The 115,343-nt window shown below is 51.9% G+C and carries 112 protein-coding genes, 7 tRNA genes and 2 pseudogenes (2 of these 121 only partly in view); 37 read left to right on the forward strand and 84 right to left on the reverse strand.

Annotation, left to right across the window (positions count from 1 at the left end; genetic code table 11):
• The 3 genes in view from yfcG to C0K55_RS01275 are tightly spaced (at most 56 nt apart) and all read left to right on the forward strand, a layout consistent with a single transcriptional unit that may run on beyond the window.
• Positions 1-249, forward strand: partial view of a GSH-dependent disulfide bond oxidoreductase gene (gene yfcG, locus C0K55_RS01265; protein ID WP_105266027.1) — the end only. 399 nt of this gene lie to the left of the window's left edge; 249 of the gene's 648 nt are visible here — the last part of the coding sequence; its start codon lies beyond the left edge, outside the window; its stop codon occupies positions 247-249.
• Between the two features lie 56 nt (positions 250-305).
• On the forward strand, positions 306-668 hold the full coding sequence (gene folX, locus C0K55_RS01270) for a dihydroneopterin triphosphate 2'-epimerase (RefSeq protein ID WP_016249014.1): 363 nt from the start codon (positions 306-308) through the stop codon (positions 666-668).
• A 20-nt stretch (positions 669-688) separates the two neighbouring features.
• On the forward strand, positions 689-1,582 hold the full coding sequence (locus C0K55_RS01275; RefSeq protein WP_105266026.1) for a TIGR01777 family oxidoreductase: 894 nt from the start codon (positions 689-691) through the stop codon (positions 1,580-1,582).
• A 47-nt stretch (positions 1,583-1,629) separates the two neighbouring features.
• Here the strand turns inward: C0K55_RS01275 and rpnB are convergent, their stop codons facing one another.
• From rpnB to pdxB, 16 genes are all read right to left on the reverse strand, one after another.
• Positions 1,630-2,520, reverse strand: a complete 891-nt coding sequence (gene rpnB, locus C0K55_RS01280) for a recombination-promoting nuclease RpnB (protein WP_105266025.1) — start codon at positions 2,518-2,520, stop codon at positions 1,630-1,632.
• Between the two features lie 196 nt (positions 2,521-2,716).
• Positions 2,717-3,490 carry a histidine ABC transporter ATP-binding protein HisP gene (gene hisP / locus C0K55_RS01285; RefSeq protein WP_001293593.1) on the reverse strand — a complete coding sequence of 258 codons (774 nt, stop codon included), beginning with the start codon at positions 3,488-3,490 and terminating at the stop codon, positions 2,717-2,719.
• A gap of 7 nt (positions 3,491-3,497) precedes the next feature.
• Entirely contained in the window at positions 3,498-4,214 is a 717-nt protein-coding gene (locus C0K55_RS01290) for an ABC transporter permease (RefSeq protein WP_000569965.1), read from the reverse strand.
• On the reverse strand, positions 4,211-4,897 hold the full coding sequence (hisQ, locus tag C0K55_RS01295; protein WP_000965518.1) for a histidine ABC transporter permease HisQ: 687 nt from the start codon (positions 4,895-4,897) through the stop codon (positions 4,211-4,213). Before hisQ ends, C0K55_RS01290 begins: the two co-directional genes overlap by 4 nt.
• 90 nt (positions 4,898-4,987) lie before the next feature.
• Positions 4,988-5,770, reverse strand: a complete 783-nt coding sequence (gene hisJ, locus C0K55_RS01300; protein ID WP_105266024.1) for a histidine ABC transporter substrate-binding protein HisJ — start codon at positions 5,768-5,770, stop codon at positions 4,988-4,990.
• Between the two features lie 219 nt (positions 5,771-5,989).
• A complete protein-coding gene (gene argT, locus C0K55_RS01305; protein ID WP_000748242.1) occupies positions 5,990-6,772 on the reverse strand; it encodes a lysine/arginine/ornithine ABC transporter substrate-binding protein ArgT in 783 nt (260 codons plus the stop codon).
• Between the two features lie 264 nt (positions 6,773-7,036).
• Entirely contained in the window at positions 7,037-7,606 is a 570-nt protein-coding gene (ubiX, locus tag C0K55_RS01310) for a flavin prenyltransferase UbiX (protein WP_001516792.1), read from the reverse strand.
• A 94-nt stretch (positions 7,607-7,700) separates the two neighbouring features.
• The gene (purF, locus tag C0K55_RS01315) at positions 7,701-9,218 is read right to left on the reverse strand and encodes an amidophosphoribosyltransferase (RefSeq protein WP_000334207.1); all 1,518 of its coding nucleotides are present in this window, start codon (positions 9,216-9,218) and stop codon (positions 7,701-7,703) included.
• Positions 9,219-9,254: 36 nt separating this feature from the next.
• Positions 9,255-9,743, reverse strand: a complete 489-nt coding sequence (gene cvpA, locus C0K55_RS01320; protein WP_000262105.1) for a colicin V production protein — start codon at positions 9,741-9,743, stop codon at positions 9,255-9,257.
• A 256-nt stretch (positions 9,744-9,999) separates the two neighbouring features.
• Complete coding sequence (gene dedD, locus C0K55_RS01325; RefSeq protein WP_038354598.1) at positions 10,000-10,662, reverse strand: cell division protein DedD; 663 nt, start codon at positions 10,660-10,662, stop codon at positions 10,000-10,002.
• On the reverse strand, positions 10,652-11,920 hold the full coding sequence (folC, locus tag C0K55_RS01330) for a bifunctional tetrahydrofolate synthase/dihydrofolate synthase (protein ID WP_105266023.1): 1,269 nt from the start codon (positions 11,918-11,920) through the stop codon (positions 10,652-10,654). The genes dedD and folC overlap by 11 nt, the downstream gene beginning before the upstream one ends.
• Before the next feature lie 69 nt (positions 11,921-11,989).
• Positions 11,990-12,904 carry an acetyl-CoA carboxylase, carboxyltransferase subunit beta gene (gene accD, locus C0K55_RS01335; RefSeq protein ID WP_000118402.1) on the reverse strand — a complete coding sequence of 305 codons (915 nt, stop codon included), beginning with the start codon at positions 12,902-12,904 and terminating at the stop codon, positions 11,990-11,992.
• 155 nt (positions 12,905-13,059) lie between these two features.
• Positions 13,060-13,719 (reverse strand): DedA family protein, encoded by a 660-nt coding sequence (locus C0K55_RS01340; protein ID WP_000364342.1) that lies wholly within the window; start codon positions 13,717-13,719, stop codon positions 13,060-13,062.
• Positions 13,720-13,746: 27 nt separating this feature from the next.
• Positions 13,747-14,559: a tRNA pseudouridine(38-40) synthase TruA gene (truA, locus tag C0K55_RS01345; protein WP_001283594.1), complete on the reverse strand. Its 813-nt coding sequence runs from the start codon at positions 14,557-14,559 to the stop codon at positions 13,747-13,749.
• The gene (locus tag C0K55_RS01350) at positions 14,559-15,572 is read right to left on the reverse strand and encodes an aspartate-semialdehyde dehydrogenase (RefSeq protein WP_001289148.1); all 1,014 of its coding nucleotides are present in this window, start codon (positions 15,570-15,572) and stop codon (positions 14,559-14,561) included. Before C0K55_RS01350 ends, truA begins: the two co-directional genes overlap by 1 nt.
• A 65-nt stretch (positions 15,573-15,637) precedes the next feature.
• The gene (gene pdxB / locus C0K55_RS01355) at positions 15,638-16,774 is read right to left on the reverse strand and encodes a 4-phosphoerythronate dehydrogenase PdxB (protein ID WP_000699165.1); all 1,137 of its coding nucleotides are present in this window, start codon (positions 16,772-16,774) and stop codon (positions 15,638-15,640) included.
• A 99-nt stretch (positions 16,775-16,873) separates the two neighbouring features.
• Between pdxB and flk the strand changes: the two genes are divergently transcribed.
• On the forward strand, positions 16,874-17,869 hold the full coding sequence (flk, locus tag C0K55_RS01360) for a flagella biosynthesis regulator Flk (protein ID WP_000615850.1): 996 nt from the start codon (positions 16,874-16,876) through the stop codon (positions 17,867-17,869).
• On the opposite strand, the gene C0K55_RS01365 is transcribed toward flk, so the two are convergent.
• The gene (locus tag C0K55_RS01365) at positions 17,866-19,044 is read right to left on the reverse strand and encodes an MFS transporter (protein WP_000127795.1); all 1,179 of its coding nucleotides are present in this window, start codon (positions 19,042-19,044) and stop codon (positions 17,866-17,868) included. The two genes, flk and C0K55_RS01365, sit on opposite strands and share 4 nt — an antisense overlap.
• A 286-nt stretch (positions 19,045-19,330) precedes the next feature.
• Positions 19,331-20,551 carry a beta-ketoacyl-ACP synthase I gene (gene fabB, locus C0K55_RS01370; RefSeq protein ID WP_000817180.1) on the reverse strand — a complete coding sequence of 407 codons (1,221 nt, stop codon included), beginning with the start codon at positions 20,549-20,551 and terminating at the stop codon, positions 19,331-19,333.
• A gap of 158 nt (positions 20,552-20,709) precedes the next feature.
• On the opposite strand from fabB, the gene mnmC reads away from it, so the two are divergent.
• A complete protein-coding gene (gene mnmC, locus C0K55_RS01375) occupies positions 20,710-22,716 on the forward strand; it encodes a bifunctional tRNA (5-methylaminomethyl-2-thiouridine)(34)-methyltransferase MnmD/FAD-dependent 5-carboxymethylaminomethyl-2-thiouridine(34) oxidoreductase MnmC (protein WP_105266022.1) in 2,007 nt (668 codons plus the stop codon).
• A 590-nt stretch (positions 22,717-23,306) separates the two neighbouring features.
• On the opposite strand, the gene C0K55_RS01380 is transcribed toward mnmC, so the two are convergent.
• The 6 genes from C0K55_RS01380 to prmB form a co-directional block, all read right to left on the reverse strand.
• Positions 23,307-23,585, reverse strand: coding sequence for a YfcL family protein (locus C0K55_RS01380; protein ID WP_000559761.1), 279 nt, complete (start codon positions 23,583-23,585; stop codon positions 23,307-23,309).
• A gap of 32 nt (positions 23,586-23,617) precedes the next feature.
• Entirely contained in the window at positions 23,618-24,166 is a 549-nt protein-coding gene (gene epmC, locus C0K55_RS01385) for an elongation factor P hydroxylase (RefSeq protein WP_001516797.1), read from the reverse strand.
• Positions 24,166-24,975: a sulfite exporter TauE/SafE family protein gene (locus tag C0K55_RS01390; protein WP_000447350.1), complete on the reverse strand. Its 810-nt coding sequence runs from the start codon at positions 24,973-24,975 to the stop codon at positions 24,166-24,168. The genes epmC and C0K55_RS01390 overlap by 1 nt, the downstream gene beginning before the upstream one ends.
• Positions 24,975-25,799, reverse strand: coding sequence for a penicillin-insensitive murein endopeptidase (gene mepA / locus C0K55_RS01395; protein WP_001043833.1), 825 nt, complete (start codon positions 25,797-25,799; stop codon positions 24,975-24,977). The genes C0K55_RS01390 and mepA overlap by 1 nt, the downstream gene beginning before the upstream one ends.
• A gap of 3 nt (positions 25,800-25,802) precedes the next feature.
• On the reverse strand, positions 25,803-26,888 hold the full coding sequence (aroC, locus tag C0K55_RS01400) for a chorismate synthase (protein ID WP_061090380.1): 1,086 nt from the start codon (positions 26,886-26,888) through the stop codon (positions 25,803-25,805).
• Between the two features lie 236 nt (positions 26,889-27,124).
• On the reverse strand, positions 27,125-28,057 hold the full coding sequence (gene prmB, locus C0K55_RS01405; RefSeq protein ID WP_001516801.1) for a 50S ribosomal protein L3 N(5)-glutamine methyltransferase: 933 nt from the start codon (positions 28,055-28,057) through the stop codon (positions 27,125-27,127).
• A 165-nt stretch (positions 28,058-28,222) separates the two neighbouring features.
• Between prmB and smrB the strand changes: the two genes are divergently transcribed.
• On the forward strand, positions 28,223-28,774 hold the full coding sequence (smrB, locus tag C0K55_RS01410) for an endonuclease SmrB (protein WP_000730816.1): 552 nt from the start codon (positions 28,223-28,225) through the stop codon (positions 28,772-28,774).
• Between the two features lie 68 nt (positions 28,775-28,842).
• Here the strand turns inward: smrB and sixA are convergent, their stop codons facing one another.
• The 4 genes from sixA to C0K55_RS01430 form a co-directional block, all read right to left on the reverse strand.
• The gene (gene sixA, locus C0K55_RS01415) at positions 28,843-29,328 is read right to left on the reverse strand and encodes a phosphohistidine phosphatase SixA (protein WP_001195823.1); all 486 of its coding nucleotides are present in this window, start codon (positions 29,326-29,328) and stop codon (positions 28,843-28,845) included.
• A 202-nt stretch (positions 29,329-29,530) separates the two neighbouring features.
• The gene (fadJ, locus tag C0K55_RS01420; protein ID WP_001516802.1) at positions 29,531-31,675 is read right to left on the reverse strand and encodes a fatty acid oxidation complex subunit alpha FadJ; all 2,145 of its coding nucleotides are present in this window, start codon (positions 31,673-31,675) and stop codon (positions 29,531-29,533) included.
• On the reverse strand, positions 31,675-32,985 hold the full coding sequence (gene fadI / locus C0K55_RS01425) for an acetyl-CoA C-acyltransferase FadI (RefSeq protein WP_105266021.1): 1,311 nt from the start codon (positions 32,983-32,985) through the stop codon (positions 31,675-31,677). The genes fadJ and fadI overlap by 1 nt, the downstream gene beginning before the upstream one ends.
• A gap of 181 nt (positions 32,986-33,166) precedes the next feature.
• Positions 33,167-33,451 (reverse strand): YfcZ/YiiS family protein, encoded by a 285-nt coding sequence (locus tag C0K55_RS01430; protein ID WP_001296261.1) that lies wholly within the window; start codon positions 33,449-33,451, stop codon positions 33,167-33,169.
• A 371-nt stretch (positions 33,452-33,822) separates the two neighbouring features.
• Here C0K55_RS01430 and fadL point away from each other — a divergent pair, with 371 nt between their 5' ends.
• Positions 33,823-35,163 carry a long-chain fatty acid transporter FadL gene (gene fadL, locus C0K55_RS01440; RefSeq protein WP_001516804.1) on the forward strand — a complete coding sequence of 447 codons (1,341 nt, stop codon included), beginning with the start codon at positions 33,823-33,825 and terminating at the stop codon, positions 35,161-35,163.
• Between the two features lie 61 nt (positions 35,164-35,224).
• Here fadL and mlaA read toward each other — a convergent pair whose 3' ends face one another.
• Entirely contained in the window at positions 35,225-35,980 is a 756-nt protein-coding gene (gene mlaA / locus C0K55_RS01445; RefSeq protein WP_000776778.1) for a phospholipid-binding lipoprotein MlaA, read from the reverse strand.
• A gap of 302 nt (positions 35,981-36,282) precedes the next feature.
• On the opposite strand from mlaA, the gene C0K55_RS01455 reads away from it, so the two are divergent.
• Together C0K55_RS01455 and C0K55_RS01460 are read left to right on the forward strand one after the other, a co-directional pair.
• Positions 36,283-37,215 (forward strand): formate/nitrite transporter family protein, encoded by a 933-nt coding sequence (locus tag C0K55_RS01455; protein ID WP_000368110.1) that lies wholly within the window; start codon positions 36,283-36,285, stop codon positions 37,213-37,215.
• A gap of 75 nt (positions 37,216-37,290) precedes the next feature.
• Positions 37,291-37,365 (forward strand) — tRNA-Arg (locus C0K55_RS01460).
• A gap of 13 nt (positions 37,366-37,378) precedes the next feature.
• Here the strand turns inward: C0K55_RS01460 and C0K55_RS01465 are convergent.
• A complete protein-coding gene (locus C0K55_RS01465; protein WP_000639873.1) occupies positions 37,379-37,621 on the reverse strand; it encodes a YfdY family protein in 243 nt (80 codons plus the stop codon).
• 385 nt (positions 37,622-38,006) lie between these two features.
• Between C0K55_RS01465 and lpxP the strand changes: the two genes are divergently transcribed.
• Both lpxP and ypdK read left to right on the forward strand, forming a co-directional pair.
• The gene (gene lpxP, locus C0K55_RS01475) at positions 38,007-38,927 is read left to right on the forward strand and encodes a kdo(2)-lipid IV(A) palmitoleoyltransferase (protein ID WP_000484419.1); all 921 of its coding nucleotides are present in this window, start codon (positions 38,007-38,009) and stop codon (positions 38,925-38,927) included.
• A 355-nt stretch (positions 38,928-39,282) separates the two neighbouring features.
• Positions 39,283-39,354 carry a membrane protein YpdK gene (gene ypdK / locus C0K55_RS01480; protein ID WP_010723117.1) on the forward strand — a complete coding sequence of 24 codons (72 nt, stop codon included), beginning with the start codon at positions 39,283-39,285 and terminating at the stop codon, positions 39,352-39,354.
• A gap of 63 nt (positions 39,355-39,417) precedes the next feature.
• Here the strand turns inward: ypdK and alaC are convergent, their stop codons facing one another.
• Together alaC and C0K55_RS26065 are read right to left on the reverse strand one after the other, a co-directional pair.
• Positions 39,418-40,656 (reverse strand): alanine transaminase, encoded by a 1,239-nt coding sequence (gene alaC, locus C0K55_RS01485; RefSeq protein ID WP_105266020.1) that lies wholly within the window; start codon positions 40,654-40,656, stop codon positions 39,418-39,420.
• A gap of 103 nt (positions 40,657-40,759) precedes the next feature.
• A complete protein-coding gene (locus C0K55_RS26065) occupies positions 40,760-40,981 on the reverse strand; it encodes a hypothetical protein (RefSeq protein WP_071985588.1) in 222 nt (73 codons plus the stop codon).
• A gap of 51 nt (positions 40,982-41,032) precedes the next feature.
• Here C0K55_RS26065 and ypdA point away from each other — a divergent pair, with 51 nt between their 5' ends.
• Genes ypdA through C0K55_RS01505 form a run of 3 tightly spaced genes read left to right on the forward strand, consistent with a single transcriptional unit; the run spans position 41,033 to position 44,350 of the window.
• Positions 41,033-42,730, forward strand: a complete 1,698-nt coding sequence (gene ypdA, locus C0K55_RS01495; protein ID WP_000544386.1) for a two-component system sensor histidine kinase YpdA — start codon at positions 41,033-41,035, stop codon at positions 42,728-42,730.
• 14 nt (positions 42,731-42,744) lie between these two features.
• On the forward strand, positions 42,745-43,479 hold the full coding sequence (ypdB, locus tag C0K55_RS01500; RefSeq protein WP_001516812.1) for a two-component system response regulator YpdB: 735 nt from the start codon (positions 42,745-42,747) through the stop codon (positions 43,477-43,479).
• Positions 43,480-43,492: 13 nt separating this feature from the next.
• Positions 43,493-44,350 carry an AraC family transcriptional regulator gene (locus tag C0K55_RS01505; RefSeq protein WP_000648321.1) on the forward strand — a complete coding sequence of 286 codons (858 nt, stop codon included), beginning with the start codon at positions 43,493-43,495 and terminating at the stop codon, positions 44,348-44,350.
• Positions 44,351-44,352: 2 nt separating this feature from the next.
• Here the strand turns inward: C0K55_RS01505 and ptsP are convergent, their stop codons facing one another.
• The 6 genes from ptsP to glk all read right to left on the reverse strand — a co-directional run bounded on the left by ptsP (position 44,353) and on the right by glk (position 51,788).
• Positions 44,353-46,848: a phosphoenolpyruvate--protein phosphotransferase gene (gene ptsP, locus C0K55_RS01510; RefSeq protein ID WP_105266019.1), complete on the reverse strand. Its 2,496-nt coding sequence runs from the start codon at positions 46,846-46,848 to the stop codon at positions 44,353-44,355.
• A 24-nt stretch (positions 46,849-46,872) separates the two neighbouring features.
• Entirely contained in the window at positions 46,873-47,910 is a 1,038-nt protein-coding gene (ypdE, locus tag C0K55_RS01515) for an aminopeptidase (RefSeq protein ID WP_001516815.1), read from the reverse strand.
• Entirely contained in the window at positions 47,910-48,995 is a 1,086-nt protein-coding gene (gene ypdF / locus C0K55_RS01520) for an aminopeptidase (RefSeq protein WP_105266018.1), read from the reverse strand. The genes ypdE and ypdF overlap by 1 nt, the downstream gene beginning before the upstream one ends.
• A gap of 14 nt (positions 48,996-49,009) precedes the next feature.
• On the reverse strand, positions 49,010-50,257 hold the full coding sequence (locus C0K55_RS01525) for a PTS fructose transporter subunit IIC (protein ID WP_001516817.1): 1,248 nt from the start codon (positions 50,255-50,257) through the stop codon (positions 49,010-49,012).
• Between the two features lie 20 nt (positions 50,258-50,277).
• Positions 50,278-50,604, reverse strand: a complete 327-nt coding sequence (locus C0K55_RS01530) for a PTS fructose transporter subunit IIB (protein WP_000038452.1) — start codon at positions 50,602-50,604, stop codon at positions 50,278-50,280.
• Positions 50,605-50,822: 218 nt separating this feature from the next.
• A complete protein-coding gene (gene glk, locus C0K55_RS01535; RefSeq protein WP_000170363.1) occupies positions 50,823-51,788 on the reverse strand; it encodes a glucokinase in 966 nt (321 codons plus the stop codon).
• A gap of 203 nt (positions 51,789-51,991) precedes the next feature.
• Here glk and C0K55_RS01540 point away from each other — a divergent pair, with 203 nt between their 5' ends.
• Together C0K55_RS01540 and ypeC are read left to right on the forward strand one after the other, a co-directional pair.
• The gene (locus C0K55_RS01540; protein ID WP_105266017.1) at positions 51,992-53,248 is read left to right on the forward strand and encodes an ion channel protein; all 1,257 of its coding nucleotides are present in this window, start codon (positions 51,992-51,994) and stop codon (positions 53,246-53,248) included.
• 114 nt (positions 53,249-53,362) lie between these two features.
• A complete protein-coding gene (ypeC, locus tag C0K55_RS01545; protein ID WP_000490087.1) occupies positions 53,363-53,689 on the forward strand; it encodes a DUF2502 domain-containing protein YpeC in 327 nt (108 codons plus the stop codon).
• Between the two features lie 142 nt (positions 53,690-53,831).
• Here ypeC and C0K55_RS01550 read toward each other — a convergent pair whose 3' ends face one another.
• Both C0K55_RS01550 and C0K55_RS27085 read right to left on the reverse strand, forming a co-directional pair.
• The gene (locus C0K55_RS01550) at positions 53,832-55,070 is read right to left on the reverse strand and encodes an Nramp family divalent metal transporter (protein ID WP_000186376.1); all 1,239 of its coding nucleotides are present in this window, start codon (positions 55,068-55,070) and stop codon (positions 53,832-53,834) included.
• Positions 55,051-55,110 carry a hypothetical protein gene (locus tag C0K55_RS27085; RefSeq protein WP_420842036.1) on the reverse strand — a complete coding sequence of 20 codons (60 nt, stop codon included), beginning with the start codon at positions 55,108-55,110 and terminating at the stop codon, positions 55,051-55,053. The genes C0K55_RS01550 and C0K55_RS27085 overlap by 20 nt, the downstream gene beginning before the upstream one ends.
• 298 nt (positions 55,111-55,408) lie before the next feature.
• Here C0K55_RS27085 and nupC point away from each other — a divergent pair, with 298 nt between their 5' ends.
• Positions 55,409-56,611: a nucleoside permease NupC gene (nupC, locus tag C0K55_RS01555; protein ID WP_001516818.1), complete on the forward strand. Its 1,203-nt coding sequence runs from the start codon at positions 55,409-55,411 to the stop codon at positions 56,609-56,611.
• 53 nt (positions 56,612-56,664) lie between these two features.
• Here nupC and C0K55_RS01560 read toward each other — a convergent pair whose 3' ends face one another.
• The 3 genes from C0K55_RS01560 to C0K55_RS01570 form a co-directional block, all read right to left on the reverse strand.
• Entirely contained in the window at positions 56,665-58,854 is a 2,190-nt protein-coding gene (locus C0K55_RS01560) for a bifunctional diguanylate cyclase/phosphodiesterase (protein WP_001516819.1), read from the reverse strand.
• 207 nt (positions 58,855-59,061) lie between these two features.
• A tRNA-Ala gene (locus C0K55_RS01565) sits at positions 59,062-59,137 on the reverse strand.
• Between the two features lie 39 nt (positions 59,138-59,176).
• Positions 59,177-59,252 (reverse strand) — tRNA-Ala (locus C0K55_RS01570).
• A gap of 220 nt (positions 59,253-59,472) precedes the next feature.
• Between C0K55_RS01570 and C0K55_RS01575 the strand changes: the two genes are divergently transcribed.
• Together C0K55_RS01575 and C0K55_RS01580 are read left to right on the forward strand one after the other, a co-directional pair.
• Positions 59,473-59,832, forward strand: a complete 360-nt coding sequence (locus C0K55_RS01575; RefSeq protein WP_000472019.1) for a YfeC-like transcriptional regulator — start codon at positions 59,473-59,475, stop codon at positions 59,830-59,832.
• 1 nt (position 59,833) lies between these two features.
• Positions 59,834-60,226, forward strand: a complete 393-nt coding sequence (locus C0K55_RS01580; protein WP_000826489.1) for a MerR family transcriptional regulator — start codon at positions 59,834-59,836, stop codon at positions 60,224-60,226.
• Between the two features lie 57 nt (positions 60,227-60,283).
• On the opposite strand, the gene gltX is transcribed toward C0K55_RS01580, so the two are convergent.
• Positions 60,284-61,699, reverse strand: coding sequence for a glutamate--tRNA ligase (gene gltX, locus C0K55_RS01585; RefSeq protein WP_001516821.1), 1,416 nt, complete (start codon positions 61,697-61,699; stop codon positions 60,284-60,286).
• Positions 61,700-61,957: 258 nt separating this feature from the next.
• On the opposite strand from gltX, the gene C0K55_RS01590 reads away from it, so the two are divergent.
• From C0K55_RS01590 to C0K55_RS01605, 4 genes are all read left to right on the forward strand, one after another.
• A tRNA-Val gene (locus C0K55_RS01590) sits at positions 61,958-62,033 on the forward strand.
• Between the two features lie 44 nt (positions 62,034-62,077).
• A tRNA-Val gene (locus C0K55_RS01595) sits at positions 62,078-62,153 on the forward strand.
• Between the two features lie 46 nt (positions 62,154-62,199).
• Positions 62,200-62,275 (forward strand) — tRNA-Val (locus tag C0K55_RS01600).
• Between the two features lie 4 nt (positions 62,276-62,279).
• Positions 62,280-62,355, forward strand: a tRNA-Lys gene (locus C0K55_RS01605).
• Between the two features lie 109 nt (positions 62,356-62,464).
• On the opposite strand, the gene xapR is transcribed toward C0K55_RS01605, so the two are convergent.
• Genes xapR through xapA form a run of 4 tightly spaced genes read right to left on the reverse strand, consistent with a single transcriptional unit; the run spans position 62,465 to position 65,750 of the window.
• Positions 62,465-63,349, reverse strand: a complete 885-nt coding sequence (gene xapR, locus C0K55_RS01610) for a DNA-binding transcriptional regulator XapR (RefSeq protein ID WP_001516822.1) — start codon at positions 63,347-63,349, stop codon at positions 62,465-62,467.
• A gap of 40 nt (positions 63,350-63,389) precedes the next feature.
• A complete protein-coding gene (locus tag C0K55_RS01615) occupies positions 63,390-63,548 on the reverse strand; it encodes a DUF1427 family protein (RefSeq protein WP_000651752.1) in 159 nt (52 codons plus the stop codon).
• A 52-nt stretch (positions 63,549-63,600) separates the two neighbouring features.
• The gene (gene xapB, locus C0K55_RS01620) at positions 63,601-64,857 is read right to left on the reverse strand and encodes a xanthosine/proton symporter XapB (protein ID WP_000020394.1); all 1,257 of its coding nucleotides are present in this window, start codon (positions 64,855-64,857) and stop codon (positions 63,601-63,603) included.
• 59 nt (positions 64,858-64,916) lie between these two features.
• Complete coding sequence (gene xapA, locus C0K55_RS01625) at positions 64,917-65,750, reverse strand: xanthosine phosphorylase (protein ID WP_000084579.1); 834 nt, start codon at positions 65,748-65,750, stop codon at positions 64,917-64,919.
• A 248-nt stretch (positions 65,751-65,998) separates the two neighbouring features.
• Here xapA and C0K55_RS01630 point away from each other — a divergent pair, with 248 nt between their 5' ends.
• Positions 65,999-66,763, forward strand: coding sequence for a nucleoside-specific channel-forming Tsx family protein (locus C0K55_RS01630; RefSeq protein WP_000716416.1), 765 nt, complete (start codon positions 65,999-66,001; stop codon positions 66,761-66,763).
• Between the two features lie 38 nt (positions 66,764-66,801).
• Here C0K55_RS01630 and C0K55_RS01635 read toward each other — a convergent pair whose 3' ends face one another.
• On the reverse strand, positions 66,802-67,728 hold the full coding sequence (locus tag C0K55_RS01635; protein ID WP_016249038.1) for a LysR family transcriptional regulator: 927 nt from the start codon (positions 67,726-67,728) through the stop codon (positions 66,802-66,804).
• An 89-nt stretch (positions 67,729-67,817) separates the two neighbouring features.
• Here C0K55_RS01635 and C0K55_RS01640 point away from each other — a divergent pair, with 89 nt between their 5' ends.
• A complete protein-coding gene (locus C0K55_RS01640) occupies positions 67,818-68,813 on the forward strand; it encodes a bile acid:sodium symporter family protein (RefSeq protein WP_000765619.1) in 996 nt (331 codons plus the stop codon).
• On the opposite strand, the gene C0K55_RS01645 is transcribed toward C0K55_RS01640, so the two are convergent.
• The 3 genes from C0K55_RS01645 to zipA form a co-directional block, all read right to left on the reverse strand.
• Entirely contained in the window at positions 68,810-69,028 is a 219-nt protein-coding gene (locus C0K55_RS01645; protein ID WP_105266016.1) for a DUF3820 family protein, read from the reverse strand. The genes C0K55_RS01640 and C0K55_RS01645 overlap by 4 nt on opposite strands.
• A 1-nt stretch (position 69,029) precedes the next feature.
• Positions 69,030-71,045 carry an NAD-dependent DNA ligase LigA gene (gene ligA / locus C0K55_RS01650; protein ID WP_000443718.1) on the reverse strand — a complete coding sequence of 672 codons (2,016 nt, stop codon included), beginning with the start codon at positions 71,043-71,045 and terminating at the stop codon, positions 69,030-69,032.
• Positions 71,046-71,115: 70 nt separating this feature from the next.
• A complete protein-coding gene (zipA, locus tag C0K55_RS01655; RefSeq protein ID WP_105266015.1) occupies positions 71,116-72,108 on the reverse strand; it encodes a cell division protein ZipA in 993 nt (330 codons plus the stop codon).
• A gap of 229 nt (positions 72,109-72,337) precedes the next feature.
• Between zipA and cysZ the strand changes: the two genes are divergently transcribed.
• The 5 genes from cysZ (at position 72,338) to crr (ending at position 77,216) form a co-directional block, all read left to right on the forward strand.
• Positions 72,338-73,099, forward strand: a complete 762-nt coding sequence (gene cysZ, locus C0K55_RS01660) for a sulfate transporter CysZ (protein WP_000626012.1) — start codon at positions 72,338-72,340, stop codon at positions 73,097-73,099.
• Between the two features lie 183 nt (positions 73,100-73,282).
• The gene (cysK, locus tag C0K55_RS01670; RefSeq protein WP_000034402.1) at positions 73,283-74,254 is read left to right on the forward strand and encodes a cysteine synthase A; all 972 of its coding nucleotides are present in this window, start codon (positions 73,283-73,285) and stop codon (positions 74,252-74,254) included.
• Between the two features lie 382 nt (positions 74,255-74,636).
• Complete coding sequence (gene ptsH, locus C0K55_RS01675; RefSeq protein WP_000487600.1) at positions 74,637-74,894, forward strand: phosphocarrier protein Hpr; 258 nt, start codon at positions 74,637-74,639, stop codon at positions 74,892-74,894.
• A gap of 44 nt (positions 74,895-74,938) precedes the next feature.
• Complete coding sequence (gene ptsI / locus C0K55_RS01680) at positions 74,939-76,666, forward strand: phosphoenolpyruvate-protein phosphotransferase PtsI (RefSeq protein ID WP_000623129.1); 1,728 nt, start codon at positions 74,939-74,941, stop codon at positions 76,664-76,666.
• Positions 76,667-76,706: 40 nt separating this feature from the next.
• The gene (crr, locus tag C0K55_RS01685; protein ID WP_000522247.1) at positions 76,707-77,216 is read left to right on the forward strand and encodes a PTS glucose transporter subunit IIA; all 510 of its coding nucleotides are present in this window, start codon (positions 76,707-76,709) and stop codon (positions 77,214-77,216) included.
• Between the two features lie 42 nt (positions 77,217-77,258).
• Here crr and pdxK read toward each other — a convergent pair whose 3' ends face one another.
• Complete coding sequence (pdxK, locus tag C0K55_RS01690) at positions 77,259-78,110, reverse strand: pyridoxine/pyridoxal/pyridoxamine kinase (protein WP_000096626.1); 852 nt, start codon at positions 78,108-78,110, stop codon at positions 77,259-77,261.
• A 104-nt stretch (positions 78,111-78,214) separates the two neighbouring features.
• Here pdxK and C0K55_RS01695 point away from each other — a divergent pair, with 104 nt between their 5' ends.
• Positions 78,215-78,589 carry a YfeK family protein gene (locus C0K55_RS01695; protein WP_000719937.1) on the forward strand — a complete coding sequence of 125 codons (375 nt, stop codon included), beginning with the start codon at positions 78,215-78,217 and terminating at the stop codon, positions 78,587-78,589.
• Positions 78,590-78,621: 32 nt separating this feature from the next.
• Positions 78,622-78,711: pseudogene (locus C0K55_RS01700) on the forward strand (WGR domain-containing protein); the annotation flags it as partial.
• Positions 78,712-78,907: 196 nt separating this feature from the next.
• Here the strand turns inward: C0K55_RS01700 and cysM are convergent.
• The 6 genes from cysM to ucpA all read right to left on the reverse strand — a co-directional run bounded on the left by cysM (position 78,908) and on the right by ucpA (position 84,713).
• A complete protein-coding gene (gene cysM / locus C0K55_RS01705; protein ID WP_001516829.1) occupies positions 78,908-79,819 on the reverse strand; it encodes a cysteine synthase B in 912 nt (303 codons plus the stop codon).
• 133 nt (positions 79,820-79,952) lie between these two features.
• Entirely contained in the window at positions 79,953-81,050 is a 1,098-nt protein-coding gene (gene cysA, locus C0K55_RS01710; RefSeq protein ID WP_000021087.1) for a sulfate/thiosulfate ABC transporter ATP-binding protein CysA, read from the reverse strand.
• Entirely contained in the window at positions 81,040-81,915 is an 876-nt protein-coding gene (gene cysW, locus C0K55_RS01715; protein ID WP_016262233.1) for a sulfate/thiosulfate ABC transporter permease CysW, read from the reverse strand. Before cysW ends, cysA begins: the two co-directional genes overlap by 11 nt.
• A complete protein-coding gene (gene cysT / locus C0K55_RS01720; RefSeq protein WP_000458417.1) occupies positions 81,915-82,748 on the reverse strand; it encodes a sulfate/thiosulfate ABC transporter permease CysT in 834 nt (277 codons plus the stop codon). Before cysT ends, cysW begins: the two co-directional genes overlap by 1 nt.
• Complete coding sequence (gene cysP, locus C0K55_RS01725; RefSeq protein ID WP_105266013.1) at positions 82,748-83,764, reverse strand: thiosulfate/sulfate ABC transporter substrate-binding protein CysP; 1,017 nt, start codon at positions 83,762-83,764, stop codon at positions 82,748-82,750. The genes cysT and cysP overlap by 1 nt, the downstream gene beginning before the upstream one ends.
• A gap of 157 nt (positions 83,765-83,921) precedes the next feature.
• Positions 83,922-84,713 (reverse strand): SDR family oxidoreductase UcpA, encoded by a 792-nt coding sequence (gene ucpA, locus C0K55_RS01730; RefSeq protein ID WP_000517453.1) that lies wholly within the window; start codon positions 84,711-84,713, stop codon positions 83,922-83,924.
• 229 nt (positions 84,714-84,942) lie between these two features.
• On the opposite strand from ucpA, the gene murQ reads away from it, so the two are divergent.
• Entirely contained in the window at positions 84,943-85,839 is an 897-nt protein-coding gene (gene murQ / locus C0K55_RS01735; protein WP_001175637.1) for an N-acetylmuramic acid 6-phosphate etherase, read from the forward strand.
• Between the two features lie 265 nt (positions 85,840-86,104).
• On the opposite strand, the gene yfeX is transcribed toward murQ, so the two are convergent.
• The 4 genes from yfeX to C0K55_RS01755 all read right to left on the reverse strand — a co-directional run bounded on the left by yfeX (position 86,105) and on the right by C0K55_RS01755 (position 88,595).
• Positions 86,105-87,004 (reverse strand): porphyrinogen peroxidase, encoded by a 900-nt coding sequence (gene yfeX, locus C0K55_RS01740; RefSeq protein ID WP_000084587.1) that lies wholly within the window; start codon positions 87,002-87,004, stop codon positions 86,105-86,107.
• A 93-nt stretch (positions 87,005-87,097) separates the two neighbouring features.
• Complete coding sequence (locus C0K55_RS01745) at positions 87,098-87,673, reverse strand: RpoE-regulated lipoprotein (RefSeq protein WP_000838961.1); 576 nt, start codon at positions 87,671-87,673, stop codon at positions 87,098-87,100.
• Positions 87,674-87,733: 60 nt separating this feature from the next.
• Entirely contained in the window at positions 87,734-88,183 is a 450-nt protein-coding gene (locus C0K55_RS01750; RefSeq protein WP_010379003.1) for a DUF2919 domain-containing protein, read from the reverse strand.
• Positions 88,170-88,595, reverse strand: coding sequence for a GNAT family acetyltransferase (locus tag C0K55_RS01755; protein ID WP_000405994.1), 426 nt, complete (start codon positions 88,593-88,595; stop codon positions 88,170-88,172). The genes C0K55_RS01750 and C0K55_RS01755 overlap by 14 nt, the downstream gene beginning before the upstream one ends.
• A gap of 213 nt (positions 88,596-88,808) precedes the next feature.
• Between C0K55_RS01755 and amiA the strand changes: the two genes are divergently transcribed.
• Together amiA and hemF are read left to right on the forward strand one after the other, a co-directional pair.
• Positions 88,809-89,678, forward strand: a complete 870-nt coding sequence (gene amiA / locus C0K55_RS01760; RefSeq protein ID WP_000102900.1) for an N-acetylmuramoyl-L-alanine amidase AmiA — start codon at positions 88,809-88,811, stop codon at positions 89,676-89,678.
• 3 nt (positions 89,679-89,681) lie between these two features.
• Entirely contained in the window at positions 89,682-90,581 is a 900-nt protein-coding gene (hemF, locus tag C0K55_RS01765; protein ID WP_105266012.1) for an oxygen-dependent coproporphyrinogen oxidase, read from the forward strand.
• 5 nt (positions 90,582-90,586) lie between these two features.
• Here the strand turns inward: hemF and eutR are convergent, their stop codons facing one another.
• The 18 genes from eutR to maeB all read right to left on the reverse strand — a co-directional run bounded on the left by eutR (position 90,587) and on the right by maeB (position 108,629).
• Entirely contained in the window at positions 90,587-91,639 is a 1,053-nt protein-coding gene (gene eutR / locus C0K55_RS01770; protein WP_105266011.1) for an HTH-type transcriptional regulator EutR, read from the reverse strand.
• A 45-nt stretch (positions 91,640-91,684) separates the two neighbouring features.
• Positions 91,685-92,173 carry an ethanolamine utilization microcompartment protein EutK gene (eutK, locus tag C0K55_RS01775; protein WP_001516840.1) on the reverse strand — a complete coding sequence of 163 codons (489 nt, stop codon included), beginning with the start codon at positions 92,171-92,173 and terminating at the stop codon, positions 91,685-91,687.
• A gap of 12 nt (positions 92,174-92,185) precedes the next feature.
• Positions 92,186-92,845: an ethanolamine utilization microcompartment protein EutL gene (gene eutL, locus C0K55_RS01780; RefSeq protein ID WP_001111029.1), complete on the reverse strand. Its 660-nt coding sequence runs from the start codon at positions 92,843-92,845 to the stop codon at positions 92,186-92,188.
• A 9-nt stretch (positions 92,846-92,854) separates the two neighbouring features.
• Entirely contained in the window at positions 92,855-93,742 is an 888-nt protein-coding gene (gene eutC / locus C0K55_RS01785) for an ethanolamine ammonia-lyase subunit beta (protein WP_105266010.1), read from the reverse strand.
• A 20-nt stretch (positions 93,743-93,762) separates the two neighbouring features.
• Positions 93,763-95,124, reverse strand: a complete 1,362-nt coding sequence (eutB, locus tag C0K55_RS01790; RefSeq protein WP_001516843.1) for an ethanolamine ammonia-lyase subunit alpha — start codon at positions 95,122-95,124, stop codon at positions 93,763-93,765.
• 11 nt (positions 95,125-95,135) lie between these two features.
• Positions 95,136-96,539, reverse strand: coding sequence for an ethanolamine ammonia-lyase reactivating factor EutA (gene eutA, locus C0K55_RS01795; protein WP_001097493.1), 1,404 nt, complete (start codon positions 96,537-96,539; stop codon positions 95,136-95,138).
• Positions 96,536-97,762 carry an ethanolamine utilization protein EutH gene (eutH, locus tag C0K55_RS01800; protein WP_000512411.1) on the reverse strand — a complete coding sequence of 409 codons (1,227 nt, stop codon included), beginning with the start codon at positions 97,760-97,762 and terminating at the stop codon, positions 96,536-96,538. The genes eutA and eutH overlap by 4 nt, the downstream gene beginning before the upstream one ends.
• 814 nt (positions 97,763-98,576) lie before the next feature.
• Complete coding sequence (eutG, locus tag C0K55_RS01805; RefSeq protein ID WP_105224835.1) at positions 98,577-99,764, reverse strand: ethanolamine utilization ethanol dehydrogenase EutG; 1,188 nt, start codon at positions 99,762-99,764, stop codon at positions 98,577-98,579.
• Entirely contained in the window at positions 99,754-100,590 is an 837-nt protein-coding gene (eutJ, locus tag C0K55_RS01810; RefSeq protein ID WP_016262237.1) for an ethanolamine utilization protein EutJ, read from the reverse strand. The genes eutG and eutJ overlap by 11 nt, the downstream gene beginning before the upstream one ends.
• 10 nt (positions 100,591-100,600) lie before the next feature.
• Positions 100,601-102,004 carry an aldehyde dehydrogenase family protein gene (locus C0K55_RS01815; RefSeq protein ID WP_105266009.1) on the reverse strand — a complete coding sequence of 468 codons (1,404 nt, stop codon included), beginning with the start codon at positions 102,002-102,004 and terminating at the stop codon, positions 100,601-100,603.
• 11 nt (positions 102,005-102,015) lie between these two features.
• Positions 102,016-102,303, reverse strand: coding sequence for an ethanolamine utilization microcompartment protein EutN (gene eutN, locus C0K55_RS01820; RefSeq protein WP_000762196.1), 288 nt, complete (start codon positions 102,301-102,303; stop codon positions 102,016-102,018).
• A gap of 106 nt (positions 102,304-102,409) precedes the next feature.
• On the reverse strand, positions 102,410-102,703 hold the full coding sequence (eutM, locus tag C0K55_RS01825) for an ethanolamine utilization microcompartment protein EutM (protein ID WP_000387719.1): 294 nt from the start codon (positions 102,701-102,703) through the stop codon (positions 102,410-102,412).
• 38 nt (positions 102,704-102,741) lie between these two features.
• A complete protein-coding gene (gene pta, locus C0K55_RS01830; protein ID WP_000583002.1) occupies positions 102,742-103,758 on the reverse strand; it encodes a phosphate acetyltransferase in 1,017 nt (338 codons plus the stop codon).
• Complete coding sequence (gene eutT, locus C0K55_RS01835) at positions 103,755-104,558, reverse strand: ethanolamine utilization cob(I)yrinic acid a,c-diamide adenosyltransferase EutT (RefSeq protein WP_000651314.1); 804 nt, start codon at positions 104,556-104,558, stop codon at positions 103,755-103,757. Before eutT ends, pta begins: the two co-directional genes overlap by 4 nt.
• The gene (gene eutQ, locus C0K55_RS01840; RefSeq protein ID WP_000733938.1) at positions 104,555-105,256 is read right to left on the reverse strand and encodes an ethanolamine utilization acetate kinase EutQ; all 702 of its coding nucleotides are present in this window, start codon (positions 105,254-105,256) and stop codon (positions 104,555-104,557) included. The genes eutT and eutQ overlap by 4 nt, the downstream gene beginning before the upstream one ends.
• The gene (eutP, locus tag C0K55_RS01845) at positions 105,231-105,710 is read right to left on the reverse strand and encodes an ethanolamine utilization acetate kinase EutP (RefSeq protein WP_105266008.1); all 480 of its coding nucleotides are present in this window, start codon (positions 105,708-105,710) and stop codon (positions 105,231-105,233) included. Before eutP ends, eutQ begins: the two co-directional genes overlap by 26 nt.
• A gap of 12 nt (positions 105,711-105,722) precedes the next feature.
• Positions 105,723-106,058 carry an ethanolamine utilization microcompartment protein EutS gene (gene eutS, locus C0K55_RS01850; protein ID WP_000356954.1) on the reverse strand — a complete coding sequence of 112 codons (336 nt, stop codon included), beginning with the start codon at positions 106,056-106,058 and terminating at the stop codon, positions 105,723-105,725.
• 291 nt (positions 106,059-106,349) lie between these two features.
• Positions 106,350-108,629 (reverse strand): NADP-dependent oxaloacetate-decarboxylating malate dehydrogenase, encoded by a 2,280-nt coding sequence (maeB, locus tag C0K55_RS01855; RefSeq protein WP_000342663.1) that lies wholly within the window; start codon positions 108,627-108,629, stop codon positions 106,350-106,352.
• Between the two features lie 285 nt (positions 108,630-108,914).
• Between maeB and tal the strand changes: the two genes are divergently transcribed.
• Positions 108,915-109,865: a transaldolase gene (gene tal, locus C0K55_RS01860; RefSeq protein ID WP_001003730.1), complete on the forward strand. Its 951-nt coding sequence runs from the start codon at positions 108,915-108,917 to the stop codon at positions 109,863-109,865.
• 19 nt (positions 109,866-109,884) lie between these two features.
• Entirely contained in the window at positions 109,885-111,888 is a 2,004-nt protein-coding gene (gene tkt / locus C0K55_RS01865) for a transketolase (protein ID WP_105266007.1), read from the forward strand.
• A gap of 95 nt (positions 111,889-111,983) precedes the next feature.
• Here the strand turns inward: tkt and C0K55_RS01870 are convergent.
• From C0K55_RS01870 to aegA, 3 genes and pseudogenes are all read right to left on the reverse strand, one after another.
• Positions 111,984-113,027 (reverse strand): annotated as a pseudogene (locus C0K55_RS01870) (DUF1176 domain-containing protein).
• A gap of 125 nt (positions 113,028-113,152) precedes the next feature.
• Positions 113,153-113,728: a GDP-mannose pyrophosphatase NudK gene (gene nudK, locus C0K55_RS01875; protein ID WP_000193712.1), complete on the reverse strand. Its 576-nt coding sequence runs from the start codon at positions 113,726-113,728 to the stop codon at positions 113,153-113,155.
• A gap of 67 nt (positions 113,729-113,795) precedes the next feature.
• On the reverse strand, positions 113,796-115,343 hold the 3' portion of the coding sequence (gene aegA / locus C0K55_RS01880) for a formate-dependent uric acid utilization protein AegA (protein ID WP_105266006.1). It continues 432 nt past the right edge of the window; only the last 1,548 of its 1,980 coding nucleotides appear in the window; its start codon lies beyond the right edge, outside the window; it ends in the stop codon at positions 113,796-113,798.

Consider the following 115,343-nt stretch of genomic DNA (forward strand, 5'->3'; position numbering starts at 1 on the left):
CAGGTTGAAACCCAACGTCTCTATCACGTACTGAATAAGCGGTTGGAAAACTCCCCCTGGTTGGGCGGAGAAAACTACAGCATTGCAGATATTGCCTGCTGGCCGTGGGTCAATGTCTGGGCTCGCCAGCGCATTGACCTCGCGATGTATCCGGCAGTAAAAAACTGGTATGAGCGAATCCGTTCGCGTCCTGCTACCGGGCAGGCGCTGCTAAAAGCGCAAGTAAATGATGAGATTTCGAATAGTTAACAGAACCGGGTTCTCGTGTATTATTTAATCCTAAATAAAACAACGGAGAACCTGCAATGGCACAACCTGCCGCTATTATTCGTATAAAGAACCTTCGTTTACGTACGTTTATCGGAATTAAAGACGAAGAGATTAACAACCGTCAGGATATTGTTATCAACGTTACGATCCACTACCCCGCCGATAAAGCGCGCACCAGCGAAGATATTAACGACGCGCTGAATTATCGCACCATTACTAAAAACATCATCCAGCATGTAGAGAATAACCGTTTCTCTTTGCTGGAAAAATTAACTCAGGATGTGCTCGATATCGCACGTGAACATCACTGGGTGACGTATGCTGAAGTGGAGATCGATAAACTTCACGCGCTGCGCTACGCCGATTCGGTATCAATGACCTTGAGCTGGCAGCGTTAACCGCCATATCGGGAGGCTGCATGAATATAGTGATCACCGGAGGGACGGGATTAATTGGTCGTCATTTAATCCCTCGTTTGCTGGAGTTGGGGCATCAGGTCACGGTGATGACGCGTACCCCGCAGAAAGCCAGCTCCGTCCTCGGCCCTCAGGTGACACTATGGCAAGGGCTTGCCGAACAACGTAATCTCAACGGCGTGGATGTGGTGGTCAACCTGGCTGGTGAACCCATTGCTGATAAACGCTGGACTCACGAGCAAAAAGATCTCCTCTGTCAAAGTCGCTGGAATATCACGCAAAAACTGGTGGATTTGATTAACGCCAGTGACTCGCCGCCGTCAGTGCTTATTTCAGGCTCGGCGGCGGGATATTATGGCGATTTAGGTGAAGTGGTGGTCACCGAAGAAGAACCGCCGCATAACGAATTTACCCATAAACTCTGTGCCCGCTGGGAAGAAATAGCTTGTCGGGCACAAAGTGACAAAACACGAGTATGCCTGCTACGAACCGGTGTGGTGCTGGCACCAGATGGCGGTATCCTCAGCAAAATGCTGCCACCGTTTCGCCTTGGTCTGGGAGGTCCGATTGGCTCCGGTCGGCAGTATCTGCCCTGGATTCATATTGATGATATGGTTAACGGTATTCTCTGGCTGCTGGATAACGATCTGCGGGGACCATTTAATATGGTTTCGCCATATCCGGTACACAATGAACAATTTGCCCACGCGCTAGGCCATGCACTGCATCGCCCGGCGATTATGCGCGTCCCTGCCGCAGCCATTCGCTTGCTGATGGGGGAATCATCGGTTCTGGTATTGGGCGGACAACGTGCGCTGCCAAAAAGGCTGGAAGAAGCGGGGTTCGCTTTTCGCTGGTACGATTTAGACGAAGCGCTGGCGGATGTTGTTCGCTGATACGCTTTGCCGCGAACATCCGCCAGGTAGCCTCGGGGTTTACTGGATCAGTGACTTTGCGCCAGAAGCTCATCTGGCGAAAGTCGGGTTACCATCAGAACTAACTCTCTGTCTAAACCTCTCTCCAGCATCTCCTGGGCAATACGCAGAGCTTCTTCATGTTTGCCCTGCATTGAGCCCTCTTCACGTAATCTGTCAGCAATAGTCATCAGTTTCTCCTTTTCTTGTGGTGCTCGTTCCGCTATCTCACCAATAAATGCACGGAAACGCTGGGCATCCCCCGTTTGTAAAACGTAATTAAACAGTGCTTGTAGCTGCCTGTCATTAGTGTTCCCTGTAACTAAAAGAGAAACAATTTGCTCCACTAAACCCAATAAGTCGCGCTGGCGAATATGTTTCTGAATTAACTCCAGCAATGCCATTTTACGGTGTTGCATAATCTCGTCATCCGGCACTACAGTAATATCTACCAACGGAAAAGCCGATGAGTAAATTTTGCGGGCAATCGCAGGTTCTGCAAATTCATCAAGCCAGCAGAGAGAATAAGGATAAGGACTTCTGCAACCATGATAAAACAGCATTGGGATCACCAAAGGAAGCTCTTTATAGCCCGCATCCAGATGGTTTTGCATCGCCGCGATGGAATAACGCATCATGCGAAAAGCCATTAATTCTTCCGCCTTACTTTGGTGTTCAATGACGACATAAATATACCCCATCCCCTCCTGTGTTTTCACTGACCACAAGACGTCGGAGTAATATTGTCGCAGGTTTTCATCAATAAAACTGTTTGGTTCCAGTTTTAACGTTGTTAAATCACACAGATTGCGCAGCGGTGCTGGAAGATGAATATCAATAAAATCTCGTGCTGTATCTGGATGGCGTAAAAAGGATTTAAATACCGCATCATGCGGCGTGGAAGTGGTCGATATTGTCATGGCGTTCCGTCACCCATCAAATTTAAGAGGACGAGACAATAACTACCCTTTATAACCAATGCAGTAGGCAGTTTTTATATTTGGACAACGAATTCAGAAGTATTTTAAGTGGGCTGAAATATATACATTTCAATGGAAGCTAACTCGCAAATTAGCCTTGAAAATACTCCGGCAGCATTAGCCGCCGGAGAGGCAATTATTTCAGTGATCCTTTAAGGAACTGTTGCAGACGCGGGCTTTGCGGGTTGCCAAATAACTGTTCCGGCGTCCCCTCTTCTTCTATTTTCCCCTGATGGAGAAAAATGACGTGGGTAGAGACATGGCGAGCAAAGCCCATTTCATGAGTCACCACCACCATGGTTTTCCCCTCTTCCGCCAGTTGCTGCATAATGCGCAGAACTTCGCCTACCAGCTCTGGATCGAGCGCTGAGGTAGGTTCATCAAACAGCAAAACTTCCGGTTCCATTGCCAGCGCCCGTGCAATGGAAACACGCTGTTGCTGACCACCGGAAAGATGCACCGGGTATTTCCCCTGCGCACGTTCGTCTATGCCAACTTTCGCCAGATATTTCACTGCCCGCTCGCGTGCTTCCTGCTTGCTCAGCCCCAACACCTGAATCGGCGCTTCCATGACGTTTTCCAGCACCGTCATATGGCTCCAGAGATTGAAGTGCTGAAACACCATCGTCAGGCGCGTGCGCAGTAAACGTAGCTGATTTTTATCGGCAACTTTGAGTTGGCCGTCTTTATCGCGCACCAGATTGATGTTCTGCCCGTTAACCACGATCGCGCCTTCGCTCGGTTTTTCGAGGAAGTTAATACAGCGCAGAAAGGTACTTTTCCCTGATCCCGACGATCCGATGATACTGATCACATCCCCGGCGTTCGCTTGCAGTGAAACGCCTTTCAGCACTTCGTGTTCGCCGTAGCGTTTGTGCAAATCGATAACGTTTAATTTATTCTCGGACATCGTATTCTCAGTGCGTTGAAGAAGGTTTCACATGCTGCAACCAGCGTTTTTCCGCTTTGCGAAAGAGACTGATCAGGACATAAGAGATGATTAAATAGAGCACCGCGGCAATGCCAAAGGCAGTAAAAGGTTGATACGTGGCGGCGTTGATATCGCGGGCAATTTTCAGCAGATCCGGCACCGTGGCAGTAAACGCCAGCGCAGTAGAGTGCAGCATCAGAATCACTTCGTTGCTGTAGGCCGGTAATGCAATACGCAGTGCCGACGGCAAAATAATGCAGCGATACATTTTAAAGGTTGAGAAACCATAGGCTCTGGCAGCTTCAATTTCCCCATGCGGCACCGACCGGATCGCCCCGGCAAAAATCTCAGTGGTGTAAGCACAGGTGTTGAGCGTCAATGCCAGCACGGTACAGTTCAGGCCACTGCGGAAAAAGGCGTTAAGGAACTCGGTGCCTTTAACAATCTCCAGCGTGTACATGCCGGAATAGAACACCAGCAACTGAACATACAGCGGCGTACCGCGAAAAATATAAGTAAATAACCAGATGGGAAACTGAATGTATTTATTACTTGAGACGCGCCCAATCGCCAGAAACAGCGCCAGAATCCCCCCCATCACCACCGACAGAATCAGCAACCAGAGAGTGATCGCCACACCGGTAAAGCGATAACCGTCAGTCCACAGCAGCGGTTTCCAGTATTCATGTAAGATTTCGATCACAGGTCGGCCCTCTTCACACCCACGGAGTAGCGGCGCTCAAGGAACAGCAGCACACCATTGGAAACGGTGGTAAAAACCAGATAAATCACGCCACAGACGATGGCGAAATAGAATGGTTCCCAGGTACTTTTGCCTGCCAGTTGAGTGGCTTTCACCACATCTTCCAGTCCGAGTAACGAAACGAGAGCCGTTGATTTAAGAATGACCTGCCAGTTGTTGCCAATCCCCGGTAGGGCGTAACGCATCATCGCCGGGAACATAATCCGCCGAAACACTTGCCCACGGGTAAAGCCGAATGCTGTTGCCGCCTCAATATGCCCTTTCGGCACCGCCATAAACGCGCCGCGGAACGTTTCGGTGAAGTAAGCGCCGTAGATAAACCCCAGGGTTATAATACCGGCGACCATCGGGTCGATATCAATCTGTCCGACGCCCATCGCCTCCGTCACCGTGTTTAGCGCGATCTGCAAACCGTAGAATATCAGCAGCATTAACACTAAATCCGGCACACCGCGTATCAGCGTGGTATAGCCTTCGAAAATCAGTCCCGATAACCGATTTTGCGAAAGCTTACCGCCAGCGCCAATAAGACCGATAATTACAGCGAGCACTACAGAGCTGATAGCCAGCTCCAGCGTGACGAGCGCCCCCTGTAAAATTACACCTGAAAACCCATACAACATGCTGCCTGTCCTGTTGTGTGTGGTGAATTTACCGCCTCTTATCTCCCTCCGGTGCCTCGAAGGGAGCGGGCTTTCTTTCACCGATGGCGATTAGCCACCATAAACATCAAAATCGAAGTACTTTTTCGCTAATTTCTCGTAAGTACCGTCAGCGCGCATTTCAGCAAAGGCTTTGTTCAGTGCCTCGCGCAGTTCGTTATCTTCTTTACGCAGCCCCATGCCGGTGCCTACGCCAAACAGTTTTTCATCTTTAACAGACGAACCACCGAATTTGTAATCTTTACCGACTGGCTGTTTGAGGAAACCTTCACTGGCGGCAACTTCATCCTGGAACGCGGCATCAATACGTCCGGCAGTCAGGTCTGAGTAAATATTGTCCTGCCCCTGATAAGAGACGATTTCAATGCCTTTGGGAGCCCAGTGTTCGTTACCAAATGTCTCCTGGGTGGTGCCCTGCAATACCCCTACCCGCTTGCCTTTCAGCGATTCTACTGTCGGCTGGATGTCAGAATTTTTCGCCACCACCAGACGAGAATCGGCAGCATACAGTTTGTCGGTGAAGGCAATTTCCTGCTGACGTTTTTCCGTGATGGAAAGTGATGACATGATGGCGTCAATCTTCTTCGCTTTTAATGACGGAATTAACGCATCCAGCGGATTCTCAACAAAGGTACATTGCGTATTGATGCGTTTGCACAACTCCTTCGCCAGATCAATATCAAAGCCAACCAGTTCGCCTTGTAAATTTTTTGATTCAAATGGTGCATAGGTTGGATCGGTGCCGATACGGATATTTTGCGGAATAGCAGCAAACGCAGCGGTTGCGCTGGAGAAGGCCAGAACCAGAGAGAGCGATAGCACCAGTTTTTTCATAATGTCCTCAACTGACAGTCTTTTTATAGGGAATATTTACAGGTTTGTTACAGTTATCGTGCCATAAAATTGACCAACAAGGCAAAATATCCAGGCCAGTTAGTCGTATTATTTTTCATTAAAATTGCTTAAGTATGCATTTTAATGCACCACGATAGTGCAACAAACCTGGAATGCACCATGATGATTCCCCATCAGGCGCTACTTCCCTGCGACGTATCAGCCACCATAGACATTAAAGTCGAAATACTTTTTCGCCATCTTGTCGTAAGTGCCATCCTGACGCAGTTCGCCAAGCGCCTTATCAAAGGCGGCTTTCAGTTCGGCATCATCTTTACGTAGCCCTACACCTGTACCATCACCGAAGTATTTTTTGTCTTTCACTGATGAACCAGCAAAGGCGAACTCTTTACCGGCGGGTTGCTTGAGGAAACCTTCGCTGGCAGCGACTTCATCCTGCAGAGCGGCATCCAGACGACCTGCATCCAGATCGGAATAGACCAAATCCTGGTTAGCATAGGCCACCACATCGACGCCTTTACTGCGCCAGTTGTCATTGGCGTACGCTTCCTGGGTGGAGCCTTGCAGCACACCAACATGTTTACCTTTCAGCGAATCCAGCGTTGGTTGGATCGGTGAACCTTTAGCTGCAATCAAACGAGAATCCGCGGCATACAGCTTGTCGGAGAAGGCAATCTCCTGCTGACGTTTATCAGTAATAGAGAGCGATGAAATAATGGCATCGATTTTTTTCGCTTTCAGTGACGGGATCAGCGCATCAAAGTCACTGGCAACCCAGGTACATTTAACCTGCATGCGTTTGCACATCTCGTTACCCAGATCGATATCAAAGCCAACAAAGTCACCTTTGGCATCTTTCGATGAGAACGGCGCATAGGTGGTATCCGTTCCGATACGTACCGTCTCCGGCAGTGCCGCAGAGCTGGAAGCTGCTGCGGACAGACCGACTAACAAAGACAGAGCAAGAATCGACTTCTTCATACATAACCCTCAAGTGAAATGGCTTTTTTATGTTGTGTATTGTGTTGTGTGTTTGCAGGCTCGTTCATGCAGGTCTTATGCCATCTTGACAACAGCTCAAACATCCAACGTTAAATATGTTAATAAGACGTTGCATTATTGTCCTGAAGTTGAAGATAGCAGGTATGCCGGTTGAATCGCAGCGTTTCGATTCAATGGCAGGAACAAAATGTCGAGGATTTGATCACGGTTGCAAAATTGCCCCGAAACAGGGCAACAGCAAAGTTATGCGCCCTGCCAGCGGGCAAAGAGATCTTCGGGAAGGGTTATCGTAAACTGATCAAGTACACGGTTAACCGTTTGATTTATCACATCATCAAGCGATTTCGGACGATGATAAAACGCCGGAACGGGAGGCATAATTACCGCACCAATTTCCGCAGCCTGAGTCATTAAACGCAAGTGTCCTAAGTGCAGCGGCGTTTCACGCACGCAGAGCACCAGTGGGCGACGCTCTTTCAGTACCACATCTGCTGCTCGGGTCAGTAAACCATCGGTATAGCTATGGACAATGCCGGAAAGGGTTTTGATTGAACAGGGTAAAATCACCATCCCCAACGTCTGGAAAGACCCGGAAGAGATGCTGGCGGCAATATCGCGCGCATCATGGGTGACATCGGCTAATGCCTGAACTTCGCGCAGGGAAAAATCCGTTTCGAGGGATAAAGTCTGGCGCGCTGCCTGGCTCATCACCAGATGCGTTTCAACATCTGCGACATCACGCAGAACCTGTAATAAACGTACGCCATAAATCGCGCCGCTGGCACCGCTGATGCCTACAATGAGTCGTTTCATAGATAATTGCCCTGTCAGACTTGCAGGCAGACTTTGCAGGATTTCGGCGGGAGTTGCAAGTCAGGGTGCCAGACCGGCACCCTGAACGAAGGTATTATCCTTCGTTATGCATTTCCAGGTTTTCAACTTCGTTCTGACGTTGCACTGCTTTAGCGTCGTCATTACGTAAAGTATCGAGGAAATCGAGGTAGCCTTGATCAACGTCTTTGGTGACATAGACGCCATTAAACACCGAGCATTCGAACTGCTGAATATCCGGATTTTCAGCGCGAACGGCTTCGATCAGATCGTTTAGATCCTGGAAGATAAGCCCATCAGCACCGATGATCTGGCGGATTTCATCCACTTCACGACCGTGTGCGATCAGTTCCGTGGCGCTCGGCATATCAATACCATAAACGTTCGGGAAACGAATTTCCGGCGCGGCAGAGGCGAGATACACTTTCTTCGCTCCGGCTTCACGCGCCATCTCGATAATCTGCTCAGAGGTGGTGCCGCGGACGATGGAGTCATCGACCAGCAGAACGTTTTTATCGCGGAACTCAGCGCGGTTGGCGTTCAGTTTACGACGAACAGACTTACGGCGCAGTTGCTGGCCCGGCATGATAAAGGTACGGCCAACGTAGCGGTTTTTCACGAAGCCCTGGCGGTACGGTTTACCCAGAATGCGAGCGATTTCCAGTGCGATATCGCAGGAGGTTTCCGGAATCGGGATCACCACGTCAATATCCAGATCTTCCCATTCACGGGCAATTTTTTCGCCAAGCTTGGTGCCCATATTAACGCGGGCGCTATAAACGGAAATTTTGTCGATGAACGAATCCGGGCGGGCAAAGTAAACATACTCGAACAGGCACGGATTGCTGACCGGATTGTCGGCACACTGACGGGTAAACAACTGCCCTTCTTCAGTGATGTAAATCGCTTCGCCCGGTGCGACGTCACGCAGGAACTCAAAGCCCAGGGTATCGAGCGCAACGCTTTCAGAGGCAACCATATATTCTGTGCGATTGTCATCAACATCGCGTTTTCCCAACACCAGCGGACGAATGCCGTTAGGATCGCGGAAAGCAACCATACCGTGGCCGATAATCATCGCCACACAGGCATATGCGCCACGGATCAGACGGTTAGTGGCGGCAATGGCGGCGAAAATGTTATCGGCTTCCAGCGGATAGTGGCGGAAGTTATCCAGTTCGCTGGCGAAGATATTAAGCAAAATTTCCGAGTCAGAAGTGGTGTTGATGTGGCGGCGTTTTTCTTCAAACAACTTTTTACGCAACTCGTGAGCGTTAGTCAGATTGCCATTATGGGCAAGCGTGATGCCATACGGAGAGTTAACGTAAAACGGCTGCGCTTCAGAAGCACTGGAGCTGCCAGCCGTAGGGTAACGCACATGACCAATGCCCATATTGCCCTGCAAACGCTGCATGTGGCGAGCTTCAAATATATCGCTCACCAGACCGTTCGCTTTACGCAAACGAAAGCAGTTATTGGCATCAATGGTGATGATGCCTGCGGCATCCTGACCGCGATGCTGAAGCACCGTTAAGGCATCATAAATCGACTGGTTAACCGGCATAACACCGGCGATACCGACAATACCGCACATACGTCTTTTTCCTCGTTAAGCCACATCTCAGAGCACTTACGCTCTGGGCAAGAAACTTGACGAGCTTTGCAGATAATCAAAAAACCATCTGATGATAAAACTGAACTGTGGGATCAGCTGTGATTTGCTCCAGTCTTCGCTTTTCGACACTCCGGTAAAGGAGTCGAGAAAGAAAAGAATAGCGGCAACAATCAATACGCCGCGCAACGCACCGAAACAGACGCCCAGCACCCGATCGGTGCCTGACAACCCCGTTTTCTCCACCAACTGACCTATCACGAAGTTCACGATAGCGCCAACGATAAGCGTAGCGATAAACAGTACCGCGATGGCAATCCCATTTCGAACCAGTTCGTCTTCAAAGCCCGTAAACCAGGCTGACAGGTAAGTGTAGTAATGACTGGCGACAAAGAACGCACAACCCCATGTCACCAGCGATAATGCTTCACGAACAAAGCCGCGGATCAGGCTAACCAGAGAAGAAAAAGCAATCACCGCGATTATGGCGTAATCAATCCAGACCATATGTGTCCCACGATTTTACGCCCTGTCATCCTGTTCGGGGCGCATTCTAACAGAAAAAGAAAACGTTTGCGTAGGGATTTCCTTCCCGCGCATCAATAAAAATGGCGCTGAAAAAATATTCAACGCCATCGACTTTTTGTGCCTTTGCGGCACCGGCTATACGTGTCGGATGCGGCGTGAACGCCTTATCCGACCTGGGGTTATGCTCCCGCGTAGACCTGATAAGACGCGTTAGCGTCGCATCAGGCAAACCGTATTAATTCGGCGTATAGCCCATCACCACGCCGCTCAAGCCAGAAAGCTGCCTCAACTCACCCAGCGAACCTTTCAGCTTCTCTTTAGAAGCATCCGGCCCAACCAGAATGCGGGTGATTTTACCCTGCACTGGCGTCGACGGCGACGTATAAACGCGATATCCCGCGCCACGCAGCTTAGCAACAATCTCATTCACTTTATCGGCATTTTTCAGCGCGCCCAGTTGCACTACATACGCTTTACCCGTCGGTGCCGCTTTTTCTTCGACGGCAGGTTTTGGTTCTGGCTTCGGCGCTGGTGGCGTTTCCACCTTCGGCTTCGGCGGTTCCACAGGTTTCGGCTTCGGTGGAGCAACCGGTGCAGGTTCCGGTTCAAACTCAGTATTATTGGCTGCAATGATTGCCGGATCGAGTGACGGTGCCGCTGCATCTCCCGCACGCACCTCCTCTGCAGCCCCTTCAGGCGGCTGTGTCGGCAATGCCTGGGTGGCGGCAGGCATCATATCAGGCTCATCGCGATCGCCTGGTTTTGGCACCAGAGGGATCGCTGCAAACTCATCCTGATAATGTTTTTTCTGCCCATCGAGCAGCCCTGGAAGCACAATCACCCCCAGCGCCACCAGCACTATTGTGCCAACTAACCGATTCTGAAACTTACTCGCCACCGCTTCTCCTCGCGTCAATCACTTCCATGACATGTGCGACCGTATGGAATGAACCACACACCAGCACGGTATCTTCCGGTTTAGCGTCCGCCATCGCGGCATCCCATGCCTGCGCAACGCTGTCAAATGGTTTGCCATTACCCAGATGTTCCAGCAGTTGCTCTGCTGTAGCACCGCGCGGCCCTTCCAGTGGCGCACAATACCAGTCATCAACTACGCTTTTCAACCAGGCCAGAGTTCCGGCAATATCTTTATCATGTAGCATACCGATAACCGCCAGCACGCGCCCGCTTTTCGGTAACGCTTGCATACGTCCGGTGAGATATTCTGCCGCATGTGGATTATGGGCGACATCAAAAATGACGCGTGGCAACTCACTCACAATCTGGAAACGTCCCGGTAAAATTGCACTGGCAATGCCCTCGCGAATTGCCTGTTCACTGACCTCCAGGCCGCTGGCGCGAAGTGCTGCCAGCGCCGTTGCGGCATTTGGTTGTGGGACAAGCGGCAACGGCAGGTTTTCTAGCGTACCGTGAGCATCGGTAAACGACCAGTCATGGTCTGTGACAGAATAATTCCACTCAACACCGCGACGTTGCAGCAATGCACCTTTTTCCTGCGCCACATCGGCAATGGTGTACGGCATTTCCGGTTCACCGACAATCGCCGGTTTTTCACTGCGGAAGATCCCCGCTTTCTCGCGACCAATGCTTTCGCGATCTGGCCCCAGCCAGTCGGTATGATCAAGCGCAATGCTGGTCACTACCGCGACATCAGCATCAACAATATTGGTGGCATCCAGACGACCGCCCAGCCCGACTTCCAGAATCACCACGTCAAGTTGTGCCTGTTTGAACAGCCACAACGCCGACAGCGTACCGTATTCGAAATAGGTCAGAGAAATATCACCGCGTGCCGATTCAATCTCAGCAAAAGAGGCAGTATGGGCCGATTCCGGTAATTCCTGACCCTGCACACGAACGCGCTCGGTATAACGCACCAGATGCGGCGAACTGTAGACCCCCACTTTGTACCCTGCCGCCATCAGAATCGACTCCAGCGTGCGACAGGTTGTGCCTTTGCCATTAGTACCCGCGACAGTAAACACAAACGGTGCTGGTTTCAGAATGCCGAGACGCGCTGCCACCTGGCTTACGCGCTCAAGGCCGAGATCGATAGTCTTACTGTGCAGGTTTTCCAGATAAGAAAGCCACGAAGCCAAAGGCGACGCGGCTTGAGGTGTGCGTTTGATAATCATGGTATCCGCTGATTCATTACGGGGATAATAGCAAAAGGGCAGAGCCAGCGGCCCTGCCCTTATCAGTTATCAGGCCTCTGGTTCCTGATCCGGTGCTGGTGGCACCACTTCGCCTTCGCGTGGCGCTTCAGGATTCGGCGCTGGCAGATTCATCAGCTTCGCCAGGATGCTCGCCAGTTTCAGGCGCATTTCCGGGCGGCGGACAATCATGTCGATCGCGCCTTTCTCGATCAGGAACTCACTGCGCTGGAATCCCGGCGGCAGTTTTTCGCGAACGGTCTGTTCAATAACACGCGGACCGGCAAAACCGATTAACGCTTTCGGTTCAGCAATGTTGAGATCGCCCAGCATCGCGAAACTCGCAGAAACACCGCCCATGGTTGGGTCAGTCAGCACGGAGATGTACGGCAGACCGCGCTCCTGCATTTTCGCCAGCGCAGCAGAGGTTTTCGCCATCTGCATCAGCGACATTAGCGCTTCCTGCATACGTGCGCCACCGGAAGCGGAGAAGCAGATCAGCGGGCAGTTGTCTTCCAGCGCCTGCTCAACGGCACGCACGAAACGTGCACCCACCACAGATCCCATTGAACCGCCCATAAAGGCAAATTCGAATGCCGCAGCAACGACCGGCATTCCATACAAGGTGCCTTTCATTACTACCAGCGCGTCTTTTTCGCCGGTTTCTTTCTGTGCAGATGCCAGACGGTCTTTATACTTTTTGGAGTCACGGAACTTCAGCACATCTTTCGGCTCAAGCTCGCTACCCAGCTCCACAAGGCTTCCTTCATCCAACAGGCTATGCAGGCGATTACGCGCCGTCATACGCATGTGATGGTCACACTTCGGACAGACCTCAAGATTACGTTCCAGCTCAGCACGGTATAAAACCTGACCGCAGCTATCACACTTAGTCCACACGCCTTCAGGAATGCTCGCCTTGCGGGTGGGAGTAATGTTGCTTTTAATTCGTTCAATCCAGCTCATTAGGGACCTTTCTGTCTGAACCTGGTTCGATGCCAGCTTTATCTTTGGGGACGCATAATGCCATTTTTGCCCCCAACAGACCATGAATGTTGCACATTAAAACATAACAGCCCGAAACTTTGGATAAAAAAGTGGTCGAACCGCGGAGTTACTTTTTATTTTGCGGCGCGTGCCGCAGCGCGTTTGTGACGGATAATTTCGATGACGCCCGGCAGAATGGAAACCACAATAATCCCGACGATCAGCAGCTTAAGGTTATCCTGAACCATTGGGATTGTACCGAAGAAATAGCCTGCGTAGGTAAAAAGTAGAACCCACAACAGCGCGCCGATCACGTTATAAGCGGCGAAATGACGGTATGACATGTGGCCCATCCCCGCAACGAACGGGGCGAACGTTCTGACGATTGGCACAAAACGGGCGAGAATAATGGTTTTGCCGCCATGTTTCTCATAAAACTGATGGGTTTTGTCGAGATAACTGCGACGGAAAATTTTCGAGTTCGGATTGCTGAATAATTTCTCACCGAACAACCGCCCAATAGTGTAGTTAACGGCATCGCCAACAATCGCGGCAACCAGCATCAGTACTACCATCATATGGACATTGAGATCGTTAGTTCCCAGCGAGGCCAGCGCCCCGGCAACAAACAGCAGCGAATCTCCCGGCAGAAACGGTGTCACTACCAAACCAGTTTCACAGAACAAAATCACAAACAAAATGGCATAAACCCAGACGCCATACTGCGCGACCAGTTCCGCCAAATGCACGTCAATGTGCAGGATAAAATCGATGAGGAAATAAATCAGGTCCATATTTGCCTATGCCTTGTACGACTAAAATTAGTCCGCCAGAAAGAGCGGGCCCATTGGCGGCTTTGGAAGATCGAATCTGTCCGGGTAATCCACCGCGACCAGATACAACCCTTCCGCTTTCGCCGTTGCTGCCGCCAGCGTCCTGTCCTTAGCCGCCAACAGCTCTGCTATCCAGCTCTCCGGCTGGTTGTGGGCACCCACTTCCATCAGGCTGCCGACAATATTCCTCACCATATGATGTACAAAGGCATTCGCTTTGATATCTACCACCACATAGGGACCGTGACGCGTGACGTTGATATGCATAACGTTACGCCACGGCGTTCGGGACTGACACTGCACCGCGCGGAACGAGGTGAAATCATTCTCGCCCAACAGGCATTGTGCCGCCCGATGCATCCGTTCGGCATCCAGCGGTTCGTAAAAGTGGGTAACACCTTTACTCAGTACCGCCGGACGCAGTCGATGATTGTAGATGATGTAGCGATAACGGCGAGCCGTAGCGCTAAATCGGGCGTGAAAATCATCGGGTACAGCTTTAACCCAACGCACGGCGATGTCACCAGGTAAATTCGCATTTACGCCTAACGTCCACGCAGCGTCTTTGCGTAACGCGGTGGTTTCAAAATGCACTACCTGCCCGGTGCCGTGTACCCCTGCGTCGGTTCGCCCGGCACAGAACACGGTGATGGGTTCGTTCGCTACCTGCGAGAGCGCCTTTTCCAGCTTTTCCTGCACACTGCGGACTTCATTCTGCCGTTGCCAGCCGTAATATCTGCTGCCGTCGTACTCAATACCCAGCGCAATTTTATAAACTGGCGGTTGTTGCTGGTCGGACATTAGTACAGGTACTCCTGCACCAGTTTTTCAGCGATCTTCACCGCCATCAGTGCCCCCCCAAAACGGACGTTGTCGGCCACCGACCAGAACTGGATTTGCTCTGGCATGCCATAGTCATTACGAACACAGCCGACAGAAAGATGCGGAGAACCAGACGCATCGCCCACCTGCGTTGGGAATTCATTCTCTTCAGAAAGCACAATATCTTCGCTTTGGGAAAACGCATCACGCGCTTCTTCTGCCGCCAGCGGACGTAATGCTTCGAAGTTGACCATCTGAGCATGACCGTAAAATACCGGTGCCTGAACGACACTAGCCGAAATCATCAGCCCTTCGTCCTGCATAATTTTGCGCACTTCATCGACAATACGGCGCTCTTCACGTACGTTACCTTCGCGATCCGGTAGCAAGGGCAGCATATTAAACGCCAACTGACGACCAAAGAAATCATCTTCATCAATCGGAATACCGTTGAGCAATTTCGCGCTCTGCCCGGCTAATGCATCCACCGCTTTTTTGCCCTGAGCGGAGGCAGAAATCAGGCTGGTAACGCTGATGCGCGACAAACCGCCCTGATCGATTAACGGTTTCAGTGCAGCCAGTAACTGGCTGGTCAGGCTATCAGGAACAGCAATAACGTTACGGTTACGGTAGTCCGCCAGTACAAACGGATTCACGTCCGGCACCACCAGCGGAACATCAGGTTCGAGAGCAAACAGGCCGCTGCTATCAATGACCAGACACCCCGCGTTAGTGGCTTCTTCAACCCAGGCGGCGGTAGCTTCTTTACCTGCAACAAAAAACGCCAGTTGCGCCTGCGTCCAGTCAAAATCGGCAGCATCCTGCACGGTGATTGTCTTACCACCAAAACGCAGATGTTCACCTGCGCTTTCGTTACGTGCCAGTGCATAAATTTCCCCAACCGGGAACTGACGTTCAGCCAGCGTTTCAATCAGGGCTTCGCCCACAGCGCCAGTTGCGCCCAGGACAGCAATGTTCCAGCCTTCAGACATGGTGGTTTACTCCAGAAATAGCAAAACTCCCTGCCGATATTACAGCAGAGAGCATGAAGAAGAGATTAACGTGCCGGATGATGAACGGCGTTAAAACCCAATTTACACAGTAATGCCGCCGCGTTGGCGTCATCGCAAATCACATACAGAGACGACCATTCACGGCGTTCAAGGTAATTTTTGCGCAGTTTATCGAACTCACCCGGTATCCCGGCGACTTTACGCAGCGGTGCGTCATCGCGGCGTACATCATACACCAAATGCACCAGCCTTTTTAGCGTTGGCTGATCGAGCGAGCCATGCAGCGTAATACGGCCAAATTCTGGTGTTGGCAATAAGGTATCCAGCGCGATGTGCTGTTCATGACCAATAAACTTGCTATAAGCCTCAAACACTTGCGTGGTGCCACGCGCTTTACCTTCGAGGGTATAGCCCGCGATATGCGGCGTGCCGATATCCACTTTTTGCAGCAGCTCGACGTTGAGTTCTGGCTCGCCCTCCCAGACGTCCAGCACCACGCTTAACTTCTGGCCTTCATTCAGACAGGTCAGCAGTGCGGTATTATCGACGACTGCGCCACGGCAAGCGTTAATCAAAATCGTCCCCGGCTTCAGGCTGCGGATCAGTTTTTCATCCGCCAGATGCCGCGTTTTGTACGGACCATCTTTAAAGAGTGGTGTATGGAACGTCAGAATATCCGCGTGCTGAACCAGCTCATCAAGAGAACGGAAATCTCCCTCATCCCCACGATCGGCGCGTGGCGGATCGCAAAGCAAGGTTTTAATTCCCAACGCCTCCAGCCGCGCCTGTAATCGACGACCAACGTTACCAACTCCCACGATCCCCACGGTACGGTCATGCAGTGAAAATCCATCGCGTTCGGCAAGCATTAGCAACGACGAGAAAACATATTCCACTACCGCAATCGCATTGCAGCCAGGTGCGGCAGAAAAACCGATCCCTGCCTGCTGCAACCATGCCTCATCAACATGGTCGGTCCCCGCAGTGGCGGTGCCAACAAATTTTACTGATTTCCCCGTCAGCAGCGACGCGTTCACTTTCGTGACCGAACGCACCATCAACGCATCCGCGCCATCCAGTTCTGCGACTGGAATTGGACGCCCCGGAACCGCTTTCACCTCACCCAAACGGCTAAATAATTCGCGGGCATAAGGCATATTTTCATCAACAAGGATTTTCACGTTTGTGCTACCTGTATGAGAACGAGAGTTAACCGGACAAGTGTGCCATAATCTCGCGGCCAGGCATACTTGCGATGATTTCAGGTATAAGGATACGTAATGATACAACCTCTTTCAGGCCCTCCTCCTGCGCAACCACCAGGTCAGGGGGATAACCTGTCGTCTGGCGCAGGCAATCAGCCTTTATCCAGCTTGCAACGTACCGCGTTGGAAAGTTTGATGATCAAAGTGACTTCGCTGACGCAACAGCAGAGCGCAGAGTTGTGGGCCAATATAAAGCACGACATCGGTCTGCCGGGTGATTCACCTTTGCTTTCACGCCATTTCCCGGCAGCAGAACAAAACCTTGCGCAACGTTTGCTGTCTGCGCAAAAAAGTTATTCTGTCCGCCAACTTTTGGCCCAATTGGGGGAGTATTTACGTCTGGGGAATAATCGTCAGGCCGTCACGGATTATATCCGGCATAACTTTGGTCAGACGCCTCTAAATCAACTCTCACCAGAGCAATTAAAAACCGTCCTGACGCTACTACAGGAAGGGAAGATGGTTATCCCGCAGCCGCAACAGCGCCAGGCGACCGACCGACCTTTATTACCAGCGGAACACAATACGCTCAAGCAACTGGTCACCAAACTCGCGGCGGCAACAGGGGAACCCAGCAAACAGATTTGGCAATCGATGCTGGAACTTTCAGGGGTGAAAGATGGCGAGTTGATTCCGGCGAAACTGTTTAACCATCTGGTCACCTGGTTACAGGCTCGTCAGGCGTTAAGTCAGCAACACACTCCGACGCTGGAGTCACTCCAGATGGCGCTAAAGCAGCCACTGGATGCAAGCGAGTTGACGGTATTATCGACGTATGTTGAGCAAAAGTATGGGCTTTCAACACAATCAGCCCTGACGTCTGCACAGGCCGAAGATATCCTTAACCAGCTCTATCAGCGGCGGGTGAAAGGCATTGAACCGCGTGATATTCAACCGCTGCTCAATCCCTTTACCCCATTAATTGACACGATGAAAGAAATGTCAATGCGCCCCAGCCTGTGGATATTATTCGTCGTCATCATTGTGATGTTGATCTGGCTAGTGGGTTAACCCCGGCGAAACGACAGTATCGTCACAATAATCCCCAGCACCGCCGATATCGCCCCGGCAAGAAATACCGAAGAGTAGCCAAACGAGGTCGCCAGAACACCCGCCAGCGGCCCGGAAACACCGAGGGCGATATCCTGAAACGCGGCATAGCCACCGAGCGCTGTGCCGCGCACCTGGGAAGGAACGCGTTTAACCACTTCCACACCCAGGGCCGGGAATATAAGCGAACACCCAGCCCCGGTTAACGCCGCGCCCGCTAATGCGACCCACGCTCCCGGTGCCTGCCAGAGCATCAACAAGCCGGCCGTTTCTACCAGCAGAGAGACTATCGCCACTTTTACGCCACCAAAACGGTCTGGCATCCAGCCAAACATTACGCGCATTACGACAAATGCGCCGCCAAAGGCGGTGAGCGTAAAGCCCGCCATCGCCCATCCTTTGCTGGCAAAGTAAAGCGAAACGAAGGTCCCGATAACCGCAAAGCCCACGCCCTGAAGCGCCAGGCCCAGCCCAGGCTTCCAGATAAGACCGACGACACTCCACAGCGAGGGGCGTTCTCCCGCCAGAGCTGGTACTTTGCGCACCGTGCCATTGCAGGCCCACGCCAGCAACGGCAGTATCATTGTCGTAAGTGCCAGGACGGCAAAACCGTAATGACTATGGATCAGTAAGCCAAGCGGTGCGCCGACAGCCAGTGCGCCGTAAATCGCCATCCCATTCCACGACATCACTTTTCCGGAGTGTTTTGGCCCGACGATGCCTAATCCCCAGGTCAGAGCACCAGTCAGCAACTGACTTTCACCAAAGCCAAGGATCAAACGCCCGACGACCAGCAGGGCAAATTTAATCGGCGCAGAAACGGGTAAAAGCGCGGCCAGCAATAAAGCACCACCGGCCAGGCCACAGGATAACATGCCCTGAAGTGCTGAACGTTTTGCCCCATATTGATCGGCCAGCCGTCCGGCATAACCTCGTGTTAATACCGTAGCCAGAAACTGAATGCCAACGGCAATTCCGACCATGGTGTTGCCATAGCCTAGCTCATGATGGACAAAAAGTGGGATCACCGGCAAAGGTAACCCTACGGTCATGTAGGTCAAAAAAACCGCAAAAGCGATGCGAAAAAGCGAAAAATTGGCAGAAGATCGTGTTTCTGTTTGGCTTACAGCAGTCATGCATTACTCCAGAATGCAGCGCAAGGCGAAGAATTTCCCCGTCTTATCTCTCTGGTTTTCAGGGTTACAGTGCGTTGGAAGGGTTTAACGCGTACGTATTTTCAGCAGGAAATCGACAAAGCAAGAAGTTTGCCTGGAACAAACAGCGATTGTCAATGATGTGAAAAAGGGAACCATCAGGCTCCCTTTTGCGTTACTGCCGAATGCGGAGCTGGCGCGTAATGTCGGATGCGACGCTTACGCGTCTTATCCGACCTGCTCCAACCGACTCCGACATGTCGCAGAATTAATCTTTCAGCTTACGCATTACCAGCGTGGCGTTGGTGCCGCCGAAGCCGAAGCTGTTAGACATAACGGTGGTCAGCTCGCGATCGGTCGTTTCGGTTACGATGTTCAGTCCCGCAGCCTGCTCGTCCAGCTCTTCAATGTTAATGCTTGGGGCGATAAAGCCGTGTTCCAGCATCAGCAGAGAGTAGATTGCTTCCTGCACACCCGCAGCGCCCAGTGAGTGACCGGTCATCGCTTTAGTTGCAGAAATCGCCGGGCTATTATCACCGAACACTTCCCGGATAGCTGCCAACTCTTTCACATCGCCAACCGGAGTCGAAGTACCGTGAGAGTTCAGGTAGTCGATTGGGGTATCAACGCCGTGCATCGCCATCTTCATGCAGCGAACCGCGCCCTCGCCAGACGGAGCAACCATGTCTGCGCCATCAGACGTTGCGCCGTAGCCAACGATTTCAGCGTAGATGTGAGCACCACGAGCCAGCGCGTGTTCCAGCTCTTCAACCACCACCATACCGCCGCCGCCAGCGATAACAAAACCATCGCGGTGAGCGTCATAAGTACGGGAGGCTTTTTCCGGGGTGTCATTGTATTTGGTAGACAGCGCGCCCATCGCGTCAAATTCGCACGCCATTTCCCAGCACAGCTCTTCGCCACCACCAGCAAACACGATGTCTTGTTTGCCCAGTTGGATCTGCTCGACTGCGTTACCGATACAGTGTGCGGAAGTCGCACAAGCGGAGCTGATGGAGTAGTTAACACCGTGGATTTTAAACGGTGTGGCGAGGCAGGCAGAAACGCCAGATGCCATCGCTTTGGTGACCACATACGGGCCAACCGCTTTCAGGCCACGCGGGCCGCGCATTGCGTCAGCACCGAACACCTGGAAACGCGGGGAACCGCCGCCAGAACCTGCAATCAGGCCAACGCGCGGGTTATTCTGGTAAGCTTCCGGGGAGAGGCCAGCATCTGCGATTGCCTGCTCCATAGAAAGGAATGCATAGATGGATGCGTCGCTCATAAAGCGCACAACTTTGCGGTCAATGAGGCCAGTGGTATCCAGTTTTACGTTGCCCCAGACGTGGCTACGCATGCCGGAATCCTTCAGCTCCTGAGAGAAAGTGATCCCTGAACGTCCTTCACGCAGAGATGCCAGGACTTCCTGCTGGTTATTACCGATGCTGGAAACAATGCCCAGGCCAGTAATCACTGCACGTTTCATTCAATACCTCTGTAAGTCGCACATAGAGTAAGTTTCGAATGCACAATAGCGTACACTTGTACGCCGAACAAGTCCGATCAGACAATTTATAGAGAAATTTGCGCAGCCTGACACACATCGCTAAGATCGAGCCACCGCCTGTAAGACGAGTAACTTACGTGAAACACTACGCTATACAACCTGCCAACCTCGAATTTAATGCTGAGGGTACACCTGTTTCCCGAGATTTTGACGATGTCTATTTTTCCAACGATAACGGACTGGAAGAGACGCGTTATGTTTTTCTGGGGGGTAACCAATTAGAGGCACGTTTTCCCACATATCCACATCCTCTGTTTGTGGTAGCAGAGAGCGGCTTCGGCACCGGATTAAACTTCCTGACGCTATGGCAGGCATTTGATCAGTTTCGCGAAGCGCATCCACAGGCACAATTGCAGCGATTGCACTTCATTAGTTTTGAGAAATTTCCCCTCACCCAGGCTGATTTATCGTTAGCACATCAACACTGGCCAGAACTGGCACCGTGGGCGAAACAGCTTCAGGCGCAGTGGCCTTTACCCTTGCCCGGTTGTCATCGTTTATTGCTCGATGAAGGCCGCGTAACGCTGGATTTATGGTTTGGCGATATTAACGAACTCACCAGCCAACTGGACAATTCACTAAATCAAAAAGTGGATGCCTGGTTTCTGGACGGCTTTGCGCCAGCGAAAAACCCGGATATGTGGACGCAAAATTTGTTTAACGCCATGGCGCGTCTGGCACGTCCTGGCTGCACGCTGGCAACCTTCACGTCTGCCGGTTTTGTCCGCCGGGGCTTGCAGGAAGCTGGATTCACGATGCAAAAGCGTAAGGGTTTTGGGCGGAAACGGGAGATGCTTTGCGGCGTGATGGAACAGACATTATCACTGCCCTCTTCCGCACCGTGCTTTAATCGCACAGGTAGCAACAAACGGGAAGTGGCGATTATTGGCGGCGGTATCGCCAGCGCGTTGTTGTCACTGGCGCTGTTGCGGCGCGGCTGGCAGGTAACGCTTTACTGCGCGGATAACGCTCCCGCGCTTGGTGCTTCTGGTAATCGTCAGGGAGCGCTGTATCCGTTATTAAGCAAACACGATGAGGCGCTGAACCGCTTTTTCTCTAATGCATTTACTTTTGCCCGTCGGCTTTACGGTCAATTACCCGTTAAATTTAATCATGACTGGTGCGGCGTAACGCAGCTAGCCTGGGATGAGAAAAGCCAGCACAAAATCGCGCAGATGTTATCGATGGATTTACCCGCAGATCTGGCGATGGCGGTCAACGCAAATGAGGTTGAAAACATTACAGGTGTTGCGACAAATTGTGGCGGTATTACTTATCCGCAAGGCGGCTGGCTATGTCCGGCAGAACTTACCCGTAATGTACTGGAACAGGCGGAACAGCAAGGTTTGCAGATTCGTTATCAACATCAGTTGCAGGATTTATTGCGTAAGGATGACGGGTGGCAACTGACATTTGCAGATCATCAGCAGGTGATGCATAGCGTGGTGGTACTGGCGAACGGGCATCAAATCAGCCGATTCAGCCAGACGTCACCTCTACCGGTGTATTCGGTTGCCGGACAGGTCAGTCATATTCCGACAACGCCGGAACTGGCGAAACTGAAGCAGGTGCTGTGCTATGACGGTTATCTCACACCACAAAATCCGGCGAATCAGCACCATTGTATTGGTGCCAGTTATCACCGCGGTAGTGAAGATACGACCTACAGTGAGGACGATCAGCAGCAGAATCGCCAACGGTTGATTGATTGCTTCCCGCAGGCGCAGTGGACGAAAGAAGTTGATGTCAGTGATAAAGAGGCTCGTTGTGGTGTACGTTGTGCCACGCGCGATCATCTGCCCATGGTGGGAAATGTCCCCGATTATGACGCCACGCTCGCGGAATATACCTCGCTGGCGGAACAGAAAGATGAAGCGGTAAGCGCACCAGTCTATGACGATCTCTTTATGCTTGCTGCTTTGGGTTCGCGCGGTTTGTGCTCTGCCCCGCTGTGCGCCGAGATTCTGGCGGCACAGATGAGTGAAGAACCTGTTCCGATGGATGCCAGTACGCTGGCGGCATTAAATCCAAATCGGTTATGGGTACGGAAGTTATTGAAGGGTAAAGCGGTTAAGGTAGGGTAATCTGCTTTGGCATTGTTTGTCGGATGCGGCGTGAACGCCTTATCCGACCTACGTGTGACCTGTAGGCCTGATAAGACGCGATAAGCGTCGCATCAGGCATGGTGCTCCCAATGTCGGATGCGGCGTGAACGCCTTATCCGACCTACGTATGACCTGTAGGCCTGATAAGACGCGATAAGCGTCGCATCAGGCATGGTGCTCCCAAGGTCGGATGCGGCGTGAACGCCTTATCCGACCTACGTATGACCTGTAAGCCTGATAAGACGCGATAAGCGTCGCATCAGGCATGGTGCTCCCAAGGTCGGATGCGGCGTGAACGCCTTATCCGACCTACGTGTGACCTGTAAGCCTGATAAGACGCGATAAGCGTCGCATCAGGCATGGTGCTCCCAATGTCGGATGCGGCGTGAACGCCTTATCCGACCCACGTGTGACCTGTAGGCCTGATAAGACGCGGTAAGCGTCGCATCAGGCATGGTGCTCCCAATGTCGGATGCGGCGTGAACGCCTTATCCGACCCACGTGTGACCTGTAGGCCTGATAAGACGCGGTAAGCGTCGCATCAGGCATGGTGCTCCAGACGCCACAACTTACTGCTGTGAAGCCTGCTGAAACAGGTGTTCCCACATATCGGTCACCAGCGCCTGATCGCGTGGCGACAATTCACCCGCACCAATCGCTTTCTCCAGACTCTGGCTAACGGTTGTATGCACCGCCTGGGCGGAGTGGTCATCACCACTTTCCAGTTCTGCGATGGCTAACGTCAGGTGGCCACGCAAATACCCACTGGCAAACAACTCATCATCACTGGCATGGTCAACCATACCGTCGATTAATGCCAGAATGCGTGATTCAAACTCCGCGATCATCTTCTTTCCTCATTGTAAACGTGGCGCTGGCTTCAGTTGAGCGCTTCCGGCCACGGGAACTGTTCCGCCGTAAGTTCCGGCGTGTGATAATAATTTCGTAATGCTTTTATGAAGCGTGCCGGACGTTCAGGAATACCGTTCGCCAGATAATCCATCACCTGCGCATGAACCCGTCGTTGGAATACCACACGATCCGGTTCGACGTCGCCTTCCAGGTTGTCGCAACTGACGTTAAACGGATATCCCGCCGCCACGCAGAACAACCAGTCAAGCGCCTGCGGCTTAACTTCAACATCTTCAAACTGGCTTTGCGTCCGGGCATCGCGTCCGTCAGGGCAATACCAGTAACCAAAATCAACCAGTTCACGGCGCGCTTTCCCGGCAATACACCAGTGCGAAATCTCGTGGATAGCACTGGCGTAAAAGCCATGAGCAAAGACGATTCGGTTATATGGAACTTCCGCATCAGCAGGAAGATAGATCGGTTCGTCGTCGCCTTTAATCAGACGGGTATTAAATTCATCGGCAAAGCAGCTATTAAAAATTTCAATCAACTGCTTGTAGTGGTGTGTACTGTTCATTAGTTCATCCCCAACCAGTGGAGGATCTCCTGTCCATGGCTATCATAAAGTAATTTGGCACTCATCACCGCCGAGACGATAACGATCATCGGGCGGATCAGTTTTTGTCCTTTGCTCAACACCAGTCTTGAACCCATACGCGCGCCGAGGAACTGCCCCACCAGCATCACGAATCCTGTCGCCCAAATCACTTTGCCGCCGAGAATAAACAGCAGCAGACCGCCGATGTTTGACGTTGCGTTAAGTAATTTGGCATGGGCGGTGGCTTTGGCGAGGTTAAAGCCGCACAGCGTAACGAAGGCCAGTGCGTAAAACGATCCGGCTGCCGGGCCAAAGAATCCGTCGTAAAAACCAACGCAGCCCCCTGCGACCAGCGCAAATGGCAGCCCATACATCCGACGCTGGCGATCTTCTTCTCCCAGTTTGGGCATCAGTAAGAAATAAAGACCGATACAAATCACCAGAATCGGTAAAATTTGCCGCAGCACATCAGCTTTAACATACTGCACCAGCAGTGCGCCGCTCATCGAGCCGACAAAGGTCATGGCGATATTGAGTTTCTGATCGCTTAAGCTGACGACTTTGCGGCGAATAAAGTAGATGGTGGCGGAAATAGAGCCACCGCAGGCTTGCAGTTTGTTAGTTGCCAGCGCGTTAGCCGGAGACATCCCCGCCGCCATCAATGCCGGAATAGTGAGTAACCCACCACCACCGGCAATCGAGTCGATAAATCCCGCCAGTATCGCGACAAAAAAGAGAACTCCCAGCAACAGCGGGGAAACCATAAACAGGCTATTAAACGTTTCCATTAGATCACGTGCTCATCCAGTAGCGCCTGGCAGGAAGGCGGCAACGGAGGCGGTGTCTTCTTCTCAGGCTTTGTTGTTCCCGGTTTTGGTGGTTCAAACCAGCTTTGCAGTTCTGCCCCGCAACCATCGCCCGGCGGTGGTAAAGGTTGGTCTTCACACTCCAGGCTATCGGCAGGACAACGTAATCGTACATGCATATGTGCGCGATGCTGGAACCAGGGTCGCACTTTCCGCAACCAGTCACGATCGGTGCCTGCATCAAGGCAAAGTTGTTGTTTAATCGCCGGATTAACAAAAATGCGCGTCACGTCTTTGTCCTGCGCAGCAAGTTTGATCAGACTGAAAATTTCCGGCTTCCACAGCGTTGGGACGACATGCTTGCCATCACGGGAAACCAAATCCAGCGCCTGCGGACGCAAAAGTTGCGCGGCGGTCCAGCGAGTTTTCGGCAGTTGCAGGAAGATATCGACATCCAGTCCGGTCTGGTGGCTGGCGTGGCCGCCGTTGAAACGCCCACCTGCGGGCATCCCCATATCGCCAATCAGCACCGTCCCCATACCCAGATTGTTCACCTGGCTACTCAGACGCTGGATAAACATCACCAGATCCGGATGACCGAAATAGCGACGCTGATCGGTACGCATCACCTGATAATGTTCGGACTGTATCGGCAGCGTGTCAGCGCCGACGATACAGCCATTGGAAAAACTGCCTATCGATTGTGCGCTACCCGGCACAGGTTGGGTAATTTTTTGCCACGGCGTTGCTGCCAGGCTGGTGCTACTGGCAAGCAGGGCCAGCAGCGCAATCGCAGTTTTGTTCATTTTTTACCAGCGTGGAATATCAGTCTTCACATCGGCATTTTGCGCCCGTTGTCGTAACAGGTGATCCATCAAAACGATTGCCAGCATCGCTTCAGCGATCGGCACCGCGCGGATCCCGACACAAGGATCGTGACGGCCTTTGGTGATCATCTCAACTTCTTCGCCAAAGCGGTTAATTGTACGCCCAGGCACGGTAATGCTGGAGGTCGGTTTTAGCGCCATATGGGCAATGATTTGCTGCCCGCTGCTGATACCACCGAGAATACCGCCCGCATGGTTGCTCTGAAAACCTTCTTTGGTGATTTCGTCGCGGTTCTGGCTGCCACGCAGCGCCACCACGTCAAAACCGTCGCCAATTTCCACGCCTTTCACCGCATTAATGCTCATCAACGCGTGGGCGATGTCAGCATCCAGGCGATCAAATACCGGTTCGCCAAGTCCGGCAGGTACGCCACTGGCAACAACAGTCACTTTCGCACCGATGGAGTCGCCCTCTTTTTTCAGCGCGCGCATCAACTCATCTAACGCGTCGATTTTATCCGGGTCCGGGCAGAAGAACGGATTTTGTTCAACTTGCGACCAGTCTTTGATTTCCAGTGGAATGTCGCCCATCTGGCTCAGGCAGCCGCGAATTTCGATGCCAAATTTTCCGGCGAGATATTTTTTAGCAATTGCTCCAGCCGCAACGCGCATGGAGGTTTCACGGGCGGAAGAACGTCCGCCGCCGCGATAATCGCGCAGGCCGTATTTTTGTTCGTAGGTGTAATCAGCATGGCCCGGACGGAAAACGTCTTTAATTGCGCTGTAATCTTGAGAGCGCTGGTCGGTGTTTTCGATCAACAAGCCAATACTGGTGCCGGTGGTGACGCCTTCAAAAACGCCGGAAAGAATTTTGACCTGATCCGGTTCACGACGCTGTGTGGTATAGCGCGATGTCCCCGGGCGACGCCGGTCGAGATCGTGTTGCAGGTCTGCTTCCGTCAGCGGGATGCCTGGCGGAACACCATCGACGATGCAACCGAGCGCAAGCCCGTGCGATTCACCGAAGGTGGTTACGCGAAAGAGTTGTCCAATTGTGTTTCCAGCCATCACGGCTCCGTTATTGTTGTGTTTGCATTTTTTACTCTAAATAATTCAAGTTGCAGGAAGGCGACAAGTGAGTGAATCCCCAGGAGCTTACAGAAGTAAGTGACTGGGGTGAACGACAAATCCGCATGGAGCGGATTTGAACGCTACTTGCAGCGGCCCCGTAAGGGGGGAGGCCCATGGATGAGCCGAATAACCCGCAGACGCAGCACATGCAACTTGAAGAATGACGAGTAAATTTAATCTTTATAAATACCAAAATGTTCTCGTGCCGCAATAAGCTGCGCTTTGGTGAGCATAAACACACCATCGCCACCGTTATCAAACTCCAGCCAGGTGAACGGAACATCCGGATATTGTTCCATCAGATGTACCATGCTGTTGCCGACTTCACAAATCAGTACACCATCATCAGCAAGATAATCCGCCGCGTTGCCGAGAATGCGACGTGTCAGTTTCAGGCCATCAGTGCCAGACGCCAGCCCCAGCTCCGGCTCGTGACGGTATTCGTTTGGCAGGTCGGACATATCTTCCGCATCGACATACGGCGGGTTGGTGACGATCAGGTCGTACTGCACTTTCGGCAAATCACGGAACAGATCGGAACGAATCGGTATGACGTTGTGGATCAGACCATGTTCTTCAATGTTCTGTTCGGCTACCGCCAGCGCGTCGGGAGAGATGTCCACCGCGTCGACTTCCGCTTCCGGGAAGGCATAAGCGCAGGCAATAGCAATGCAGCCACTACCGGTACACATATCCAGAATATGTTGCGGTTGCTTGCTGATAAGTCCGGCAAATTTATTGTTGATCAGTTCACCAATCGGTGAACGCGGCACCAGCACGCGTTCATCGACGTAAAATTCATGGCCGCAGAACCAGGCTTTGTTGGTCAGATAGGCAACCGGAACGCGCTCGTTGACGCGGCGGATCACGCGCTCAACAATACGGTGTTTTTCGCTGGAGGTCAGGCGGGCGTTGCGCATATCTTCCGGAATATCCAGCGGCAGGTAGAGCGACGGCAATACCAGTTGCACCGCTTCGTCCCACGGGTTGTCGGTGCCATGACCGTACCAGATATTTGCCGCGCTGAAGCGGCTAACCGACCAGCGCAACATGTCCTGAATGGTTTGCAGTTCATTTACTGCTTCATCAACGAAAATTTTATCCACGTATTCCTCCAGGGCATGGTCGCATTAATTTCGGCGGCTAGTTTGCCATGAAGATGACGATAAATCAGCATTCACGCGGCAATGACGCAGGAAAATTATGTTTTGGCCGATCGATTGCGCTACGAGTCGGGTAAACTGTAGGAAAAATAAAATAGAGATGCATAGATGAAAAAGAAAACAACTCTCAGCGAGGAGGATCAGGCCCTGTTTCGCCAGTTGATGGCGGGTACTCGCAAGATTAAGCAGGACACGATTGTCCATCGACCACAACGAAAAAAAGTCAGCGAAGTGCCGGTCAAGCGGTTGATTCAGGAGCAGGCTGATGCCAGCCATTATTTCTCTGATGAATTTCAGCCGTTATTAAATACCGAAGGCCCGGTTAAATATGTCCGCCCGGATGTCAGTCATTTTGAGGCGAAGAAACTGCGACGCGGTGATTATTCGCCGGAGTTGTTTCTTGATTTGCACGGCCTGACGCAGCTACAAGCCAAACAGGAACTGGGCGCATTAATTGCCGCCTGTCGCCGTGAACATGTGTTTTGCGCCTGTGTGATGCATGGGCACGGTAAGCATATTTTGAAGCAACAAACACCGCTGTGGCTGGCACAGCATCCGCATGTGATGGCATTTCACCAGGCACCAAAAGAGTACGGCGGCGACGCGGCGTTATTGGTATTGATTGAAGTGGAAGAGTGGCTGCCGCCAGAACTTCCCTGACATTCAATACAACAAGAGCCACTTAAGTGGCTCTCTGAAAGTTGATATGCGATATAAACGTTGCGTAATTATATCGCTTTTGCCATTTTCAAATTACACGGGCTCATCTGCCAGTTAAATTCGCCTTTTCCGCTTTCATCAAGCGTTACGCTGGCAATAGCTGAAGTGGTAAACATAGGCGGCGTTTCGCCCGGACATAACTCGGCTACCAGATAACCGACTAAGGGTAAGTGAGAGATAACCAGTACCGACCCGACTCCCTCGTTGGTCAATGCCTGAAGATAAGCACTAACCAGACCGACATCGCCGCAGGGCGTCAATTCTGGCAGAACTTCGACACTGGATGGCAGTTCCATACAATCACCTACGACATCCAGAGTTTGCTCGGCTCGCAGGAACGGGCTCACCAGAACACGTTCGACTTCCACTTTTTGACCTTTCAGCCAGTTCGCCATCAGGCGAGATTCGTCACAACCGTTAGTGGTCAGAGGACGAACCGAATCACTGGCGGCATCGAGGGCTGCGTCGCCGTGACGCATGATAAAAACTTGCATATTGCACCGCTTTTGTTAACCAGATTCACCCGTCTTCTTTCATCTGAAACCAGAGAAAGAAGACGGTGGCCGGCATTGTGCCTTATCCATTCACCGAATGAAACGCTGTTTTTTACCTCAATGGCGTAAGTATAGTCAATATGCGTTTACATTTTAACCAAAGCTCCACCATTCAGCGCGGATTCATATAGCTTTGACCTTCTTATTGCAGGTCAGTTGCAGTTGTTTTCCAAAAACTTTCCCCATGCTCACTCATCTCAAGTAAACGCTCGCAAGGGGTAAAACGGGAACCATATTGCGCGGCCAGTCGTTGCATTATTGCAACCACTTCGCCCGCGCCGAGAGAATCGATATAGCGGAACGGACCACCGAGAAATGGCGGAAAACCAATTCCAAATACTGCGCCAATATCCCCGTCTCGCACGCTACGGATAACCTGCTCGTCCAGACAACGTACTGCTTCATTCAGCATCAACATCACACACCGTTCAGCAACCTGCGGTGCGGACAGTCGCCCCTGCCCTTGCGCGCCAATCAACGGGTAAATGGCGGGATCAACCTGTTTTTTGCTTTTACGCCCTTTTTGGCGGTAAAGATAGAAACCCCGGCCATTTTTTCTACCTTTGCGATCGTCGTTCAAAATTGAAGAAACAACATTTGCAGGCGCACTAAAACGTTCTCCATAAGTTGCTTCCAGTACAGGAATAATTTTAGTCCCTGTGTCGATTCCTACCTCATCCAAAAGTTGGATTGGTCCCACCGGAAAACCAAATTTAACCAGTGCGGCATCAATGTGCTCAACACGCTCACCTTCGGTCAACATGCGGATAGCTTCATTAATGTAAGGTGCCAGAATGCGATTAACGTAAAATCCGGCTTTATCCTGCACCACGATTGGCGTTTTGCCCTGTTTTTTCGCCAGTTTTACCGTAGTGGCGAGGGTTTGCGCCGATGTCCCGGCGTGAGGAATGATTTCTACCAGCGGCATTTTTTCTACCGGGCTGAAGAAATGCAGGCCGATAACCTGCCCTGGTCGTGAGGCGTGAGCGGCAATATCGCTAATCGGTAAAGATGAGGTATTGGAGGCAAAAATTGTATGAGGGGCGCAGTTTTGCTCCACTTCCGCCACCATCTGTTGTTTTAATTCGAGATTTTCAAACACTGCTTCAATAATCAGATCGCGATGGGAAAAACCGTGATAATCCATAGAACCTGAAATCAGCGCCAATTGTTTGTCGCGTTCACTGGCTTTGATATGCCGGCGGCGCACTTTCCCCTCCAACTGATCCCAACTGTATTTCAAAGCATGATTTATGCCCTGGGCGTTGATATCTTTAATTCTTACAGGTAGCCCCGCTTTACCGGCTGTAACGTAAGCAATACCACCGCCCATCAAGCCACCACCTAATATCCCCACGCTATTTAATGGGGCGGGGGCAACATCGCTGCCAGGATCTTTCTTCACGTCGGTACTGGCAAAAAAGATATTACGCAGAGCCTGTGATTGCGATGTCATTGCCAGTTCGCCAAAGGCCCGTGCTTCAGCGTCATAACCGCTACTGGAGCCCTGCGCTAATCCTGTTTCGATAACCTCAAGAATGCGTTCTGTCGCCGGGTAGTTGCCCTGGGTTTTCTGTTCTGTTTTCTTGCCTGCCATTTTGAATAACAGCGCACGACCTAATGGCCCGGCCATCACTCGTTCACGAATCGGGAGAGTCCGAGAAACTGTACGCTCCTGCTTCGCCAGCTCTACAGCGGCTTCCAGTAAAATAGAATGCGGAACGACGTCATCCACCAGCCCCAGCTTTAACGCCTGCTTTGCCCGTAGTTGCTTGCCAGTGAGGATCATCTCTAGTGCTGTGCTGACGCCGATCAGGCGCGGTAAACGCTGGGTGCCGCCTGAACCAGGTAACAACCCAAGTTGTACTTCCGGCAAACCGAGCACGGTTTTAGGATCGTCTGTACAGATACGACCGTGGCACGCCAGTGCCAGCTCCAGACCACCGCCCAGGCAAGCGCCGTGAATGGCGGCAATAACAGGAACTGGCAAAGCATGAATTTCCGCCATCAACTGTTGGCCCTGCCGCGCCAGTGCTTCCGCTTCTTGCGCGGTTTTGCAGTTGCCAATCATGTTGATGTCTGCACCGGCAATAAAGTTGTCCGGTTTAGCGGAGATAAACACTACGCCTCGAAGTTCTTTATTTTCGCGGAGTTGTTTAATAATGGCGCGCACCTGCGAGGCAAACTCTGCCTTCAGGGTATTCATTCTTTCGCCGGGAACGTCAATGGTGATGACGGCAATATTGTCCAGACGTACATTGAGGGTAAAAGCCGATACCATTTCCATTATTCCGCCTCCAGAACCATTGCCGCACCAAGTCCACCTGCGGCACAGGCGGTCACTAAACCAAATCCACCGCCGCGACGGCGAAGTTCGTGTAATGTCTGGGTAATCATCCGCGCGCCTGTTGCCGCGAAGGGATGACCATAAGCAATGGAACCGCCAAGCACGTTAAATTTGCTATCGTCCACTTCGCCAGTGGCATGTGCACGCCCCAGCACATCGCGGGCAAAACGTTCGCTACCCAGCAACTGAATATTTGCCAGCGTCTGGGCGGCAAATGCTTCATGCATATCAATCAATGTCAGATCGGCCATCGTCAGGCCTGCTCTCTCCAGCGCCAGCGGCGTTGACCAGGCCGGACCAAGCAACATATCCTGCCAGACATCAATAGCGGTAAACGCGTAACTGCGCAGATATCCCAGCGGCACCAGCCCTAATTCTTTCGCTCGCGATTCGGTCATCAGGATCACTGCCGCCGCGCCATCGGTCAGAGGCGTACTGTTCGCCGCAGTTACCGTTCCGTGTTTACGGTCAAATGCCGGACGCAGTTTTGCGTAATCAGCAAGCGTGGAATTACCGCGAATATTGTTGTCTTCCGCGAGGGGTTGTTTATAAGGAGGGATAAAGGCGGTCATCACCTCTTCTTTGAGTTTGCCTTCTGACCATGCCTGGGCAGCACGCTGGTGCGAACGGTGCGCCAGTGCATCTTGCTGTTCGCGGGTGATACCGTAGGTTTTCGCCATTTGTTCGGCGGTATCGCCCATTCGCAAACCGGTGGAATATTCCGCTACCGCAGGCGGAACAGGCATTAAGTCACGCAAACGCAAGCTGGAGAAGAGTTTAAGACGCTGGCTCAGCGTGCGGGCTTTGTTGACATCAACCAACACGCGCGCCAGTTTTTTACTGACGCCAATTGGCAATACCGAAGAGGAATCGGCCCCGCCAGCAATACCGGAGCGGATGGTTCCCGCCATCAGGCTTTCGGCCACGTTCGCAACCGCCTGGAAACTGGTAGCGCAAGCTCGGCTGACGCTGTATGCGTCGGTATGGACGTTCATTCCAGTGCCAAGAACAATTTCACGCGCAATATTGGGAGCCTCTGGCATTTGCACAACCTGACCAAAGACCAGTTGTTCAATCACTTCGGCGGGGATCTCACTACGTGCCAGCAGCTCACCGACGACCATCTTCCCCAAATCAACAGCGGGAATGCCATGAAAAGCCGTTGCCTGGCGAGCAAAAGGCGTACGTAACCCGCTAACGATGGCGATGCGATCGCCCTGGCGGGTAACCAGCGGTAAAACCTGACCCATAACACTCCCCTGTAAAAAAAGACATAAAGTGGTCTGACCTGATCATAGTCTTAACTATTTTTTTACATTTAGCCAAGTGGAGAAAAGGGAAAGTGGGAGCTATGACACAGAGAGAAAAGAAGAAGAGAAAATAAAACGCCCCTGCCAACAACCTGGCAGGGGCGTATGTACCCGAGAGGAATTAACGCAGACCCAACTGGAAAATCAGCATTTCAGCTTCGCAGGCAAAAGTGAAATCAATATCCAGGCGAACACCGTCAGACTCTTCAGTGAAAGTCGGGGTGATTTTGCATGGTTCGGATTCTACGCTACGGGCTTTTTCAGTCAGCGCCGCCAGCGTTTGTTCTGCTTCTGCGCGGTTTGCAAACACGCGGCTGTAAGACGCGGTGCAATCGGAGTTGTCCATAATGGTGCCAACATCCATACAGCAGCAAACCGGGGTTTCATCAGCACTACATTTACTCATCGTTGATTTCCTCTGTATGTGCACCCAAGGTGCCAGATAAACGTTACGGATATTTTACGCTTCTGAAAAGTGCTGCTCCAGTTGTTAATTCTGCAAAATCAGATAAGTGACCGAAATCACACTTAAAAATGATCTAAAACAAAATTCACCTGGATGAATGAGTGCGCCACCTCCAAATTTTGCCAACTGGATCGCGTTTCTTAGATCATATTTGAAAAAATATAGAAACATACTTGCAACATTCCATCTGGTCAGACCTATACTCTCGCCACTGGTCTGATTTCTAAGATGTACATCAGCCCCTACACTTCGCGCTCCTGTTACAGCACGTAACATAGTTTGTATAAAAATAAATTATTGAGGTTATGGTCATGAGCCAGAAAACCCTGTTTACAAAGTCTGCTCTCGCAGTCGCAGTGGCACTTATCTCCACCCAGGCCTGGTCGGCAGGCTTTCAGTTAAACGAATTTTCTTCCTCTGGCCTGGGTCGGGCTTATTCAGGGGAAGGCGCTATTGCCGATGATGCTGGTAATGTCAGCCGTAACCCCGCGTTGATTACCATGTTTGACCGCCCGACTTTTTCTGCGGGTGCGGTTTATATTGATCCGGATGTGAATATCAGCGGAACTTCTCCGTCTGGTCGTAGCCTCGACGCGGATAACATCGCACCTACAGCATGGGTTCCGAACGCACACTTTGTTGCGCCGATTAACGACCAATTTGGTTGGGGGGCTTCCATTACCTCTAACTATGGTCTGGCGACAGAGTTTAATGACACTTATGCAGGCGGTTCTGTCGGTGGTACAACCGACCTCGAAACCGTGAATATGAATTTAAGCGGTGCCTACCGCTTAAACAACGCCTGGAGTTTCGGTCTTGGTCTTAACGCCGTCTATGCTCGTGCAAAAATTGAACGTTTTGCAGGTGATCTGGGGCAACTGGTTGCTGGTCAGATTATGCAATCTCCCGCCGGACGGACACCACAGGGACAAGCGCTGGCTGCAGCCGCTAACGATATTGAAAGTAACACCAAAATTGCTCATCTGAACGGCAACCAGTGGGGTTTTGGCTGGAACGCCGGGATCCTGTATGAACTGGATAAAAACAACCGCTACGCGTTGACCTACCGTTCTGAGGTAAAAATTGACTTCAAAGGTAACTACAGCAGCGACTTGCCAATTGGCCTGAATAACTACAATCTCGGTTTGCCTGGTGCTACAGGTGGCGCAACGCAGTCGGGTTATCTGACGCTGAACCTGCCTGAAATGTGGGAAGTGTCTGGTTATAACCGTGTTGATCCGCAGTGGGCGATTCACTATAGCCTGGCTTACACCAGTTGGAGTCAGTTCCAACAACTGAAAGCAACCTCAACCGGTGGCGACACGCTGTTCCAGAAACATGAAGGCTTTAAAGATGCTTACCGCATCGCGTTGGGTACAACTTATTACTACGATGATAACTGGACCTTCCGTACCGGCATTGCCTTCGATGACAGCCCAGTTCCGGCACAGAACCGTTCTATCTCCATTCCGGATCAGGACCGTTTCTGGCTGAGCGCAGGTACTACTTACGCATTTAATAAAGATGCTTCTGTAGATGTCGGCGTCTCTTATATGCACGGTCAGAGCGTGAAGATCAACGAAGGTCCATATCAATTCGAGTCTGAAGGTAAAGCCTGGCTGTTCGGGACTAACTTTAACTACGCGTTCTAATAACACGTTAGCTTAATAAGAAAAAAGGTGAGTTTTACGACTCACCTTTTTTATTTGCATCTTATTCAGAATCGATATCTTTTAAATCATCCTGAATCGCTTGCGCGTTCGGGTTTTCCTGCGGTTTGAGTTCGCCGCCATTGGCGATGAAATCATGACGCTGGAAGTAAGCCTCGCGAACCATAATATAAGGATCGGACGACTGACGAAGCAGACCGTCGGAATCCAGTAACTGCGCACGGGTTTCGATCCCTTCAAGCGTCCATTTACCCACAGACATCGGCCAGGTCAACCAGGAAAGTACCGGGTAAAGAGCATCTGCCATATCACCGCCGTCATCACGCAGCGTGAAACTACCGTAGAACGGTAACTGAACATACGGCCCATAGCCCACGCCATAGTGACCGAGCGTACTACCAAAACGGTGAGGTTCAGTACGTTGCAGTTTCGGATTCGCCATCCCCGCAACATCAATAAAGCCGCCCATCCCCAAAATGGTGTTCAGGAAAAAGCGGGTAAAGTGAACCATCCCCTGATAAGGGTCGCCCTGCAGGAAATAGTTAACCATCACCGCAGGTTCTTCAAGGTTGCCGGTAAAATTGCTCAAACCGTTACGCGCCGGTTGCGGAACATAATCACGCCAGGCGACAGCTACCGGTCGAACCACATACGGGTCTAACACATTGAAGTTAAAATTGTACATGGTGCGGTTGAACCCTTCTAACGGGTCTGAACGCCCTTGCTGATCTGTACCGGAACTCGCACACCCCACCAGAAGCGTAGTTCCCAGAGCAAGCGCCGACAGGCGAAGCTTCATAAATGTCTCCCTGTTTTTTATGGCTTTTTATGGCTTATGCAGTTTGCCATCCATGACGGAACGATACCGTATCCGCCTGTTTAGGTGTGGGCGATTGTAGCAGCACGTCAACTGATGTCCAGACGCCCTGAAATGCTGATTCGATCATAGCCTGGTAATCGCCGCTCTGTAGGCTACTTGATTCCGTAGAAACAGAAAAAGGCAAACGCGGCCTTTTATACATTTTCAGAGTAACTCCCGCCAGTTGCGAGCAAAAAAGCCGCTACGCTTTAGCTATGCGTGCTAATTCAAGAGACGACACCATGGATAACGACAAAATAGATAAACACAGCGACGAACTTGAAGTAGAGAGTGAAGAAAAAGAACGCGGGAAAAAAATAGAAATAGATGAAGACCGACTCCCCTCCAGAGCGATGGCTATTCACGAGCATATCCGCCAGGACGGCGAAAAAGAGCTGGAACGCGACGCAATGGCGCTACTGTGGTCAGCTATTGCTGCGGGCCTGTCGATGGGCGCTTCGCTACTGGCAAAAGGTATATTTCATGTCGAACTGGAAGGTGTACCGGGGAGTTTTTTGCTGGAGAATCTGGGTTATACCTTTGGTTTTATTATCGTCATTATGGCACGCCAGCAATTATTTACTGAGAATACCGTAACTGCGGTACTGCCGGTAATGCAAAAACCGACTATCGGCAACATCGGCTTACTGATGCGGTTATGGGGCGTCGTGCTGCTGGGTAATATTCTTGGAACAGGTATTGCGGCGTGGGCGTTTGAGTATATGCCTATCTTTAATGAAGAAACCCGCGATGCGTTTGTCAAAATCGGCATGGATGTAATGAAAAACACCCCCAGCGAGATGTTTGCCAACGCGATTATCTCCGGCTGGCTGATAGCCACAATGGTATGGATGTTCCCTGCGGCAGGAGCGGCAAAGATTGTGGTAATTATATTAATGACGTGGCTTATCGCCCTGGGTGACACCACTCACATCGTCGTGGGTTCTGTAGAGATCCTCTATCTGGTATTTAACGGCACGCTGCACTGGAGCGATTTCATCTGGCCATTTGCGCTACCTACTCTGGCGGGGAATATTTGCGGCGGCACTTTCATCTTCGCGTTAATGAGCCATGCACAGATCCGCAACGATATGAGTAACAAGCGTAAAGAAGAGGCCCGCCAGAAAGCAGAATGTGCGGAAACTATTAAGAAAAATGATAAAAACCCGGTGTAAGTGGCGAGGGTTTAAGCAATCGAGCGGCGGTGTACTTACTCCGCTGTTTAATAGCGGTTATACTCATGCCGCATTGTCCTCTTAGTTAAATGGATATAACGAGCCCCTCCTAAGGGCTAATTGCAGGTTCGATTCCTGCAGGGGACACCATATCTCCCCCTCATTACCGCCTTCCATACCCCACCATAAAGCGGATCATCAAGCCACAAGCCGGGGCAAGAAACATAAATATCCCCGTTGCCAGCTCATTACCGCCAGTTAACCACATAGTGAAGTAATAAATGAGTGCGGCAAGGATCACCATGCCAAAAAAAGAAGAAACGGCAGATGCTATATTCAGTACCTGACCGATATACCCACTAACACAGACAATGCAAAGCGCGAGAAACATCCATAAATAAATCATAGCTCAACCTCCTGCCGTGCTAAAAAACCTGTAACTTCAGTTACTTTTATAGTAAGACAATCCTTATATACTTGCAATTTATGCAACAATTTATCAACATTCTTCTCTTACCCGACCAGCAGTGGAGTTAAAACAAGGTGTTACAAACGGTTCTTTGTCAGGTGGAAAAATATTTATTCAGCATGATTAATAAAAAGTGGCTGAAAACGATCTGCCAGTGTTACAGTAGAAGTACCGCATTCATGCTCCTCGTGGTTTTGTCCTGGCTAGTCTTTACACTCTTTACAGGAACCATTGTCGTACATGATGGCCTAATATATTGAGTGTACCGCTGTCGACATGGAATCTTCTGCGATACAACAATTAGTATCTACAGAAGGTAACTATGTTTCCACAACGCAAATTTTCCCGCGAGTTTCTCCATCCTCGCTACTGGCTCACGTGGTTTGGTCTTGGCGTACTCTGGCTTTGGGTACAACTTCCTTATCCTGTTCTGTGCTTTCTTGGCACACGTATCGGCACGATGGCCAGACCATTTCTGAAACGTCGCGAATCCATCGCGCGTAAAAACCTTGAACTTTGTTTCCCGCAGCATTCTTCTGAAGAACGCGAGAAGATCATTGCCGAAAACTTTCGCTCGCTTGGTATGGCGCTGGTTGAAACCGGAATGGCGTGGTTCTGGCCCGATCGTCGCGTGCGTAAGTGGTTTGATGTCGAAGGCCTGGATAACCTGCAACGCGCACAAATGCAAAATCGTGGCGTAATGGTCGTCGGCGTACATTTTATGTCGCTGGAACTGGGTGGCCGCGTAATGGGACTTTGCCAGCCAATGATGGCAACTTATCGTCCGCATAATAACCAGTTGATGGAATGGGTGCAGACTCGTGGCCGCATGCGCTCTAACAAAGCGATGATCGGCAGAAATAATCTGCGCGGTATTGTCGGCGCTTTGAAAAAAGGTGAAGCCGTATGGTTTGCCCCCGACCAGGATTATGGTCGTAAGGGTAGCTCCTTCGCCCCGTTCTTTGCGGTAGAAAATGTCGCAACAACCAATGGCACCTACGTATTGTCTCGCCTTTCAGGTTCCGCCATGTTGACTGTGACAATGGTTCGAAAAGCCGATTACAGCGGATACCGTTTGTATATCACCCCAGAAATGGAAGGTTACCCGACTGATGAATGTCAGGCTGCCGCTTATATGAACAAGGTTATTGAGAAAGAGATTATGCGTGCACCGGAGCAATATCTCTGGATCCACCGCCGCTTCAAAACACGTCCGGTGGGTGAAGCGTCGTTATACGTTTAACAAACGACCCATTCTCTTTCCCTCTTCAAATTAGCCACAATAACTCAATGGTTTTTATGGCTTTTTTCTTAAGGCTTTTCCCTTCGCTAAATCGTGAATTATTACTGGCAGAAATTAAACTGTCGTCGATATGAGACACTCGTAAGTTACTAAAAGTAAATAAGAAAATGCCACTTGTTTCAATTTAGTTTTAGGCGTACATTAGCGCCGTCTCGAGCAAATCAGCTCAGAATTCTGGGATGATGCCCACGGCAAAGCTGAGGACTTTTAAGGTCGTTTTGCCCGGTGTCAACTCACTGTACCAGATGTAGTGAAGTCATTCAGGCGTAACAGTAATTACGCGGAGAGATGTAAAGTGAAATATTTCTTTATGGGCATTTCTTTTATGGTCATCGTTTGGGCCGGTACTTTTGCCCTGATGATCTAAAAGCAAACTGTGCAATGAAAAACAGGAGCCGTCTGGCTCCTGTTTGCTTTTCTGAGAATACATTTATTCGCCGTTTTCGTGAATATGTTTACTGCTGGCTGGCAGTAAGCCATCAGCGCGGAACATTGCTTTGATGCCTCTGACAGCCTGACGAATGCGGTCACGGTTTTCAATTAACGCAAAGCGTACATGGGTGTCACCGTAGTCACCAAAACCGATACCCGGCGAGACGCAAACCTTCGCTTCATTGAGCAGCTTTTTGGCAAATTCCAGAGAGCCCATCGCTGCATATGGTTCCGGGATTTTTGCCCAAACATACATTGAGGCTTTCGGTATTTCGACCATCCAGCCCGCTTCATGCAGCCCTTTTACCAGCACATCGCGACGGCGCTTATACTGTTCGGCAATGTCGCGCACACACTGCTGATCGCCTTCCAGCGCCGCAATAGCCGCCACCTGCAACGGTGTAAAGGTGCCGTAATCGTGATAGCTTTTGATGCGTGCCAACGCGCTGACCAGCGTTTTGTTGCCAACCATAAAGCCGATACGCCAGCCTGCCATGTTGTAACTTTTCGACAGCGTAAAGAACTCGACCGCTACGTCGCGTGCGCCCGGAACCTGCATAATTGACGGCGCTTTCCAGCCATCGTAGACGATATCGGCATAAGCCAGGTCATGAACCACCAGCACATCGTAGCGTTTCGCCAGCGCAACAACCTTTTCGAAGAACTCCAGTTCCACACATTGCGCGGTTGGGTTCGACGGGAAGCCGAGGATCATCATCTTCGGTTTCGGATAACTCTCGCGAATAGCACGTTCCAGTTCATTGAAAAAATCAACACCCTCCACCAGCGGTACTGAACATACCTGCGCCCCGGCAATCACCGCACCGTAGATATGAATCGGGTAGCTGGGATTAGGCACCAGCACCGTGTCACCGTGATCCAGCGTCGCCAGCATCAGGTGCGCCAGCCCCTCTTTCGAGCCAATGGTGACGATGGCTTCTGATTCCGGGTCGATTTCAACGTCGTAACGATCCTGATACCAGCGAGAAATGGCGCGACGTAACCGTGGAATGCCGCGTGAAGTGGAGTAACCGTGCGTATCCGGGCGCTGTGCTACAGTGCATAACTTTTCAACAATATGCGGCGGAGTTGCGCCGTCAGGGTTACCCATACTGAAATCGATAATATCTTCGCCGCGCCGACGCGCAGCCATTTTCAGTTCAGCGGTAATGTTAAAAACGTAAGGCGGGAGACGATCAATACGCGTAAAGCGACGTTCAGGGCGAGTGTCAGCCATAATTTCCTCAGATTAACGTGAGCGCCCGGACCGTCCGAGCGACGCTACCACGATAGGTGGCTGTTTTGAAAATAGCCTGAATAAAATCTGTCTGTCGAGCGTTTTAGCAAAAAAATTTTTGCTGCCATAAAAGAGGAACATCAGTAATAAAACAGGAAATTCTCACCTTTTCCCAAGAAAACACCACCACATTAATTAACATTATAATTTCAATAAATTTACCAACCTGATGTGCATTATCAAGATATGTATTGCCAATGCACCATTTACCTGACAATCCCCTTTTAAATTTGTGGTTTTTCCTCAAAAATGGTCTGCTGGTCATCAGCCCTCAGGTTACCTATCATAGAGGTTTAATCCTTATCCAGAGTTACCCGTGCACGAAATATTCAACATGCTGCTGGCGGTCTTCGATCGGGCAGCGTTAATGCTTATCTGCCTGTTCTTCCTTATTCGTATCCGCCTGTTTCGCGAGTTGTTACACAAGTCGGCGCACTCACCAAAAGAGTTGCTTGCCGTTACCGCCATTTTCTCGTTGTTCGCCCTGTTCAGCACCTGGTCCGGCGTGCCGGTGGAAGGCTCACTGGTTAACGTGCGTATTATTGCGGTAATGTCAGGCGGGATTTTATTTGGCCCGTGGGTGGGCATCATTACCGGCGTAATAGCCGGGATTCACCGCTATCTTATTGATATTGGAGGCGTGACGGCGATCCCCTGCTTTATCACCAGTATTCTGGCGGGCTGTATTTCTGGCTGGATTAACCTGAAAATCCCCAAAGCGCAGCGTTGGCGCGTCGGTATTCTGGGCGGTATGCTCTGCGAAACACTAACCATGATTCTGGTGATTGTCTGGGCACCAACCACCGAGCTGGGGCTGGATATCGTCTCCAAAATCGGGATTCCGATGATCCTCGGCAGTGTCTGTATCGGCTTTATTGTACTGCTGGTGCAAAGCGTTGAAGGCGAAAAAGAGGCCAGCGCTGCGCGGCAGGCCAAGCTGGCGCTGGATATTGCCAATAAAACCCTGCCGCTGTTTCGTCACGTGAATAGCGAATCGTTACGTAAAGTCTGTGAAATTATCCGTGACGACATTCACGCCGACGCGGTGGCAATTACCAATACCGAGCATGTACTGGCCTATGTCGGTGTGGGCGAGCATAACTACCAGAATGGCGATGACTTCATTAGCCCAACGACGCGTCAGGCGATGAATTATGGGAAAATCATCATTAAAAACAATGATGAAGCCCACCGCACACCGGAAATCCACTCGATGCTGGTGATCCCATTGTGGGAGAAAGGCGTTGTGACCGGAACGCTGAAAATTTACTACTGCCACGCGCACCAGATTACGTCCTCATTACAGGAGATGGCGGTAGGACTGTCGCAAATTATCTCCACCCAACTGGAGGTTTCCCGTGCCGAGCAGTTACGTGAAATGGCAAATAAGGCAGAGCTTCGCGCCCTGCAAAGTAAAATTAATCCCCATTTCCTGTTTAACGCACTGAACGCAATCTCCTCATCGATTCGTCTGAATCCAGATACCGCTCGCCAGTTGATCTTTAATCTGTCGCGTTATCTGCGCTATAACATTGAATTAAAAGACGATGAGCAAATCGATATTAAAAAAGAGCTATATCAAATCAAAGACTATATCGCCATTGAGCAGGCCCGCTTTGGTGACAAGCTGACGGTTATCTATGATATTGATGAAGAGGTGAATTGCTGTATTCCCAGCCTGCTGATTCAGCCGTTGGTGGAGAACGCCATTGTCCACGGCATTCAACCCTGTAAAGGAAAAGGTGTTGTAACTATTAGCGTCGCAGAGTGCGGTAATCGGGTCCGCATTGCGGTCAGAGATACCGGGCACGGCATCGATCCACAAGTGATTGAACGAGTCGAAGCGAACGAAATGCCAGGTAATAAAATAGGCCTGTTGAATGTGCATCATCGCGTGAAGTTATTGTATGGCGAGGGGTTGCATATCCGCCGTCTGGAACCCGGAACGGAAATTGCGTTTTACATTCCTAACCAACGCACCCCTGTCGCCTCACAGGCTACGTTATTGCTTTGAGCCGGAGTGATATTGTGAAAGTCATCATTGTTGAAGACGAATTCCTGGCGCAACAGGAACTGAGCTGGCTAATTAAAGAGCATAGCCAGATGGAGATTGTCGGCACCTTTGACGACGGTCTGGACGTGTTGAAGTTTTTGCAACATAACCGCGTCGACGCCATTTTTCTGGATATCAATATTCCGTCGCTGGATGGCGTGCTGCTGGCGCAAAACATCAGCCAGTTCGCCCATAAACCGTTTATTGTGTTTATCACCGCGTGGAAAGAACATGCGGTAGAAGCGTTTGAACTGGAGGCGTTTGACTACATTCTCAAACCGTATCAGGAATCACGCATCACCGGGATGCTACAAAAACTGGAAGCGGCCTGGCAGCAACAGCAAACCAGCAGTACGCCTGCGGTAACAGTAACGCGGGAGAATGACACCATTAATCTGGTGAAAGATGAGCGAATTATCGTCACGCCAATTAATGATATCTATTACGCCGAAGCGCACGAAAAAATGACCTTTGTCTATACGCGGCGTGAATCCTACGTGATGCCGATGAACATCACCGAGTTTTGCAGCAAATTGCCGCCGTCGCATTTTTTCCGCTGCCATCGCTCATTTTGTGTCAATCTGAACAAAATCCGCGAAATCGAACCGTGGTTTAATAACACCTACATTCTGCGACTGAAAGATCTGGATTTTGAAGTGCCTGTCAGCCGCAGCAAAGTTAAAGAATTCAGACAATTAATGCATCTATAAATCGGGGATATCCATGAAAGCAACAGGCTTGCCCGCCGATCAACAATTTTTCGCAGATCTGTTCAGCGGCCTGGTGCTTAACCCACAGCGACTGGGGCGCGTCTGGTTTGCCAGCCAGCCCGCCTCGTTGCCGGTAGGCAGTTTATGTATTGATTTCCCCCGGCTGGATATTGTGCTGCGCGGCGAATACGGCAATCAACTGGCAGCAAAACAGCAACGCATGGTGGAAGGGGAAATACTGTTTATTCCGGCGCGCGCGGCTAATTTACCGGTCAACAACAAACCTGTTATGTTGTTAAGCCTGGTGTTTGCACCAACATGGCTGGGGTTGTCGTTTTACGATAGTCGCACCACCACACTGTTACATCCGGTTCGCCAGCTCCAGCTTCCCAGCCTGCAACGCGGTGAAGGTGAAGCAATACTCACCGCCCTCACCCATCTCAGCCGTTCGCCGCTGGAGCAGAATATCATTCAACCGTTGGTACTCAGTTTGCTGCATCTTTGCCGCAACGTGGTAAATATGCCGCCGGGTCATTCGCAGCCGCGCGGCGATTTTCTCTATCACAGCATTTGTAACTGGGTTCAGGATAATTATGCCCAGCCGCTCACCCGCGAGAATGTGGCGCAGTTTTTTAATATCACGCCAAATCACCTGTCAAAACTGTTTGCGCTGCATGGGACGATGCGATTTATCGAATATGTGCGTTGGGTGCGGATGGCGAAGGCGAGGATGATTTTGCAGAAATACCACCTGTCAATTCATGAAGTAGCACAACGCTGCGGCTTTCCGGATAGCGACTATTTTTGTCGCGTCTTCCGGCGTCAGTTTGGTCTGACGCCAGGAGAGTACAGCGCCCGTTTTCAGGGCTAAATTTAAAAAGTTAGCTCTGTTTCGAGCAGTGTCAGAATACTTTGAGCATCTTTGGCGGCAAACAGCGATTGGCGGAAGTTTTTATTCACCAGTTTGCGCGCCAGTTGCGAAAAGACTTTCACATGGTTCATTCCTTCGCTAGCGCCCAGCGTCAACATGATCACCAGTTCGACATCGCCCATCTCTGACTGCCAGTCGACAGGTTTCACCAGGCGGGCAATACTGATACTGGAATGGCGGATCCACTGAGATTTGGTGTGCGGGATCGCCACGCCAAAACCAACGCCAGTGGTGACAATCTCCTCACGCTGCCAGACATCTTCTTCCAGCTCGAACGGATGCTCAGTACGCCCGTTAACGCCAAGGTTGCCGCACAGGAACTGAATAGCCTGCTCTTTATTGCTAACAGTCTGATCAACGAAGATATTCTCCAGCGCCAGCAGCGGACGAACGTCTTCTTGCGGTGTAAACGCAGTGAGTAACGCTTCAATTTCCTGCGCGCTGCGGCACTCGCACGCCTGACGCGCCAGTTCCTGACACGCCTCGCTATCCAGTTGCCGAAGCTGGTTTTTCACCGCCGGAATGCGTGGGCTACTCATACTTAACTCATCCAGACCCAGCCCAAGCAGTAGCGGCAGATAGCGGCTTTCGCCACCCAGCTCCCCGCAAATTCCCACCCATTTGCCCCGCTGATGCGCAGTGGTAATGATCTGCCGCAACATGCGCAGGAACGATGGCGTAATCGGGTTATACAGCGGCGATACGCGCGGATTATTACGATCGACCGCATACAAATACTGGGTCATATCGTTGGAGCCGATACTGAAGAAATCGACCTCATCACAGAAGTGGTCGATGATGTAACACACCGACGGCACTTCCACCATGATCCCAAGCGGGATCGATTCTGCATGGCGCAGGCCATCGCGTTTAAGCTCAACGATTGCCTTCTGGATCTCACTCTTTACCCATAAGATCTGATCGAGGCTGTGCACCATTGGGATCATCAACTGAGCGTTGCCAAAACTGGCAGCACGCAAAATAGCCCGCAGTTGAGTGCGGAACAGACCAGCAAATTCCGGGTAAATACGTACCGCACGATAGCCGAGGAACGGGTTCTCTTCCTGGGGAATGTTGAGGTAAGGAATGCTTTTATCGCCGCCGATGTCCATCGTACGGAAGATAATCGGCTTTTCGCCCGCTGCCAGTAACACCTGCTGGTAGGCTTCAAACTGTTCCTGCTCGTCCGGCGCACTATCGCGATCCATATACAGCATTTCGGTACGGAACAGCCCGACGCCTTCCGCGCCGTTAGCAAACGCGCCTGGTGCTTCCAGAGCAGTGCCAATATTCGCAGCAATATCAATACGCTTGTGATCGCGGGAGTACGCCTGTTGCGCAGCGGCAAGTGCTTGTTGCTGCTGACGTTTATCCGCCAGCGTCTGTGCCACCTGGTAATAACCACTCACCGCATCATCAGGATTAATCGCCAGCACGCCGCACTGGGCATCAAGCACCGCCGGTTGTCCGGCATAGCGTGCTATCGCATCCAGCGGCAGGCCGCTAAGAACGGGGATCATCGAAGCGCGTGCCAGAATCAGGGTATGCGAGGTGCGCCCGGTTTTCTCCAGAATCATGCCCGCGAGATTTTTTAGATCAAGGCTCAAAAACTGGCTTGGCGTTAAATCCTCAGCAACCAGAATGGTCGGTTTTTCAAGCACCAGATTATTGCGTGGCTTCAGCTCCGGCCAGGTGATATGCAACAACTGTTCGCTGATATCGCGGATATCGCTGACCCGCTCACGCAGGTAATCGCTGGCAGAGGCAGAAAGTTTGTCGCAAACCTGTTCCATATTACTGATGATCGCCGCGCCCAGCCCCTGATGCTGTTCAGCCATCAGCCGACGGATATTGCCTGAAAACTCGTCATCCTGAATCAGTGACAAATGGGCGCTGAGAATAGTTTTGCTTTCGCCGTCACGCTCACGCAGTTGCTGGTTCAGTTGCTCGGCAAGCGTTGCCAGGCTGTGTTCCAGTCGGGTGGAATCTTGTGCACAGGCGGGGATCACGCGATAACTGTCGAGATTATCGCTCTGTAATAAGGTCAGTGTACCAATGCCGATACCGCTCGCCAGCACATTTCCATACAACAAATCTGGATTCAGGCGGCTTAATGAACGCGGTAACGGATGTGCCATCAGCTCTGCCTGCGTCGGCTGGACGCTGTCGCTGTCGATAAAGCGCACCTGGATATATTCTTCCAGCACCCGCCGCGCCTGCTCTTCATCGCTGCCGCTAATGTTCAGGCTGCAACTGTCATTAAATAAGGTTCCGGTGCCAATCAGTGCCAGCGAGCTTTTTGCATCGGCCTTCGCATTCTGGCGATGGTTGATGAAGGTCACTGCACTTTGCCACTGGCTGCACTGTTCTTTAAGTTCCCACGCCGGGCGAGCATGAAGACCGTTAGGCAAAGGGCAAAGAAATTGAATCGTTAACATAACCGCTCCGGGTTAATCAGGAGATCATCTGAAATCCGTCAGTTGAACAACGGTCTCACGCGTAATACGTTGAATAAGTGCAGATAAAAGTTGCTGCATTTGCAAAATGTCGCGGCAATCGGCAATCGACGCGGCACAATGGCCGTGGCGGGTGGCAGGGCCCATCACCACTGTGGGTATGCCTGTGCCGGTTAAGTGAATCGCTCCACCGTCCGTGCCGCCGTTGCTGAGCATATCCGCCTGCAACGGCACACCAATTTCTGCCGCCACGCTTTCAATCCACGCGATGAATTTTGGCGGCGCAATCAGCGATTTATCACTTAACACCAGCATCGGGCCGTTACCAATCTGGCGATGGTTAGCCGCGCCATAATCAAAGTTTTTCGCCCAGCAGGCGGTATCCAGCACAATGGCGACGTCCGGCGACACTGCGCGGGTGGCGGTTTGCCCGCCGCGTAAGCCAACCTCTTCGCTGGAACTGGCCACCAGCCAGACTTCCACAGGGAGTTCGGCGTCGTGCAGCTCGCGCAGTAAAGTCACCAGCAGGTAGCAACCGAGGCGGTCATCAAAGGCTTTGCCCATTACCCGCTGGTGAGGGAGAACCTGAAAAGTGGTATCGAAGGTGACGCGATCGCCCGGACGAACTCCCGCCTGCATGACTTCGTCATAAGAACGTGCGCCAATGTCCACGCGCATTGCGCTAACGTCATTTCCCTGCCTTTCGCCATCGAGCAGGCCTGGAATTTTGCATTCTTCACGGGTGGTGATCCGCACCGGCTGAAGCTGGCGGGCGGCCATGCGCACATTACCAACCGGCAGCACGTCGATAGCACCCTCACAGGAGATGCTGCGTACCATAAATCCCACTTCGTCCATATGCGCGCAGATCATCACCTTCGGACCTGTCGATTCATTGAGGCGGATCAGCACCGATCCCAGACCATCAAAACGGACCTTTTTTTGCAGGCGATCCGCTTCCTCCAGCAGGATCTGCCGCACTTCCTGTTCCGAGGAGGCGATTGCATCTGCCTCGCTCAACGCTTTTAATAGCGATAAATCCATTATGCCTCTCCCGTGAGCAACACTGTTTTCGGCATGGCGTACAGCACTTCTGCGCCTTGCGGGGTAACCAGCACGACATCTTCGATGCGCACGCCCCCTTGCCCTGGCAAATAAATCCCCGGCTCCACGGTCAGTAACATACCTGGCAGGAGCATCGTGGTGTCCCGCGGTGAAAAGCGCGGATCTTCATGCACTTCAATACCGATGGCGTGACCGGTGTTATGACCGAAATACTCGCCATAACCAGCCTCGGTAATCACCCGACGCGCGGCGTCGTCAACCTGCTGACAACGCACACCGGGGCGAATCGCAGAGATTGCAGCCAGTTGCGCCTGCAGGACAATCTGATACACGTTAAACAGCGGGTGAGATTCGGCGCTCACCCCTTCGCCATTCACCAGAAAGGTGCGCGTCATATCAGAACAGTAGCCCTGATACAGCGCACCGAAATCGAGAGTGACAAACTCGCCCGCGGCAACAATCTTGTCGCTGGCCTTGCCGTGCGGTAGCGCCCCACGCCAGCCACTGGCAACAATGGTGTCAAAAGAGGCTTTTTCCGCGCCCTGCTGGCGCATAAACCACTCCAGTTCAGCGGCTATCTCACGCTCGCTCATCCCCGCCTGTATAAACCGGCGGATATGTTGCGCACCGCGATCGGCAATCCCACAGGCGAGGCGGATTTTCTCTACCTCCTCCGGCATTTTGATTTGCCGCAGTACGTCCGGCGTGGCGCTGACCAACGTTGCATTGAGTTCAGTCTGCCAGCGATGTGCGCTTTCCCAACTCACCTGCTGGCCTTCAAAACCAAGCGTTTGCAGTTGCTCATCGGCAATGAGCTGATTGACGATGGTTGCAAGCGTCTGCGCCGCATCGAGTAAATGTAGCTGGTAGCCTTGCGCACGGGCTTCCACATCCGCGTAATAGCGTGAGTCCACCAGAATGTGCGCGCTCTCACAGCTAATCACCACATAGCCTGATCCGGTGGAGAGTCCCAGATGTGGCTGCTTGTTCTGCCGTGAAGAGAGAAGCACCGCATCAAGCTGTTGTTCCGCAAGCCAGTCGCGCAGCGAAGCGAGTAATGTCATCAGGATTGTCCTTCTTAAAGGCTATCGATTAACAATTTGCCTTTGCGGAACATCATCAGACGCAGGAACACCACCATCAGCGCAGTGATGATTGCCCCCAACGCGATCCCCGCCATATAGACGCCGAGGTTAGTAACCAGCGGCCATGCCCAGATAGCAGATTCCGGGAACCACTGCACTGCACCCAGCCAGACAGCGGCAGTGGAACCAACAATCGCACCTACCATATAGGACGGAATGGCGGTGATGGGACTTTCCAGCGCGAACGGAATAGCACCTTCACTGATACCCATAAACGCAAGGAACATGGCGGTTTTGCCCTGTGGATAAAGCTGGGCGTTGAACAGGCGTTTGCCGGTTAAACGACGGTCGATAATGGTCGCCAGGCCCAGACCAATCGGCGGAATAACAATAGCGATAGAACGCGCGGTGACGGGTAGTACGTGGTCTGTCGTAAAGCTGAAGGCAACGAAACCTGCCGCTTTGTTGATTGGCCCCCCCAGGTCAATTGCCGTTGCTGCGGCAATTCCCATTGCGTACATCAGCGCGCCTTTTTCACCTGCTGCCGTCAACATGGCGCGAATGCCACCGTTGATCCAGCCACCAAACGGCGTGATCACGTAATACATCGCCAGCATGACAAAAATGGCGGAAAGAATTGGTAATAAAAAAGTGGTTTTGAACGCTAACAGGAAATCCGGCATCTGGATTTTCTGGTTCATCCATTTCACGAGGTAACCCGCAACAATAGAAATAATCAGCGCGCCAATGAAGGTGGACGGCACGGGCGAAGAGGTCGCCCACTGCATGGTGCTGGGGTCAAAATTCAGCAGTTGCGTGGGCTGGGTAGACATCAACCCGCCGATAAACCCTGCCGGGAACGCCAGTTTGCCACCAATGGAGTTAGCCACAAAGGCGGCGAACATCGGAATGGCAAAGCCAAATAGCACACCGCCAAACGACTGCGACAGCCAGGCAAATTTCAGTAACGAGAGGTCGAAACCGGTAAATTTCCCACTATTGAGCGCATCCATAATGCCAATGTCAGCGGGAATTTTCAGCCAGCTATAAGCAATCAACTGGCTGAAAGCGAGGATCACACCGCCCATAATTAAGGTCGGCACCATGCGTGAAATCCCTGACATCACGTGCTGCGGGAGTTCACCCCAGAAGCTGCTTTTAGAGGCCTGCGGATTCTTAACTGCCGCTGCCGCACCGGATGCGCCAGGCACAACGGTTGCACTGCGTTTTTTAATGGCCATAACAATATCCCTGTAAAAAATTACGCCTGTTCAGCGGCAATCATCTCTTCGATTTCTTTGATGATGCCCGCAGCGTTTTTAATTGCGTCCTGCAAAGTGATTTCATAAACATCGCGTGACTCAAAACGTTCGTTATCTTCCGGGGTAACCGCCACGGAGTGGATGATGATGGTCGCCTCTGCGATATCTTGCGCCGTAAGACGGTTCTGGATGCCATCTGCGCCCTGGGTTTCAATTTTCACTTCATAGCCTGCTTCTACCGCCGCTTCTTCCAGCGCCTGGGCAGCCATAAAGGTGTGCGCCAGCCCCATCGGGCAAGCACACAGGGCAATCAGTTTCTTACTCATCGTTATTTCCTCGCTTGGTTATAGTTAGCGAGTGAAATTATGAACGTGCAAAACAAATCGCTGTTACCAGACAAATAATGCTTTTACTGGATAATTAATCCCGTTATACGGAAGTGTGACGCAGGTCGGCCTTGTGATGAAACACAAAGAAAAATCTAATTAACTCTATGATTTAAATGACTATCGGGAGAGATTCCTCCCGATATGACAGGAAGGTTTTACAGGATGTGGCCTAAGGTCTGGCGTAGATGTGCGCCCGAACCGAGAAGTCCCGGATTGTCATGGACGATGAGATAAACCGGAATATCATGGACATATTCTTTAAAGCGGCCTTTGTCTTCAAAAGCGGCGCGGAAACCAGAAGCTTTGAAGAACTCGAGGAAACGCGGCACGATACCGCCTGCAATATACACACCGCCAAATGTCCCGAGATTGAGCGCCAGATTGCCGCCAAAACGTCCCATTATGACGCAAAACAGCGACAATGCCCGACGACAATCGGTGCAACTGTCGGCCAGTGCACGTTCGGTAATATCTTTCGGCTTGAGATTTTCCGGCAGGCGGTTATCGGCTTTCACAATCGCACGATACAGATTCACCAGCCCAGGGCCAGAAAGCACGCGCTCCGCCGAGACATGGCCAATTTCCGCACGCAGTATTTCGAGGATAATGGCCTCTTCTTCGCTATTTGGCGCAAAATCAACGTGACCGCCCTCACCCGGCAGGCTGATCCAGCGTTTATCTACATGGACCAGATGCGCAACCCCAAGCCCTGTTCCGGCACCGTACACCGCGATTGGTTTACCTTCTACTGGTTCTGCTCCGCCAAACTGGATCAGGTGCTCTTTTTTCAGCATCGGGATCGCCATCGAAACCGCCGTAAAATCATTGATAATTTCCAGATGGCTAAAACCGAGGCTCTTTTTCATTTCAGCAATCGAAAATGCCCAGGTGTGGTTGGTCATTGCCACCCAGTCACCGGTGATTGGGCAAGCGATGGCAATACAGCCGTCTTTCACCTCAACCTTATGTTCTTCGAGATAAACGCGAATGACCGCTTCCAGGCTGGGATAATCAAGCCCTGAATAGGTTTTAGCCTGCGAGATTTCGCCACTGGCAATATCACACAGGGCAAGACGTGCGTTGGTGCCGCCCACATCACCGACTAATGCATACTTTGTCATTCTTCTACTGCTCCGCTAAAGTCAAAAGAATTCTTTCTCACACTGTAAATACCTGGGGGCATAACAACAACGCCGGAAAGGCTGGCTCCCTGTAAATATCGATCTGGGTCACACAATTACTTTATCGTTTCAGCACCAATTGCAGCGATGCCTTTATGCAAGCTGGGCAAACTAAGTATCTGATCCCGCATAAGGAATAGAACATGCTCCATCCGCGAGCCAGAACCATGTTGTTATTATCGCTTCCCGCGGTGGCAATTGGGATTGCGTCCAGTCTTATTCTGATTGTAGTGATGAAAATCGCCTCGGTATTACAGAGTTTGCTCTGGCAACGACTACCGGAAAGTCTGGGGTTAGCTCAGGACTCACCGCTGTGGATCATCGGAATATTAACGCTGACAGGGATCGCAGTAGGACTGGTTATCCGTTTCAGCCAGGGTCATGCCGGGCCAGATCCGGCCAGTGAACCACTGATCGGCGCACCGGTTCCCCCCTCTGCGCTACCGGGACTGATCCTGGCATTAATTCTCGGTCTTGCTGGTGGCGTCAGCCTCGGGCCGGAACATCCGATCATGACCGTTAATATCGCTCTCGCAGTGGCGATTGGCACTCGTCTGTTACCACGAGTTCACCGGATGGAGTGGACTATTTTAGCCTCAGCCGGAACTATCGGCACGCTGTTTGGTACACCTGTTGCGGCAGCGTTGATATTTTCGCAAACCTTAAATGGCAGTAATGAAGTCCCGCTATGGGATCGGCTCTTTGCACCGTTAATGGCGGCGGCGACTGGTGCTCTGACCACAAGTCTATTTTTTCATCCTCATTTTTCGCTACCCATTGCGCATTACGAACAGATGCAGATGACCGACATCATCAGCGGTGCCATTGTGGCGACGATTGCCATCGCTGCGGGGATGGTTGCTGTGTGGTGTCTGCCACGGTTGCACGCGATGATGCATCAGATTAAAAACCCAGTACTCATGCTGGGAGTTGGCGGTTTTATGCTGGGTATTCTGGGCGTCATCGGCGGACCTGTCTCACTGTTTAAAGGACTGGATGAGATGCAGCAAATGGTGATAAATCAGGCTTTGAGCGCCAGCGATTACTTTTTGCTGGCGCTCATTAAACTTGCCGCCCTGGTTATTGCCGCCGCCAGCGGATTTCGTGGTGGGCGAATCTTCCCGGCCGTGTTTGTTGGCGTAGCGTTAGGGTTGATGCTGCATGAACATGTTCCCGCAGTCCCGGCGGCGATTACCGTTTCCTGCGCTATTCTCGGCATAGTACTGGTGGTGACGCGCGATGGCTGGTTAAGTCTGTTTATGGCGGCGGTCGTTGTACCTGATACCACTTTGCTACCGCTGCTTTGTATCGTCATGCTTCCGGCGTGGCTATTGCTGGCAGGTAAACCAATGATGATTGTGAATCGCCCGAAGCAACAGCCCCCCCACGATAAGCTTTAACAAAAAATGCTCTCCCTCACGATTTAAGAGTTATGGCGATGAAACGGGGCTTTACCTCCCCGTAATATTGCGTTAACAGGCCGCTGACGGCTTCGATCGTGAAGGAGAATAACAATGTTCAGGTCACTGTTTCTGGCGGCCGCCCTGATGGTATTTACCCCACTTGCGGCAAACGCAGGTGAAATTACCCTACTGCCATCGATAAAATTACAAATTGGCGATCGCGATCATTACGGTAATTATTGGGACGGTGGTCACTGGCGCGACCGTGATTACTGGCACCGTAATTACGAATGGCGTAAAAACCGCTGGTGGCGTCACGATAATGGCTACCACCGTGGCTGGGATAAGCGTAAAGCGTATGAACGAGGCTACCGCGAAGGCTGGCGCGACCGTGATGATCATCGCGGAAAAGGTCGTGGACATGGGCACCGTCATTAAACACATTCGCCAATGGAGTACGATGCCTGATGCGACGCTGGCGCGTCTTATCAGGCCTACAAACCCGCGCCATTAAACACGTAGGGCGGATAAGGTGTTTACGCCGCATCCGCCAGTGGCACCACATGCGACGCCAGTTGAACTACAACCCTAGTGCCGTTCCCACCAGCAGCCAGATATTCAACGCGACCACCAGTACTACAATCACCCAACCGGTTTGTTTAACCCATTTGCTGTTAACCAGATCGCCCATCAACTTACTGTCACTGGTGAAAATCAACAGTGGCACCAGCGCCAGGGCAATACCAAAACTTAGCAGCACCTGACTCATGACCAGAATCCGCGTCGGATCCAGCCCCATCAGAATAACAATAAAAGATGGCAACATGGTCACGGTACGGCGCACCCACAGCGGAATATGGAAGCGAATGAATCCCTGCATCACTACCTGCCCCGCCAATGTTCCCACCACCGTTGACGAAAGCCCCGCCGCCACCAGACTTAAACCAAAGACCGTCGCGGCAGCATTGCTTAACAGCGGTTGCAGCGTCAGGTAGGCTTCGTCAAGATCAGCGACCCCCGTATGACCGGAAAAATGGAACGCGGCGGCAGCCGTTGCCATCATCGCCAGATTAACAAAACCGGCAATAGTCATGGCAATAGCCACATCCCATTTGGTGGCGGAATAACGTTGTTGACGCGAACCACCATGTAAATGCTGAGTGAGCGAAGAGTGCAAATAAATCACGTGCGGCATAATCGTCGCCCCTAACACGCCAGCCGCCAGGAAGACCGCCTCCGAGGTTGGTAAACTCGGAATCACCATCCCTTTACTCAACTGCGCCAGGTTAGGCTGAGAGAAAATCAGCTCGACAATGTAAGCCGCGGCGACAAACAGCAGTAGCCCGCCAATCACTTTCTCCAGCGGTTTTTGCCCGCGACGTTGCAGCATTAAAATCAGGAAAGTCGCGATACCCGTCAGCACCGCCCCCTGCAACAACGAAACACCAAGAATCAGTTTGAAACCGATCGCTGCGCCAATAAATTCCGCCAGGTCGGTCGCCATCGCAATAATTTCCGCCTGAACCCAATAGAACCACACTACGGGGCGCGGGTAGTGATCGCGGATTTGCTCTGCCAGATTTTTACCGGTGGCTATCCCCAGTTTGGCTGAAAGAATCTGAATCAGCATCGCCATCAGGTTCGCCCAGACAACAACCCATAGCAGTTGATAGCCGAAGCTGGCTCCCGCCTGAATATTGGTCGCAAAGTTACCGGGATCGATATAACCAATCGCTGCAATGAACGCAGGTCCCATTAATGCGAGCCTCATCTTGCGCGCCGCCCGTCCACTGCTACTCTCAACGCGATAGTTTGTCATCTTGTTGTGCCTCTAAAACATAGCCTTTGCTATGTTTCATGCTATGCTAAACGAGAATGATTATCAAATTCATTTAATTGGATTAGGGTGATTTCTCTGATAGGCCAGGATTATGACTACGAAAAGATTGATGAGTTAAATGTTATGATTATGTTTAATGTTAGCACATTTACATAACTTTCAGCTTCCATACACAACATAGCAGAAATGTATAACAGCTCACTATTTTTGAAGCTTGTCACAGGACATCATTATAGTGTGTGTCAGATCTCGTTTTCCTTAACCATGTTACATAGAATGTGCACGGAAACTTAACCTGCCTCATATTTGGAGCAAATATGGACCGCGTCCTTCATTTTGTACTGGCACTAGCCGTTGTTGCGATTCTCGCATTGCTGGCAAGCAGCGACCGCAAAAAAATTCGTATCCGTTATATAATTCAACTGCTTGTTATCGAAGTGTTACTGGCGTGGTTCTTCCTGAACTCTGACGTTGGTCTGGGCTTCGTGAAAGGCTTCTCCGAAATGTTTGAAAAACTGCTCGGGTTTGCCAACGAAGGTACTAACTTTGTCTTTGGTAGCATGAATGATCAAGGCCTGGCGTTCTTCTTCCTGAAAGTGCTGTGCCCAATCGTCTTTATCTCTGCATTGATCGGTATTCTCCAGCACATTCGCGTGTTGCCGGTGATTATCCGCGCGATTGGCTTCCTGCTTTCCAAAGTCAACGGAATGGGCAAGCTGGAATCTTTTAACGCCGTCAGCTCCCTGATTCTGGGTCAGTCCGAGAACTTTATCGCCTATAAAGATATCCTCGGCAAAATCTCCCGTAATCGTATGTACACTATGGCAGCCACGGCGATGTCCACCGTGTCGATGTCCATCGTTGGCGCATACATGACGATGCTGGAACCGAAATACGTGGTTGCAGCGCTGGTACTGAACATGTTCAGCACCTTTATCGTACTGTCGCTGATCAACCCGTACCGTGTTGATGCCAGCGAAGAAAACATTCAGATGTCCAACCTGCACGAAGGTCAGAGCTTCTTCGAAATGCTGGGTGAGTACATTCTGGCGGGCTTCAAAGTAGCCATTATCGTTGCAGCAATGCTAATCGGCTTTATCGCCTTGATCGCAGCACTGAACGCCCTGTTTGCTACCGTGACTGGCTGGTTTGGCTACAGCATCTCCTTCCAGGGCATCCTGGGCTACATCTTCTATCCGATTGCATGGGTGATGGGTGTTCCTTCCAGTGAAGCACTGCAAGTAGGCAGCATCATGGCGACCAAACTGGTTTCCAACGAATTCGTTGCGATGATGGATCTGCAGAAAATTGCCTCTACGCTCTCTCCGCGTGCTGAAGGCATCATCTCTGTGTTCCTGGTATCCTTCGCTAACTTCTCTTCTATCGGGATTATCGCGGGCGCGGTTAAAGGTCTGAACGAAGAGCAAGGTAACGTGGTTTCTCGTTTCGGTCTGAAATTGGTTTATGGTTCTACGCTGGTGAGTGTGCTTTCTGCATCAATCGCAGCACTGGTGCTGTAAGGCAATCCATTAAAAAAGCCGGGGATTATTTATCCCCGGCTTTTTTATCCCTGCTAATCAACTAATGGCTGCGGGCGACCAATTAAATATCCTTGCAGATATTGCACCCCAAGTTTATGCAATAGCGCTTGCTGCTGTTGCGTCTCTACAAACTCTGCAACCACACTTAACGACTTCGCTTTCGCCAGATCGGTAATCGAGCGCACAATCATCGCATCCAGCGTGTTCGTGACGATATCTTTCACAAAGACGCCATCAATCTTGATGATATCGGCCTTCAAACGTTTTAACCGCTCGTAGTTGGCATAGCCAGTGCCAAAGTCATCAATCGCAATACGGAAGCCAAATTTATGCAGTTGTTCAATGTTATACATACTGCTTTCTGCGTTAGAAAACGCCTGCTCCTCGGTGATTTCGAGAATGACAGCCTCCGGGGAGATGTGATAACGCTTAAACAGGCGAATAATCCGTCCGGCGATATTTTTTTGTAGCAGAGTGAGCGGCATTAAATTTACCGAATATCGCGGCCCTTTTTTGTCACAAGGGTGAGTTGCCAGCCACTTCAACAGGGACTCCAGCACCTGCAAATCGAAACGCGCGCTTAGGTTAAACTGGGCGATAAGTGGCAGAAATTTATCCGGCGTCATAATGCCGCCGTCATATTTCAGACGAGCAAGGATCTCATCATAGCCTTGTCCCTCTTTGTTACGAATGGGCTGGGCGTAGAGAAGCAAATCACCATTATCTAATGCTTTACGAATGGTGTTCAGCAATAGCACCTGTTTGGTAGTCTGCCCGGACGCCATCTCCTCTCGATTATCCAACGCCAGAACGTGATGATGAACGCAGGATTGTTCCGCCAGCCAGCTTAACTGCCCCAGCATGGGCTGCAGGGTTTCCTGATTGCCATCAAAACGCCCCCAGGCCGCGCCGTAGCCCATATCCAGGCCGGTGTTGTTCCAGTGAATCTGCCGACTATTGAGGACATTAACCATATGCTGGAGCCGCCCTTCCGTTTCCGGCCCGGTCAGTACCAGCAGCAATTCACTGCCCGGTAGTTGATACAACTTTTCGTTTTCCTGCATCAACGGTAGCAGTGTACGGTAAATTGAGCGGATGCAATGAACGCGCATCACCAGACCGTAATGACGACTCATAAACTCAAGATTATCAATACGCAGGCAGCAAAAACTCTTTCCGGCCTCTTGCTCTTGCGATTGCTCCAACGCGCGAAAGTTGGGTAATAGCGTTAAAGGGTCGGTCAGCGCCTGCAAATGCCAGCGACGGTTAAGCCATTCACTACGATAATAAATGCGCACCATGTAGAGCAGGCAAACGCTAAAAGAAATCAGTACCGCCAGAATAAATGCCAGCGAATATTCTGTTTCCACCCCTTGTAAAAAGTTCTGGTTGTAATTCAGGAGGAAAAGAGTCGAGACAGCCCAGGTGAGATTTAAAAACGGATAGCGAAGCTTACCGACACCAAGAGTAAAGATGATAAAGAAAACGGGCACCAGATAACCGGCAATGAAGTCGTTTTCATAAGGCGTACACATCAGAAGTAGCAGCACGGTAAGAACAGCAAGCCAGCTTAAGGTAAATGCACGTTTCTCTTTGTTCAGTGACGGTGCGATATCTCTGCGCCACAATATCTGCGCAAAGTGGGGACTTACAATCATGCGAGTGAGATAGTAAAAGAACATGTTGTAAATCAACACCGCAGTGAAAAGGCTAAGCAAATCAACGACCGTGAAAATAGCATCTGCATCCCCGAAAAATGTCGATATTTTTAGCGGGAAATCAAAGAAGTTGCCTACAAGATACATGCTGCATTTGATGCCGATCGGCGTCACCAAACCAAGCCAGAAGAGACGTTGCCAGACGTTTCGGGTGGTCAAGCCATAACGCCAACGCGTTCCCAACTGCCAGCGTAATATTGCACAGGCACACAACACAGCGAAAGTCTGGCTGCCAAGCATGACAGCGGTTTGCAAAAATGAGAGATGAAAATTCCACAGATTAGTGCAAAACATCCCGCATAAAACGGGAACGACACCACGCCAGCCAAAGATGAACACTATTGACAGCATTACGCACAGAGGCATCCACGCCAGAAAGATATAACTGGAATGGATAACTGCAAGTGGCGAAATAAAACGAGATAGCTGAATAAGTACCACGGTGAGCGTAAACGCCAGTGTGAATATCTTGATATTTTTTATCAGGTTATGCTCCACAAACATGAGTACACTACTCTCACTGATCGGGTTTTTCAGGCACACAAATAATAAGTTTATTCGCATCGCGAAGCAAGCAGGGGCCGGCCTGCTGCTGTTTTTTTGTCCAGTGATGTTTTCACCAGGCGGCGCTAACCCGGGCGTGGACTGTATTACAAAAGCGGCAAAAAGCAGAGACAAAAAACCCCCGCTTCGCAGCGAGGGTTTGAAATTTGGTGGAGCTAAGCGGGATCGAACCGCTGACCTCTTGCATGCCATGCAAGCGCTCTCCCAGCTGAGCTATAGCCCCACGAGGCGTTTACGTACCAAATTTGCTGGGTGCAAAATTTGGTGGAGCTAAGCGGGATCGAACCGCTGACCTCTTGCATGCCATGCAAGCGCTCTCCCAGCTGAGCTATAGCCCCGTCACGTAAAGCTTGTCGAGTTGACGGGCGGCATCATATGAATTCCGCCCTTATGTGTCAACGGCAAATTGCAGCACCTGGTTTCAATCGCTGAAAAATCAGGCAAATGAACATTTTTGGATTACGTCTCGCATTCAGTAGTTATTCATATCACGGTTTCCTGTAAATTGATGCTATAAAATGAACACTTAATAGACCCACAACTATTCAGGGAATTGTTATGTTCAAGGAGAGGATGACGCCAGATGAACTTGCCAGACTGACCGGTTATAGCCGCCAGACCATTAATAAATGGGTACGCAAGGAAGGCTGGACGACATCACCAAAACCAGGCGTCCAGGGTGGCAAGGCCCGACTGGTACACATCAATGAACAGGTTCGTGAATATATTCGCAATGCAGAACGCCCACAGTGTCAGGGAGAAATACCCGCCCTGTCTGGCGATGCGCCGCTTGAAGTGCTGTTAGCGACGCTGGCGAAAGAGATGACGGCAACTGAACAAAAACAGTTTACATCCTTGCTTCTGCGGGAAGGGATTATCGGGTTATTACAACGCTTAGGGATTCGCAACAGCAAATAATATGAAAAGATTACGCAATAAAATGACCACCGAAGAACTGGCGGAATGCCTCGGCGTGGCTAAACAAACCGTTAACCGCTGGATTAGAGAAAAAGGCTGGAAAACGGAAAAATTTCCCGGCGTGAAGGGCGGCCGTGCCAGACTTATTCTGATCGATACGCAGGTTTGCGAGTTTATTCAAAACACACCGGCCTTCCATAACACGCCGGTTTTTCTCGAGGCCGAAGAACCTCTTGCTGAATACGCACCTGGTATGCGAACTCCGGCTTACCGGCAAATAATCAGCGCGATAGACAATATGACTCATAGTGAGCAAGAAAAAGTTGCGCAGTTTTTATCGCGTGAAGGGATTCGCAATTTCCTTGCCCGTCTCGACATTGACGAATCAGCATAAATAATAAGTAAAAAACGGCAGGATATTATCTCCTGCCGTTTATCTTTTAAGTATTAATTACTGCTGGTTTTCGCGTTCAGCAATAAATGCCAGCGCTTTATTGATGCGCTCAATGCTGCGTGCTTTGCCAATTGCGTGAACCGTAACATCCAGCGCCGGAGACTGGCCCGCACCGGTAACAGCTACGCGCAGCGGCATACCGACTTTTCCCATACCCACTTCCAGCTCATCCGCTGTTGCCTGAATAGCGTGGTGAACATTTTCAGCCGTCCAGTCAGTAATTGCAGACAGTTTGTCACGTACCACTTCCAGCGGCTGGCGAGCGACCGGGCGCAGATGTTTTTTCGCTGCATCAGCATCAAACTCGGCAAAATCTTCGTAGAAATAACGGCAACTTTGTGCCATCTCTTTCAGGGTTTTGCAGCGTTCACCCAGCAGTTTCACCAGTTCCGCCAGTTGCGGGCCGTTGCGGGTATCAATATTTTCCTGCTCGATATGCCACTGTAAATGAGTAGCGACATACTCCGGCGGCAACGCGTTAATGTAATGATGGTTTAGCCACAGCAGTTTGTCTGTGTTAAACGCACTGGCAGATTTGCTAACCGCGTTCAGGGTGAAGTATTTGATCATTTCTTCACGGGTGAAGATTTCCTGATCGCCGTGGGACCAGCCCAGACGTACCAGATAGTTCAGCAACGCTTCTGGCAGGTAACCATCGTCGCGATACTGCATTACGCTGACCGCACCGTGGCGTTTGGACAGTTTTTTACCGTCATCACCGTTGATCATAGAAACGTGCGCGTAAACAGGTACTGGCGCTTTCAGGGCTTTCAGAATGTTGATCTGACGCGGTGTATTGTTGATATGGTCTTCACCACGGATTACGTGGGTGATTTCCATATCCCAGTCATCAACAACCACACAGAAGTTATAGGTCGGAGAACCATCGGTACGGCGGATAATCAGATCATCCAGCTCCTGGTTACTGAACTCGATCGGACCACGGATCTGATCGTCAAAAACAACGGAACCTTCCTGCGGATTAGCAAAACGCACGACGCACGGTTCATCATCAGCATGATGTTCATGACTGTGGCGGCAGCGACCGTCATAACGCGGCTTCTCGCCTTTTGCCATCTGCTCTTCACGCAGTGCTTCCAGACGCTCTTTAGAGCAGTAGCATTTATAGGCCGTCCCCTCTTCCAGCATCTGATCGATAACCGCGTTATAGCGATCAAAACGTTTGGTCTGGAAGTACGGACCTTCATCCCACTCCAGACTCAGCCAGTTCATGCCATCCATAATGGCTTCGATAGCTTCCGGCGTGGAACGCTCAAGATCGGTGTCTTCAATACGCAGCACAAACTCACCACCGTGGTTACGTGCAAAAAGCCAGGAGTAAAGAGCAGTACGCGCGCCGCCAACGTGCAGATAGCCTGTTGGGCTTGGCGCGAAGCGAGTTTTGATTTTCATGAAATGGCCTTACGTTTAGAAAGATGCCGACAACCGGCAAATCCTGGAAAAATTGAGTGGGCGATATTCTATCACTCCAGCCTGATTCCTCAATGTAGTTCGGGTTGCTACATGATGCATTATTGTTTTCGTTGAGAAATTGCGCAACACGGTCTGTTTTGCGATCATCCTGCTTAAATTTACGACGAACGAACAATTTCTTTGGAAAAGGCGTTGACTCATTTTGAACTCTCCCTATAATGCGACTCCACACAGCGGGGGTGATTAGCTCAGCTGGGAGAGCACCTCCCTTACAAGGAGGGGGTCGGCGGTTCGATCCCGTCATCACCCACCAACTACTTTATGTAGTCTCCGCCGTGTAGCAAGAAATTGAGAAATGGGTGATTAGCTCAGCTGGGAGAGCACCTCCCTTACAAGGAGGGGGTCGGCGGTTCGATCCCGTCATCACCCACCACTTTCTCGCCAGCTAAATTTCTTGTAAAAATGTGAAGTACCGAAGTGGGTGATTAGCTCAGCTGGGAGAGCACCTCCCTTACAAGGAGGGGGTCGGCGGTTCGATCCCGTCATCACCCACCACTTCGGGTCGTTAGCTCAGTTGGTAGAGCAGTTGACTTTTAATCAATTGGTCGCAGGTTCGAATCCTGCACGACCCACCAATGTAAAAAAGCGCCCTAAAGGCGCTTTTTTGCTATCTGTGATTTGCGAAATTGCCTGATGCGCTTCACTTATCACACCTACTATTTCCGGCAATTCCTGTCCCCTCACCTACTGTGTCAATGCTGCCAACAGCTTAACCATCGCAGGCGTCACCTGCTGTGTTTCATAAACAATATATAAATCCGCAGGGATGCGCTCTTTGAGCGGACGGAAAATGACACCTGGCCAGTTCATTTGTGCGTAGCTGTCCGCTATCAATGTGATACCAATACCCATACTGACCATGGCGAGTACCGTTTGCGGTTCATTAACTTCGCGAATAACAACCGGTGAAAATCCCACCTGCTGGCAAACTCGCTGCAAAAAATCCCAGTCAGTGTACACAGGCGGCATTGTAACAAAATACTCGTCACGTAGCGCCTCCAGTGGGACGGTGGAAAATGATGAGAGATGATGCTCTTCAGGCATCGCCACCAGAAACGCCGATTCATGCAACCGTAAGCTGGTAAAACCTGCCGGTGGTTCTGTCGCCATTCGCCAGATCCCGGCATCGAGTTCACGTCGTTCCAGCAGGGCCATTTGCATCGCGGGCATCTTTTCGCGAAAAAGAACTTCAACGTTAGGATTTTCCCTGAGGAATCGCCGCATAACCGGGCGCATCCGTCCCCACATTGCCGTTCCCACTACGCCGAGTTCAATCCGCCCTGCTTCTCCCCGACCTATTTGTTCAACCCGAGCCAATACATTATTTGCATTCACCAGCAATCGACGCGATTCTTCCATCAAGATTTTGCCCGCGTGTGTCAGTACGACGCTGCGCGAATGGCGAATAAAAAGCTGCGTGCCGAGTTGATTTTCCAGCTCTTTAATATGAATACTGAGCGGAGGCTGAGACATATTTAAACGCGCTGCTGCGCGGCCAAAATGCAACTCTTCCGCTACGGCAAGAAAATAACGGAGCAACTTAAGATCTGTTCTGTATACGCGTTCCATAATTAAGTGCTCCATATAATAAATACATCGTATTAAATTATCATGGCATAAAGTATTTCACCACCAGATATCCGACATACATAAACACAATGGATAATATACCCGGTAATACATTTGGTACAGGAATAGGCAAGCGCACGATTGTAAATAAAGCACCAATACCAAAACCAACGCCGGAAGAAAATAAAATATCTTTCACTAATTAACCTTTATCATAAAAGCAGCTCTGAAGAGCAGAGCTGCGAATCCTTTTAATGAGTCACCGCTTGATGCTTTATCTTTTCAGGGTCATGATTATATTTAAACCCAAAGAAAAATATCACTGCGAGAAAAAGAGCATATCCTGCAAACACCAGCCAGATAGTTTGCCAGTCTTTTACGCCATCTACCGAGAAGTAATCTACTGCCATACCACTCAGAATCGAGCCAACCCATGCGCCGACACCATTTACCATGGTCATAAAGAGCCCCTGCGCGCTGGCACGGATGCTGGAATCAACTTCCTGTTCGACAAATACCGAACCAGAAATATTGAAGAAATCAAATGCACAGCCGTAAACAATCATCGACAGCAGCAGCAAAATAAAGCCGGTTGGTGACGGATCTCCATAGGCGAAGAAGCCAAAGCGCAGCGTCCAGGCCACCATACTCATCAGCATGACGGTTTTGATGCCAAAACGCTTCAAAAAGAACGGAATCGTCAAAATGAAACCGACTTCAGCCATCTGTGAAACTGACAGTAAAATGGAGGGATATTTCACCACGAAGCTATCAGCAAACTCCGGGTTACGGGCGAAATCATGCAGGAATGGATTACCAAAAACGTTGGTAATTTGCAGTACCGCACCCAGCATCATGGCAAAGAGGAAAAAGATGGCCATGCGTGGATTTTTAAACAGCACGAAAGCATCCAGACCCAGCTTGCTGGCAAGCGACGTGGTCGATTTTTTCTCCGCAACCGGAATCTTAGGCAAAGTCAGCGCATAAGCCGACAGCAGCAATGACGCACCAGACGCAACATACAACTGCAGGCTGCTCAATTCCAGATGCAGTAAGCTGACCGCCCACATCGCGACAATAAATCCTACCGTACCAAAAACGCGAATGGGCGGGAAAGCAGATACGGGGTCAAGCCCTGCCTGAGCAAGACAGGAATACGAGACGCTGTTCGATAATGCGATAGTCGGCATAAATGCCATCGCATTAATTAACATCACCCAAAACATCGTATCCGGATCACTCACCGACGCCGCATAAAAAAGTACACCAGCGCACACCAGATGACACAGCATATATGCACGTTCAGCGCGCAGCCATTTGTCCGCGATGATCCCCATAATACCGGGCATAATGATCGCGGCGATACCTTTGGAGCTATAGACCATACCGACGTTCGCGCCGGTGAAATGAAGGGTATTAATCATGTAAGATCCAAGGGTAACCAACCAGCTCCCCCAGATAAAATATTGCAAAAAGGACATTACCTTTAAGCGCATAGCGATGCTCATAATCGTTTCCTTGTCGCATCATATGGCCTCACCCGCGAGGCCGTTTCTTATTGTTTTTCTCAGGCAATTTTGCGCAGAAAGCCGCAAATAAGGTTGATGAAGTTCTGCTTAGAGAGCTCCGCAGCCGCCAGCGTTTGGGCATGTGACAATTTCACATCGCTTAAACCTTCCGCCATATTGGTAATCGCAGAGACCGCAACTACTTTAAGGTCGCAATGGCGAGCTGAAATAACCTCAGGCACCACAGACATACCAACAACATCCCCACCAATAATTTGCATCATGCGAATTTCCGCCGCAGTCTCGAAATTCGGCCCCGGATACGAGACGAACACGCCCTCCGTCAGAGGGAATCCCTCTTCTTTCGCCACTTTTTGTAACAGTGCGCGGTATTCCGCATCGTAGGCATTTGCCAGTGAGAAGAAACGCTCTCCAAAACGATCATCGTTAAGACCCACCATCGGCGTACCTGGCATGGTGTTGATATGATCTTTCAATGCGACCAGGCTGCCTGCCCCCACTTCCGGACGCAGTGAGCCTGCCGCATTGGTGCAGAACAGTAGCTCGCAGCCCAGCAGCTTAAAGGTACGAATTGCGTCAGTCATGATGGTCATTCCACGACCCTCGTAGAAATGTCCGCGACCTTTCATACATACCACCGGTACGCCCTGGAGATGGCCCAGCACTAACTCCCCCGCATGACCATGTACCGTACTTACCGGGAAACCTGGCAGCTTTTCGTAGGAAATTGCGACAGCGTTCTCAATCTGATCGGCCAGCGCGCCCAGCCCGGAACCTAAAATAAAGGCCACTCGTGGCGTGAAATTAGGTTTATAAGTCTTGATAATATCTACGCAAAACAGCGAGTTATGAGAAAATTGAACCTGAGACATATATATCCTTTTTCTGTAGGGTGGAATCTAACGCCTTTTTATAGCGAGGTTGTCCCGGTTCTTACCAATACACTTTTCTCACGCATTCAATAGCGATTCGATATCGATGGATTTATATCTTTTCTCTATTAATCAATGGTAAAAACTGTATTGGCGATATTAATTCCTTTGCATTAACAATATATCGTTTTTAACAAACCACTTTATTAAGCAATCTACTAATAACGATCAGCATAGGGATTTATGCTATGAAAAAACATCTTTTAACTCTGACTCTATCCTCTATATTAGCGATACCTGTTATATCTCATGCAGAATTTAAAGGCGGTTTTGCAGATATCGGCGTGCATTATCTGGACTGGACCAGTCGGACTACCGAAAAATCGTCAACAAAATCACACAAAGATGATTTTGGTTATCTTGAAATTGAAGGTGGCGCTAACTTTAATTGGGGAGAAATGTACGGGTTCTTCGACTGGGAAAACTTCTATAACGGTCGCCATAATAAACCAGGTAGCGAGCAGCGTTATACCTTTAAAAATACCAACCGTATTTACCTGGGTGACACCGGATTTAATCTTTACCTGCACGCGTATGGTACCTACGGATCTGCAAATCGCGTGAATTTCCACGACGATATGTTCCTGTACGGTGTCGGCTACAATTTCACCGGCAGCGGTTGGTGGTTCAAACCGTTCTTTGCTAAGCGTTATACAGATCAAACCTATTACACTGGCAACAACGGCTATGTAGCCGGCTGGGTTGCAGGTTACAACTTTATGCTGGGCAGTGAGAAATTCACTCTCACCAACTGGAACGAGTACGAGTTTGACCGTGACGCTACCTATGCGACGGGTAATGGCGGTAAAGAAGGGCTGAACGGCGCAGTTGCACTGTGGTGGAATGCAACATCACACATCACTACGGGGATTCAGTATCGATATGCGGATGACAAACTGGGCGAAGATTTTTACCAGGATGCGATAATCTACTCCATCAAATTTAACTTCTGATTAATTACTGCCGGGGCTCCCGGCAGTATGAATTCATTCTATATCTGATACAACGGATCCCCTTCCCGCTCAGCCATTAGCGCATGACCCTGGTCTCGTACCACATCCCATAACGCTTCAGCGGCAGTGGAAAGTGAACGGTTCTTCCTGCGCACCAACATCAACTGGCGTTCCACCACCGGCGTAATACGCTTTACCACCAGTGGGCTACCTTCAGGTAATGGCAGCGCCAGTGCGGGAAGAATACTGATGCCGATGCCTGCGGCTACCATCGGGAACAACGTCGCCGGATGACCAATCTCCTGCACAATATTCGCCTGAATACCGTTGCGCGCCAGCGCTGCATCAATCAGCGGTCGGCTGCCTGACGCGTAATCCTGCAACACCAGTTTCGCTCCCTGTAATGCCTGCCAGGGTACATAATCTTCCGCGGCCAGAGAGCTATCGCGATGGCAAAGCAAGAAGAAAGGCTCGGAAAGAATCGCTTCACATTGCAGATCGCCCACTGGGCCTGGATCGATGACGATGCCAAAATCGACATCTCCCTGGCGAATACTTTCCATCACCCACTGCTGCGGACGATCGTGCAGGACAAACTGAATATCTGGATAGCGGCGATGGCTTTCAGCAATGCATTGCGGAATAAGATGCGCGGAAATGGTCTGGCTGGCAGCGACCCGAACTTTCCCGCTCAGTTGTTGCCCCATACGCCCGGTATCGCGCAACGTGCTGTTTAGTTCATCCAGCAGTCGCTCAAGACGCAAAGCCAACTGCAGCCCAGCATCTGTAAGCACCACTTCACGCGTGGTTCTGTCCAGCAGGCGAACACCCGTATGGTTTTCCAGCTCCTTCACACTGTGACTCACTGCCGACTGGCTCAGGCCAATACGCTCTCCTGCGCGACTAAAACTTTTCTCCTGCGCTACTGTGACGAAAACCTTTAATTGTTTTAAAGAATAATTCATCTATTTTCTTCATAAATGGATGCAATAAATCAATTTTATTTCTCAAACTGGAAGAAGCACAATAGAACCATCGATCATCTGGAGTCTTTATGAAACTTTTTCGTATCCTCGATCCTTTCACCTTAACCCTGATCACAGTGGTATTACTGGCTTCCTTCTTCCCGGCCAGAGGCGATTTCGTCCCGTTCTTTGAAAATCTGACTACGGCAGCTATTGCCCTGCTGTTCTTTATGCACGGCGCAAAATTGTCGCGTGAAGCGATTATCGCTGGCGGTAGTCACTGGCGGCTACATTTGTGGGTAATGTGCAGCACCTTCGTGCTGTTCCCAATTCTGGGCGTACTGTTTGCCTGGTGGAAACCGGTAAATGTCGACCCGATGCTCTACTCCGGTTTTCTCTATCTGTGCATTCTTCCGGCTACCGTGCAGTCCGCAATTGCCTTTACCTCAATGGCGGGTGGTAATGTCGCGGCTGCAGTTTGCTCTGCGTCAGCATCCAGTCTGCTGGGGATTTTCCTTTCGCCGTTGCTGGTTGGTGTGGTGATGAATGTTCACGGTGCAGAGGGTAGCCTCGAGCAGGTCGGTAAGATTATGCTGCAACTGTTGCTGCCGTTTGTGTTGGGGCATCTTTCCCGCCCGTGGATTGGTAACTGGGTGGCGCGCAATAAAAAGTGGATTGCGAAAACCGATCAAACATCCATTCTGTTGGTGGTTTATACGGCATTTAGCGAAGCAGTCGTTAACGGTATCTGGCATAAAGTCGGCTGGGGATCGCTATTGTTTATTGTGGTGGTTAGTTGCGTGCTGTTGGCTATTGTGATTGTGATTAACGTCTTTATGGCGCGCCGACTGGGTTTCAATAAGGCGGATGAAATCACTATCGTCTTCTGTGGCTCGAAAAAGAGTCTGGCGAATGGTATCCCAATGGCAAACATTCTGTTCCCGACATCGGTGATCGGTATGATGGTGCTGCCATTGATGATTTTCCATCAGATCCAACTGATGGTTTGCGCGGTACTGGCGCGTCGTTACAAGCGCCAGACCGGGCAGTTACAGTCGCAGCAGGAAAGCCACGGAAAGGTTTAAAGCGGGCGTTTCAGGGGCTGGACCAGTTGCGTCAGCCCCTCCATTTTAATCAGCAGCGTGATTTGCATTAGCTCACCGAGTTTCCCTGCCGGAAATTCATCTTTGCGGGCAAACCACAGCAGATACTCCTCCGGCAGGTCAATTAAGCGACGCCCTTTGTACTTGCCAAACGGCATTATCGTATTGGCTATTTCAATCAACTGCTCTTTTTCCATCTCAGTTGCCCAGCAAACGCAGCATTTCAGCTTCGTCGATCACTTCAATGCCCAGTTCCTGCGCTTTCGCCAGTTTAGAACCTGCGGCTTCTCCGGCAATCACCAGGTCGGTTTTCTTCGACACGCTGCCCGCCACTTTCGCGCCCAGTTCGACCAGGCGAGCTTTAGCGTCATCACGCGACATCTGACTTAAGCTACCCGTGAGCACCACCGTTTTACCAGCAAACGGGCTGTCGATCTCTTCCGCGTTGATGACTACCGGCGCAGGCCAGTGAACGCCTTCCGCCAGCAGTTCACTGATGACATTACGGTTACTTTCTTCGGCAAAGAAGTTGTGCACATGAGATGCGACGACAATTCCAACATCGGGCACTTTTTGCAGCTCTTCAATCGAAGCCGCTTCCAGCGCTTCCAGCGTGCCGAAATATGCCGCCAGACCTGATGCCGTTGCCTCACCGACTTCGCGGATGCCAAGCGCATAAAGGAAGCGGGCAAAGGTGGTTTCTTTCGCTTTTTCCAGTGCGTTAACCACGTTTTGCGCCGATTTCGGCCCCATTCTCTCCAGCCCGGTGAGCTTACCCGCCGTTAACTTGAACAGATCCGCAGGCGTATGGACATATTCTTTTTCAACCAACTGGTCGATGATTTTGTCTCCCATACCGTCAACGTCCATCGCGCGACGGGAAACAAAGTGTTTCAGCGACTCTTTACGCTGGGCGGCGCAAATCAAACCACCAGTACAGCGAGCCACAGCCTCGCCTTCCACTCGTTCCACGTCAGAACCGCATACCGGGCAATGCGTCGGGAATACTACCTCACGAGTATCTTCCGGGCGTTCAGAAAGCACCACGTTAACCACTTGCGGGATCACGTCGCCAGCACGGCGAATCACCACTTTATCGCCAATACGTAAGCCAAGACGTTCGATTTCATCGGCATTGTGTAGGGTGGCGTTGCTCACCAGCACACCCGCGACATGGACAGGTTCGAGACGTGCAACAGGCGTAATCGCGCCAGTACGCCCAACCTGAAACTCGACGTCACGCACAAAAGTCATCTGCTCCTGTGCCGGAAATTTAAACGCCACTGCCCAACGAGGGGCGCGCGCAACAAAGCCAAGCTGTTCCTGCTGCGCCAGGGAGTTGACCTTAATTACCACGCCGTCGATATCAAAGCCCAGCGTCGGGCGGTCTTCTTCTACTTTATGGTAGAACGCCAGCACCTCTTCCGCCGATTCGCATAACGTGACGCGATCGCTGACTGGTAATCCCCACTTTTTAAATTGCAGTAAACGACCAAGATGAGTATCTGGCAGCTCACCGCCTTCCAGCACGCCAACGCCGTAGCAGAAGAAAGTGAGCGGCCGCTTGGCTGTGATACGCGGATCAAGCTGACGCAATGAACCTGCCGCCGCATTACGTGGGTTAGCAAACACTTTTCCGCCCGTGCGTCGCGCATCTTCGTTGATCTTTTCGAAGCCCGCCTGCGGCAGGAACACTTCACCACGCACTTCCAGACGCGCCGGGATATTCTCACCGTGTAGTTTCAGCGGAATGGCGCGAATAGTACGGACGTTAGATGTGATGTCTTCCCCGGTAGTGCCATCGCCACGGGTTGCTGCGCTCACCAGTACGCCATTCTCATACAGAATGCTGACGGCAAGGCCATCGAGCTTCAGCTCACAGCACCAGGTCACTTTTTCGTTACTTTTCAGACGATCCTGAACGCGTTTGTTGAAAGCAAGAAAACTCTCTTCATCAAAAACGTTATCCAGCGACAGCATCGGTACTTCATGACGGATCTGGCTGAAAGCCGCTAACGGTGCTGCACCTACACGTTGAGTGGGTGAATCAGGGGTAATCAGTTCTGGATGTTTGGCTTCCAGCTCGCGCAGTTCGCGCATCAGGCGATCGTATTCAGCGTCAGGAATTTCTGGCGCATCCATCACATGATAAAGATATTCATGATGACGAAGCACCGTTCGCAGTTCTGTCAGTTGTTGTTCGATTGATTCCATATCGCACCATCAATGCTAAAAACCCCCGACAAGCGGGGGTTCGAAGAGAAGTTGATTTAATTTAAGTGTATCAGGCGTTAGCGTCTTTCACTTCGCGGATGATGTCCTGATACTCGCGCAGTTTCTGCGGAGTCATCATACGGCGCTGATCATCAAGCACCACGCCGCCCACTTCATCAGCGATATGCTGCGCAGATTGCAGCATCAGCTTGAAGTTTTGCAGTTCATCACCATAAGACGGCACCTGCATAAAGATAGTGACACCCGGTGTAGTGAAATCCTTCATTTCAGGATCAAATGTTCCCGGTTTCACCATATTCGCCAGGCTGAATAACGCCGGGCCACTGCCGTCCGGGCTAAGATGACGATGGTAAATATTCATATCGCCAAAGATAAAGCCCGCCTGCTGAATGCTGTTAAGAAGCAGTTCACCATTCAGCTCGTTACCGTGATGCGCTGCGACGTTCATAATGATCACCGCTTCTTTGCGCTTCGGCTTATCCATGACAGGCACCGGTTCAGCCGCAGGCTCAGGCTGCGGTGCTGCTACGGGTTCCGCAGCCTGGAAAGCCTGCTGCGCCGGTTGGGGCGCTGGCTGTGTCGGCTGCGGAGCTGACTGTACCTGCGAAGCAACAGGCTGTTCAGGCTGCGGCGGGTAGGCCGGCTGCTGTACTGGCTGTGGTTGCTGAACAGGATGCGCTGAATGCGGAGCATGTTGCGGCGATACCTGCGCTTCAGGCGGCTGCTGAACCGGTTGACGCGGCTGCGCAGACGCATAAGGCGGTTGGTACTGGTGTTGCGGCGACGGACGAGCAGCCTCATGCTCCTGGGCGTTAGCCGGGGCATGATTTACGCGGTGAACACGAACCTCACCAACGCCCTCATCATCTTCGACATCCTCGTCATAAGAATCGTCGTCACGTTTTGACTTCATTCGTTTTAATGGCCGATCGCGGAACATAGAAGATCGTTCTTTACGGCTGGTCCAGAAACCATGTACCAGTAAAGCGATTATGGCGATCGCGCCAACAATGATTAATATCAGACGCAAATCCTGCATCATTATATTCTCTGTTGTTCTAACACCTTGCCACCACGGCAAACATTTACTCACTAAGAGTATTTGCCGATTACCTCAAGTGCAAGTGCACTCTTAACTTTCACAGCACAAAGATAGATGAAATCGTGCTTTTTGCTGTTTTTTCGAACATATCCTAACTGTCCATTGCGCAATTACCCGGTAAAATACGCAGAATTTTCCTGGGATTGGTCAAAAGGAGCATATCCTGATTATGATTTCAACATTCACATCTTCCCCACGCAGCGGTTTTTACTATTTTGCGCAAGGCTGGAAGCTCGTCTCGCAACCCGGGATTCGGCGTTTTGTTATTTTACCTCTGTTGGTCAATATTTTGTTGATGGGAAGTGCATTCTGGTGGCTCTTTACTCAACTGGATGCCTGGATCCCATCATTAATGAGCCACGTGCCTGACTGGCTGCAATGGTTGAGCTATTTGCTGTGGCCTGTCGCGGTTATCTCCGTTCTACTGGTTTTTGGCTATTTTTTCTCAACTATTGCGAACTGGATTGCCGCACCGTTTAACGGTTTATTGGCTGAACAGTTGGAAGCCAGGCTGACAGGCGCTACGCCGCCGGATACCGGCATCTTTGGCATCATGAAAGATGTGCCGCGAATTATGAAACGCGAATGGCAAAAATTTGCCTGGTATCTGCCACGCGCCATCGTATTGCTGATCCTCTACTTCATCCCGGGCATCGGGCAAACCGTCGCGCCAGTACTGTGGTTCCTGTTCAGTGCCTGGATGTTAGCCATTCAGTACTGCGACTATCCGTTCGACAACCACAAAGTGCCGTTCAAAGAGATGCGCACTGCCCTGCGCACGCGCAAAATCACCAATATGCAGTTTGGCGCATTAACCAGCCTGTTCACGATGATCCCGGTGCTCAACCTGTTCATCATGCCAGTGGCCGTCTGTGGCGCGACAGCAATGTGGGTCGATTGTTATCGCGCTAAACATGCATTGTGGAAGTAACAGTCCCCTGGTTATTTTGTAAACTTTTTGTATGGAAGAGGGGTGGCTTATGCCACCCTTATTCCATCTTGCAAGCCATTATTTCCCTTCTGCATATAGATATGCTAAATCCTTACTTCCGCATATTCTCTGAGCGGGTATGCTACCTGTTGTATCCCAATTTCATACAGTTAAGGACAGGCCATGAGTAAGATTTTTGAAGATAACTCGCTGACTATCGGTCACACACCGCTGGTTCGCCTGAATCGCATCGGTAACGGACGTATTCTGGCGAAGGTGGAATCTCGTAACCCCAGCTTCAGCGTTAAGTGCCGTATCGGTGCCAATATGATTTGGGATGCCGAAAAACGCGGCGTACTGAAACCCGGCGTTGAATTGGTTGAACCAACCAGCGGCAACACAGGTATTGCTCTGGCTTATGTGGCTGCCGCTCGCGGTTACAAACTCACCCTGACCATGCCAGAAACCATGAGTATTGAACGCCGCAAACTGCTGAAAGCTCTGGGCGCAAACCTGGTGTTGACCGAAGGCGCGAAAGGCATGAAAGGCGCAATTCAAAAAGCAGAAGAAATTGTCGCCAGCAACCCAGAAAAATATCTGCTGCTGCAACAATTCAGCAACCCGGCGAATCCAGAAATTCATGAAAAAACCACCGGTCCGGAGATCTGGGAAGATACCGATGGCCAGGTTGATGTATTTATTGCTGGTGTTGGTACTGGCGGTACGCTGACCGGCGTCAGCCGCTACATTAAAGGCACCAAAGGCAAGACTGATCTCATCTCTGTCGCCGTTGAGCCAACCGACTCTCCCGTTATCGCCCAAGCGCTGGCAGGTGAAGAAATCAAACCCGGCCCGCATAAAATCCAGGGCATAGGTGCTGGCTTTATCCCGGCTAACCTTGATCTTAAACTGGTCGATAAAGTTATTGGCATCACCAATGAAGAAGCTATCTCTACCGCACGTCGTCTGATGGAAGAAGAAGGCATTCTTGCTGGGATCTCTTCTGGCGCGGCGGTTGCCGCTGCATTGAAGCTGCAAGAAGATGAAAGCTTTACCAATAAGAATATTGTGGTTATTCTGCCATCATCGGGTGAACGTTATTTAAGCACTGCATTATTTGCCGATCTCTTTACCGAGAAAGAATTGCAACAGTAATGCCAGGTTGTTAGAAATGCGTAAAAAAGCACCTTTTTAGGTGCTTTTTTGTGGCCTACTTCAAATTTTCGCCCCTCCTGGCATTGATTCAGCCTGTCGGAACTGGTATTTAACCTGACTAATTATTTTGATGCGCGAAATTAATCGTTACAGGAAAAGCCTTAGCTGAATCGATTTTATGATTTGGTTCAATTCTTCCTTTAGCGGCATAATGTTTAATGATGAACGAAACGTCAGCGGCCAACATCCGCCAGCAATGGACTGCATAGAACACTTCGTGCGTCGCGTCTGTTAAAACTGGCGCTAACAATACAGGCTAAAGTCAAACCGCCAGGCTAGACTTTAGTTCCACAACACTAAACCTATAAGTTGGGGAAATACAATGTTCCAGCAAGAAGTTACCATTACCGCTCCGAACGGTCTGCACACCCGCCCTGCTGCCCAGTTTGTAAAAGAAGCTAAGGGCTTCACTTCTGAAATTACTGTGACTTCCAACGGCAAAAGCGCCAGCGCAAAAAGCCTGTTTAAACTGCAGACTCTGGGCCTGACTCAAGGGACCGTTGTGACTATCTCCGCTGAAGGCGAAGACGAACAGAAAGCGGTTGAACATCTGGTTAAACTGATGGCGGAACTCGAGTAATTTCCCGGGTTCTTTTAAAAATCAGTCACAAGTAAGGTAGGGTTATGATTTCAGGCATTTTAGCATCCCCGGGTATCGCTTTCGGTAAAGCTCTGCTTCTGAAAGAAGACGAAATCGTCATTGACCGGAAAAAAATTTCTGCCGACCAGGTTGATCAGGAAGTTGAACGTTTTCTGAGCGGTCGTGCCAAGGCATCAGCCCAGCTTGAAACGATCAAAACGAAAGCTGGTGAAACGTTCGGTGAAGAAAAAGAAGCCATCTTTGAAGGGCATATCATGCTACTCGAAGATGAGGAGCTGGAGCAGGAAATCATAGCCCTGATTAAAGATAAGCACATGACGGCTGACGCTGCTGCTCATGAAGTTATTGAAGGTCAGGCTTCTGCCCTGGAAGAACTGGATGATGAATACCTGAAAGAACGTGCGGCTGACGTGCGTGATATCGGTAAGCGCCTGCTGCGCAACATCCTGGGTCTGAAGATTATCGACCTGAGCGCGATTCAGGATGAAGTCATTCTGGTTGCCGCTGACCTGACGCCGTCCGAAACCGCACAGTTGAACCTGAAGAAGGTACTGGGTTTCATCACCGACGCGGGTGGCCGTACTTCCCACACCTCAATCATGGCACGCTCTCTGGAACTGCCAGCCATTGTGGGTACTGGTAGCGTCACCTCTCAGGTGAAAAATGACGACTATCTGATTCTGGATGCCGTAAATAATCAGGTTTACGTCAATCCAACCAACGAAGTTATCGATAAATTGCGCGCTGTTCAGGAGCAAGTAGCTTCTGAAAAAGCAGAGCTTGCTAAGCTGAAAGATCTGCCAGCCATTACGCTGGACGGTCACCAGGTAGAAGTGTGCGCTAACATCGGTACTGTTCGTGACGTTGAAGGTGCAGAACGTAATGGCGCTGAAGGCGTTGGTCTGTATCGCACCGAATTCCTGTTCATGGACCGCGACGCGCTGCCGACTGAAGAAGAACAGTTCGCGGCCTACAAAGCTGTGGCTGAAGCGTGTGGCTCGCAGGCGGTTATTGTTCGTACCATGGACATTGGCGGCGACAAAGAGCTGCCGTATATGAACTTCCCGAAAGAAGAGAACCCGTTCCTCGGCTGGCGTGCTATCCGTATCGCGATGGATCGTAAAGAGATTCTGCGCGATCAGCTCCGCGCTATCCTACGTGCCTCTGCTTTCGGCAAATTGCGCATCATGTTCCCGATGATCATCTCTGTTGAAGAAGTACGCGCACTGCGCAAAGAGATTGAAATCTACAAACAGGAACTGCGCGACGAAGGTAAAGCGTTTGACGAATCAATTGAAATTGGCGTGATGGTGGAAACACCGGCTGCCGCAACAATTGCGCGTCATTTAGCCAAAGAAGTTGATTTCTTTAGTATCGGCACCAATGATTTAACGCAGTACACTCTGGCAGTTGACCGTGGTAATGATATGATTTCACACCTTTACCAGCCAATGTCACCGTCCGTGCTGAACTTGATCAAGCAAGTTATTGATGCTTCTCATGCTGAAGGCAAATGGACTGGCATGTGTGGTGAGCTTGCTGGCGATGAACGTGCTACACTTCTGTTGCTGGGGATGGGGCTGGACGAATTCTCTATGAGCGCCATTTCTATCCCGCGCATTAAGAAGATTATCCGTAACACGAACTTCGAAGATGCGAAGGTGTTAGCAGAGCAGGCTCTTGCTCAACCGACAACGGACGAGTTAATGACGCTGGTTAACAAGTTCATTGAAGAAAAAACAATCTGCTAATCCACGAGATGCGGCCCAATTTACTGCTTAGGAGAAGATCATGGGTTTGTTCGATAAACTGAAATCTCTGGTTTCTGATGACAAAAAAGATACCGGAACTATTGAGATCATTGCTCCGCTCTCTGGCGAGATCGTCAATATCGAAGACGTGCCGGATGTCGTTTTTGCGGAAAAAATCGTTGGTGATGGTATTGCTATCAAACCAACTGGCAACAAAATGGTAGCTCCGGTTGACGGCACCATTGGTAAAATCTTTGAAACCAACCACGCGTTCTCTATCGAATCTGATAGCGGCGTTGAGTTGTTCGTCCACTTCGGTATCGACACCGTTGAACTGAAAGGCGAAGGCTTCAAGCGTATTGCTGAAGAAGGTCAGCGCGTAAAAGTTGGCGATACTGTTATTGAATTCGATCTGCCGCTGCTGGAAGAGAAAGCCAAGTCAACCCTGACTCCGGTTGTTATCTCCAACATGGACGAAATCAAAGAACTGATCAAACTGTCCGGTAGCGTGACTGTGGGTGAAACCCCGGTTATCCGCATCAAGAAGTAATTCTTGCCACAGTGAAAAATGGCGCCCGTGGGCGCCATTTTTTTATGCTTCCGCCAGCGGCGGCAAAATCAATTCATCGCTTTCATGCTGCTGGGTATAACACATCACCTCCAGCACGCGTAAACCTGCGCTGTGCACTGCGTCGGTTAACGCCTTCCCTTTCAGTAATCCACTGATAAGTTGAGCGCAAAACAGATCGCCAGTACCTTTAAGATCCGTTTTTACCCGAGAGTGGGAAATGACATTCACGCTATCGGCACTGACCACCACCACCTGCATATCCTGATTGTCTTCATTGCCGGAAGCGCTGGTAATAACCACCCATTTTAATGTCTCTGAAAGCAAACTTTTTGCTGCGGCAATGGCGCTGTCGAGATCGCGGCAGTTTTTACCGGTCAGGATTTCCAGCTCAAAGATATTTGGCGTAATCCCCTGCGCCAGTGGCAGTAAATATTGCCGATACGCATCGGGAAGGTCAGGTTTGACGTAAATACCACTATCAATATCGCCAATCACCGGATCGACCATAATCAGCAAGTCAGGATGCTCTTCGCGTAAGACTGTCAGCCATTCGGCAAGGATTCTAATTTGTGACGCTGTCCCCATATAGCCCGTAGTCACCGCACGTAACTTACGCAGCGCATCACGCTCTTTCAGTGCGCGCAAATAACCGCTAAACCACTCGTCCGGAATCGCACCACCGTAGAACGTGTCATAATGCGGCGTATTACTCAGCAACACGGTCGGTACGGCAAAGACATTCAGGCCGTTCTGTTTAATGGCAGGCACGGCAATGCTGTTGCCTACGCTGCCATACACCACCTGCGACTGCACGGCGACGATATCCGCCTGCAACGCCCTGCTCTTATCGTTAAACAACAACAAACTACTCATTTAATAATTTCTCCTTGCCGATGATCCCCATCGTACCCCAACCGAAACTTTACCTGATTCTGGCAGTCAAATCGGCTAATACAACACAAGGATAAGGCAATTCAGTGAAGAAAATCATTTGTCTGGTCATCACACTGCTGATGGCACTCCCCGCTTACGCGAAGTTAACTGCCCACGAAGAAGTCAGAATTAACGCCATGCTGGAGGGATTAGCGCAGCATAAGGATTTGATATTCATACGCAATGGCGATCAACATACTTGTGATGAAGCAGTTTCTCATCTGCGCTTGAAGCTGGGTAATACCCGTAACCGCATTGATACTGCCGAGCAATTCATTGATAAGGTTGCTTCGTCGTCATCCATTACCGGGAAGCCTTACATCGTGAAGATGCCCGGTAAGAGCGATGAAAATGCGCAACCTTTTTTACATGCGCTGATTGCGCAGACGGATAAAACAGTGCCTGAGGAAGGGAATTAATCCGCTTTGGCAAGGCATTTACAGGAGGTAACATGAAAAAATGCTTTATTTATAACGATGAAAAATCGAGTAAATTTTGGTGGATAGATTACGAAGGGGATAGTTTAGCTGTCAACTATGGCATTTGTCGGCAGCAACAACTGCCGACAAATCAGATTATTGACAAAGTGCACTTTGTTTAGCCGGATGCGGCGTAAACGCCTTATCCGGCCTACAAAATATTGCTAATGCAATATATTACAGGAACCTTGTAGGCCTGATAAACGTAGCGCATCAGGCTGTTTTGCGTTTGTCATCAGCCTCCAATGCTATTAATCCTTAAATCCCCGCCCCCTGGCTAAAGTGTTCTTCGCCAAACACCCCGGTGGAAAGGTAGCGATCGCCACGATCGCAGATGATCGCTACCACCACTGCGCCAGGGTTGGCTTTTGCCACGCGTATCGCACCGGCAACCGCGCCGCCGGAGCTGACGCCGCAGAAAATCCCTTCCCGCACCGCCAGTTCGCGCATGGTGTTTTCCGCGTCGCGCTGGTGAATATCCAGTACCTCATCCACCAGAGAAGCGTTAAAGATGCCCGGCAGATATTCCGCTGGCCAGCGGCGAATCCCCGGAATGCTGCTACCCTCTTCCGGCTGCAGGCCAACAATCGTTACCGGTTTGGATTGTTCGCGCATAAACCGTGACACGCCGGTGATGGTGCCAGTCGTCCCCATGCTGGAGACAAAATGCGTAATGCGACCGCCGGTTTGCTGCCAGATTTCCGGCCCGGTGGTGGTGTAATGCGCATAAGGATTATCGGGGTTATTGAACTGGTCGAGCAGCTTGCCTTCACCACGATTCGCCATCTCCAGCGCCAGATCGCGTGCGCCTTCCATGCCCTGCTCTTTAGTGACAAGAATCAGTTCCGCACCGTAGGCACGCATCGCCGCGCGACGTTCCTGGCTCATGTTGTCGGGCATCAGCAATTTCATGCGATAGCCTTTTAGCGCGGCGATCATTGCCAGCGCAATGCCTGTGTTACCACTGGTGGCTTCGATTAACACATCACCGGGTTTAATTTCCCCACGCTTTTCCGCCTCGACAATCATTGATAATGCCGCGCGGTCTTTCACCGAACCCGCAGGGTTATTCCCTTCCAGTTTTAACCACACTTCACTGCCGTTATCCGGCCCCATTCGCTGCAACTTCACCAGAGGCGTATTGCCAATTGTTTGTTCTAATGTACTCACGATCTCTGTCCATACGTGGTGTTGCCTGATGCGACGCTTGCGCGTCTTATCAGGCCTACAGGTTACAAACCTTGCCATTAAAAAGCCCGGATCGCGGGATGCGCCTCCGGGCGTTTAACATTTACTCAACCTATCAGGCGCTTTGTGCGAGAGCAAGCTCCTCATCGCGGGTTTCAATACGCTGATCGCCGTTATACAAGCGCGCATGTTGCAGGCCAACGAATAAACGCTCACCGCGTTGCGGGGCGTCATCGCCATGCATCACAACTGTCAGCGGTTCGTTGTACCACCCCAGCGGTTGTACGACTAATTGGGTGTAGTGTCCTTTCGGACTGGCTTCCAGTACCTGTACCGGCAGCGGCGAATCGAGGCTGGTGCGGCGACTGATATCCACTTCCCACGGACGCAGGAAGAGATCCACCGGCCCCTGATATGCAGGCGTATACCCCAGCGGCCAGCGATGCGCGCCAACGTGGAACTGCCCGCCGCGAATAATTCCCTGTAAGCGGTTCACTTCGCCCATAAATTCGAGCACAAAGCGGGTCGCCGGTTCACGCCAGACCTGATCCGGCGCATCCGCCTGTTCGATATTGCCCTGGCTCATCACGACCACACGATCGGCAACTTCAGTCGCCTCTTCCTGATCGTGAGTGACGAACACACTGGTAAATTTCAACTCTTCGTGAAGCTGACGCAGCCAGCGACGCAGTTCTTTACGCACCTGCGCATCCAGCGCGCCAAACGGTTCATCAAGCAACAGAATTTGCGGTTCCACGGCAAGCGCACGCGCCAGCGCCACACGCTGTTTCTGACCACCAGAAAGCTGCGCCGGATAACGATCTGCCAGATGAGCAAGCTGCACCATCTCCAGTAACTGGGTGACTTTCGCTTTGATCGCCGCCGCATTTGGGCGCTCTCGACGCGGCAGCACCGTCAGGCCAAAGGCGATGTTGTCGAACACCGTCATATGGCGGAACAGCGCGTAATGCTGGAACACAAATCCCACTTTACGATCGCGCGCGTGCAGGCGGCTGACGTCGGTGCCGTGGAAGCGAATATGCCCGCTGGTTTGATGCTCCAGCCCGGCGATAATCCTCAGCAGCGTGGTTTTCCCGGAGCCGGACGGCCCCAGTAACGCGACCATCTGACCAGAAGGAATATCCAGTGAGATATCGTTCAACACCTGGGTGCGACCAAATGACTTCTTAATCCTGGCAATCTCAATACTCATGATGTACCTCCTGCTGCGCGCGTTTTTCCTGATTCTCCAGACGCCACTGCAACATACTCTTTAAAAACAGGGTGATAATCGCCATCAGCGTCAACAGCGCGGCGGCGGTAAAGGAGCCGACGGTATTGTAGTCCTGCTCCAGCAATTCAATCTGTAATGGCAGCGACAGGGTTTCGCCGCGAATCGAGCCGGAAACCACCGATACCGCACCAAACTCGCCAATCGCGCGGGCGTTAGTCAGCACCACACCATACAGCAGCGCCCAGCGGATGTTCGGCAACGTAACGCGGCGAAACATCTGCCAGCCAGACGCGCCAAGCAAAATCGCCGCTTCGTCTTCCTGGCTGCCCTGACTTAACATCACCGGCACCAGTTCACGCACCACAAACGGACACGTCACGAAGATAGTCACCAGCACCATTCCCGGCCAGGAGAACATAATTTGCAGATTATGTTCGTCAAGCCAGCCGCCCAGCGGGCCGTTGGAGCCGTAGAACAGCAGATACACCAGACCGGCGACTACCGGCGACACCGCAAACGGAATATCCAGCAGCGTCAGCAGCAACTGACGCCCCGGAAAATCAAAACGCGTCACCAGCCAGGCCAACAGGATGCCGAACACCAGGTTCACCGGCACAGCAATCAGCGCAATCATCACCGTCAGCCAGATGGCGTGCAGCATGTCCGGGTCTGCCAGGTTCTGTAATACCGGCATGATCCCCTTGCTGAATGCCTGCACAAAGATGTAAATCATCGGCACCAGCAGGATGAACGCCGACACCAGCATCCCGGTGCCAATCAAAAACCATTTGCCCCAGTTAATCGGGCGCGCGTCATAACGCTTCAACTGTGTAACTTCCGCCATTAATGACCTACCACACGCCGACCGAAGCGACTTTGCAGAGTGTTAATAGAAAACAGCAGCAACAGCGATGCTGCGAGGATCACCGAAGCAATCGCGCTCGCCGCCGGGTAATCAAATTCCTGTAAGCGAACAAAAATCATCAGCGACGTTACTTCCGTCTTCCAGGCGATGTTCCCGGCGATAAATATCACCGCGCCAAACTCACCAAGACTACGGGTAAACGACAGCGCCACGCCCGCCACCAGCGCCGGAGAAAGCTCCGGCAGCACCACTTTGCGGAAACTCTGTAAACGTGTTGCGCCGAGCGTTTCTGCCGCTTCTTCGTATTCCGGCCCTAATTCTTCCAGTACCGGCTGCACGGTTCGCACCACAAACGGAATGCTGGTAAAGGCCATCGCCACCGCGATCCCCAGCCAGGTATAGGTCACTTTGATATCAAACTTCGCCAGCCATTCGCCGTAAAAACCGTTCACGGAAAAGAGCGACGCCAGGGTTAAACCCGCGACCGCTGTCGGTAGCGCGAAGGGTAAATCCATCAGCGCATCAAGCAGCGTGCGCCCCGGAAAGCGATAGCGGGTTAAGATCCACGCCATTAACAGACCGAAAACGCCGTTAAAAATCGATGCCACAAACGCTGACAGCAGCGTCACTTTGTAGGCCGCGACCACCTGCGGATTGGTGATCACCTCCCAGTACTGCGCCCAGCTCATCTCAGAAAGCTGCATCACCAGCGCGGAAAGCGGCAGTAACAATATCAGGCACACAAACAACAGACTGGTGCCAAGGCTTAAGGTAAAGCCCGGCAGCACGCGTCTTGAAGAAACTGCAAACATCAGTTACGCCCCGCAGCCAACAGCTTGTCTAACTCACCGCCGCTGGTAAAGTGGGTTTTCATCACTTCTGGCCAGGAGCCAAACTTATCTTCCACGCGGAACAGTTCGGTCTGCGGGAATTTATCTTTCAGCTTGTCCATGACTTCTGGGTTATTCACGCGGTAGTAATAGTCGGTGATGATGGTTTGCGCCTGCGGGCTGTAGAGCCAGTTCAGATAAGCTTTTGCGGCTTTTTCCGTACCGTTGGCCTGCACGTTTTTATCCACCCATGCCACCGGGAATTCCGCCAGAATATTGGTTTTCGGAATCACCACTTCAAAACCCTGCGCTTCATACTGTTTGCGGATGTTGTTCACTTCCGACTCAAAACTTATCAGCACGTCGCCCAGGCCACGCTCGGCAAAGGTTGTGGTCGCGCCACGACCGCCGGTATCGAACACTTCAACGTTTTTCAGGAACTGGGTCATAAACTGTTCGGTTTTGGCTTTATCGCTGCCGTCCGCTTTATCGGCTGCGCCCCAGGCTGCTAAGTAGGTATAACGCGCGTTACCGGAGGTTTTCGGATTCGGGAAAATCAGCTTCACGTCGGAACGCACCAGATCGTTCCAGTCGTGGATATTCTTCGGGTTGCCCTTACGCACCAGGAAACCCATCGTGGAGTAGAACGGCGAGCTGTTATTCGGCAGGCGCGACTGCCAGTCCGCCGGGATCAGTTTGCCTTTGTCGTGCAGGATCTGCACGTCGGTCACCTGGTTATAAGTTACAACATCGGCTTTTAAGCCCTGCAAAATCGCCAGCGCCTGTTTTGATGACCCGGCATGAGATTGTTTTATCGTCAGTTTGTCACCGCCGTTATCTTTTGCCCATTGTTGCTCAAACGGCGGATTCAGGGCGGCAAACAGCTCGCGGGAGACGTCATAAGAACTGTTCAGCAGTTCCGTTGCCTGCACGTGGCCAGCCAGCAGCAGAGAAGCGACCAGCGCGAGAGAGTTCTTTTTCAGTAAGTTAACGGCCATTGCGCACCCTTATATATTTAATGACTTTCTAATAGCCATCATATTTATAACGGGCGTGAAAGGAGTAACGGTTTTATATACCGTTTGGTGATTTGGAAGTTAAAAAGAGAATAAGGCGAAATCCTCCCCACTGATGCAGGGAGGAAACAGAGGTGAATCAGATGCCGACGCTGACCGTCTCTGGCAGTGTGCTGCCGCCATCGATCACATTCTGTGTACCCGTTAAATAGCTGGATTCATCCGACGCCAGAAAGGCTGCCAGCTCGCCTACTTCCAGCGGATCAGCGAGGCGACGCAGCGGAATTGCTTTCGCCATTTCAGTCAGTACTGATTCCGGATCTTGCGGATTCGACTGGCGAGCGATGTTTTCCGCCATTGGCGTGCGCACGTAACCAGGGCAGATTGCGTTAACGCGAATCCCCGACTGAGCATACTCCACTGCCAGCGATTTGGTCAGGCCAACAATCGCCGCTTTCGACAAGGCATACGCCGTTTCGCCCGGATCGGCCACCATATCGCCAGTAACCGAAGACATCATCACAATGCGACCATCTTTGCGGGCAATCATCTCCGGTAGGACTGCCTTCGTGACGTTCCACACGCCTTTGATATTGATATCAATATGGAAATCGCGATCGTCATCGCTCATTTCCAGAAAACTACCCAGACGGCAAACACCTGCGTTATTCACCAGAATATCAATGCGCCCTTCTTTTTCCTTCGCGCGCTTGATCGCTGCCGTAACCGACGCCGGGTCGCGTACATCGGCAATTACCGCCGTACAGCGATGACCGCGACCACACAGCTCGTCTGCCAGCTTTTCAATCTCAGGGGAGATATCCAGCAAGATTAGGTTTGCGCCATGACGCGCAAAGGTTCTGGCAATACCTTCGCCAATACCTTGCGATGCGCCCGTAATCAGTGCTGTCTTGCCCGTGAGTTTACCCATTTCAAGTTTCTCCTTTTGAATACAGAGCATTACACCCTATTGTCCCTACCATACCTGAATGACAGATCAATGCTGAGGAGTGGATCTAAATTCAGGGAAATCTTAAGTAAAATCACCCATAACCACAACTCAGCCATTGCGCGAATTCACTGCTGTACATAATCAGGCAGGGAGATATGATTCACGCCAGATGAAATTATTTGAAGACAAATATTTAAGGTGATTGCCTATGCAACTTGAAAAGATGATTACTGAAGGCTCCAACAATGCCTCTGCTGAAATTGACCGCGTATCGACGCTGGAAATGTGTCGGATCATTAACGAAGAAGATAAAACCGTACCGCTCGCCGTTGAGCGCGTACTACCGGATATCGCAGCGGCGATTGATGTTATCCACACCCAGGTGAGCGGCGGCGGTCGTCTGATTTATCTCGGCGCGGGAACTTCCGGTCGTCTGGGTATTCTCGATGCCAGCGAGTGCCCCCCCACTTACGGCGTGAAACCAGGTCTGGTCGTTGGTTTGATTGCTGGCGGCGAATATGCCATCCAGCACGCGGTGGAAGGCGCGGAAGACAGCCGGGAAGGCGGCATCAACGATCTGAAAAATATTACTTTAACGGCGCAGGATGTGGTGGTTGGTATTGCCGCCAGTGGACGCACGCCATATGTGATTGCCGGGTTGGAATACGCGCGCCAGTTGGGTTGCCGTACGGTCGGTATTTCCTGTAATCCGGGAAGCGCGGTTTCCACCACCGCAGAGTTTGCTATTACGCCAGTCGTCGGGGCTGAAGTGGTTACCGGTTCTTCGCGGATGAAAGCAGGTACGGCGCAGAAACTGGTGCTCAACATGCTCTCCACCGGGCTGATGATTAAGTCAGGCAAAGTGTTTGGCAACCTGATGGTCGATGTGGTCGCCACCAACGAAAAATTGCACGTGCGCCAGATCAATATCGTCAAAAACGCGACCGGATGTAGCGAGGAACAAGCGGAAGCGGCATTGATTGCCTGCGACCGTCACTGCAAAACGGCCATTGTGATGGTGCTGAAAAATCTCGATGCCGCAGAAGCGAAAAAACAACTGGATCAATACAATGGCTTTATTCGTCAGGTTTTAGACAGGGAATAACCCATGACAAATTTGAAGACATCTCCTGGCTGTTCATACACCTGAGCAGTGATCCGCTCAGTTGTGCCGTGCTGTTTACACCACGCTCTTTGGCTGCCATAACGTCAATCTGGACTAAGCAGTAGCTTAGAGACAAAACAGCCCGATGCGCTACGCTTATCGGGCCTACAGGTTGACTGCAATTTATTAAGTTTGAACGATCTTACACGCCGGATTAAGCATTTACGCCGCATCCGGCAAGACGCTACAAGTGCGTGAGTAAAACTTACAGCGCCATCAGTTTGTCCAGCGACGGTGCAAAGTAATAGCCGCCAGTGACTGGTTTGGTAAAACGTAACATTGCGTCACGTTTGCCATCGGTATCGCCAAACATACTCAGCAACTGCTGCTCAATGTTATGCAAACGTGCGCAGTAAGCGCAGAAGTACAGGCCATGCGTGCCGCTGGCGGTGCCATATGGCAGGCTCTGGCGAACAATCTTCAGGCCTTTGCCATCTTCTTTCAGATCAACACGGGTCAGGTGAGAAGTTTCCGGACGCTCATCGCCATCGATCTCTTCGTTGGCTTCTTTAGTACGGCCGATCATCATTTCCTGATCGTGAACGCTCATACGGTTGAGTTGCTTCAGGTTGTGTTCCCAGCGCTGCACAAACACATAGCTGCCGCCCGCATCCACACCGTCTTTGATGACCGCCACTTCGCGACGCGTCTCTTCACCCGCCGGATTTTCCGTGCCGTCAACAAAGCCGCTCAGGTCACGCTCTTCCACCCAACGGAAGCCGTGGATCTCTTCTTTTACCTCAATGCAGCCGCCAAAGGCTTCCATCGCCGCCTGGGCCACGGAGAAGTTTACGTCGTGACGCAGAGAAAGAATGTGGATTAACACATCGAACTGGGTCGTCGGCGCAAGACCTTTTCCGTAACCCGGAAAATCTTTTAGCTCTTCGGCTCCCACGCCGCCGCTCAGAGCACGCCAGGTGTTGTTGCCAAAGGCGACAACCGCGCCAAGATGCGCGTCCGGGTATTTTGCTTCAAAGGTTGCCAGTTTATCGGCAAAGTTTTTACTGGCCGCACGCAGGGCATCAACTTCCCCTTTTACGTTGGCTTCGATCCAAATCGCCGCGCGGCAATGTTCTGGCAAAATGCCACTCTGAACCTGAGACATTGTTCCTCCTGAAATAAGAATGCCACGCAATCCGTGGCATTGTTGAGCGCTATTTTACGTGTTTTTTGTGGCGACGGTTTGTTCAGACGCAAATTAACGCCGCCAGATGATTTTACTGACTTTCCAGTTTTTCAGGGTATCGTCAGAAGGCATTAACCCTTCAGGACCACTCCACTCACCGCTAAACTGGTAGCTAATATGTTGACTGCCTTCGGCTTTACATTCGACGGCACGATTATCATCACCGTCCGCTTTTTTGCAATTGCCAAATGCTTTGCTGTAAAGGTCACTAAACGGTGTACCGATTTTAACCCCCGTGTCAGCAGGAATATCGCTATCTGAGACATCAATGCGGCTGATTGTACCTTGATCACCGTTGATAACCATCGCCACGCTGTCGCCCTTCATCACTTCAAAAAAGCGCACCACATTACCGTTCGCGGTTTTCATTCCGCTGCGCAGCCGATAATCACCATCAAGCGCATCGGCAATGGCTTGTTCTTGTAGTGGCGTGGACGCCGTTAATTTGCCAACGCCTTGCTCGCTCACTTTAGTGGACGAACCAAACCAGTTCCACGGATTAGCGGCAGACCAGTTAACTGACGACATGGTGGAACAGCCGGTCAGCATCAACGGCATAGCGCATAACATTAAACGCAGCGATTTCATGTCACTTCCTTTGGTTATTCAATAACGTTGCTTGGAGTGCGAATTTGCAAAAAAGTGCCGTTATTCTTTTTCTTCCACAAAACAAGCGCGTAAACGTCGATTGGTCAACAGCCAGATTAACGCCACAATATCCGCGATAACCAGCGCCAGACCGATACCGCTGACGGATTCACCATTTAGCCACAGCCACGGTTGCCAACAAAGCAAAACGAGCTGCGCCAACAGCAACAGAAAATAGAGCACGTGCCAGATACGGGGAAACGTATCCCGCCGACCACTCAGTAAGAATGCCAGCACCGCCGGAATGCCCGGTATCAACCCCAGCCAGAAATTATCGTGATCGGGATAAAACAGATTCAGCAGCGCAGTGCCCTGCTCGCGCGACGCACCGGCAATGACAAACAGCACCCAGGTTCGCGCCTGAAGCAATAGCACAAACCAGAAGAGGAAGGGTAAACGCAGGCGTCCGTGCACATCATAATGGACAGGATGAAACTCAGTACTCTTCATCTTCAATCAAACGCTTACCCAGACTCAGCACATCGGCGTGTTCATATCCCAGGCGTTCGTACATTCCGAGTACCATATCGTTGTCTTCCGGTACATTGATCTGAATTTTCGGACAGCCGCGAGCAATAAGCTTTTTCTCCAGCCGATTAAGCAATGCATTGGCAATTCCACGCCCGCGAAACTCCGGATGCACGCCAAGATAATAAGCAGACCCGCGATGCCCGTCATAACCGCCCATCACCGTTCCCACTACTTCGCCGTTAACTTCCGCGACCAGGAACAAACTGACGTCATGGTTCATCTTGCGCTCGATGTCCATTTCCGGATCGTTCCACGGACGCAGCAAGTCGCAACGCTCCCAAAGGGTGATGACCTCTTCGAAATCTGCCTGGCGAAATACGCGTATCTCCATGGTATGAGTTACCTTTTTGGGGGTTAAAAGGGTGATTATGGCGTGAACGACCGAATTAGCCAATATCTGACGAAAATCGGTTGAAAAAGTGGCATAATGACGCGTTGTCATTTATTGAAATGAAAAGTAAAACAATTCTCACCAGCAAACCGTCGTAACGGATTACGCGATACGATATAACATCTGGAACTTTATTATTACAACTCAGGCCGTATGAGCACTTTTAAACCACTAAAAACACTCACTTCGCGCCGCCAGGTGCTGAAAGCCGGATTGGCTGCCCTGACGTTGTCAGGAATGTCGCAAGCCATCGCCAAAGAAGAGCCTTTAAAAACCAGTAACGGACACAGTAAGCCGAAAGCCAAAAAAGCCGGAGGCAAACGGGTAGTCGTTCTCGATCCAGGTCACGGCGGGATTGATACCGGTGCGATTGGTCGCAACGGATCAAAAGAAAAACACGTGGTGCTGGCAATCGCCAAAAATGTCCGTTCTATTTTGCGCAATCATGGCATTGATGCGCGTTTAACGCGTTCTGGCGATACGTTTATTCCACTGTACGATCGCGTTGAAATCGCCCATAAGCATGGCGCAGATCTGTTTATGTCAATTCACGCCGACGGCTTCACCAACCCGAAAGCCGCGGGGGCATCGGTCTTTGCCCTCTCCAACCGTGGCGCGAGTAGTGCGATGGCAAAATATTTGTCGGAACGCGAAAACCGCGCTGATGAAGTCGCCGGGAAAAAAGCGACTGACAGGGATCATCTATTGCAGCAAGTGCTGTTTGATCTGGTGCAAACAGATACCATTAAAAACAGCCTGACGCTTGGCTCGCATATTCTGAAGAAGATTAAACCAGTGCATAAGCTGCACAGCCGCAACACCGAACAAGCCGCGTTTGTGGTGTTGAAATCACCGTCGATTCCTTCGGTGCTGGTGGAAACCTCATTTATCACCAACCCGGAAGAAGAGCGACTGTTAGGCACGGCGGCGTTTCGTCAGAAAATCGCCTCTGCCATTGCCGAAGGCGTGATCAGTTATTTCCATTGGTTTGACAACCAGAAAGCACACTCGAAAAAACGGTAAGTTATGAAGCCCGACGCACACCAGGTTAAACAGTTCCTGCTCAACCTTCAGGATACAATTTGCCAGCAACTGAGCGCCGTAGATGGCACACAGTTTGCCGAAGATAGCTGGCAGCGCGAAGCTGGTGGCGGCGGGCGTAGCCGGGTGTTGCGTAATGGTGGTGTTTTCGAACAGGCGGGCGTCAACTTTTCTCACGTCCACGGCGACGCGATGCCCGCTTCTGCCACTGCTCATCGCCCGGAACTTGCCGGGCGCAGTTTCGAGGCGATGGGTGTATCGCTGGTAGTGCATCCGCATAATCCGTATGTTCCCACCAGCCACGCCAATGTGCGCTTTTTTATTGCCGAAAAACCGGGTGTCGATCCCGTCTGGTGGTTTGGCGGTGGTTTTGACTTAACCCCTTTCTATGGCTTTGAAGAAGACGCCATTCACTGGCACCGCACCGCCCGCGACCTGTGCCTGCCATTTGGCGAAGATGTTTATCCACGCTACAAAAAGTGGTGCGACGAATACTTCTACCTTAAACATCGCAATGAACAGCGCGGCATTGGCGGGCTGTTCTTTGATGACCTGAACACGCCAGACTTCGACCACTGCTTCGCCTTTATGCAGGCGGTAGGCAAAGGTTACGCCGACGCATACTTGCCGATTGTTGAGCGACGTAAAGCAATGACATATGGCGAGCGCGAGCGCAATTTCCAGCTCTACCGTCGCGGTCGTTATGTCGAATTCAACCTGGTCTGGGATCGCGGTACGCTGTTTGGCTTACAAACCGGCGGGCGCACCGAATCAATCCTGATGTCAATGCCGCCACTGGTACGCTGGGAGTACGATTATCAACCGGAAGAAGGCAGCCCGGAAGCGGCGTTGAGTAAATTTATTCAGGTCAGGGATTGGGTGTAATTTCATCACCCTAACTCCTGCATCCGCTGATGCAGCGTCAGTGATGGCTTCTCGGCAAACAGTTGCTGATAATCCGTCGCAAATTGCCCAAGATGCCAGAATCCCCACTGCATGGCGGCGTCTTTTACCGTCAGACTTTGCGACCACGGGCTTATCAGCTCGCGGCGCACGGCGTTCAGGCGAATGCGTTTCAGCCACGCGTTCGGGCCAATGCCCAAAATAGCGTGAAATGCGTTTTGTAAGGTGCGGCGACTGACGTGCAGTTGATTGCACAAGTCCAGCACCGTTACCGGTTCGAACATATTCTCCAGCACATATTCGCGGGCGCGGGAAAGCAATCGTCGATAGCCCTGATGGCTGATGCTTTCCGCCGTTACCATTGGCTGCGCTTCTTCCAGCATCACTCCCATCGCCAACAACAAGTTATCGCCAAGCACTTTACGCACAGCGGATTGATGTAAGTTCTCCGGATTCTCGCAAAACGTCGCCAACGCCTGTTGAACAAAGCCCCACAGTGCGGCTTTATGCTGCTCCTTCACTTCCAGCGCCGACTGATTACGCAACATATGCAGCACCCTTTCCGGGTTATGCAGAAAGTTTGCGTGACGGGAAATGACATCTTCCGAGATCACCACGCCAAGAATGGTGTAATCGTCCGGCGTACTTAATTCAAACTCAGTGCCGCCAGGCCGCGTGGCTATTTCTGCGCTTCCCAGACATTGCGAACCGATAAATCCCTGTTCACCGCGCGTCGCCGGAATACCAAACCAGAATGAGTTCGGCCAGACCAGACACGACTGGCGCAGCGCCAGACCGGTGTATTCACGGAAAACCTGAATATCATCAAGCAGGATTTCCGTAAATTCACCATGAAACTTTCCCGGATGCAGTTGATCATAAATCTGCTGCCAGGCGGTAATTGTCAAAGCATGTTCATAGACATCTGTTGTCTGTTGTTGATGAACATTATCCACTTCAACCTTCGGCGTGAGCCTCAGATTTTCGGGTAAGGGTTCATGATAAAGATGGTGCAAGTTGGCTGTACGGGTCTTTTTCATGATGTTAATGCCGGGTGTTATATGACACCCGGCACCTCCGACAGGTTAATGGGGCTTGAGACGATAACGACTACTGCGTTTACGCAACGTCCCGGCAGAAAAGAGCTGTTCGAGCGCATTTCTGGCTTTTTCCAGCGGCCAGCCAAAGTGGGCGGCAACTTCTCCGACCGTCATTCCCTGACGTACTGATGTTAACAACGCCAACAACTCGTCGGCAGATTCCGTGACGATCGCTGGCGCGCCAGGTTGCTTTAGCTGTCGGTTAAAGCCAGCAACCAGCCACTGGGTGTCATCATCAGGTCGACCAATTTCCTTGCGGCTGATAACTCGCCCGGTACGCATTGCGGCGGCATAACCGGCATCCAGCGCCGCACGACACGCCGCCAGATCGCCTTCCACCACCAGCGTTAAGCGACCGGGGTCAAGCACTTCATGACTGAGCAGACGCACGTTTGCCGCTTTCAGCATGGCATCTGCCGCATCGATTGCGGCGACCATGCCGTCAACTTCCAACAAACCCAGTGCATTGTTCATCGGCAACCTCCGTTACGCACGTTGGATTGGATTACGCGCGATTTCCAGCACTGCATCAGTAAAGGCGTTACAGGCCGCTTTACACGCTGCCTGGCTACCGGTCAAAAATGCCGCTGAATAGTTGGTTTCTGACGGTGGCGGAACATAAGTCACCAGTTGCACATCAGCAGATTTCAACGCAGCATCAATGCCGTAGGTCGCTTCCAGCGGCGGTGCCACCAGATACGCCATCGGATCACCGAGCGTAATGCCCGCAGTGGAAGAGAGATAAGAACCGGTACGCGAAACCACATGAGCGAGGAATGCCGTATCTTGCTTATCGTTCGCCCACTGGAACGCCGCGCCGTTTTCAATATGCGCGACCATCGCATCCAGACCGGCACGCACTTCCGCCGGGTTTGGCCCGCCGAGCATAATCAATACTTCACCGGCAGTCGGTGACGGGCCGTGCGCCGCGCCGGCATACAGCGAGCGACCATACACCACTTCAACCATCGCCTGTTTTGTCGCTTCATCAGCCGCAATGTAGGTGACATCATCAGAATCGGCGGAAATCAGCCCGAGGCTACGAATATGCGGCGGCAATTTCAGTTCACGCGCAAAATCAGCGTTAACGGAGGCAATCACCCGCATGGCAGTGACCGACGGTCGAATCAAATCTAAAGCTGGCATGATGCCTCCTTATCGGGTCATGTTGATGCCGGATGCTTTCTGCTCCAGCATACGTTTCGCCAAATCCACAATGACGGCTGCGGCTTCAACCGGCGGCGTGCCACCCTGGTGAATGTTAGAGATACAGGTGCGATCGGCCTCCACGGTAGTTGCCATACGCGGTGAGTAAACGGCGTAGCAGGAGAGGCTCTCTGACTGCCCTAACCCCGGACGTTCGCCCACCAGCAGGATCACCACTTTCGCGCCAAGAAGCTCGCCAATCTGGTCTTCAATTTTCACGCGACCATAACGCACAAAAAACGGCGTGCCGACTTTCAGCCCCGCATGTTGCAAGCCCGCCATCAGCGGCGGCAGAATTTCTTCGTAGTTCACAGTGATGGCATCCGTAGACAGACCATCGGAGACAACGACCTGCACGTCAGGATTGGCGACACATTGCGCTTTCAAAGCCTCGACGGCTTCCGCACACAGACGACGTCCCAGATCCGGGCGCGTCAGATAAAGGTTTTTGTCGCTAATTTCAGAACGTACTTCCAGCAGCCCCTGCGCTTTCACCCACTCTTCCGGCACCTCTTTCAGCACCGTATCTTTAGAGCGCGAGTGGTCGGCCAGGAAACGCAACAGCGCCTGGGTACGCGGACGCGGACCGGCACGACCGGTACAGACGCGGGCCACGGTGCTGCGGCGCAGTTCGGTTAATACGTCTGCGCGATGCGGATTTTCAACGCCAATCCACGCCTTCGCTTCAGCAGAACCTAAATCCAGCGCGCAGCTTTCCGAGGTCACCGGTGTTGCACAGGTTGTGGTGGCGCATTTTGCTTCTGACGGTGCGGCGGCCGCTTGTCCCATTGACGCCATCACGCTGCGTACAATTTCTTCAATCTGTTTTTGATCCATGATGTGTTATCTCCGCGTCATCAGAAGAACAGTGACGGATCGCCCGCCCGTTTGGTCAGGCGACCGTTTGCCATAATGCCCATGCTTTCCAGCCAGCGTTCAAACTCCGGTGACGGACGCAGATTCAGTAACTGACGCACAGTAGCGGTGTCATGGAACGCCGTGGTCTGGTAGTTGAGCATGATGTCGTCACCCAGCGGCATCCCCATGATGTAGTTGCAGCCTGCGGTAGCGAGCAGGATCATCAGGTTTTCGTTGAGGTTCTGGTCAGCGTCAGCGTGGTTGGTGTAGCAGCAGTCACAGCCCATAGAAATGCCGCTCAGCTTGCCCATAAAGTGATCTTCTAAGCCCGCACGGATAATCTGCCGGTCGTTGTAGAGATACTCCGGCCCAATAAAACCGACCACGGTGTTGACGATAAACGGATCGTAATGACGCGCCAGCCCGTAGTTACGCGCTTCCATCGTCACCTGATCTGCACCGAAGTTGGCACCAGCGGAGAGTGCAGAACCTTGTCCGGTTTCGAAGTAGAGGCAGTTTTCCCCGGCAATACGGTTGAACTCTGCGCCCACTGCGCGGGCTTCGTCCAGCATTGCCAGTTCCACGCCGAACTCTTTCAGCCCTTTCTCGCTGCCACAAATACTCTGGAAAATCAGCCCGCCCGGTGCGCCGCGACGAATCGCTTCAATCTGGGTGGTGACGTGCGCCAGCACGCAGCCCTGAGTCGGAATGTTGAATTTGTCGATCACCCCGTAGATGGTGTCCAGCACGCGGCTTAAGTTTTCCACATCGTCCGTCACCGGGTTGACGCCGATCACCGCATCGCCTACCCCGAAGGAAAGCCCTTCATAGATTTGCGCGGCGATACTTTGTACGTCATCACGGGTATCGTTTGGCTGCAAACGGGCGCTGAAAGTGCCTGGAATACCGATGGTGGTATTGGCCTTTTTGATAATCGGCATTTTCTTTGCGCCGTAGATCAGATCCGCGTTAGAGCAAATCTTCGCCACTGCCGCGACCACTTCCGAGGTCAGCCCTTTACGGGTAAAGGCAATATCATCAACGCTGGTTTCGTCGCTCAGGACGTACTCACGCAGCTCGCTGATGCTCCAGTTTTTAATCTGGTTGTAGGCCGTTTCGTTAACGTCATCCTGAATCAGCCGCGTCACGCAGTCTTCTTCATAGGCAATCACCGGGTTATTGCGGATATCCGCCACGGTCATTTCCGACAACACCTGCTTTGCCGCTACCCGCTCCTGCGAGCTTGTTGCCGCAACCCCCGCCAGCACATCCCCCGAACGCAGTTCGTTGGCCTTCGCCAGCACCTCTTTTACATCCTTGAATTGATAAACATTGCCAAACAATGTGGTCTTTAGTTTCATAAGTCGTTCCCTCAGGAAGGAAATGCGAGTGATTTCACCGTCACCGGCACAACCGATCCGCCAAAAAGAGGCGTACCAATGTCGATATAGTCCCCCGCGCGAACAATCACTTCGTCAATGACTGCCAACGGGAGTTGTTGTAGCTGTGGGCGCAACAACATGCCCAGAGCTTTACCAAAGTCCTGCCCGGCCACCACCAGCAGGGGATGCGGATTCGGAAAACGCGCGACGAAATCGACCAGCGCGTTGATGACCGTCAGTACCGCGGCGTAACGCACGGGAAGCCCGGCGGGAAGCGCCAGCACGTACGCGTCAGAGTTGGGATCAAGATCGAGCTGAATCAGCGCCTGTTGCCAGCCATTCACCAGATCCGTTTCATCAATCGGGATCGCCACCGGCAAATTGCGCAGCGGCAGTTGCACGCCCTCCAGCCAGATAGTGCTGCCAGAGAGCGAAAGGGTATGCGCACCCGCGCCAATCACCGTGGCGCGCACGGTTTGCGCCGGAAACTGCACGCGCATCTCACGCAGGCGCGGATGGTCATGCAGCGCTGTTGCCAGCAGCGGCCCAATATCGGCAAAACAGAACGGGTCAGCGGGCTGATGGCGATAACATTCGCCCACGCCGCCAGAAAGAGTAATGATTTCGGGCGTAACGCCTGCGGGCAGCAAACCGGTTTGCATCAATGCCTGCGCGAGCGGCGAGAGCGTTCCTTCAATCACTTCGACAATCAGTTCCGCCATCCGCCGGGTAACCTGCACCAACTGCGCACCGGTCAGTAAACGGGCGTCAGTGCCTGTGCCGAAGCACTCATCCACAATCATCTGCCCCGGTTTATGAGCGTAAATCACGCGCCCCTGGCAGTCGGTTTCCAGCAGCCGACCGCCGACGTTGAGGCAGGCAGTCCCGCTGATTTTTCCGGCATCGAACAGGGCGTAGTTCGCCGTGCCGCCACCGATATCGATATTCAGCACCCGACATAACCGTTGTTCAGAGAGTGTTTGCGCTCCGGCACCGTGCCCGGCAATCACCGATTCGAGATGCGGTCCGGCACTGGCGACGACAAAATCGCCCAGCGATTGAGAGAGCGTCATCACCGCCGGACGGGCATTGCGGGTTTTCGCGCTTTCGCCGGTGATAATAATGGCACCGGAATCGACGCTCTCCGGTGCAATGCCCGCAGCCTGATATTGCTCAAGGATTAAAGTTTTCAGTTCCGCTTCTTTTAATCCGCCCTGTTTGTCGACAGGGGTAAAGAACACCGGGCTTTGCCAGCTAATTTCGCGTTTGATGAATTCGTAACGCGGCACCTGCGACACTGCCGCACGGTTAACCAGTTCCAGGTGGGAGAAGATCACCTGGGTGGTGGTGGTGCCGATATCGATACCGACGCTCAGTAGCTGGCGAGTGTTCACGATTGCGCCTCCGCTTCGGTTTTAGCCGTGGTCGCATCTTCTTTTGGCACCAGCATCATCGCCACGCCAATCGCCGTAACACCGCCGATCAGCTTGCCGACAATCATCGGGAAGATCATGGCGTTCATGTTGGCAGCGGCGAAACCTAAGTGGTCGCCCAGGGCAAAGGCAGCGGAAACGGCGAAGGCACAGTTGATCACTTTGCCGCGGGTATCCATCTGCTTCATCATGCCGAACATCGGGATATTGTTGGCAAGCGTCGCCACCATACCCGCCGCCGCAATATTGTTCATATTCAGCAACTTACCGACACTCATCAGCGGTTTTTCAAACCAGCGGGTCAGCAGCAGCACCATCGGGTACGCCCCCAACAGAACGCAGGAAATCGATCCGATCACTTCAATGGCGCGCATCACTTCGCCGGGTTTGTCGCCAGGAGACATAAAGATGGGATCAAGACCGGGGATCAGTTCCCAGCCAAGCAGGAATTTCACCACCGCAGCGGCAAGACCGATGGTGATTAATGCCACGAGAAATTTGGCGAAGATCTGGAAACCGTTGATCATTTTTTCCGGGATGAATTTCAGCCCCAGCGCCACCAGAATCGCGACAATGATCACTGGGATCATATTCATCAGGATCAGCGCGAAGGTAAATTCCACTGGCTGGCCGTTGATCTGCACACCGGAATACATCGCCACCAGACCACCGGCGATACAACCAATCGGAATGGTCACAATACCGGCCAGCACGCCGAGTGCGAGATAACGGCGGTCAGACGGTTCGATGATGCCAAGCGCCACCGGAATGGAAAACACAATCGTTGGCCCCATCATCGACCCGAGAATTAACCCAGAGTATAGCCACGCTGCCACATCGCCGCCCGCCAGTTCTTTGGCGAGGAAGAAGCCGCCCATATCGCACGCCAGCAGTGTTCCGGCGAACATTGACGGGTTTGCGCCGAGCATTTCGTAAACCGGGATGATTACCGGCCCAAGTACGTGTGCCAGTACAGGCGCAAGCGCGGTCATACCGACCATCGCCAGACCCAGAGCGCCCATTGCCATAAAGCCTTCTTCAAACTGGCCGCCCGATCCCTCAATGCTTTTACCGAATTTACCGAGGAAACGCGCTGAACCGCCGAACTGCGACAGAACCCTGTCTACGGCAGCTATCAGCATAAAGAACATCATGATGTACATGATGATTTCATTAATTCCCATCGCCTTTACTCCCTGTTAGTTATTATTTATTGGCGGATGCGGCGTAAACGCCTTATCCGCCCTACATGTGCAATCCTGTAGGCCGGATAAGACGCGACAAGCGTCGCATCCGGCACTTGTACCACGCCACTGGCGGATGCGGCGTGAACGCCTTATCCGCCCTGCATGTGCAATCCTGTAGGCCGGATAAGATGCGACAAGCGTCGCATCCGGCACTTGTACCGCGCCACTGGCGGATGCGGCGTGAACGCCTTATCCGCCCTGCATGTGCAATCCTGTAGGCCGGATAAGATGCGACAAGCGTCGCATCCGGCACTTGTACCGCGCCACTGGCGGATGCGGCGTGAACGCCTTATCCGCCCTGCATGTGCAATCCTGTAGGCCGGATAAGACGCGACAAGCGTCGCATCCGGCACTTGTACCACGCCACTGGCGGATGCGGCGTGAACGCCTTATCCACCCTGCATGTGTAATCCTGTAGGCCGGATAAGACGCGACAAGCGTCGCATCCGGCATCTGCACCGCGCCACTGGCGGATGCGGCGTGAACGCCTTATCCACCCTGCATGTGTAATCCTGTAGGCCGGATAAGACGCGACAAGCGTCGCATCCGGCACTTGTACCACGCCACTGGCGGATGCGGCGTGAACGCCTTATCCGCCCTACATGTGCATCCTGTAGGCCGGATAAGACGCGACAAGCGTCGCATCCAGCACTTGTACCGCGCCACTGGCGGATGCGGCGTGAAGCCTTATCCGCCCTACATGTGCAATCCTGTAGGCCGGATAAGACGCGACAAGCGTCGCATCCGGCGTTTATTGCGCCGCTGCGTACAGGCTGACAATCTGCTCCAGGCTGGCGGTACGCGGGTTGCTACGCAGACAAATATCTTCCTGCGCGGCCTGCGCCCATGCATCGTAATGCGCAGATGTCGCACCAACATCGCCCAGCCGTTTACCAATCCCAACTTCCACAATCAGCTCACTTACCGCGTTAATAGCGTCACGATCGTCCGATTTTTTAGTTCGCAGCGCCCGACCAACCTGGCTAAAGCGTTCACGACAAACCATTCGGTTAAACTCCATCACCGTTGGCAGCAACATGGCGTTCGCCAGACCGTGCGGAATATGCAGCGCCGCACCCGACTGATGCGCCATCGCGTGACACAACCCAAGCCCCGCGCTGGAAAACGCCATTCCGGCCATACATGAAGCCAGCAACATGCTCTCGCGCGCAGCAAGGTCATGCCCGTAGCCCACCGCTTTCGGCAACGATTTACCGATCATCGCGATTGCGCCAATCGCCAGACTGTCGGTAAACGGTGTGGAGTTCAACGCGCTGTACGCTTCAATGGCATGAGTTAACGCGTCGATACCGGTCATCGCCGTGACATGCGACGGCACGCCTTCGGTCAGCGCGGCGTCGAGAATGGCAACATCCGGCATCAGCGAAGCATGTGCTAATACCTGCTTGCGCCCGCTCACTGCGTCGATAATCACCGTCACGTTAGTGGTTTCAGAGCCGGTTCCGGCAGTCGTTGGAATGGCAATCAGCGGCAGGCGTGATTGCAGAACGCTGTTTTCTGACATCCCGGCCAGTGTGCTATCGGGGTTCGTCACCAGCAACGCAACGGCTTTCGCCGCATCCAGCACCGACCCACCGCCAAACGCGATCACCCCATCGCAACCCGATTCACGCAGTTGCGCCACAGCCGCACAAACGTCAGTAATACACGGTTCGCCCACCGGACACGGCCAGAGCGTGATGGCAATTCCTTTGACGGCCAGACTACGCATAAGGCCAGCGGTCATCCCCGCCTGATGTAAAAAGCTGTCTGCCATTACAAACAGATGTTTCAGGCCACGGGTTTGCGCTTGTTGTCCACAACCGCTCACCGCGCCCAGACCGCTGAGCGTCACTGGCGGAACGCTAAATGTTTTTACCCGTTGCAGATTCAGGGTATCGAATGCCTGAAAGAGCGCCGTTTGCAATTCATTTTGCATAGATCCCCTCCGCTTTCTCTCGCCCGCTACTGGCTATCGCCAGCGGGGTCATAAACAAACTGTGCTGCGGTAAATGCACCTGTAATGCAGGGAATTGTTTGCGAAACAGTTCCGCCACGCCCGGTTGCATACAGGAACCACCTGCCAGCCATAAATCAGTAATGCTCTGCCCTGCGATATGTCGGGCGACAATGTCCGCCATTTTTTCGTATACCGGCTTCACCGCAGGCCAAATTTCTTTGCCGTGACCGCGCTTGTAATGCTCCGCCTCTTCCAGCGGAATGCGACGATTTCCGGCGAGGGTCAGAGAGATATGATGTCCGCCAGTCGCTTCATCTGCCGAGTAAGTCACTTTGCCCTGTTTCACAATGGCAATACCGGTGGTGCCACCGCCGATATCCACTACGCCAGCGTTGTCCAGTTGCAGCAGGTCTGCCACCGCCGTTGGCTCATCCAGCACATGACTCACTTCCAGTCCGGCAGATTCCAGCACGTTGATGGAAATACGCGCATCCGTCCCCGGGGGAAATGACGTCGCCGCATGACTAAAACGGCGACCCAATTGCTGCTCAAGGGTGTCAAGATGGCGACGAACAATGGTGACTGCGCCGAAGAAATCCCAGACGATGCCGTCGCGGACCACATCGGCCCAGTCGAGGCATACCGCCACCGGCTGACCGTCGCGGTCGACGACCATTGACACCACATCGCAGGTGCCCAGATCCACCCCCAACCACAGCGGAGATTCCGTCGCCGCTGGCGTCTGGTTACACAACGTTGCCGCTGTTTGCAGACGTGGGGTGAGCCATTGTTCGTCGTGCGCCATCTGTTACTCCTTAAACAATGCGAAACGCATCGACTAATACACAACGGCGCAGACGAACAAACGTCCGCGCGCTGGTTACCCCTTCACCGGTTGGCGTGGTGATGGTCATCGTGGTCCAGCCTTCTCCGCCCAGCCCCAGCCCGGCAATGCACGACCCGTTCTTGACGAAAATGCTGGTATCAATGGCGTTTGCCATCTGGTTCATGTTGTCGATATTGCGCGAGTGCATTGCCGCCGTGTGGTGGCAACCACCTTCCAGTTTCACCGCCAGCGCAATGGCATCAGCCACGTTGGTGACGCGCACGACAGGCAACACCGGCATCATCAGCTCGGTAACGGCAAAGGGATGTTCTGCAGTGGTTTCCACAAACAGCAAACGCGTTTCTTGCGGGACGTTCAGGCCAATTGCTGCCGCGATTTTCGCCGCGTCACGACCTACCCAGTCACGGCTGACGGTGCCTTTTCCGCGCTCGTCGATATTTTTCAGCAACACAGATTGCAGTTGCTGTGCCTGCTCTGCGGTCAGTTTCACCGCGTGCTGGCCTTCCATCAGGCGCATCAGTTCATCGGCTACGCTATCAACGACAATCAGTACCTTTTCATCGGCACAAATGATGTTGTTATCAAAAGAAGCGCCTTTGACGATGGAATGCGCGGCACGGGCGAGGTCGGCGGTTTCATCCACCACCACCGGCGGATTACCGGCACCTGCGGCAATCAGGCGTTTATTGGTGTGTTTGCGCGCCGCTTCCACTACCGCTTCGCCACCTGTCACCACCAAAAGGCCAATGCCCGGAAACCTGAACAAGCGTTGCGCGGTTTCGATATCCGGATTTGCCACGGTAACCAGTAAATTTTCTGGCCCGCCTGCGGCGACAATCGCCTGGTTGAGTAACGTAGTCGCCCGCTGAGAGACTTTTTTCGCCGCCGGATGTGGGGCGAAAATGACGCTGTTGCCCGCGGCGATCAGGCTGATGGCGTTATTAATTACAGTTGCCGCCGGATTGGTTGACGGTGTCACCGAAGCCACCACGCCCCAGGGTGCGTTTTCAATCAAGGTCAGGCCGTTATCACCGGTCAGCACCTGCGGAGAAAGGCATTCAACACCCGGCGTACCGCGCGCCTGAGCGACGTTTTTGGCAAATTTATCTTCAACGCGACCCATGCCGGTTTCACTAACGGCAAGTTCCGCTAAATCTCTGGCGTGCTTTTCGCCTGCTTCACGAATAGCAGCAATGGCTAACTGGCGCATCGCCACACTTTTTAACTCAGGTTGCGCCACTTTAGCAGCCGCAACGGCGTCATCCAGGGAAGCAAAAACGCCCATCTCATGAACGGCGGCGGGCGGTGTATCACTGCTTTGCATTTTCAGCAGCACCGCTTTCACCACCTGTTCAATATCCTGTTGATTCATGATGTTCTGCCTTATTTGTGGAAAATGACCTGACCGCCAGACACCACCTCATCGACAATGCCAATCACGCACAAGTCGACCGGCGACGTTTCGCTTTTATGCGCCTGGCGGGCGGAACTGCCACTCACCAGCAACACCCACTCTCCGGTTCCTGCGCCAATATTGTCGATAGCGACGGCACACTGCCCATCGGGATTTCCCTGTGGATCAATCATTTCCACCATCAGCAATTTGTCATGCGCCAGTCCGTGATGGCGTACGGTACAAACAATTTGTCCTGTGACGACTGCCAGTTTCATACCCGCCTCCATGGCGTATTTCAGGTAAAAGCTCCCCCTACCCTCCGCAGAAGGTAAAATGAACAAGGAGAGAGCGTGACGCCCGAATCGACGTCACACAGGGTGATTACAGGTTGCTGCTGTCGCCTTTCAGGCCGATCGGAAAGACTTCTTCCAGGTCGCCGTGCGGACGCGGGATAACGTGTACGGATACCAGCTCGCCAATACGCTGTGCCGCTGCGGCACCGGCATCGGTCGCGGCTTTACAGGCAGCAACATCACCGCGAACCATTGCAGTCACCAGACCGCCACCAATCTGCTTAACACCAACCAGTTTGACGCGCGCGGCTTTCACCATCGCATCAGAAGCCTCAATCAGTGCAACCAGGCCCCGGGTTTCGATCATTCCTAATGCTTCCATTGTGTTTTCCTCTTTATAGGGGTCCAGAACGGGACCGTTCATTCAACCAGTGTGGGTAAACTGCTTTCGCGGTTCACTTTTGTCTGACGCGGTACGGCGGCCACCAGCGCCAGCTCGATAATTTCCTGCACGCTACAACCACGCGAGAGATCGTGCATCGGCGCGGCAAGTCCTTGTATCAATGGCCCGACGGCACGATATCCGCCAAGTCGTTGTGCGATTTTGTAGCCAATATTTCCCGCCTCTAGCGACGGAAAAACCATCACATTGGCGTTGCCCTGAAGCGGGCTGGCAGGCGCTTTTTGCGCTGCCACTTCCGGCACAAAGGCGGCGTCAAACTGCAACTCGCCATCCACTACCAGTTGTGGCGCGCGTTCACGGATTATTTCTGTCGCCTGCTGAACGTTAGCAACGCAGGGGTGGCGGGCGCTGCCGTTGCTGGAAAATGACAGCATCGCCACGCGCGGCTCTTCTCCGGTGATAGCCCGCCATGTCTCGGCGCTGGCAAGCGCGATATCAGCCAGTTGCGCCGCCGTTGGTTGCGGCACTACGCTGCAATCGGCAAAACCCAACGCAGGGCCGCTGTACTGCGGCAACATCAGGAAAATGGAGGAGAGCGTTTTACAGTCAGGTTGCAAACCAATAATGCGTAATCCGGCACGCAACACATTCGCCGTGGAAGAGAGATTGCCCGCGATACAGACATCCGCTTTACCGGCGCTAACCATCGCGGCGGCGAACATCAACGGGTCGGTGAGTTTTTCCAGCGCATCCGGCGGCGTTTTTTCTCCCGCACGGGTCAGCCAGCGCTGGGCAAATTCTTCCCGCATTGCGAGGTTGCCATGCGGATCAATGGCCTGTAGTCCATCCATCGCCACACCATGAGTGAACGCAAACTGGCGAAGTTCAAACGGACTGGCGACCAGAATGGGCGTCGCCAGGCCTTGCTGATGCAGATATTGCGCAGCTTTCAGCACACGCTGGTCTAACGCATCCGGAAAAACCACTCTGGCGGGCGCTCGCAACGCCAGTTCACGACAACGTTCAATAATCATTGCGTTTCCCCCAGTCGTTGTTGGATCTGTTTCACCGTTAGCGGCTGCTTCGTTACGCTCAAAATCATCATCACGTAAACCGTGCTGGAAAGGCGGTTCAGCGCCTGCAAGATGTCCGGACGCAGTACGTTAAAACTGCGGGTAATAAACACCTGCGCCGCGACGGTTTCGGTTTCCCGCACTTTGGTTCGCAGCAGGTTCAGCAACGCCGCATCGCGTCCGTGGCTGGCTTCCGGCACCAGATGATCGTGGTCGAGATAACGCAGCGGCTGGTGAGAAAGCCGATGCAGCTCTTCGTCAGAAAACCCGACAATCGCCTGATCGGCCAGCGGTTCCCCCAACGCATCGGCACGCATAATGTTGCCAAGACGCGAACGGATATCCGCCAGCCACGGCTGCCACGGTTCCGCCAGTTCAATTTGCAGCCACACTGTCAGCGCAATGGTGCTGTCGAGGACAGCGCGAAAACCCAGGCGCGGATCGCTTTTAGCGACCATTTTTTCCGCCGACAGGTGAGTCAGCGTGTCAGGCTTTTTTGCCACCGGCTGGCGACACAGTTCGCAGCACGCTTGCGGATATTCATCGCTACTGGTCAACCCGTGAACACGCTGCGGCTGCTGCAGTTCATCGTCAACAAACAAACTCCCCTGCTCATCAATAAACTTGATGCGCAGATGGCGGCTTTCCAGCAACTCCCGGGCAGAGGGCGTCAGGCGACTGTCCGCAGGGAGATGGATCTCTGCGCCTTCGCTGAGCGTATGGTTTGCTCTTAGCCATGCTTCGGTGATGAAATCTTTCATAGGGATTGCCAGTTCGCCGGCCAGGCGACATACAGGAACTTCACGCTGGATGTCGTACCAAATTCGATGCTGGAACCTTTCGGGATAAACATCACATCGCCCGCTTTGGCGATCATGGTTTCGCCTTCGTGGCGAACATGCAGTTCCCCTTCCAGTACCATGTCGATTTCGTCGTAGTTCAGGGTCCACGGGAAGAAGGCGTTCTCCCACTGCATAAAACCGGCGGCCATGCTGCTGCCGTCGTCTCCGGTCACGAGATCAGTCAAGCCCACGCAGTGCGGTTGTGCGCCATCGAAACGACCAAATTTCACGCTGCCGCCATCAATCACTTTGATGCCGCCTTTGCCGGTCACCGATTTAAAGCTCGGCTGCATTGCGCCCTGCTCCAGCGACTGTTTTTCCTTCATCACTTTTTCCATCAGTTGCGCGACCAGGCTTTCGGTAAACTGGCCTTCCGGTAACTGGGCGATGATGGTTTCGCGGATGCGCTGGTTTTCGGTTTTATCGGCTGGCGCGCTGGCGGGAACGGATGCCGTTACCGGCGTCGATTCATCGCACTCGATGATGGTAACCCCCAGCAGGGCCGCCACTTCTCGCGCTTCCGGGGTAATAATGCTGGCACGCAGAACCACGGACATTGCCTGTTCGCCGCGTGAATGTGCTTCACGAATATCATTCGCTGTGATGAGTTTTTTCACCTGCTTCCTCCTGTTCGGTGAGAGATGCCAGATAATCCACCAGTTGCTGCACGCTTTGCGGGTCGTGGCTGTTTAGCGCGAAAATCGGTTCTTCGAAGCCCGTCTCAAGCAATAGCTGTCGCGTAGCGGCGATGTCAGCATCTGGCATGTCCGTTTTACTGATGACGGCGATTTGCCGTTTAATAACGCCAATATCCAGCAACCCGACAGGTAATCGGCTTTCCGGGTCATTCGCGCCGTGGACACAGATCAGCATGTCCACATCCTGTAGCGTGGTAATTAAGGCGTGATACAGGCGGGGATGGCTAAAATATTCACCTGGAGTATCAATATCACCCTTATCATTAAATTCCACAGCCTGCGTTTTTCTGGCGAGAGCGTAATTCCCCTGCAAAGCATTAAAAAGCGTTGTTTTTCCTGCCCCGACGGCCCCCACAAACGCGATTCGTTTCATGAATGCCTCGTATTAACTTTTCGTCATTTCACACAGCGTATAATTTAATAAGCGCCCTAAACCGCTAACGGTTTGTAATAAAGCTTCTTCCACTGCGCCCACCGAGCCATAAATCACCAGAGCACCACTGAAGCGGTCGAGAAAACCAATGTGTACGTCGGCGGCTTTCAATGCTAAATCACCGGCAATCATCGCCGTTTCTCCGGGAGTTAGCGTCATAATGCCGATTGCACCTGCATCCGGAACACCGATTTTCTTCGCCAGTTCCTCGCCAGGGTGCGCAATGAGATGTGCCAGCGTGACCTGTTTCCCGGGCACAAATTCCTGAATGATGCGTTCTTTATCCATGAGTCGCCGCCTGTGAAAAACTTGCGGCTATCGTGACAATTTTTCGTCAGAGTAAATAACAAAATTCGGCAAGCGAGTTTGAAAGGTGAGGTAGATCACTAAGAATGGGGAGATATTTTATGTAATGCATATATTTTCACGTGCAGCACATGAATATAATTAAATTGATATTGATTTATTTTTATATGGCGTACTTTATTATTCGAAAAACCAGTAATAATCCCTTCTGATATATTGCGGTAAATCGCTTACCCCGAATAATTCAGGGTAAGCGTGATTTAACATTAAGAATTACAGCGGTTGAGTTTGCGCTTCAACCACGGCCAGCGCCACCATGTTAACGATACGACGCACTGACGCGATTGGCGTTAATACGTGAACCGGTTTTGCCACGCCCATCAGCACCGGGCCGACCGTCACACCTTCCGAGCTGGAAACGCGCAACAAGTTGTAACTAATGCGGGCGGCTTCCATGTTCGGCATCACCAGAATATTGGCGGAACCTTTCAAAGGGCTGTCCGGCATACGGTCGTTGCGAATCGCTTCTACCAGCGCCGCGTCACCATGCATTTCACCATCAATCATCAGTTCAGGAGCACGTTCTCTCACCAGCTCCAGCGCTTTACGCATCTTGCTTGACGACGGGCAGTCAGAAGAGCCGAAGTTGGAATGCGACAGCAGAGCAACGCGCGGCTCAATACCGAAACGACGGACCGTTTCTGCCGCCATCAAGGTGATCTCCGCCAGCTCTTCTGCATCTGGCTCATTATTGACGTAAGTATCAGCAATAAAGGTGTTACCACTCGGCAGCAGCAGCGCGTTCATTGCGCCAGCGGTGTGAACACCATCGCGATAGCCAAACACATTTTTCACCACGCTGAAGTGTTCGTGATATTCGCCCACCGTACCGCAGATCATTGCATCGGCTTCGCCACGCTGAACCATGATCGCGCCGATCACAGTCGGGTTGCTGATCAGAGCACGCTGCGCCTGTTCCTGAGTTACACCACGACGCTTCATGATCTGGAAGTATTCGCTCCAGTACTCTTTAAAGCGCGGATCGGATTCGTTATTGACGATCTCAAAATCAACGCCCGCTTTGATCTGCAAACCCAGTTTCTGAATGCGCATTTCGATCACATTTGGACGACCAATAAGAATTGGTTTTGCCAGTCCCAGCGTTACCAGTTCCTGAGTCGCGTGCAGAACGCGCGCCTCTTCCCCTTCAGGCAGGACAACGCGCTTCGGCGCTTTGCGAGCCTGGGAGAAAATCGGCTTCATAAACAGGTTGGTTTTGTAAACGAACTCGGTCAACTTGTCGATGTAGGCGTCAAAGTCGGCAATCGGGCGCGTCGCCACACCGGACTCCATTGCCGCTTTTGCCACCGCTGGCGCGATCTTGACGATCAGGCGTGGATCGAACGGTTTAGGAATAATGTATTCCGGGCCAAAGCTCAGATCCTGATCGCCATAGGCAGAAGCAACCACTTCGCTCTGTTCCGCATGAGCCAGTTCAGCAATTGCGCGTACCGCTGCCAGTTTCATCTCTTCGTTGATGGCCGTTGCGCCAACGTCCAGCGCGCCACGGAAGATGAACGGGAAGCAAAGCACGTTGTTGACCTGGTTCGGATAGTCGGAACGACCGGTACAGATGATGGCGTCCGGACGCACTTCTTTCGCCAGCGGCGGCAGAATTTCCGGTTCCGGGTTCGCCAGCGCCAGAATCATCGGCGCGCGAGCCATTTTCTTCACCATCTCCTGGGTCAGCACTTTCGGGCCGGAACAGCCGAGGAAAATATCCGCGCCTTCAATCACATCGTCGAGGGTACGTTTGCCGTCATCCACAACTGCATATGCCGCTTTGGTTTCCGCCATGTTCGGCTCGCGCCCCTGATAGATAACGCCTTTTGAGTCGCAAACTACGATGTTGTGTTTTTGCAGACCCAGCGCCACCAGCAGGTTCATACAGGCGATTGCCGCTGCACCTGCGCCAGAAACCACCATCCTTACGTCGGAGATATTTTTCTCCACCACGCGCAAGCCGTTGAGGATGGCGGCGGTGCTGATGATTGCCGTACCGTGCTGGTCGTCATGGAATACCGGAATGTTCATTCGCTGGCGCAGTTTCTGCTCAATGTAGAAACATTCTGGCGCTTTAATGTCTTCAAGGTTGATACCACCGAACGTCGGTTCGAGTGCGGCGACCACTTCAATAAATTTATCCGGGTCCAGCTCATCAACTTCGATGTCAAACACATCTATCCCGGCGAATTTCTTAAACAGAACGCCCTTGCCTTCCATTACCGGTTTGCCTGCCAGTGCTCCAATGTTACCGAGCCCCAGCACTGCCGTACCGTTAGAGATCACCGCCACCAGGTTACCGCGCGCTGTATATTTGTAGGCTTTTAACGGATCTTTTTCGATTTCAAGACAAGGCGCGGCGACGCCAGGCGAATAGGCCAGCGCCAGATCACGCTGCGTTGCCAGAGGTTTGGTCGGAGAAACCTGGATTTTCCCTGGGACTGGAAATTCATGGAAATCAAGTGCACTTTGTTTTAACTGGTCATCCATTTGGTTGTTCCTTTCACGTAACGTTCACAAAAATGTGTGGGTTGCTGCCTTCGCCCACAACGTGGCGCACATTATCACCTTGCCGGAGCTTTCAGACTTTGAGCAAGTCCAAACTCTCCACATCAAAATAATGTTTCGGTAATAATCCTATAACACTGATGTTACCTGCTTAATCCAGCAATACCATGCCTGTCTGCTATGCTTTTTTGATGCGTTTCGCGAAATTTGTCAGAAGTGTGAATTAACGCACTCATCTAACACTTTACTTTTCAAGGAGTATTTCCTATGAACGAGTTAGACGGCATCAAACAGTTCACCACGGTCGTGGCAGACAGTGGCGATATTGAGTCCATTCGTCACTACCATCCTCAGGATGCCACCACCAATCCTTCGCTGTTACTCAAGGCTGCCGGATTATCACAATATGAGCATTTAATAGACGATGCTATTGCCTGGGGTAAAAAAAACGGTCAAACCCAGGAACAACAAGTCGTCGCGGCCTGTGACAAACTGGCGGTCAATTTCGGTACAGAAATTCTCAAAATCGTACCCGGTCGTGTGTCGACAGAAGTTGATGCACGCCTCTCTTTTGATAAAGAAAAGAGTATTGAGAAAGCGCGCCATCTGGTGGATTTGTACCAGCAGCAGGGCGTTGAGAAGTCACGCATTCTGATCAAGTTGGCTTCGACATGGGAAGGAATTCGCGCGGCAGAAGAGCTGGAAAAAGAAGGTATTAATTGCAATCTGACGCTGCTGTTTTCCTTTGCTCAGGCACGAGCCTGCGCAGAAGCAGGCGTTTTTCTGATTTCACCGTTTGTGGGCCGTATTTATGACTGGTATCAGGCGCGCAAACCAATGGACCCATATGTGGTAGAAGAAGATCCGGGCGTCAAATCAGTACGCAATATCTACGACTACTATAAACAGCACCGTTACGAAACCATCGTGATGGGCGCAAGTTTCCGCCGTACCGAGCAAATCCTCGCTTTAACCGGTTGTGACCGTCTGACCATCGCGCCGAACTTGCTGAAAGAATTGCAGGAAAAAGTCTCGCCGGTGGTACGTAAATTAATCCCGCCTTCTCAGCATTTCCCGCGCCCTACCCCTATGAGCGAAGCGGAATTTCGTTGGGAACACAATCAGGATGCGATGGCGGTAGAAAAACTGTCTGAAGGCATCCGCCTGTTCGCTGTCGATCAACGCAAACTGGAAGATCTTCTTGCCGCCAAACTGTAAACCAGCCACGGAGTGTTCTATGTCCCGAAAAGACCTTGCCAATGCGATTCGCGCGCTCAGTATGGATGCGGTGCAAAAAGCCAATTCTGGTCATCCCGGCGCGCCGATGGGCATGGCCGATATTGCCGAAGTGTTGTGGAACGATTTTCTTAAACATAACCCCACCGACCCGACCTGGTATGATCGCGACCGCTTTATTCTCTCTAACGGTCACGCATCGATGCTGCTCTACAGTTTGCTGCATCTGACCGGTTACGACCTGCCGCTGGAAGAGCTGAAGAACTTCCGTCAGCTACATTCAAAAACACCAGGTCACCCGGAGATTGGCTATACGCCGGGCGTAGAAACCACCACGGGGCCGCTGGGTCAGGGGCTGGCGAACGCAGTCGGACTGGCGATAGCAGAACGCACGCTGGCGGCGCAGTTTAACCAGCCGGATCATGAGATTGTCGATCACTTCACTTATGTGTTTATGGGTGATGGTTGCCTGATGGAAGGTATCTCCCATGAGGTCTGTTCACTGGCGGGAACGCTGGGACTCGGTAAGCTGATTGGTTTTTACGATCACAACGGGATTTCGATTGATGGTGAAACTGAAGGCTGGTTTACCGACGATACGGCAAAACGCTTTGAAGCCTATCACTGGCATGTTGTCCACGAAATCGACGGTCACGATCCGCAAGCGCTGAAGGAAGCTATTCTCGAAGCACAAAGCGTGAAAGATAAGCCGTCGCTGATTATCTGCCGCACGGTGATTGGCTTTGGCTCGCCTAATAAAGCGGGTAAAGAAGAGGCGCACGGCGCCCCACTGGGTGAAGAAGAAGTGGCGCTGGCACGGCAAAAACTGGGCTGGCATCATCCACCCTTTGAGATCCCCAAAGAAATTTACCACGCCTGGGATGCCCGCGAAAAAGGCGAAAAAGCGCAGCAGAGCTGGAATGAGAAGTTTGCCGCGTATAAAAAAGCCCATCCACAACTGGCAGAAGAGTTTACCCGCCGGATGAGTGGCGGTTTGCCGAAAGACTGGGAGAAAACGACTCAGAAATATATCAATGAGTTGCAGGCGAATCCGGCGAAAATCGCGACCCGCAAAGCCTCGCAAAATACGCTTAACGCTTACGGCCCAATGCTGCCGGAGCTGCTTGGCGGTTCAGCGGATCTGGCTCCCAGCAACCTCACCATCTGGAAAGGTTCTGTGTCGCTGAAGGAAGATCCGGCAGGGAATTATATTCACTACGGGGTGCGTGAATTTGGTATGACCGCTATCGCCAACGGCATCGCGCACCACGGTGGATTTGTACCGTATACCGCAACGTTCCTGATGTTTGTTGAATATGCCCGCAACGCCGCGCGTATGGCGGCACTGATGAAAGCGCGGCAGATTATGGTTTATACCCATGACTCGATTGGTCTGGGGGAAGATGGCCCGACGCACCAGGCGGTTGAGCAACTGGCCAGTTTGCGCTTAACGCCGAATTTCAGCACCTGGCGACCGTGCGATCAGGTAGAAGCGGCGGTGGGCTGGAAACTGGCTGTTGAGCGCCATAACGGACCGACGGCGCTGATCCTCTCCAGACAAAATCTGGCCCAGGTGGAACGCACTCCGGAGCAGGTGAAAGAGATTGCTCGTGGCGGTTATGTGTTGAAAGACAGCGGCGGCAAGCCGGATATTATCTTGATTGCTACCGGTTCAGAGATGGAGATTACCCTGCAAGCGGCAGAGAAACTGGCGGGCGAAGGACGCAATGTGCGCGTGGTTTCCTTACCCTCGACGGATATTTTTGACGCCCAGGATGAGGAATATCGTGAGTCGGTGCTGCCCTCAAACGTTTCTGCCCGCGTAGCGGTAGAAGCAGGTATTGCCGATTACTGGTACAAATATGTCGGTCTGAAAGGGGCGATTGTCGGAATGACAGGTTATGGCGAATCTGCTCCGGCGGATAAACTATTCCCGTTCTTTGGCTTTACTGCCGAGAATATTGTGGCAAAAGCGCATAAGGTGCTTGGGGTAAAAGGCGTCTGATGCTGATTGCCGGATGCTGATTGCCGGATGCGACGCTGACGCGTCTTATCCGGCCTGGCGCGTCTTATCAGGCTTACATGTTCCCGCCATGATGTTTAACGGGTGATCCACAACGTGGGCCAGGCGTCTGGTCCATGCCAGTTATCGCAAGTTGGCTCTGCGGCGTAACGCACCAGACGAAAGCGCTGGCCGTCAAAACGCCAGCGAGTCTGGATACCACAATCGCTTAACCCACGCCCTTTCGCTAACGTCACCAGTTCACGCGACTTTTCATCAAATGTCGCGTTCATCAACTCCAGTTCATTCGTCTCCTGACCGTTGTTGAACGGTAAGCGCAACCTTACCGGGCGCGATGCCAGCGGTTTTTTACGCGAAACGATCCACGCCAGATCAATGGTGTTATACGCGCCAGCCTCACAGCCAATCATCATTAATGCCTTGTCGTCGGTCAGCGCCGTGACGCTCACTTCACGACGCAACGGGTCAAGCGAACAACGCAGCCCCTTCATCCGCCAGTTACCGTAATCCAGCAAATCGTTACGTTCTTCAAGTGAGAGTGGCGTTGGCGTTGGATTCACTACTGCGACCTCTTTCAGTGCAGGCGCAGGCGGCACGCTAAGCGGCGGCTCATCCCCTTTCTTGATCCACGCGGTTTCACTACCAACGCGCTTTTGTTGGGCATCAATAAATATCAACGCCGCTTTTAAACCGCTCAAAGAAATGGTCTGCTCGCCGTCACGTAAGGTGATTGCCTTCCCATCCTGAACCCTCTTTAAAAACGCGGTGATGGTCGCCGTATCATCGGTCACTAATAACCACGGCGAAATTCGCCACTTATCTCCTATTAATGCCAGCGGCTTTCCATCTAATAGTAGTCGTGGCGCTATCTCCTCTTCCAACGCATCCGGTGATTTCAAACCACCACGCTCAATACGTAAAACGGCGTCGGTATGCGCCCCGGCACTGCGGCTAAGAGTCATCACCAACCCATTGTGATCGCCTGTGTTGCGCGCTACGCAGAAATTTTGATTATTACAAGTGACCTGCCAGTCGGAAAACGTCCGTTGCGCTGGTGCTGCTCACGCTAAAGACGTCGGCAACAAAGCGATAAACATGAGAAGGAAAATGCGATAGCGCATGGACGGTACGACCCCAGAAGTTCAAACAAACAGCACAAGTCGTATCTTCGTTGCGCAGATAGCGCGGCTCAATCGGATTTATCGGATTGAGCCAATAATAATCAGCGAAATATTATTGTTACTTTTCAGTCCATTAAATGTGACGCTTGCAAATAGTTAAGCAATAACACCGTCTTACCGTCACGTATCTCGCCAGTTTTGATCATCTCCAGCGCCTGGCTGAACGGCAGCTCGAGCACTTCAATATCTTCATCTTCTACGCCGCCACCCGCGTTAGCGCGCTGACTGTCACTGTATTCCGCGATAAAAAAGTGGATTAACTCGGTTACACCGCCAGGCGACATATACAGTTCAAATAATTTGCGTACTTCGCCAACTTCATAACCCGTCTCTTCAATCGCTTCTTTGCGAATACAGACTTCCGGTTCATCGTTATCCAGCAGCCCGGCGCAGGTTTCAATCAACTGCCCACTTTCATTGCCATTAACCCAGGTGGCAACGCGGAACTGACGAATCAGCACCACGGTCTTTTTCTTCGCGTTGTACAGAAGGATCGTCGCACCATTACCGCGATCATAAACCTCACGTTTATGGCGGATCACTTCGCCATCTTTGCGCGTAAGATCATAAGTAATGTTGTGCAGGGTGAAATAGTTATCGGAGAGAATTTTGTCTTTGATGAGGGTGATTTGTTGCGTCATACCGACTCCACAGCGCGAAATGAACTGTTATCTTACGCTGTGAAGTCGGGTTTGTCTGTGTATGAAATTAGTGAGATTTGACTGATTTTACCCCCAGCCAGTCAATAATTCCCTGCGCCGCATGACGCCCTTCCGCCATTGCGGTAACCACCAGATCCGCACCACGCACGGCGTCGCCACCGGCGAAGATTTTCGGGTTCGTCGTCTGGTAACGGTACTGGCTTTCAACGTCCGCCACAATACGGCCCCATTTATCCACATTGACACCGTGCGACTCCAGCCACGGCATCCCATGCGGGTTAAAACCAAACGCCATAATCACCGCGTCGGCTGGCATGACAAATTCACTACCTTCAACCGGCACCGGACGTCGACGTCCTTGTGCATCCGCTTCACCAAGACGCGTGCGCAGGAAACGAATTCCGCAAACGTGACCTTGTTCATTCAGCTCAAGCGCCACCGGCTGGACGTTAAATTCGAAGTTCGCTCCCTCTTCGCGGGCGTTTTTCACCTCTTTTTTCGAGCCAGGCATGTTAGCTTCGTCACGACGATAGGCACAGGTGACGTTACTCGCGCCGTGACGCAACGCGGTGCGCACACAGTCCATTGCGGTGTCGCCACCGCCCAGTACCACGACATTTAGTCCGGCGGTATTGATAAACGGCTCTTCCGGTAATTCTTCAAGCCCCATCACCTGTTTGGTGTTAGCAATGAGGAACGGCAGAGCGTCATAAACGCCCGGCGCATCTTCATTGGGTAAGCCCGCTTTCATGGAACGGTAAGTACCTACGCCAACGAAGACCGCATCATACTGTTCCAGCAACGCATCCAAAGAGACATCTTTGCCCACTTCACAATTGAGTTCGAAGTGAATTCCCATCGCGCTGAAGATTTCCCGACGACGCGCCAGCAGAGATTTATCCAGTTTAAAAGAAGGAATGCCAAAGGTGAGCAGGCCGCCGATTTCCGGATGGCGATCGTACACCGTCACCTCAACACCGTTACGCGTCAGGACATCCGCACAAGCCAGCCCCGCCGGCCCCGCGCCGATAATCGCCACCCGCTTGTCGACTTTGGTGACGTGGCTTAAGTCAGGCCGCCAGCCTTTCGCCAGCGCCTGATCCGAAATGTAGCGTTCAATGTTGCCGATGGTTACCGCGCCGTGTTCATCGCGAATGGTGCAAGCACCTTCACACAGGCGGTCTTGCGGGCAGACACGCCCGGTAATTTCTGGCAGGGTGTTGGTCTGGTGAGAAAGCTCGACCGCTGCGTCGATGTTTCCGGCTTTCACCAGTTCAATCCACTGTGGAATATGGTTATGCAGCGGGCAAGTCCATTCACAGACGCTGTGTTCACCGCACTTCAGGCAGCGCGAGGCTTCTCGCTGCGCCTGATCGGCACGAAACGGTAGATAAATCTCATCAAAGCCAGTTTTACGCGCTTCAATTGCCAGTTTATCCGGCTCGCCGCGCGCGGGCGTTGCCTGCATTTGCTCAACTTTACTCATCACCGGCATTTCTTGTGCCGTTGTACTGGCATGCCAGGGTTGATGTTCCTGAAGAGCGGTGCGTAAGCGGCGGGATTTCGCCATGCCGGATAATGTGGAGTCGGTGAC

Source organism: Escherichia sp. MOD1-EC6098 (assembly GCF_002965865.1).
Lineage (GTDB): Bacteria > Pseudomonadota > Gammaproteobacteria > Enterobacterales > Enterobacteriaceae > Escherichia > Escherichia marmotae.

Coding starts and splice junctions, on each gene's coding strand:
- C0K55_RS01560 (WP_001516819.1), bottom strand. CDS start 58,854: ATGTTTGTGGAGCATAACCTGATAAAAAATATCAAGATATTCACACTG.
- eutB (WP_001516843.1), bottom strand. CDS start 95,124: ATGAAACTAAAGACCACATTGTTTGGCAATGTTTATCAATTCAAGGAT.
- murQ (WP_001175637.1), top strand. CDS start 84,943: ATGCAACTTGAAAAGATGATTACTGAAGGCTCCAACAATGCCTCTGCT.
- yfeX (WP_000084587.1), bottom strand. CDS start 87,004: ATGTCTCAGGTTCAGAGTGGCATTTTGCCAGAACATTGCCGCGCGGCG.
- C0K55_RS01575 (WP_000472019.1), top strand. CDS start 59,473: ATGTTCAAGGAGAGGATGACGCCAGATGAACTTGCCAGACTGACCGGT.
- argT (WP_000748242.1), bottom strand. CDS start 6,772: ATGAAGAAGTCGATTCTTGCTCTGTCTTTGTTAGTCGGTCTGTCCGCA.
- ucpA (WP_000517453.1), bottom strand. CDS start 84,713: ATGGGTAAACTCACGGGCAAGACAGCACTGATTACGGGCGCATCGCAA.
- C0K55_RS01275 (WP_105266026.1), top strand. CDS start 689: ATGAATATAGTGATCACCGGAGGGACGGGATTAATTGGTCGTCATTTA.
- fadL (WP_001516804.1), top strand. CDS start 33,823: ATGAGCCAGAAAACCCTGTTTACAAAGTCTGCTCTCGCAGTCGCAGTG.
- eutC (WP_105266010.1), bottom strand. CDS start 93,742: ATGGATCAAAAACAGATTGAAGAAATTGTACGCAGCGTGATGGCGTCA.
- C0K55_RS01390 (WP_000447350.1), bottom strand. CDS start 24,975: ATGGAAACGTTTAATAGCCTGTTTATGGTTTCCCCGCTGTTGCTGGGA.
- cysK (WP_000034402.1), top strand. CDS start 73,283: ATGAGTAAGATTTTTGAAGATAACTCGCTGACTATCGGTCACACACCG.
- eutP (WP_105266008.1), bottom strand. CDS start 105,710: ATGAAACGAATCGCGTTTGTGGGGGCCGTCGGGGCAGGAAAAACAACG.
- hisJ (WP_105266024.1), bottom strand. CDS start 5,770: ATGAAAAAACTGGTGCTATCGCTCTCTCTGGTTCTGGCCTTCTCCAGC.
- ptsH (WP_000487600.1), top strand. CDS start 74,637: ATGTTCCAGCAAGAAGTTACCATTACCGCTCCGAACGGTCTGCACACC.
- eutS (WP_000356954.1), bottom strand. CDS start 106,058: ATGGATAAAGAACGCATCATTCAGGAATTTGTGCCCGGGAAACAGGTC.
- tal (WP_001003730.1), top strand. CDS start 108,915: ATGAACGAGTTAGACGGCATCAAACAGTTCACCACGGTCGTGGCAGAC.
- C0K55_RS01505 (WP_000648321.1), top strand. CDS start 43,493: ATGAAAGCAACAGGCTTGCCCGCCGATCAACAATTTTTCGCAGATCTG.
- xapA (WP_000084579.1), bottom strand. CDS start 65,750: ATGTCTCAGGTTCAATTTTCTCATAACTCGCTGTTTTGCGTAGATATT.
- C0K55_RS01630 (WP_000716416.1), top strand. CDS start 65,999: ATGAAAAAACATCTTTTAACTCTGACTCTATCCTCTATATTAGCGATA.
- epmC (WP_001516797.1), bottom strand. CDS start 24,166: ATGAACAGTACACACCACTACAAGCAGTTGATTGAAATTTTTAATAGC.
- hisP (WP_001293593.1), bottom strand. CDS start 3,490: ATGTCCGAGAATAAATTAAACGTTATCGATTTGCACAAACGCTACGGC.
- folC (WP_105266023.1), bottom strand. CDS start 11,920: ATGATTATCAAACGCACACCTCAAGCCGCGTCGCCTTTGGCTTCGTGG.
- C0K55_RS01525 (WP_001516817.1), bottom strand. CDS start 50,257: ATGGCCATTAAAAAACGCAGTGCAACCGTTGTGCCTGGCGCATCCGGT.
- lpxP (WP_000484419.1), top strand. CDS start 38,007: ATGTTTCCACAACGCAAATTTTCCCGCGAGTTTCTCCATCCTCGCTAC.
- crr (WP_000522247.1), top strand. CDS start 76,707: ATGGGTTTGTTCGATAAACTGAAATCTCTGGTTTCTGATGACAAAAAA.
- C0K55_RS01640 (WP_000765619.1), top strand. CDS start 67,818: ATGAAACTTTTTCGTATCCTCGATCCTTTCACCTTAACCCTGATCACA.
- truA (WP_001283594.1), bottom strand. CDS start 14,559: ATGTCCGACCAGCAACAACCGCCAGTTTATAAAATTGCGCTGGGTATT.
- cysW (WP_016262233.1), bottom strand. CDS start 81,915: ATGGCGGAAGTTACACAGTTGAAGCGTTATGACGCGCGCCCGATTAAC.
- accD (WP_000118402.1), bottom strand. CDS start 12,904: ATGAGCTGGATTGAACGAATTAAAAGCAACATTACTCCCACCCGCAAG.
- C0K55_RS01580 (WP_000826489.1), top strand. CDS start 59,834: ATGAAAAGATTACGCAATAAAATGACCACCGAAGAACTGGCGGAATGC.
- zipA (WP_105266015.1), bottom strand. CDS start 72,108: ATGATGCAGGATTTGCGTCTGATATTAATCATTGTTGGCGCGATCGCC.
- C0K55_RS01455 (WP_000368110.1), top strand. CDS start 36,283: ATGGATAACGACAAAATAGATAAACACAGCGACGAACTTGAAGTAGAG.
- cysA (WP_000021087.1), bottom strand. CDS start 81,050: ATGAGTATTGAGATTGCCAGGATTAAGAAGTCATTTGGTCGCACCCAG.
- C0K55_RS01350 (WP_001289148.1), bottom strand. CDS start 15,572: ATGTCTGAAGGCTGGAACATTGCTGTCCTGGGCGCAACTGGCGCTGTG.
- C0K55_RS01365 (WP_000127795.1), bottom strand. CDS start 19,044: ATGACTGCTGTAAGCCAAACAGAAACACGATCTTCTGCCAATTTTTCG.
- C0K55_RS01340 (WP_000364342.1), bottom strand. CDS start 13,719: ATGGACCTGATTTATTTCCTCATCGATTTTATCCTGCACATTGACGTG.
- eutR (WP_105266011.1), bottom strand. CDS start 91,639: ATGAAAAAGACCCGTACAGCCAACTTGCACCATCTTTATCATGAACCC.
- mlaA (WP_000776778.1), bottom strand. CDS start 35,980: ATGAAGCTTCGCCTGTCGGCGCTTGCTCTGGGAACTACGCTTCTGGTG.
- fabB (WP_000817180.1), bottom strand. CDS start 20,551: ATGAAACGTGCAGTGATTACTGGCCTGGGCATTGTTTCCAGCATCGGT.
- sixA (WP_001195823.1), bottom strand. CDS start 29,328: ATGCAAGTTTTTATCATGCGTCACGGCGACGCAGCCCTCGATGCCGCC.
- C0K55_RS26065 (WP_071985588.1), bottom strand. CDS start 40,981: ATGACCAGCAGACCATTTTTGAGGAAAAACCACAAATTTAAAAGGGGA.
- maeB (WP_000342663.1), bottom strand. CDS start 108,629: ATGGATGACCAGTTAAAACAAAGTGCACTTGATTTCCATGAATTTCCA.
- eutM (WP_000387719.1), bottom strand. CDS start 102,703: ATGGAAGCATTAGGAATGATCGAAACCCGGGGCCTGGTTGCACTGATT.
- C0K55_RS01465 (WP_000639873.1), bottom strand. CDS start 37,621: ATGATTTATTTATGGATGTTTCTCGCGCTTTGCATTGTCTGTGTTAGT.
- C0K55_RS01635 (WP_016249038.1), bottom strand. CDS start 67,728: ATGAATTATTCTTTAAAACAATTAAAGGTTTTCGTCACAGTAGCGCAG.
- eutG (WP_105224835.1), bottom strand. CDS start 99,764: ATGCAAAATGAATTGCAAACGGCGCTCTTTCAGGCATTCGATACCCTG.
- smrB (WP_000730816.1), top strand. CDS start 28,223: ATGAAAAAGAAAACAACTCTCAGCGAGGAGGATCAGGCCCTGTTTCGC.
- ubiX (WP_001516792.1), bottom strand. CDS start 7,606: ATGAAACGACTCATTGTAGGCATCAGCGGTGCCAGCGGCGCGATTTAT.
- xapR (WP_001516822.1), bottom strand. CDS start 63,349: ATGGAACGCGTATACAGAACAGATCTTAAGTTGCTCCGTTATTTTCTT.
- cysP (WP_105266013.1), bottom strand. CDS start 83,764: ATGGCCGTTAACTTACTGAAAAAGAACTCTCTCGCGCTGGTCGCTTCT.
- eutL (WP_001111029.1), bottom strand. CDS start 92,845: ATGCCAGCTTTAGATTTGATTCGACCGTCGGTCACTGCCATGCGGGTG.
- amiA (WP_000102900.1), top strand. CDS start 88,809: ATGAGCACTTTTAAACCACTAAAAACACTCACTTCGCGCCGCCAGGTG.
- cysT (WP_000458417.1), bottom strand. CDS start 82,748: ATGTTTGCAGTTTCTTCAAGACGCGTGCTGCCGGGCTTTACCTTAAGC.
- C0K55_RS01430 (WP_001296261.1), bottom strand. CDS start 33,451: ATGAGTAAATGTAGTGCTGATGAAACCCCGGTTTGCTGCTGTATGGAT.
- nupC (WP_001516818.1), top strand. CDS start 55,409: ATGGACCGCGTCCTTCATTTTGTACTGGCACTAGCCGTTGTTGCGATT.
- cysZ (WP_000626012.1), top strand. CDS start 72,338: ATGATTTCAACATTCACATCTTCCCCACGCAGCGGTTTTTACTATTTT.
- eutJ (WP_016262237.1), bottom strand. CDS start 100,590: ATGGCGCACGACGAACAATGGCTCACCCCACGTCTGCAAACAGCGGCA.
- ptsI (WP_000623129.1), top strand. CDS start 74,939: ATGATTTCAGGCATTTTAGCATCCCCGGGTATCGCTTTCGGTAAAGCT.
- C0K55_RS01745 (WP_000838961.1), bottom strand. CDS start 87,673: ATGAAATCGCTGCGTTTAATGTTATGCGCTATGCCGTTGATGCTGACC.
- alaC (WP_105266020.1), bottom strand. CDS start 40,656: ATGGCTGACACTCGCCCTGAACGTCGCTTTACGCGTATTGATCGTCTC.
- C0K55_RS01550 (WP_000186376.1), bottom strand. CDS start 55,070: ATGACAAACTATCGCGTTGAGAGTAGCAGTGGACGGGCGGCGCGCAAG.
- C0K55_RS01530 (WP_000038452.1), bottom strand. CDS start 50,604: ATGAGTAAGAAACTGATTGCCCTGTGTGCTTGCCCGATGGGGCTGGCG.
- nudK (WP_000193712.1), bottom strand. CDS start 113,728: ATGACGCAACAAATCACCCTCATCAAAGACAAAATTCTCTCCGATAAC.
- rpnB (WP_105266025.1), bottom strand. CDS start 2,520: ATGACAATATCGACCACTTCCACGCCGCATGATGCGGTATTTAAATCC.
- xapB (WP_000020394.1), bottom strand. CDS start 64,857: ATGAGCATCGCTATGCGCTTAAAGGTAATGTCCTTTTTGCAATATTTT.
- C0K55_RS01815 (WP_105266009.1), bottom strand. CDS start 102,004: ATGAATCAACAGGATATTGAACAGGTGGTGAAAGCGGTGCTGCTGAAA.
- C0K55_RS01645 (WP_105266016.1), bottom strand. CDS start 69,028: ATGGAAAAAGAGCAGTTGATTGAAATAGCCAATACGATAATGCCGTTT.
- cvpA (WP_000262105.1), bottom strand. CDS start 9,743: ATGGTCTGGATTGATTACGCCATAATCGCGGTGATTGCTTTTTCTTCT.
- folX (WP_016249014.1), top strand. CDS start 306: ATGGCACAACCTGCCGCTATTATTCGTATAAAGAACCTTCGTTTACGT.
- fadJ (WP_001516802.1), bottom strand. CDS start 31,675: ATGGAAATGGTATCGGCTTTTACCCTCAATGTACGTCTGGACAATATT.
- ypdF (WP_105266018.1), bottom strand. CDS start 48,995: ATGACATTACTCGCTTCGCTGCGCGACTGGCTTGCGGAACAACAGCTT.
- flk (WP_000615850.1), top strand. CDS start 16,874: ATGATACAACCTCTTTCAGGCCCTCCTCCTGCGCAACCACCAGGTCAG.
- mepA (WP_001043833.1), bottom strand. CDS start 25,799: ATGAACAAAACTGCGATTGCGCTGCTGGCCCTGCTTGCCAGTAGCACC.
- ligA (WP_000443718.1), bottom strand. CDS start 71,045: ATGGAATCAATCGAACAACAACTGACAGAACTGCGAACGGTGCTTCGT.
- eutH (WP_000512411.1), bottom strand. CDS start 97,762: ATGGGAATTAATGAAATCATCATGTACATCATGATGTTCTTTATGCTG.
- C0K55_RS01540 (WP_105266017.1), top strand. CDS start 51,992: ATGCTCCATCCGCGAGCCAGAACCATGTTGTTATTATCGCTTCCCGCG.
- hisQ (WP_000965518.1), bottom strand. CDS start 4,897: ATGTTGTATGGGTTTTCAGGTGTAATTTTACAGGGGGCGCTCGTCACG.
- fadI (WP_105266021.1), bottom strand. CDS start 32,985: ATGGGTCAGGTTTTACCGCTGGTTACCCGCCAGGGCGATCGCATCGCC.
- gltX (WP_001516821.1), bottom strand. CDS start 61,699: ATGAAAATCAAAACTCGCTTCGCGCCAAGCCCAACAGGCTATCTGCAC.
- pdxK (WP_000096626.1), bottom strand. CDS start 78,110: ATGAGTAGTTTGTTGTTGTTTAACGATAAGAGCAGGGCGTTGCAGGCG.
- aroC (WP_061090380.1), bottom strand. CDS start 26,888: ATGGCTGGAAACACAATTGGACAACTCTTTCGCGTAACCACCTTCGGT.
- purF (WP_000334207.1), bottom strand. CDS start 9,218: ATGTGCGGTATTGTCGGTATCGCCGGTGTTATGCCGGTTAACCAGTCG.
- pta (WP_000583002.1), bottom strand. CDS start 103,758: ATGATTATTGAACGTTGTCGTGAACTGGCGTTGCGAGCGCCCGCCAGA.
- ptsP (WP_105266019.1), bottom strand. CDS start 46,848: ATGTTAACGATTCAATTTCTTTGCCCTTTGCCTAACGGTCTTCATGCT.
- C0K55_RS01380 (WP_000559761.1), bottom strand. CDS start 23,585: ATGATCGCGGAGTTTGAATCACGCATTCTGGCATTAATCGACGGTATG.
- hemF (WP_105266012.1), top strand. CDS start 89,682: ATGAAGCCCGACGCACACCAGGTTAAACAGTTCCTGCTCAACCTTCAG.
- ypdE (WP_001516815.1), bottom strand. CDS start 47,910: ATGGATTTATCGCTATTAAAAGCGTTGAGCGAGGCAGATGCAATCGCC.
- C0K55_RS01750 (WP_010379003.1), bottom strand. CDS start 88,183: ATGAAGAGTACTGAGTTTCATCCTGTCCATTATGATGTGCACGGACGC.
- eutK (WP_001516840.1), bottom strand. CDS start 92,173: ATGAACAATGCACTGGGTTTGTTGGAAGTTGACGGCATGGTCGCCGCA.
- glk (WP_000170363.1), bottom strand. CDS start 51,788: ATGACAAAGTATGCATTAGTCGGTGATGTGGGCGGCACCAACGCACGT.
- ypeC (WP_000490087.1), top strand. CDS start 53,363: ATGTTCAGGTCACTGTTTCTGGCGGCCGCCCTGATGGTATTTACCCCA.
- C0K55_RS01755 (WP_000405994.1), bottom strand. CDS start 88,595: ATGGAGATACGCGTATTTCGCCAGGCAGATTTCGAAGAGGTCATCACC.
- tkt (WP_105266007.1), top strand. CDS start 109,885: ATGTCCCGAAAAGACCTTGCCAATGCGATTCGCGCGCTCAGTATGGAT.
- eutT (WP_000651314.1), bottom strand. CDS start 104,558: ATGAAAGATTTCATCACCGAAGCATGGCTAAGAGCAAACCATACGCTC.
- eutN (WP_000762196.1), bottom strand. CDS start 102,303: ATGAAACTGGCAGTCGTCACAGGACAAATTGTTTGTACCGTACGCCAT.